The following is a 115,343-nucleotide window of genomic DNA, read 5'->3' on the forward strand; positions in this document are numbered from 1 at the left end:
CGTAAGTTCACTTACTTCGCCCCCGCGGGGCGGATCGGTCGTTACCATCGGGGTCACCGAGTGATCGCTCGGTCGTTTCCGATCGGAAGGCCATCGATGTTCCCTGGAGTGTTCGCAGCGACCACCCCTGACGCACTGGCGGCGATCATGCCGTCGACCGGACAGCAGCTGACCTACGCCGAACTCGACGAGCGGTCGACCCGGCTCGCCAATCACCTCCACGAACTCGGGCTGCGACGCGGCGACTGCATCGCCCTGGTCTCCGACAACGATCTACGGGTGTTCGAGGTGTACTGGGCCGCACTGCGTTCCGGGCTGTACATCACCCCGGTGAACAACCACCTGACCGCGGTGGAGACCAACTTCATCCTCGGCGACTGCGGTGCGCAGGTACTCTTCGCGTCCGCGGCATGCGCCGACGCCGTCGCGCACAGCGGCAAGGTGGGATCGATCGGTCATCGCATCGCATGGGGCGGCCTCGACGGTTTCGAGAGCTACGACGACATCCTCGCCGCGGCATCGCCGACCACGCCGGGCGATCAGCCCCGCGGTCACGACATGCTCTACTCCTCGGGGACCACCGGCCGCCCCAAGGGCATCCGGCCGCCGTTGCCCGAGGGGCAGGTCGACGAGGTCCCCGACATCTACACCGCGATCTTCGCCCCCATGTACGGCTTCGACGCCTCGACCGTGTACCTCTCCCCGGCGCCGCTGTATCACGCTGCACCGCTGCGCTATTGCGGGATGACCCAGTCCGTCGGCGGCACCGTGGTGGTGATGGACCGGTTCGACGCCGAGACGGCGCTGTCACTGATCGACGAGTACCGCGTCACCCACAGCCAGTGGGTGCCCACCATGTTCGTGCGCATGCTCAAGCTGCCCGCGGAGGTGCGCGAGAAGTACGACGTCTCGTCGATGAAGGTCGCGATCCACGCCGCCGCTCCGTGCCCGATCCACATCAAGCAGGCCATGATCGCCTGGTGGGGACCGGTGATCGAGGAGTACTACTCCTCGACCGAGGCCGTCGGCGCCACGTTCATCAACAGCGAACAAGCACTCGCACACCCGGGTTCGGTCGGCAAGCCCCTGCTCGGCGTGATCCACGTGTGCGGTGACGACGGTGCCGACCTTCCCGTCGGCGAGACCGGGACGGTGTACTTCGAGCGCGAGGCGCAGGCCTTCGAGTACCACAACGATCCCGAGAAGACCCGTGCCGCACAGCATCCCGAGCATCCGCTGTGGGCCACGACCGGCGACATCGGTCACATCGACGACGACGGGTTCCTCTACCTGACCGACCGCAAGGCGTTCATGATCATCTCCGGCGGGGTGAACATCTACCCGCAGGAGGCCGAGAACATCCTCATCGGTCACCCGGCGGTTTTCGACGTCGCCGTGATCGGTGTGCCGAACGACGAGTTCGGCGAGGAGGTGAAGGCGTGCGTCCAACTCGAGGAGGGCGTCGAACCGTCCCCCGCCCTCGCCGAGGAGATGATCGAGTACACCCGCGAGTCGCTGGCGGCCTACAAGGCACCGCGCACCATCGACTTCGTCGACGAACTCCCCCGCACGCCCACCGGGAAACTGGTCAAACGGGAGCTGACGAAGCTGTACGAGTGATGCTCACGCGAGCTCGATGAGCTCTGTGACATTCCGGAGGAGCTCCTCTCCGCACAGAGTCGTCAGGCGAGCTCGATGAGCTCTGCGACTTTCCGGAGGAGCTCCTCTCCGCACAGGGTCGTCAGGCGAGCTCGATGAGCTCCTGGTACTCGTCGGACCAGTGGTCCTCGGTGCCGTCGGGCAGCAGGATCACCCGCTCGGGCTCCAGGGCCGCGGCGGCACCGGGGTCGTGCGTCACCAGCACCACGGCCCCGGCGTAGGTCCGCAGGGCGTCGAGCACCTGTTCACGCGAGATCGGGTCGAGGTTGTTGGTCGGCTCGTCGAGCAGCAGCACGTTGGCCGCCGACGACACGAGGCCGGCCAGTGCAAGACGGGTCTTCTCACCGCCGGACAGGGTGCCCGCGGGCTGCTCGAGCTGCGGACCGGTGAACATGAACGCACCCAGGAGTCCACGCAGGTCCTGTTCGCCGGCGTCCGGGGCGGCGTGGCGGATGTTCTCCCAGACCGACGCCCTGTCGTCGAGGGTGTCGTGCTCCTGGGCGAAGTAGCCGATCTTCAGGCCGAACCCGGGTTCGAGCGTCCCGGTGTCGGGCTTCTCGACACCGGCCAGCAGTCGCAGCAGCGTGGTCTTGCCCGCGCCGTTGAGACCGAGGATGACCACACGCGATCCCTTGTCGATCGCGAGGTCGACTCCGGTGAAGATCTCCAGCGAGCCGTAGATCTTGGTCAACCCCGACGCCATCAGCGGCGTCTTGCCGCACGCCGCGGGCTCGGGGAAGCGGATCTTCGCGGTCTTGTCCGACACCCGCTCGGCGTCGAGTTCGTTCATCATCTTGTCGGCGCGCTTGAGCATGTTCTGCGCGGCGACGGCCTTGGTGGCCTTCGCGCCCATCTTCGCGGCCTGCACGCGCAGCGCCCCGGCCTTCTTCTCGGCGTTCGCGCGTTCACGCTTGCGGCGCTGCTCGTCGGTCGCGCGGGCGTCGAGGTACTTCTTCCACGTCATGTTGTAGACGTCGACCTCGCTGCGCACGGCGTCGAGGAACCATACCCGGTTGACGACATCGGCCAGCAGGTCGACGTCGTGGCTGATCACCACCAGTCCACCCTCGTGGTTGTGCAGGAACTGCCGCAGCCATGCGATGGAGTCGGCGTCGAGGTGGTTGGTGGGCTCGTCGAGCAGCAGTGTGGTGTTCGACTTGCCGCCGCTGCCGTCGGACGCCGCGAACAGGATGCGTGCCAGTTCGATCCGTCGGCGCTGGCCGCCCGACAGGGTCCGCAGGGGTTGCTCGAGCACGCGGTCGGGCAGGCTCAGACTGTTGCAGATCCGGGCCGCCTCCGACTCGGCGACATACCCGCCTAGCGAGGAGAACCGGTCCTCGAGCTCGCCGTACTTGCGGACCGCGCGATCGAGCGCGGCCGGATCGGCGACCTCGGCCATCAGCGCCTGCTGCTTCTCCAGGTCACGCAGCAGGGTGTCGAGACCTCGGGCGGAGAGCACGCGGTCCTTGGCCAGCATCGACAGGTCACCCTCTTTGGGGTCCTGCGGGAGGTAGCCGATCTCGCCGATGACGCTGACCGAACCCGCGTAGGGCTCGCCCTCGCCGGCCAGGACACGCAGCGTCGTGGTCTTGCCGGCGCCGTTGCGGCCGACGAGGCCGATGCGGTCGCCGGGCTGGATGCGGATCCCCGGTCCCGGGACACTGAGGAGCGTGCGCACTCCTGCGCGTACCTCGAGGTCGGTTGCCGTGATCACGTCGACTGACTTTACGCGGGTTTGCGCAGGTCTTTTCCCACCGTCGCCACGGGTGGGTGCTCACGGGCTCGACTACGGTTGCCGATGTGACCGGATCAACACCTCCCAGCCCCCCGACCGATGCCGTGGCCCCCTCCGACGGGCTCGCGCTCACCGGCAAGTCCGCGCTGGTGACAGGGGCGAGCCGGGGCATCGGCCTGTCGATCGCCGCCGAACTCGCCCGACGCGGGGCCGCCGTCACCATCACCGCCCGCAAGGCCGACGCGCTCGAGGCCGCGGCGGAGTCGATACGCGGCGAGGTGCCCGGCGCCGCGGTGACCGTCTCGGTCGGCAACTCCGGATCCGCCGACGACCGCGCCTCGGCGGTGGCCGCGGCCGCCGCGCACACCGGGACCGTCGACATCCTCGTCAACAACACCGGCATCAACCCGGTCTACGGCGCACTGATGGATGCCGACCTCGATGCGGTCCGCAAGATCTTCGACGTGAACGTCGTCGCGATGCTCGGCTACATCCAGGAATGCCATCGGGCCGGCATGGGCGCCCACGGCGGTGCGATCGTCAACATCGCCAGCACCGCGGGCCTGCGTTCGACGGGGGTCATCGCCGCCTACGGTGCGTCGAAGGCGGCGGTCATCCGTCTCACCGAGGAACTCGCCGCCGAGCTCGGTCCGGGCATCCGTGTCAACGCGATCGCCCCCAGCGTCGTGAAGACCAAGTTCGCCGAAGCGCTCTACGCGGCGGACGAAGAGGCGGTGGCTTCGCGGTATCCCCTCCGACGACTCGGTGTCCCGCAGGATGTGGCGTCGCTCGCGGCCTTCCTCGTCGGAGACGAGTCGAGCTGGATCACCGGCGAGACCATCCGCATCGACGGAGGCATGTTGGCCGCAGGTGGCTGACGCCGCGCGTCGCCGACACGATGTCGCCGTCGTCGGCGCCGGCCCGGCCGGACGGGCCCTCGCGCACCGTGCCGTGCGCGCCGGTCTCGACGTCGCGTTGATCGATCGCGCGCCGCACAGGCCGTGGCGGGCGACCTACTCGGCGTGGACCGACGAACTGCCCTCGTGGCTCGAGCCGGCCGCGATCGAGCACGCCGTGCCGTCGATCGCGGTGTACTCCCCTGACCGACACCGCATCGACCGCGGGTACTCGGTGCTCTCCGAGACGTTCGTCGACACCCTCGTCCTCGACGGCGTCACCGTGGTGACCGGCACCGCCGGTCGTCTCGCCACCGATCGCGTCGAGCTCACCGACGGACCCCCGGTGACGGCCGGCACGGTCGTCGACGCCCGCGGCGCGATGTCGACAGCGGGGCCCGCGCAGACCGCCTACGGCGTGTTCCTGCCCGCCGCCGCGGCGGCGCCCCTGCTCGGCGACGACCACGCGGTGCTCATGGACTGGCGCTCGGAGAACGGTTGGGCGGGTGCGCAACCCAGCTTCCTCTACGTGGTCCCGGTCTCGAGTGGTCGCGTCCTGGTGGAGGAGACGTGTCTGGCCGGCGACCCGGCGGTCGGGGTCGGTGAACTGCGCACGCGGTTGCACCGGAGACTGGCCGCTTCCGGCGTCGAGGTCGGCGGGTACGAGACCGACGACGCGATAGAGCGCGTGCACTTCGCCCTCACCGCGGGCGGGGCACGACCGTGGGAGCAGCGGCCCACCACCCACGGCGCCGCGGGCGGGCTGATGCACCCCGCGACGGGCTACAGCGTCGCGACATCCCTGCAGTGGACCGACACGGTCGTCGAGGCACTGGTGGGCGGCCACGACATCAGCCGGGCGTTGTGGCCCACCGGTGCGCGGGGCGTCCATGCGCTGCGCCGACGTGGGCTCAACTCGCTCCTGCAACTCGACGGACCCTCGACGGTCGCGTTCTTCGACGCGTTCTTCGCGATGCCACCCGAGCGTCAGCACGCCTATCTCAGCAGCCGCGACGACCTGTCCGGGGTGATGGCCGCGATGATGACCATGGCATGGTTCGCCAGGCCGCGACTGGGTCTACGGGTCGCGCGGGGAGCCACCGCCCTGCCGCGGTGGTGACCAGTCGTCTTCTGCGGTCGGATCGTCGGCGGTCGGATGGTCGGTGGTGGCCTGGTGCGTGGTCGCGTGAGGGCTGTCAGCGGCCAGGAGCCGGCTGAGGAGCTCCGCGAGGTGGTCGAGCTCGTCGCCGGACAGTGCCGCCACCGACGCCGGTGGCCGTGCCATCACCGCGTCGGCCGTCTCCACGGCCGCCCGACCCGCATCGGTGAGCGTGACGAGCTTGCGTCGTCTGTCGTCGGGGTGCGGACGTCGTTCGACCAGGCCATGGCGTTCCAGCTTGTCGACGATCAGCGTCGTGTACGGGGCGTCGACGTTGTTCGCCTCGGCGAGTTCGCGCAGCGTCATGGGGTGCTCACGCAGCCCGAACAGCACCTTGCCGCGGCCGCCTCCGAGTCGGAAACCGAGGGTGTCGGCGAACTCGGCTCGTCGGTTCTGGGCCTCGACGTAGCGGTACATGAGCGACCACACTCGTTCGCCGTCGGTGACGTCATCGTTCACCACGGCACCGTCCGTCCCAGGTAGTCGACGTAGCGCAGACCGGGTGTCCCGGCGAGCGCGTCCATCGTCCGCACGACGTGGGGGATGGACTCGTCGACCGTCAGCCGGGCGTCGGCGCCTCCGAGATCGGTCTGGACCCATCCCGGGGCCATGAGCACGAGCGATCGTTTCTCGTCCCCGTGGCGCGCCGCGTAGCTGCGCATGTAGGTGTTCAGCGCCGCCTTGCTCCCGCGGTAGACCTCGTGGCCACCGTGCACATTGTTGGTGACGCTCCCCTGCCCGGACGACATGACGCCGATCGTGCCATCCGGCTCCACCAGGTCGGCCAGGGTCTCGATGACTCGCAGAGGACTCAGGGCGTTGGTGATCATCACGCGCGCGAACTCCTCGTCGGTCGTCTCGGCGACGGTGCCCTCGGGGGAGTTCGTGACGCCTGCGTTGACGAAGACCAGGTCGAAGGTGCGTTCCGACAGACGCTCGTGCAGCGCGGCGATCTGCTCGGGCGCGGTGATGTCCACGGTCTCGATCTCGATGGACCGGTCGTCGCGATCGGCCAGGTCGTGGAGCGGTGTGCGTTCGGTCCCGCGCACGGTGGCCACCACCTCCCGTCCGAGACGCGACCATTCGTCAGCCAGGGCGAGACCCAAGCCGCGGGAGGCGCCGACCAGCAGGATGCGGTCGAGGGGCCGATGAGAGCTCTGCGGTGAAACAGTTGTAGTCATAACAATCATTGTTACCACTACAACTATTTGGCCGCCACCGAGGGTGCGTCACTGGTGTCTATGGCGCAGCAGTGCTCGCCATCGCTCCACCATGTCCTCGACGTCGATGGTGGACACGACGATGCGTGACGCCGGACCGAGCGACGGCGCCAGCCGCTCGCGCTTCACCCTGCGGTTGAAATCGACGAGGATGCGGCGCACGGCCTCCTCGTCGCGGATGTCGCGCAACGACTCCGGGTACTCCTCGCGTTCGCGCCGCAACTGCAGTGTGGCCGGCAGCAGAACCGACGAGTCGAGCCCCTCGTCCCGGATCTTCTTCTTGGCCCACCAGTCGGGGTCGTCGAGACCACGTAGATCCAAAGGCTTGCCCAGTCCGGGCAGGTCGTCGAAATCGCCGCGCTCGGAGGCCTCGCGAATCAGGCGATCGACACGGGATTCCGGTGCCGGCGGCTGGTGCCACCGTCGCAGCCTGCGCGCACGTCTCTCGTCGCGACCTGTCGGCGCGTCACCATCCGACTCCTCGCGAGGGTCGACCGGCCGTCCGGGGCCGGTGTGAGCATCCACCGCCGATCGTGCGGGTCAGACGGTGAAGCCCAGAGCCCGGAGCTGTTCGCGGCCGTCGTCGGTGATCTTGTCCGGTCCCCACGGCGGCAGCCACACCCAGTTGATCTCCAACTCGGTGCACAGGCCGCTGCTGACGACCGCGGCGCGCGACTGGTCCTCGATCACGTCGGTGAGCGGGCACGCGGCCGAGGTGAGGGTCATGTCGATCTTGGCCTTGGCGTCGGAGTCGACGTCGATGCCGTAGACCAGGCCGAGGTCGACGACGTTGATGCCGAGCTCGGGGTCGACCACATCGCGCATGGCCTCCTCGACGTCGTCGATGCTGGGCAACGAGGTGCTCACCTCGGCGGGGGTCTGGGTGTCGCTCATGTCAGTTCCTTTCTGCGGACTGTCGTGCAAGTGTCTGTGCCGCAAGTGTTTGGGCGAGAGCGTCTTTGAAGGCCATCCAGCCCAGGAGGGCACACTTCACGCGTGCCGGGTACTTGCTCACGCCGGCGAAGGCGATGCCGTCGCCGATCACGTCCTCGTCGCCCTCGGACTTGCCACGCGAGGTCATCATGTCGTTGAACGCCGCGACGGTGTCGAGCGCGTCGTCGACCGTCATGCCGACCACCTGGTCGTAGAGCACCGACGTCGCCGCCTGCGAGATGGAGCATCCCTGTCCGTCGTAGGAGATGTCGGTGACGGTGGCGCCGTCGTCGGACAGGGCGACCCGCAGCGAGATCTCGTCCCCGCACGTGGGGTTCACGTGATGCACCTCGGTGCCGAACGGTTCCCGCAGTCCGCGGCCGTGCGGGTGTTTGTAGTGGTCCAGGATCACCTCCTGGTACATCTGTTCCATCCTCATGCGTTCACCTCCACCCCGAAGAAACGCTGCGCGGTCACGATCGCTTCCGCGAGCGCGTCGACCTCCGCGAGGGTGTTGTAGGCCGCGAACGACGCGCGCGCCGTCGCCGCGACACCGAAGCGCTTGTGCAGCGGCCAGGCGCAGTGATGACCGACGCGGATGGCGACACCCTCGTCGTCGAGGACCTGCCCGAGATCGTGGGCGTGGATGCCGTCGACGACGAACGCCACTGCTCCCCCACGTCGGTCGGTCGACGTCGGACCGATGACCCGGACGCCGTCGAGCGATGCGAACCGGTCGAGTGTGTGCTCGACGAGGAGGTGTTCGTGCGCGGCGACTGCACCCATGCCGATCGTCTGCAGGTAGCGCACGGCGGCGCCGAGCCCGACGACCTGGGACGTCATCGGCACCCCGGCCTCGAAGCGTTGAGGCGGTGCGGCGTAGGTGGACACCTCCATCGACACCGTCTCGATCATCGATCCACCGGTGATGAAGGGCGGGAGCTGTTCCAGCAGAGACGATTTGCCGTACAGCACACCGACGCCCGACGGGCCGAACATCTTGTGCCCCGAGAAGGCGGCGAAGTCCACGTCGGAGGCGGCGAGGTCGACCTCCATGTGCGGCACCGACTGGCAGGCGTCGAGCACGACGAGCGCACCGACGGCGCGGGCCCGCCGCACCATCTCCTCGACGTCGGCGACCGCGCCGGTCACGTTGGACTGGTGGGTGAACGCGACCACCTTCACCGTGTCGTCGAGTTCGAGGGAGTCCAGATCGATGCGACCGTCCCCGGTGACGCCGTACCACCGCAACGCCGCACCGGTGCGGCGGCAGAGTTCCTGCCACGGGACCAGATTGGCATGGTGTTCGAGTTCGGTGACGACGATCGTGTCGCCCGGTCCGAGGGGCTTGCCACCGAAGACCGCGCCGGAGCGGTCGTCGCCGAGGGTGTGAGCGACCAGATTGATCGACTCGGTCGCGTTCTTCGTGAACACGATCTCGTCGACCTGCGCCCCCACGAACTCGGCGATGATCGCGCGGGCGTCCTCGTAGGCGTCGGTGGCCTCCTCGGCGAGCTGGTGTGCACCGCGATGCACCGCGGCGTTGCAGGTCACCAGGAAGTCACGTTCGGCGTCGAGCACCTGCACCGGACGCTGCGACGTCGCACCGGAGTCGAGGTAGACCAGCGGCTTGGAGTCGCGGACGGTCCGCCGCAGGATCGGGAAGTCGGCCCGCAACGCCTCCACGTCGAGCGGAAGGGAGCGAATGTCGGTCGATACCGTGCTCGTCACGTCGGTCACCTCCGTGGAGTTCGCAGTGGATCAGGCCTCGGCGGGTGCGGAGGTGAACTTCACGTAGCCGTTCTCCTCGAGCTCGTCGGCCAGCTCGGGTCCGCCGGACTCGACGACCTTGCCGGCGACGAACACATGGACGAACTCAGGCTTGATGTAGCGCAGGATGCGTGTGTAGTGCGTGATCAACAGCACGCCACCGTTCTCGCGCTCGCGGTAGTTGTTCACGCCCGCCGACACCACGCGCAGGGCGTCGACGTCGAGGCCGGAGTCGGTCTCGTCCAGGATGGCGATCTTCGGCTTCAGCATGCCCAGCTGCAGGATCTCGTGGCGCTTCTTCTCGCCACCGGAGAATCCCTCGTTCACCGACCGCTCGATGAACGACGGGTCGATCTCGAGTTCGCCGAGCGACTCCTTGACCTCTTTGACCCAGTGGCGCAGCTTCGGCGCCTCGCCGCGGACCGCGGTCGCCGCGGTGCGCAGGAAGTTCGACATCGACACCCCGGGCACCTCGACGGGGTACTGCATCGCGAGGAACAGTCCGGCGCGCGCACGCTCGTCGACCGTCATGGCCAGGACGTCCTCACCGTCGAGGGTGATCGAACCTTGGGTCACGGTGTATTTGGGGTGGCCGGCGATGGCGTAGGACAGCGTCGACTTGCCCGACCCGTTGGGGCCCATGATCGCGTGGGTCTCGCCCGACGAGATCGTGAGATCGACACCCTTGAGGATGTGGATGGGTTCGGCGTCGGAGTCGCTGGATGCGACATCGACGTGCAGGTCGCGGATTTCGAGTGTTGCCACGGTGTTCTCAGTTCCTCTACGTGATGTGGTGATGAGTCGGGTGCGGGTCGCGGCCGGGGCCGGTTACGCGCCGGCGATCTGCAGCTCGGCCTCGACGGCGTTCTCGAGCCGTTCGCGAATCTCGGGCACGCCGATCTTCGCGATGACCTCGCCGAAGAAGCCACGGACCACGAGACGGCGGGCCTGGTCCTCGGGGATGCCGCGGGCCTGTAGGTAGAACAGCTGCTCGTCGTCGAAGCGGCCGGTGGCGCTCGCGTGTCCCGCACCGACGATCTCGCCGGTCTCGATCTCGAGGTTGGGCACCGAGTCGGCGCGGGCGCCGTCGGTGAGCAGCAGGTTGCGGTTGACCTCGAACGTCTCGGTGCCCTCGGCGGCGGCACGGATCAGCACGTCGCCAATCCACACCGTGCGCGCCTCCCGGGCTCTGTCTGTGGCGTCGCCCTGCAGCGCGCCCTTGTAGACCACGTGGGACTTGCAGTGGGGCTGCGAGTGGTCGACGAGCAGACGCTGCTCGAGGTGCTGCCCGGCGTCGGCGAAGTACAGGCCCCACAGTTCGGCGTCGCCGCCGGGACCGTCGTAGTGCACCAGCGGCGACAGGCGTACCAGATCGCCGCCGAGGCTGATGGCGAAGTGCCGGATCGTCGCGTCGCGGCCGAGCCGGACGTGATGCGCGGCCACGTGGACGGTGTCGTCGGCCCAGTCGTGGAGGTTGACCACGGTCAGGTGCGCACCGTCGGCGACCACGAACTCGACGTTCTCGGCATACGTGCCGCTGCCCGACTGGTCGAGGACGACCACGGCGCGCGCGAAGCGTTCCACCCGCACCTGCAGGTGTCCGAAGGCGACCTCGTCCACACCGGGACCGGTGATGGTCACCGTGATCGGGTCGTCGAGCTCGGTGTCCTTCGCCACGGTGAGGACGGTGGCGGTGTCGAACGACGTGTACGCCTGCGCGGCGATGCGGTCGAACGGGACACCACCCTGACCGAGCCGGTCGTCGGTGCGGTCGACGGTGTCGACGCTCACGCCGTCGGCGACGCCGTCGACGGTGATCGTGGCCGAACCCGTCGCGACCGCGGCACCGGTGTGCAGGCCGCGCAGGCGGCGGAACGGGGTGAACCGCCACGCCTCGTCGCGCGAACCGGGCACCTCGAAGGCGTCGACGTCGAACGACGTGAACAGCTCACCCTTGTTGGTGACCGGGTGTGCGGCGCCCGACGGGTTCTCGCCGCGGACGGCGTCGACGACGCCGCCGGGGGTCTGTGCCTGACTCAACCGACAGATCCTTCCATCTGGAGTTCGATGAGCCGGTTGAGCTCGAGCGCGTACTCCATGGGGAGTTCCTTCGCGATCGGCTCGACGAATCCGCGGACCACCATCGCCATGGCCTCGTCCTCGGTCATGCCGCGGCTCATCAGGTAGAACAGCTGGTCGTCGCTGACCTTCGAGACGGTCGCCTCGTGGCCCATCGTCACGTCGTCCTCACGGATGTCGACGTAGGGGTAGGTGTCGCTGCGGCTGATCGTGTCGACGAGCAGCGCGTCGCACTTCACCGTCGACCGGCTCCCGTGCGCACCCTTGTTGATCTGGACCAGGCCGCGGTAGGACGCACGACCGCCGCCCCGGGCGACCGACTTGGACACGATGTTGCTCGACGTGTTGGGCGCGAGGTGCACCATCTTCGACCCGGTGTCCTGGTGCTGTCCGGGACCCGCGAACGCCACCGAGAGCACCTCGCCCTTGGCGTGCTCACCGGTCATCCACACCGCCGGGTACTTCATGGTGACCTTGGAGCCGATGTTGCCGTCGACCCACTCCATCGTGGCGCCGGCCTCGGCCTTGGCACGCTTGGTCACCAGGTTGTAGACGTTGTTCGACCAGTTCTGGATGGTGGTGTAGCGGCAGCGACCACCCTTCTTGACGATGATCTCGACGACCGCGGAGTGCAGCGAGTCGGTCTTGTAGATCGGCGCGGTGCAGCCCTCGACGTAGTGCACGTAGGCGTCCTCGTCGACGATGATCAGCGTCCGCTCGAACTGACCCATGTTCTCGGTGTTGATGCGGAAGTACGCCTGCAACGGGATGTCGACGTGGACACCCTTGGGCACGTAGATGAACGAGCCACCCGACCACACCGCGGTGTTCAGCGCGGAGAACTTGTTGTCGCCCGCGGGGATCACCGAGCCGAAGTACTCCCGGAAGATCTCGGGGTGCTCCTTGAGTGCGGTGTCGGTGTCGAGGAAGATCACGCCCTGCTGCTCGAGGTCCTCGCGGATCGAGTGGTAGACGACCTCGGATTCGTACTGCGCGGCGACACCGGAGACCAGGCGCTGCTTCTCCGCCTCGGGGATGCCGAGCTTGTCGTAGGTGTTCTTGATGTCGGCGGGCAGGTCGTCCCAGGTGGCGGCCTGCTTCTCGCTCGAGCGCACGAAGTACTTGATGTTGTCGAAGTCGATGCCGTCGAGGTCGCTGCCCCAGTTCGGCATCGGCTTGCGCTCGAAGGTCTGCAACGCCTTGAGGCGGGCCGCGAGCATCCACTCGGGCTCGCTCTTCTTCGCCGAGATGTCGGTGACCACGGCGGGGTTGATGCCGCGCTGCGCGCTGGCACCGGCGACATCGGAGTCCGACCAGCCGTACCCGTAGGTACCGAGCGAGTCGATCGTCTCTTCCTGCGTCAGAGCCGGGGCGACCGGCGTGCGGGGATCGGTGACTGTCATCGAGAGTCCTCTCGGTTGGTGCCGGTGGCCGACGCGAGCTGTGCGTCGGATCCCGACTGGCTGTCGATCCGGTGGGCGGTGGTGGCCGCCAGCGGTACATGGGTGGTGCACGCGCAGTCACCGTTGGCGATGGTCGCCAGGCGCTGGACGTGCGTACCGAGCAGCTGCGTGAAGCGGGCGGTCTCCGCCTCGCAGAGCTCGGGGAACTCGGCGGCGACATGCGCCACCGGGCAGTGGTGCTGACAGATCTGCACTCCCGCACCGACACGACGCGTGTTGGCCGAGAAGCCCGCCTCGGTCAGCGCCGAGGCTATCCGCTCGGCGGTCTCGACCACGGCGTCGGGATCGGGGGTGTCGGAGTCGACGTCGTGAGCGGTGTCGACACCGGTGAGGATGGCGTCGATGCGGTCGTCGGCGAAGTCGCGGACCGCGGCGTCGCCGCCCAGGTCACGCAGACGCCGCATGGCCGCCCCGGCCAGGTCGTCGTAGGAGTGATGCAGTTTCCCGCGACCGTGCGCGGTCAGCTGGAACTGCTTGGCCGGGCGACCCCGGCCGCGGGTGACGTGCCGCCCCGAGCCCGTGCTGGCCCGGACCTCGCCGGCGGCGATCAGGGCGTCGAGATGGCGTCGGACGCCGGCCGCACTCATGCCGAGTTCGTCGCCGATCTCCCCTGCCGTCGCCGGACCGCGTTCCACCAGCAGCGACACCACCGCGGTGCGGGTCTGCCCCTCCGAGCCGACCGACACCGGACCACCGTCGCGCACGCCGGTCGACGGCGAGGAGGCAGTCGTGTGCCCCTCGTCGTCGCGTGCGGGGACAGCGGTCCCGGTGGTTTTCACAACACAAGTGTCACCTAATTGCCGACAGCACGCCAGCAAGGGTGACCTTGCCTGCCGCGCGGTCGACGACCCGCCGCCCCCACCTGCGCCGATCGTTGCAGCATTCGCGCTTTCGGAGCCGTTCGGCAAAGCCGGATAGAGTCTGCAGCTGTGCCCGATCCCACACCGCAGTCGACGCCCGGGGGCACTGCTGCGCCCCGTCGGGAGCGGGCCGCGGCCACCGTCACCGGGCGCTTCCGCGCGGTGACCGGGTACCTGGGTCTGCGCCGCGCGGCCACGACGACGACACCCGATCGCGACACCACCGGCGACTACGGCGTCACGATGGCCCGGCTACACGGTGCCGAGCCCGAGGTCGGGGCACTCGACCCCGTCGAGAGTCGCTCGCTGCTGCGGATCCGGTTGTTCGGTGCCGTCGGGTCGATCCTGATCCTCGTCGGTTCGCTGGGCACCGGCGCCGTGCCCGTCCTGCAGAACCCCATCGCCGGCATGCGTCTGCTGTCGCTGCCGTCGCGGATGTGGACCACCGCACTGACCCTGTCCATCGGCGGCACCATCGTCCTGGTCCTGGCCTGGCTGATGCTGGGTCGTTTCGCGGTCGGCCGGCTCACCGTCGAGGTCGTCGGGAACACCGCTCCCCGACGCCGCATGACCCGCCGACAGGCCGATCGCACCCTGCTGGTGTGGATCGCCCCGATCGTGCTGGCGCCGCCGATGCTCAGCAAGGACATCTACTCCTACCTCGCCCAGAGCGCGATCGCCTATCGCGGCATGGACCCCTACGTGGTGAGTCCTGTGCGTGGACTGGGTGTCGGCGACGTGCTGACACGGTCGGTGCCCAACCTCTGGCGCGACACCCCGGCGCCCTACGGACCGCTGTTCCTCTGGTTGGGCAAGGGGATCACCGGCATCGTCGGCGACAACCTGTCCGCCGCCATCCTCGGGCATCGCATCATCGCCCTGGCCGGAGTCGCGCTGATCGTGTGGGCCCTGCCCCGCCTCGCGCGACGCTGCGGGGTCTCGCCGGTCGCCGCACTGTGGCTCGGTGCCATGAACCCGCTGCTCATCCTGCATCTCGTCGGGGGTATCCACAACGAGGCCCTCATGCTCGGGCTGATGCTGGCCGGCATCGAGCTGTGCTTCCGCGCCATCGACAGCCCGCACCGGCTTCGACGCGCCGGGACGCTGCTGCCGTCAGCCACCGGGTGGCTGCTCATCGCCGGTTCGGCGACCATGGCCGCGTCGTCGATGGTCAAGATCTCCTCGATGCTCGCCTTCGGGTTCGTGGGCATCGCGCTCGCGCGCCGGTGGGGTGCGACCCTGCCCGCGCTCCGCCACGCGCCGCGCTCGGAGTGGTGGGAGCGCTCGCGGCGGTCCTTCTGGGCGCTTGCCGCCTCCGCCGGCGTCCTCGCGTCCATCCTCGTCGCGGTCGTCGTGTCGATCTGTCTGGGCACCGGGCTCGGGTTCGGCTGGACCTCCACGTTGAGCACCGGCGACGTGGTGCGGTCGTGGATGTCGATGCCCACCCTGCTGTCGGTGACCGGTGGTCGCGTCGGGGTGCTCGTCGGTCTCGGCGACCACACCCAGGCGATGCTCGACGTCGCCCGACCGGTCGGCCAGCTCATCGCCGGACTGTTCATCGTGCGATGGCTCCTCGCCGCGCTCGCCGGGCGGCTGCACCCCCTCGGCGCCCTCGGCATCGCCATGGCCACGTTCGTGCTGTTCTTCCCGTTCGTGCAGGCCTGGTACCTGCTGTGGGCGATCATCCCGCTCGCGGCGTGGGCGACGGGCCGCTGGTTCCGCATCGCGGCCATCGCCGTGTCGGCCATCATCGCGGTCGTGGTGCTGCCGACGGGCGCGGGGACACGGGGCTTCCAGCTCGCCGAGGCGATCATCGCCTCGGTCCTGCTGACCGCGGTCCTCACGGCGCTGTTCTTCGAGAAGATGCCGTGGCAGCGACGACGACGCGACGAACGCCCGACGCGGACGCCGGTGGACTCGAGCACACCGGACGACAGCTCCGACGACGACGCGCCCGCGTCGGCGACGACCGCCGAACGCGTCTCCTGAGCCCGACCGCGCAACCGGCGTCGAGAGTCCGTTTGGCGGCTGCGGGTGGCCGACCAATAGTGTTGGCCCTGTGAAGAGTCCGTCGCACCCCCCGGTCGCCCCGTCTTCGGGGGTGTCCGGGATCGCAGGCGGCGACGCACCGGCTCTGCAGGTCCGGGGGCTGGTCAAGCGTTACGGCGACGTCACCGCGGTCGACGGGCTCGACCTCGAACTCCACCACGGGCAGGTCCTGGCGCTCCTGGGCCCCAACGGCGCCGGCAAGACCACCACGGTCGAGATCTGCGAGGGCTTCGGCGTCGCCGATTCCGGCGAGGTGCGGGTCCTGGGCCTCGACCCCGTCGTCGACAACGACCGCCTCCGCGCCCGGATCGGCGTGATGTTGCAGGGCGGCGGCGCCTACCCCGGTGCCCGCGCGGGCGAGATGCTGAAGCTGTGCGCGGCGTACTCGGCCAACCCGATCGACCCGGAGTGGTTGATGCGCACGCTCGGGCTCCTCGACGCGCAGCGCACCCCCTACCGGCGGCTCTCGGGCGGCCAGCAGCAACGACTCGCCCTGGCGTGCGCGCTGGTCGGTCGTCCCGAACTCGTGTTCCTCGACGAACCGACCGCCGGGCTCGACGCCGCGGCGCGGATCCTGGTGTGGGAGTTGATCGATCGGCTCCGCAAGGACGGCGTCTCGGTCCTGCTCACCACGCACCTCATGGACGAGGCCGAGCAACTCGCCGACGACCTCGTGATCATCGACCGGGGTGCGATCGTCGCACAGGGGACCCCCGCCGAGGTCACCAGCCGCGGGGCGGAGAACGAACTGCGTTTCCGGGCACCGCGCGGACTCGACCTGACCCTTCTCGAATCGATCCTGGCCGAGGGCTACCGCGTGTCGGAGGTCAATCCCGGCACCTACCTCGTCGCGGGCGAGGTCACCCCGCAGGTGATGGTGGCCGTGACGAGTTGGTGCGCGAAGATCAACGTGCTCGCCACCGACCTGCGGGTCGAGACGCGCAGCCTCGAGGACGTGTTCCTCGACCTCACCGGACGGGAATTGCGCGGATGACCCGCACAGACGGCACCACAGGCCGCACCACGACGTCGGGTCGGTTCGAACCCGGCCAGTTCAGCCCCGACCCCCGGCCCGCGCCGATCGCGCGGATGGTCGCCGCGCAGTCCCGGATCGAGCTCATCCTGCTGCTGCGCAACGGCGAACAACTTCTTCTCACGTTGTTCATCCCGGTCACCCTGCTGATCGGACTCTGTCTGCTGCCCATCGGCACCTTCGCCGAGAGCCGCGCCGACCGCTTCGTCCCCGCGATCATGACCGTCGCGGTGATGTCGACCGCTTTCACCGGTCAGGCCATCGCCGTCGGGTTCGACCGCCGCTACGGCGCTCTGAAACGCCTCGGCGCCACCCCGCTGCCGCGGTGGGGTGTCATCGTCGGCAAGTCGATCGCCGTCGCGATCGTGGTGGTCCTGCAGGCCGTCGTGCTCGGAGTCATCGGATTCGCGTTCGGCTGGGACCCCAGCGTCACCGGACTCCTCCTCGGCGCCGTCGCCATCGCGATCGGCACCATGACCTTCTCCGCGCTGGGTCTGCTGCTCGGCGGCACCCTGCGCGCGGAGATCGTGCTGGCCCTGGCCAACATCGTCTGGTTCGTGTTCATCGGTGTCGGCAGTCTCGTGGTCGTCGGTGACGGTGTGCCCGAGGCCGTGCGGTGGGTCGCCCGCGCCATCCCGTCGGGCGCGCTGAGCGAGGCCCTGCACCAGGCCACCCGGCACTCGGTCGACTATGTCGGACTCGGCGTGCTCATCGCGTGGGGTGTGGTCGCCGGCGTGGCCGCCGTGCGCTGGTTCCGCTTCACCTGACACCTCGGCCCGCCGGGTCCGCCGTCGCGGCTCGGCCGGGGTGGCCGAGACGACACCGCAGGATTGCCGTTCCCACCGGCCCGTTCTATACGATCGAGTCGTGCTCTATCGCGGTTTCGTCCGGCTGGTCGACCTCCTCCCCATGCCTTCTCGGCGTGCGCAGATCGGGGTCGCCATCGCGGTCCTCATCACCCAGGCGGGTATCGCCGTCACCGGGTCGGTGGTGCGTGTCACCGCCTCCGGCCTCGGCTGCCCGACGTGGCCGCAGTGCTTTCCCGGGAGCTTCACCCCGGCACCGCACACCAACGTCGCCGGGTTCCACCAGGCCGTCGAGTTCGGCAACCGGCTGCTCACCTTCGCGGTGGTGGCGACCGCCGCGCTGATCGTCATCGCCGTGACCCGCGCGCGGCGTCGCCGCGAGGTGAAGCTCTACGCCTGGCTCATGCCGCTGTCCACCGTCGCCCAGGCCGTCATCGGTGGCCTCACGGTCCTCACCGGGCTGCTCTGGTGGACGGTCGCGATCCACCTGCTGGTGTCGATGGCGATGGTGTGGCTCTCGGTGCTGCTACTCGAGAAGGTGCGCGAACCCGACGACACCGAGGCGATCGCCGTCGTGCCCCAGCCGCTGCGGGCACTGACCGTGCTCAGCGCCGCCGTCCTCGGCGTGCTGCTCGTCGCCGGGACGATGGTCACCGGCGCCGGTCCCCACGCCGGGGACGCGAGCATCGAGAAACCGGTACCGCGCCTGGAGATCGCCATCACCTCACTCGTGCACTTCCACGCCGAGGTGATGGTCGCCTATCTGGCACTGATCGTCGCCCTGGGATTCGGGCTGGCCGCGGTCGGCGCACCGGCTCGGGTCCGCAACCGCCTCTACGTCGTGGTCGCGTTGATCGTCGTGCAGGCGGGCATCGGGTTCACCCAGTACGTGACCGGCATCCCCGAGGCACTCGTGGTCGCCCATGTGGCCGGGGCCGGTGCGTGTGCCGCGGCCACCGCCGCGCTGTGGGTGTCGATGCGCCCGCGGACGCGGGTCGAGGAGGTCGCCACCGCCGGCGGCCCATCTCACGTCGGGGAGGACCGGACCGGACGTGAACGGACCGGGATGGGCGAGGTCGTCGAGCGCTGAGCCGAGCTCAGGTCCGCGCGACCCAGCCCGCCATCTTCGCGTGGTGACCGTCGCGGGGGGTGGCCACCGAACTGAGTTCCCGGTCCCATTCCGACACCTCGAGGCCGGCGACGCGTTCGACGAGGGCGTTCGCCGTGGCGACGTCGTCGACCACCTGATCGCCCATCACACCGTTCTCGCCCACCAGCAGCACGCGCACGCCGTCGGCGCCGACGGGCTCGACGACCGCCTTGGCGCTGCCGCCATTGCGTCGGACGAAGCGTGTGACCGCGGCCAGCGTGCCGCGCGCGATACGCACCTCGCCGCCGGTCTGCTCCGTGGTGGTCTCATCGGTGGTGTTGTCGTCCGCCATGTCGATGAGCATATCCGCCGCACGGATCGCGGCGTCGCGGTGACGCGGCCCCCGCCGCGACACATCCCGGCGGCCGGGTAGAACTACAGACATGCGAGCGATACACGTCACACGCCACGGCGGTCCCGAGGTCCTCGAACTCGTCGAGATCGACGGTCCCGTCGTCGGCCCGGGTGAGCTGCTCGTCGACGTCGCGGCCGTCGGCGTCAACTTCATCGACACCTACTTCCGCTCGGGGCTGTACCCGTCGGATCCGCCGTACGTCCCCGGCAGTGAGGGGTCGGGAACGGTCACCGCCGTCGGCGAGGGTGTGTCGGCCGACCGTGTCGGTACCCGGGTCGCGTGGTGTGATGCGTCGGGTTCCTACGCCGAGCAGGTCACGGTGCGCGCCGATCGGGCGGTGACGGTGCCCGACGGCGTCGACGACGCCACCGCGGCGTGCGTCTTGCTGCAGGGCCTCACCGCGCACTATCTGCTCGACGGCAGCGCCCACCCGGCCGCGGGCGACACTGTGCTCGTGCACGCCGGGGCCGGTGGTGTCGGACTGATGCTGACCCAGCTGGCCACCTCGGCGGGTATCCGGGTGATCACCACGGTCTCGACCGACGCCAAGGAGGAGCTCTCCCGCGGCGCCGGGGCCACCGACGTCCTGCGCTACGGCGACGACGTGGCCGAGAAGGTGCGCGAGCTGACCGACGGTGCCGGGGTCGCGGTGGTCTACGACGGTGTCGGTGCCGACACGTTCGAGCAGTCGCTGCGCGCGGCGCGCATCCGCGGGACGGTCGTGGTCTTCGGCGCCGCGAGCGGACCCGTGCCACCGCTCGACGTGCAACGACTCAACTCGCTGGGATCCCTGCACGTCACGCGGCCGACTCTGGCGCACTTCATCTCCGACGCCGACGAGTTCGCGTGGCGCACCGGGGAGGTCATGGGCGCGGTGGCCGACGGGCGGCTGTCGGTGCGGGTCGGGGCGAGTTACCCGCTCACCGAGGCCGGGCAGGCGCACACCGATCTGGCCGGACGTGCGACGACGGGCTCGATCGTCCTCATCCCCTGAGCGACCGGTGTATCCGGCCGACCGGGGGTCAGAACCAGCTTGCGACGGTCGGCAGGTGGACGACGGAGTCCACCGCCAGACCGCAGAACACGATGGCCAGGTACTCGTTGGACTGCAGGAAGACCTTGAGCGGCGTGATCGGCTCACCACGACGGGTCGCGGCGAGGAGCTTGTGCACCGCCCGCAGGAACCACGCGCCCGCGGCGATCGCGACGACGGCGTAGATCGGGCCGGTGGCCCATACCAGGACGAGCGTCGAGACGACCGTGGCCCAGGTGTAATAGACCATCTGGCGGGCGACGTGCAGCTCGGTGGCGACCACCGGGAGCATCGGCACACCGGCCGCCTTGTAGTCCTCCTTGTAGCGCATCGCGAGCGCCCAGGTGTGCGGCGGCGTCCAGAAGAAGATGACCAGGAACAGGACCACCGGCTGCCAGCTCAGCGAACCGGTGACCGCCGCCCAACCGACGAGCGTCGGCATGCAGCCGGCCGCGCCGCCCCAGACCACGTTCTGCCAGGTCCGGCGCTTGAGGATCATCGTGTAGACGAACACGTAAAACGCGATGGTCGCGGTGACCAGCAGCGCGGAGAGCAGATTGGCGCAGGTCCACAGGACGGCGAACGACGCCACCCCGAGGACGAGACCGAAGATGAGTGCGTGCATGCGCGACACGGCGTGACGGGCGAGCGGACGTCGCTCGGTGCGCTTCATCTTCTGGTCGATGTCGTGGTCGATGACCATGTTCAGCGTGTTGGCGCTCGCCGCACCCAGCCAGCCGCCGACGAGGGTGACCGCGATCAGACCGATGTCGATCGATCCGCGGTCGGCGAGGAGCATCACCGGGACCGTGGCCACGAGCAGCAGCTCGATCACCCGAGGCTTGGTCAGGGCGATGTACGCGAACACGATCTGTCGGAGGCGGCCGGCCCCCGACGCGGGTTCGGGAACGCCGGGTGACAGTCCGGGCCGGGTGGCCGCGGAACCGTGTCCGCCCACGCTGTGCCCCATCTCCACTGACGCTCCTGGCTGTCGAACTCGATACGAACCTGAACACTCACTCGTCTACTACACGGAATGGTAGACGCCGACCGTTGCGGATCGACAATTGGACGCTCCGACAACGGTCATCGATCCGACACCCCGGCGACCGCCCGGGCGCCGGACCTGCGGACTACGCTTGGGCTCGGAGTCATGCGTCGCACACTGCGACCGACGGCACCCGTGTGATCACACGGTGCCGCGGCGTGCAGGTCACCGACCGCGACGACTCCGTTCCGCACTCGACGCGACCGACACAGGAGACTTGCACATCGTGGCAGTGACAGATGAGATCCGCGCCCTGACCCAGCCGTCACATCCGGAGGGTTGGACCGATCTCGACACCAAAGCCGTCGACACCGTACGGGTGCTCGCGGCCGATGCGGTGCAGAAGTGCGGATCCGGACACCCCGGCACCGCCATGAGCCTCGCACCGCTGGCCTACACCCTCTTCCAGCGGATCATGCGCCACGACCCCGACGACACCGCGTGGCTCGGCCGCGACCGGTTCGTGTTGTCGTGTGGGCACTCCAGCCTCACCCTCTACATCCAGCTCTACCTCGGAGGGTTCGGCCTCGAGCTCGCCGATCTCGAGGCGCTGCGCACCTTCAAGTCCAAGACCCCCGGGCACCCGGAGTTCCGCCACACCCGTGGTGTCGAGATCACCACCGGCCCGCTCGGTCAGGGCCTGGCCTCGGCGGTCGGCATGGCGATGGCGTCACGGCGCGAGCGCGGCCTGTTCGATCCCGAGCCCGCGATCGGCGAGAGCATCTTCGACCACTACATCTACGTGGTCGCCTCCGACGGCGACATCGAGGAGGGCGTCACCTCCGAGGCCTCGTCGCTCGCCGGCACCCAGCAGCTGGGCAACCTCATCCTGTTCTACGACGAGAACAAGATCTCGATCGAGCACAACACCGACATCGCGCTGTCCGAGGACACCGCAAAGCGCTACGAGGCCTACGGCTGGCACGTGCAGACGGTGCAGGGCGGCGAGAACGTCACCGGTATCGAGGAGGCGGTCGCCAACGCCAAGGCCGTCACCGACAAGCCGTCGATCATCCTGCTGCGCACCATCATCGGCTACCCCGCACCGACCAAGATGAACACCGGCGGTGTCCACGGTTCGGCGCTCGGCGACGACGAGGTGGCCGCCACCAAGGAGATCCTCGGGTTCGACCCGAACAAGACCTTCGACGTCTCCGACGAGGTGCTCGCCCACACCCGTGAACTCGTCACGCGGGGTCGCGAGGACCACGCGCAGTGGAGCAAGGATTTCGACACCTGGGCGCAGGCCAACCCGGAGCGCAAGAAGTTGCTCGATCGCCTGACCGCCGACGAACTGCCCGACGGCTGGGCCGATGTCCTGCCGACCTGGGAGGTCGGCGACAAAGGACCGGCGACCCGCGCCGCGTCGGGCAAGGTGCTCACCGCCCTCGCGCCGGTGCTCCCCGAGCTGTGGGGCGGTTCGGCCGACCTCGCCGGATCGAACAACACCACGATGGACGGCGCGAAGTCGTTCGGCCCGACGTCGATCTCGACCGACGACTGGGACGCCGAACCCTACGGCCGCACACTGCACTTCGGTATCCGTGAGCACGCGATGGGGTCGATCCTCAACGGCATCGTGCTGCACGGCCCCACCCGGGTGTACGGCGGCACGTTCATGCAGTTCTCCGACTACATGCGTCCCGCGGTGCGTATCGCGTCGCTGATGGACATCGACCCGATCTACGTGTGGACCCACGACTCCATCGGCCTCGGCGAGGACGGTCCGACCCACCAACCGGTCGAGCACCTCGCCGCACTGCGCGCCATCCCCAACCTCTCGGTGGTGCGCCCCGGCGACGCCAACGAGACGGCGTACGCCTGGAAGTCGGTGATCGCGCGCTCGTCGAGCAGCGGTCCCGTCGGTCTCGCACTCACCCGTCAGGGTGTCCCGATCCTCGAGGGCACCAGCGCCGAGGGCGTCGCGAAGGGCGGGTACGTCCTGGCCGACGCCGCGAACGGGGCACCGGAGGTGGTCATCATCGCCACCGGGTCCGAGGTCCAGTACGCCGTTGAGGGACGAAAGAAGTTGGAGGAGCAGGGAATCGCGGCACGCGTCGTGTCGATGCCCTGCGTCGAGTGGTTCGAAGACCAGGACCAGAACTACCGCGACCAGGTGATCCCGCCGACGGTCAGGGCCCGCGTGTCCATCGAGGCCGGCATCGCGATGCCCTGGTACAAGATCGTCGGCGACGCCGGCGAGATCATCTCGCTGGAGCATTTCGGCGAGTCCGCAGACGCCGAGACCCTGTTCCGCGAGTACGGCTTCACCGCCGACGCCGTCGTCGCGGCTGCTCAGCGCTCCATCACGAACGCGAAGGGATGACCAGCATGACCCAGAACACGAATCTGAAGAACCTGTCCGAGGCGGGGGTGTCGGTGTGGCTCGACGACCTGTCGCGCGAGCGCATCTCCTCGGGCAACCTCGCCGAACTGATCGAGACGAAGTCGGTCGTCGGTGTCACCACGAACCCGTCGATCTTCCAGGCGGCGTTGTCGGCCGGTGACAGCTACGACCCGCAGGTGCGGGAACTCGCCGCGCAGGGCGCCGATGTCGACGCCACCATCCGCACCGTCACCACCGACGACGTCCGCAACGCCTGCGACATCTTCGCGCCGGTGTACGAGTCGACCCACGGTGTCGACGGTCGGGTGTCGATCGAGGTCGATCCTCGGCTGGCCCACGACTCCGACAAGACCGCCGCCCAGGCGATCGAGCTGTGGAAGATCGTCGACCGACCGAACCTGCTGATCAAGATCCCCGCCACCGAGGCCGGGATCCCCGCGATCAGCAAGACCCTCGCCGAGGGCATCAGCGTGAACGTCACCCTGATCTTCTCCGTCGAGCGCTACCGCGCGGTGATGGACGCCTACCTCGAGGGCATCGAGGCCGCGAAGGCGGCCGGGCACGACGTCTCCACGATCCACTCGGTCGCGTCGTTCTTCGTCTCGCGTGTCGACACCGAGATCGACAAGCGGCTCGACGCCATCGGCACCCCCGAGGCGACCGAGCTCAAGGGCAAGGCCGCGCTGGCCAACGCCCGTCTCGCCTATGTCGCCTACCAGCAGGTGTTCGAGGTCGAGTCGCGGTTCCAGGGTCTGCTGTCCGACGGCGCGCGCCCCCAGCGCCCGCTGTGGGCCTCGACCGGTGTGAAGAACCCCGACTACGCCGACACGCTGTACGTGAGCGATCTCGTCGCCCCGAACACCGTGAACACGATGCCCGAGAAGACGATGGACGCCTTCGCCGATCACGGCACCGTCGACACCGAGTCGCTCGTCGGCCGGGGCCCGGAGTCGGAGGAGATCTTCGCGAAGATCTCCGAACTCGGCGTCGATCTCGACGACGTGTTCATCACCCTCGAGAACGAGGGTGTCGACAAGTTCGAGGTGGCGTGGAACGAGCTGATCGACGCCACGGCGAAGCAGCTCGATTCCGCCAAGGGCTGACCGGCGGTGACGGCAGCCACCGACACCGGCTGGGCCAACCCGCTCCGGGACTCGCGCGACAAGCGCCTGCCCCGGATCGCGGGGCCCTGCAGCCTGGTCATCTTCGGCGTCACCGGCGACCTCGCCAAGCGCAAGCTCATGCCCGCGGTGTACGACCTCGCCAACCGGGGTCTGTTGCCGCCGAGCTTCGCCCTGGTGGGTTTCGCCCGACGCGACTGGGACAACCAGGATTTCGGGCAGGTCGTGCACGACGCCGTGCGCGATCACTCCCGCACGCCGTTCCGTGAGGACGTGTGGGAGCGGTTGTCGGAGGGCTTCCGCTTCGTGCAGGGCGCGTTCGACGACGACGCGGCCTTCGATCAGCTCGCCACCACCCTCGCCGATCTCGACGAGCAGCGCGGTACCGACGGCAACCACGCGTTCTACCTGTCGGTGCCGCCGAAGGCGTTCCCGACGGTGTGCGAGCAGTTGCAGCGGTCGGGCCTGGCCCAGCACACCGGCGACAACTGGCGACGTGTCGTCATCGAGAAGCCGTTCGGTCACGACCTCGCGAGCGCCAAGGAGCTCAACGCGGTCGTCAACGGCGTCTTCCCCGAGGACTCGGTCTTCCGCATCGACCACTACCTGGGCAAGGAGACGGTCCAGAACATCCTGGCGTTGCGGTTCGCGAACCAGTTGTTCGACCCGCTGTGGAGTTCGCACTACGTCGACCACGTGCAGATCACCATGGCCGAGGACATCGGTCTCGGTGGTCGGGCCGGCTACTACGACGGCATCGGTGCCGCGCGTGACGTGATCCAGAACCACCTGCTGCAGTTGTTGGCACTCGTGGCGATGGAGGAGCCGGTCTCCTTCGAGCCGCGGGAGCTGCAGGCGGAGAAGATCAAGGTGCTCTCCGCGACCCGCAACATCCTGCCGTTGGACCTCAACACCGCCCGCGGTCAGTACGGCCCGGGATGGCAGGGCAGCCAGTCGGTGCCCGGTCTCGTCGACGAGGAGGGCTTCGCGGCCGACTCGATCACCGAGACGTTCGCCGCGATCGCCGTCGAGGTCGACAGCCGCCGCTGGGCCGGGGTGCCGTTCTATCTGCGTACCGGCAAACGCCTGGGTCGTCGGGTCACCGAGATCGCGCTGGTGTTCAAGAAGGCCCCGCACCTGCCGTTCGACAAGACGATGACCGAGGAACTGGGCGAGAACGCGCTGGTGATCCGGGTGCAGCCCGACGAGGGCATCACGTTGCGTTTCGGGTCGAAGGTGCCCGGGTCGAGCATGCAGGTCCGCGACGTCAACATGGACTTCAGCTACGGCCAGGCCTTCACCGAGTCCTCGCCGGAGGCCTACGAGCGGCTCATCCTCGACGTGCTGCTCGGGGAGCCGTCGCTGTTCCCGGTCAACGCCGAGGTGGAGTTGTCGTGGAAGATCCTCGACCCGGTGCTGCAGGCGTGGGCCGCCCAGGGCACCCCCGACACCTACGAGTCGGGCATGTGGGGGCCGCGGTCGGCCGAGGACATGATGACCCGCGTCGGGCGCGTGTGGCGTCGGCCTTAGAACTGTCGAACTCAGAGCTCTCGCGATCTTCTCCCGTGAAGGAACACAGCCGATGATTCTCGACCTGCCCGCGACGACGACCGAGAAGGTCAGCAAGAAACTCGTGAAGATGCGCGAGTCCGGAGGCGCGGTCACCCTCGGCCGGGTGCTCACCCTGGTGGTGTGCGCCGACGAGGGTGAACCGACCGAGGGCGCGATCGAGGCCGCCAACGACGCGAGCCGGGAACACCCCTGCCGCGTGATCGTGGTGTCGCTCGGGAACCGCGCCGCCGCAGCACGTCTCGACGCCCAGATCCGGGTCGGCGGCGACGCCGGCGCCTCGGAGGTGGTGGTGTTGCGTCTCTACGGCGACCTCGCCGAGCACGCCGAGAGTGTGGTGGTCCCGTTCCTGCTGCCAGACACCCCTGTGGTCACGTGGTGGCCCGGGGAGGCGCCGAGCGAACCCGCCGCCGACCCGGTGGGTCGTCTGGGCACCCGCCGCATCACCGACGCGGCCAAGGCGAGCGACCCGAACACCATCCTCGCCGAGCGGCTCGCCGGATACGCCCCGGGCGACTCCGATCTCGTCTGGGCGCAGATCACCTACTGGCGTGCCATCCTCACCGCCGCCCTCGACCGACCTCCGCACGAGCCGGTCGAGCGTGTCGTGGTGAGCGGACCCGACCGCTCACCGTCGATCGACCTGCTGGCCGGCTGGCTGCGCGCCCAGCTCGGGGTGCACACCCAGCGGCACATCGGCAGCTTCGAGGTACGCCTCGAGCGGGCGACCGGTCCCCTGGTCCTCGCCGTCGACGGCAACAACAACGCGGTGCTGTCGAACCCCGGCAAGCCCGACGGCCGCGTCGCGATGAGCACCCGCGGCGTCCGCGACTGCATCGCCGAGGAACTGCGCCGACTCGATCCCGACGAGATCTACCATCTGGCGCTGCAGGGCGCCGCGCAGATCAGCCGCGAGCCCGTAGGGGCCCCGGCAGAAGGGGTGTCGGCATGACATCGTTCGAGATCCCGGTTCCCGAGGTCGTCGTGTCCGACGACAAGGTCGCGCTCATCGAGGCCGCGGGTACCCGGCTCGTGCAGACCCTGGTCACCGCACAGCGCGAGCGTGGCTCGGCGTCGCTGGTCCTCACCGGTGGCAGCAACGGCGTCGCGATCGCGGAGTGGTTGCGCGACAACGCCGCCTCGGCAGCCGACGAGCCACTGGACTGGGCGCGCACCGACCTGTGGTTCGGCGACGAACGGTTCGTCACCGCCGACGACGACGAGCGCAACCACAAGCAGCTGGCCGACGCCCTGCTCGACCACGTCGACGTCGACCGCTCCCGGGTGTTCGTGATGGCACCATCGGACGGCGAGTTCGGCGACGACATCGAGGCCGCGGCAGGTCAGTACCGGCAGTGGTTGACCGACGCCGGTCACGGTGCGGCCAGCCCCACCTTCGACGTCCACCTGCTCGGCATGGGCGGCGAGGGCCACATCAACTCGCTGTTCCCGCACACCCCCGCGCTCGCCGAGCGCGACGACACCGTGGTGTCGGTGAACGACTCCCCCAAGCCGCCGCCGCGACGGATCACGCTGACCGTCCCGGTGGTGTGCCGCTCCCGTGAGGTCTGGTTCCTCGTCGCCGGCGAGGACAAGGCGCAGGCCGCCGCCGCCGGCATCACCGGCGGCGACCCGCAGCAGTGGCCGTGCGCGTCGGTGCACGGCAGCGAGGCGACCGTGTGGTTCCTCGACTCCCCCGCCGCGGCGTCGCTCGATCCCGACGCCGCCCACCCTCTGTGAGGGCGTAGGTGGCGCGCGCACCACGTCTCTCGGTCGAGGACTGGGTCAACGCGGCGTTCGATCTGCTCGTCGCCGAGGGCGTCGCCGGGGTGAAGATCTCGCGGCTGTGCGAGCAACTGGGTGTCACCAAGGGCAGTTTCTACTGGCACTTCACCGACATCGACGGACTCATGGTCGCTGTCGCACGTCGGTGGCAGGAGCTGCAGGCGGCGAACATGGCGCGGGTCACCGAGTTGGGGTCATTGCCGCCGGCGAAGCGCATCGAGGCCATGGCCGGGACGCTGTTCGACGAACGTGTCCGCGCGGTCGAGGTCGCGATGCGTGAGTGGGCTCGTACCGACGCCACCGTCGCCGAGGCCGTCCGTGCGATGGACCGTCTCGTCGTGACCATGGTCCGCGACGCCCTCGTCGAGTCCGGCTTCGATCAACGCACGGCCGAGATCCGCGCCGCCGCACTGCTGTTCGCCGGGATCGGTTTCCTGCACCACCGCGACGCACTGGGTCCGTTCGACGCCGACGGCCTGCACGAGGTGTTCGCCGTCTTCACCGCACGCTGAGCCCGGCCGCCACCCGCTGTCGCCCTATCCGCTGTTACGCAGTGCGGTCGCGAGACCGTTCATGGTGAGCTGGATCCCGCGCCGGACCTGCGGCGAGTCGTCACCCGCGCGGAAGCGCCGCAGCAGTTCGAGCTGCAGCAGGTTCAACGGCTCGAGGTAGGGGAACCGGTTGAACACCGACCGTGCCAGCGACGGGTTGTCGGCCAGGAGGTCGTCGGATTCAGTGATGGCGAAGTACATCGCGGTGGTGCGGCGGTGCTCGTCGACGATCATCCCGAACACCCTGGAACGCAACTCCTCGTCGGCCACCAGGCGCGAATACCGTTCGGCGAGACCGAGATCCGATTTCGCGAGGACCTGCGCCATGTTGGACATCACCGTCCGGAAGAACGGCCACTGCCGGTAGTAGCCACGCAGTGTCTCGAGGCGGTCGTCGTCGCCGCCGATCCATTCCTCGAACGCCGTACCCGTGCCGTACCAGCCCGGCAACATCACCCGACACTGCGTCCACGACAACACCCACGGGATCGCCCGGAGGTCGGAGATCTTCTCGGTCTGCTTGCGCGACGCCGGTCGGCTGCCGATGTTCAGTGCGCCGATCTCCGACAGCGGCGTCGAGGAGGTGAAGTACTCGACGAACCCGGGGGTGTCGTGCACCAGCGCGCCGTACGCCGACCGTGCGCGCGCGGCGAGGTCGTCGAGGATCTCGTAGGCGCCGTCGGCGGCGTCACCGAGACCTTCGGTGTCGAGCAGGGTCGACTCGATGGTCGCGGCGAGCAGGGTCTCGAGGTTGCGACGCGCGAGCACCGGCTCGGCGTACTTGGCCGCGATCACCTCGCCCTGCTCGGTGATCCGCAACGATCCCTGCACGGCGCCCGGAGGCTGGGCGAGGATCGCGTCGTAACTGGGGCCGCCGCCGCGCCCGACCGTGCCGCCGCGCCCGTGGAACAGCCGCAGTCGGATACCGGACTTCTCGGCGGCCTCCACCAGGTCGAGTTCGGCGCGGTAGAGCGCCCAGTTGGCGGCGAGATATCCGCCGTCCTTGTTGGAGTCGGAGTACCCCAGCATGATCTCCTGGATGTCGCCCTGGGCGGCGACGAGATCGCGGTAGAGCGGCACGTCGAGTACGGCGAGCAGTGTCGATGCGCCCTGCTGCAGATCCTCGATGGTCTCGAACAGCGGCACCACACGCACCGAACAGCGGGGGCCCTGGTCGGATGACCCGGGATCGAACAGCCCGGCCTCCTTGAGCATGATCATCGCCTCGAGCATGTCGCTGACCGACGTGCACATGCTGATGATGTAGTTCGGCACGGCTTCGGGTCCGTAGTCGGCGACGGCCTTCGCGCCGGCGGTGACGATGGCGAGTTCCTTCGCCGCGAGCTCACCGAGTTCGGCGCCGGGACGCACGAGCGGTCGACGGTCCGACAGCTCGCGGGTCAGCAACTCGACCCGTGCGGGTTCATCGAGGCCGGCGTAGTCGTCGTGGACCCCGGCCCACGCCAGCAGTTCGCCGACGACCTCCTCGTGGATGTCGGAGTTCTGCCGCATGTCGAGGCCCGAGAGGTGGAAACCGAAGGTGCGTACCGCTTCTCGCAACGTTAGCAGGCGGTCGTCGGCGAGGGCCGAATCGCGGTTGTCCCGCAGCGAGGCGTCGATGACGTCGAGATCGGCCAGCAGGTCCGCCGCCACCGCGTAGGGCTCGGCGGCGGTGTCGACGAACGCATCGGCGAGCGGGGCGACGTCGTGGCCGAAGCGGTGCCGGGCGGTCGCCATGAGGCGGGAACGGATGTGGCGCAGCGCGAGGCGGTACGGCTCGTCGGTCGCGACGTCGCCCTCCTCGCCGCCGCCGAGTGCGATCACCGCATCGCTGACCGTGACCAGCCGCGACGACATGCTCAGTTCCTGGGCCAGGGTCGTCAACTGCTCGAGGTGATGGGTCAGGGCCGTCTGTGCGGCGCGCCCGGTCGCCATGGCCACGATGCGGTCGGTGACGAACGGGTTCCCGTCGCGGTCGCCGCCGATCCAGGAGCCCATCCGCAGGATGGGGTCGTCGCCGAGACCGGCGTCGGGATAGCGGGCACGCAGATCGGCCCGCAACGAGGCGTTGATCGCGGGGATCACCTCGAAGAACGCTGCGTCGTAGTAGCGCAGACCGACCTCGATCTCGTCCTCGATGCGCAGGCGTTCGAGGCGGATGAGGGCCGTCTGCCACAGCGTGAGGATCTGCCGCCGCAGCCCGGCCACCACCTCGTCGTCCTCGGCCGGCGTCAGCTCGGTGCGACCACGGAAGCGCATGAGGTCGGTGATGCGGCGCTGGGTCTCGAACACCGTCCGGCGTCGGGTCTCGGTCGGGTGGGCGGTGATGACGGGGACGACCACCGCGTCGGCCAGGGCGGCGCCGACCGTGGCGTCGTCGAGCCCCGCGGCCTCGAGTTTGGCGTGGGTGGCCGCGAGGCTGCTGGCCACCGGTGCGTCGCCGGCGCGGACGTGGATGGCACGACGCCGCTCGCGGTGGATGTCCTCGGCGAGGTTGGCCAGCAGGGCGAAGTGGCTGAACGCCCGGATCACCGGGATCGCCTCGGAGACGTCGACGCCGGAGAGTGTGTCGGCGAGTTCACCGCGGTCGATCTCGGACCGGCGGACACGGAACGATTCGACGCGCGCACGTTCGACCAGGTCGAAGATGTCGGTGCCGGCGTGTTCGCGGACGATGTCGCCGAGCAGCCCGCCCAGGAGGCGGATGTCCTCACGGAGAGGTTCGGTGGCCGCCCGCCCGGTGGCGGTGGAGGTGACCGGTGCGTCCGACGGCGCGGCGAAGGTCTCGGAGGGGGTGGTCGACTCGGGACCGCTTGGTGCCCTGCCCTGTTCCGCCTTCGCGGACTGTTCCGTCATCCCACCAGTATCGCGCCTGGAGCCTGCAACGGCAGTCCGAGCGGCGCGTGGCGGCTCAGGAGAGCTTGATGTCCAGCCCGATGCCGAGGATGAAGATGAACCAGATGATGCCGACGAAGATGGTCAGTCGGTCGAGGTTGCGCTCGACGACGCTCGATCCGGACAGGCTCGACTGGACGCCGCCACCGAACAGGGACGACAGGCCGCCACCCTTGCCGCGGTGCAGCAGCACGAGGACCACCATGAGAACACTGGTGATCACCAATCCGATGTCCAAGACGAGCTTCACTGCCGAGGGTCCTTTGGTCGTCACGCGAGCACGGCGGATGCCGCGAACGCAATGGGAGTCTACGTGGTGATCGGCCCCGATCAGGGCAGGGGCCCACCGGCGGCGATCGCCGAGAGGGTCGCGAACTCGTCGGACTTGAGCGACGCCCCGCCCACGAGCGCGCCGTCGACGTCGGTCTGACCGACGATCTCACCGACGTTCTTCGAGCTCACCGAGCCGCCGTAGAGGACACGCACCGAGGCGGCGACCTCGGCGTCGGCGAGCTCGGCCAGCGTCGACCGGATCGCGGCGCAGACCTCCTGGGCGTCGGCCGCACTGGCCACCCGACCGGTACCGATGGCCCACACCGGCTCGTAGGCGATGACCACCTTCGCGATCTGCTCGGGGGTCAACCCGGCCAGCGACCCCTTCAGCTGCTCCACGTTGTAGGCGACATGGTCACCCGCCTCGCGGATCTCGAGGCCCTCGCCGATGCACACGATCGGCGTGAGTCCGTGGCGCAGCGCGGCGGTGGCCTTGCCGAGCACGACCTCGTCGGTCTCGGCGTGCAGGGTGCGTCGCTCGGAGTGCCCGACGACGACGTAGGTGCACCCGAGCTTGGCCAGGAACGCACCGCTGATCTCACCGGTGTAGGCGCCCGAGTCGTGCTCGGAGAGGTCCTGGGCGCCGTAGGTCAGCAGCAGCTTGTCGCCGTCGATGACGGTCTGCACGCTGCGGATGTCGGTGAACGGCGGGATGACCGTGACGTCGACCTTGTCGAAATACTTCGCGGGCAGCGCGAACGCGATCTTCTGCACCAGGGCGATGGCCTCGAGGTGGTTGAGATTGCACTTCCAGTTGCCGGCGATGAGCGGCTTGCGGGTGGCCACGATCGGGTCAGTCCTCCAGAACTTTCAGCCCCGGCAGCGCTTTGCCTTCGAGGTACTCCAGCGATGCGCCACCGCCGGTCGAGATGTGCGAGAACGCGTCGTCGGACAGTCCGAGGTGACGCACCGCGGCGGCCGAGTCGCCACCGCCGACCACGCTGAACGCACCGTCGGCGGTGGCCGCGGCGATGGCCTCGGCCACCCCGCGGGTCCCGGCGGCGAACTTGTCGAACTCGAACACGCCCGACGGTCCGTTCCAGAAGATCGTCTGCGCACCGGAGAGCACGGCGGCGAACCGCTTGACCGACTCCGGCCCGATGTCGAGACCCATCCAGCCGTCCGGGATGTCTTGCACCGCAACGGTTTTCGCTTCGGCGTCGGCCGAGAAGGAGTCGCCGATGACCACGTCGACAGGAAGGTGGATCACGTCGCCGAACCGCTCGAGCAGGTCCTTGCAGACCCCCACCTGATCGTCCTGCAGCAGCGAGTTGCCGACCGACAGTCCCTGGGCCACCAGGAACGTGAACGCCATACCGCCGCCGATGACCAGTGTGTCGACCTTGGGCGCGAGGGCCTCGATGACACCGAGCTTGTCCGACACCTTCGAACCGCCGAGGACGACGGCGTAGGGGCGGGCCACCTCCGCGGTGAGCTTCTCGAGGACCTTCACCTCGGACTCGACGAGCCCGCCGGCGTAGTGCGGCAACAGCTTCGCCACGTCGTACACCGACGCCTGCTCGCGATGGACGACACCGAAACCGTCGGAGACGAACGCGCCGTCGTCGCCGACGAGTTCGACGAGGGCCTTCGCGAGCTTGCCCCGCTCGGCGGCGTCCTTCGACGTCTCGCGCGGGTCGAAGCGGATGTTCTCCAGCAGGAGCACGTCACCGTCGGTGAGGCCCTCGGCACGCGCCAACGCGTCGGTGCCGACGACGTCGGAGGCGAGCTGGACGTTGCGGCCCAGCTCCTCCCCCAGTCGCTGCGCGACCGGTGCGAGGGAGAACTTCGGGTCCGGCTCGCCCTTCGGGCGGCCGAGGTGCGCGGTGACGATCACCGACGCACCGGCGTCGGCGAGCTTCGCGATGGTCGGCGCCGAGGCGACGATGCGCCCCGGGTCGGTGATCGTGGAGCCGTCGAGCGGGACGTTGAGATCGGACCGCACCAGCACGATGCGACCCGAGACCCCGGCGTCGAGGAGATCCTGCAGCGTCTGCAGCGCCATGGACGCGGGCCTCAGAGGGACTTGCCGACGAGACCGATGAGGTCCACGAGGCGGTTGGAGTAACCCCACTCGTTGTCGTACCAGGAGACGACCTTCGCCTGGTCGTCGATGACCTTGGTCAGACCGGCGTCGAAGAGCGAGCTGTGCGGGTCGGTGACGATGTCCGACGACACGATCGGCGCGTCGTAGTACTTGAGGATGCCCTTGAGCGGCCCGTCGGCGGCGGCCTTCATGGCGGCGTTGATCTCGTCGACCGTGGCGGCCTTGCGCAGGTGCGCGGTGAGGTCGGTGACCGAGCCGGTCGGGATCGGCACGCGCAGCGCGTAGCCGTCGAGCTTGCCCTTCAGCTCGGGCAGCACCAGGCCGATGGCCTTCGCGGCACCGGTGGAGGTGGGGACCACGTTGATGGCGGCGGCGCGGGCGCGGCGCAGATCGGCGTGCGGGCCGTCCTGCAGGTTCTGATCCTGGGTGTAGGCGTGGATCGTCGTCATGAGGCCCTTGACGATGCCGAACTCGTCGTTGAGGACCTTCGCCAGCGGGCCGAGGCAGTTCGTGGTGCACGAGGCGTTGGAGATGATGTTCTGGCTGCCGTCGTACTTGTCGTCGTTCACGCCCATCACGATGGTGATGTCCTCGTCGGAGGCGGGCGCGGAGATGATGACCTTCTTGGCGCCGGCGTCGAGGTGGCCCTGGGCCTTGTCGCGCTTGGTGAAGATGCCGGTCGACTCGACGACGACGTCGACTCCCAGGTCACCCCACGGGAGGGCGGCGGGGCCCTCCTTCACCGACAGGCTCTTCAGCTTGTGGTCACCGATGACGATGGTGTCCTCGCCCTCGAGCGACACCTCGGCGTCGAGGCGGCCGAGGATCGAGTCGAACTTGAGCAGGTGCGCCAGGGTGGCGTTGTCGGTCAGGTCGTTGACGGCGACGATCTCGATGTCGGTGGTGCCCAGCGCTTTCTGCGCCTCGACGGCACGGAAGAAGTTGCGGCCGATACGGCCGAATCCGTTGACGCCTACCCGAACGGTCACAATGTGCTCCTTGCTTGTGGAGATGGAGTCGATCACTACGGTGACCCAAGCCTAAACGGAGCCCGCTGAGGTGGCGTCGCCAGGCCGGATCGTCAGGCCTCGTCGAGCAGTTCCGACGTCACGGCCGACTCGGTGTCGGGGATGCCGTCGGTGCGGGCCTTCTTGTCGGCCATGGACAGAAGGCGGCGGATGCGGCCGGCCACGGCGTCCTTCGTCATGGGTGGATCGGCGAGCTGGCCGAGTTCCTCGAGGGAGGCCTGCCGGTGCTGCACCCGCAGTCGCCCGGCGTTGAGCAGATGATCGGGCACGGTGTCGCCGAGGATGTCGAGGGCACGCTCCACGCGGGCGGCCGCGGCCACCGCGGCCCGTGCCGACCGACGCAGGTTCGCGTCGTCGAAGTTCGCGAGACGGTTCGCCGTGGCGCGGACCTCGCGCCGCATCCGACGTTCCTCCCACGTGAGCCGGGTGTCCTGCGCACCCATCCGGGTGAGCAACGCGCCGATGGCCTCGCCGTCGCGGATGACGACCCGATCGGCCCCGCGGACCTCACGGGCCTTCGCGGCCACACCGAGCCGACGGGCCGCGCCGACGAGGGCCAGGGCGGCCTCGGGTCCGGGGCAGCTGACCTCCAGTGCCGACGAGCGACCGGGTTCGGTCAGTGAACCGTGGGCGAGGAACGCGCCGCGCCACGCCGCCTCGGCGTCGGCGACACCGCCGCCGACGACCTGCGCCGGGAGACCACGCACCGGACGGCCGCGCATGTCGAGCAGACCGGTCTGTCGGGCGAGCGCCTCACCGTCCTTGGTGACGCGGACGATGTAGCGCGCGCTCTTGCGGAGGCCACCGCTGCGCAGGACGTGGACCTCGGAGTTGTAGCCGTAGAGATCGAAGATCTCTTTGCGGAGCCGACGCGCGACGTTGCCGAGGTCGACCTCGGCCTCCACCACCACGCGTCCGGCCACGATGTGGAGTCCGCCGGCGAAGCGCAGCAGGGCCGACACCTCGGCCCTGCGACAGCTGGTCTGTGTGACCACGAGTCGACTCAGCTCGTCCTTGACGGCTGCTGTCATCGCCACCGGTTGTCGTCCTCCTGCCGGGGTGATCCCCAGATGTGTCGCGTCGGCCTGCGGTGCGCGCCGCGACGGCGTCGTGCGGTGCCGTCGCCCGAACGATCATGCCCGGGTCGCCGACTCATCGTGCCCCCGCGTGTCCGGACGGGCCCTCGGTCCCGTCGACCGCCCCGACAGCGTAGCCACCTGCCGAACCTGCGCACAGCGTATGCACCATGGCCGCCAATTTCTCCGGATCGTGCACATGGGTGCCCGCGCGCGCGAGATCCCCCACACGCAACTGCGCGCCGAAACGTGCGGCCGCCCGTTCGACGTGGTCGCGTTCGCGCCCCGCCGGAGCGGAGCCGACGTCGACGATCACGTCGTCGATGCGCAGATCCGAGGCGTGGGCGTGCAGTACGTGCAGGTGACGTTCCACCGAGAAACCACTCGTCTCACCGAGTTCGGGCGCCAGGTTCACGAACAGCATCCGCCGCGCGGAGGTGGTCTTCAAGGCCTGCAACTGATCAGGGACGAGGACGTGCGGGATCACGCTGGAGAACCACGAACCGGGGCCGAGGACGACGAGATCGGCTGCGGTGATGGCGTCGACGGCCTGCGGGCAGGCGGGTGGATCGGTCGGGAGCAGTCGAACGCGGCGCACCTTGCCCGGCGTCGTCGCGACCGCGACCTGACCGGTGATGCTGCGACTGATCCGGGGATCGACCTCGAGGCCCGACACGTCGGCCTCGATGCTCAGCGGCACCGTCGACATCGGCAGGACCCGACCGGTCACCCCGAACAGCTCCCCCATCGCATCGAGCGCGGCGACCGGATCGCCCAGCACCTCGGTGAGTCCGGCGAGGACGAGGTTGCCGACGGGATGTCCGGCCAACGCGCCGCGACCGCCGAAACGGTGCTGTAGCACCGTGACCCACATGTCCGGATCGGTCGTGACGGCCCCCTCGCCCGGGTGTGCGCCGTCCGCGGCGAGCAGCGCGGCGAACGCCATCCGGAGATCACCCGGCGGTATCACCGACAACTCCGACCGCAACCGACCCGAGGACCCACCGTCGTCGGCGACGGTGACGACAGCGGTCACATCGGTGCTGATGTGACGCATGGCGGTCAGAGTGGCGTACAGCCCGTGCCCGCCACCGAGGGCGACCACGCGCCCGACGTCGACGGTCCCCGGATCACCCGACCCGGGCCCGTGCGAGCCGGTCATTCGCGCCCCAGGTCGCGATGGACCACACGCGCATCGAACGCCCGGTTCTCGGCCGCCGCCGAGCCCTGACCTCCCCGATCCGACGCGATCGACAGGCGACCGCACATCTCCCGTGACATCGCCACGCTGCGGTGCTTGCCGCCGGTACACCCGATCGCGACGGTCATGTACCGCTTGCCTTCTCGCTGATATCCGCGGGCGGTCAGCCGGATGACCTGTTCGAGTGCGGCGAGGTAGTCGTCGGCACCCTCCTGCCGCAGGACGTACTGCGACACGGGCTGGTCGAGCCCGTTGAGTTCGCGCAACTCCGGGATCCAGTAGGGGTTCGGGAGGAAACGCACGTCGGCGACGAGGTCGGCGTCGATCGGCAGGCCGTACTTGAAGCCGAAGGACTGCAGCGTGATCCGGACCTCGGTCGCGCTGGGCTGGGCGAAGGCGTTGTCGACGATCTCGCGCAGGGCGGTGACCGACAGCGTCGACGTGTCGACCACCAGATCGGCCGATTCGGCGACCGCACGCAGCACCGACCGTTCGCGGCCGATGGCCTCGATCAACGTCCCGTTGTCCTGCAGGGGATGTCGGCGACGCACCTGCTCGAACCGGCGTACGAGCGCGCCGTCGTCGGCGTCGAGGAACAGCAGCCGCGGACGGTGTCCCGCCGCGGCGAGCTCGCCACGCAACTCGGCGACCTCGCCGGCGAATCGTGCTGCGCCGGCGCGCATCACCATCGCCAACCGTGTGAGTGCCGGGTCGTCGGACCGGGCGACCGACACCATGTCGGCGATGAGCGAGGCGGGCACGTTGTCGGCGACGTACCAACCGAGGTCCTCGAGGAGCTTCGCGACCGTGCCGCGACCGGCGCCGGACATACCGGTGACCAACAACACGTCCATCTCGCCACCGTGCCCCACGACGGCGGTCACGACGGCGCTCCCTCGGTGAGGGCTCGCTGGACCGCGAGCGCGGTGGACCGTCCGATGCCCGGGACCCCGGAGATCTCCTCCACCGTCGCGCTGCGCAGGTTGGCCACCGACCCGAAGTGCGACACCAGTGCCGCCCGGCGGCTCTGACCGAGGCCGGGCACACCGTCGAGCACCGACGCGGTCATCCGCTTGCTGCGCTTGCTGCGGTGGAACGTGATCGCGAACCGGTGGGCCTCGTCACGCACCCGCTGCAGCAGGAACAGCGCCTCGCTGGTGCGCGGGAAGATCACCGGATCGTCGTCGTCGGGTGTCCACACCTCCTCGAGGCGCTTCGCGAGGCCCACCACGGCGACGTCGGTGACACCGAGATCGTCGAGCACCGCAGCGGCCGCGCGCACCTGCGGGCCGCCACCGTCGACGACGAACAGGTTGGGCGGGTACGCGAATCGGCGCGGACGGCCCGTCGCGGGATCGATCGCCGCCTCGGGTGCCATGTCGCCACCGTTTCCGGGGTCCGCCTCGACCTCACCCTCGACCGGGGGCGCGGCGACGGTGTCGGGGAGCTGATCTGTGCGGTGGCGCAGGAACCGTCGACGCGTGACCTCCGCGATGGAGGCGACGTCGTCGGACCGGCCGTCGCCGGCGGCCTCCTTGATCGAGTAGTGCCGGTAGTCGGACTTGCGCGGCAGACCGTCCTCGAACACCACCAGCGACGCCACCACGTCGGTGCCCTGGACGTGGGAGATGTCGATGCACTCGATGCGCAGCGGGGCGATGTCGAGCCCCAGCGTCTCCTGGATCTCGGTGAGCGCGGCCGACCGTGTGGTGAGGTCGCCGGCGCGACGCAGCTTGTGTCGGGTGAGGGCCTCCCCCGCGTTGCGCTCCACGGTCTCCATCAGCGCCTTCTTGTCGCCACGCTGGGGCACACGCAGATCGACCGCGGCACCGCGCAGGTCGGAGAGCCACCGGGTGAACTCGGCGGCGTCGGGTGGCAGGACGGGGACGAGCACCTCGCGGGGCACCGTGTCGTTGCGGTCCTCGCCGCCGGAGCCCTTCACGGTCGCGTTCTGATCGATCTGCTCGCCGTAGAACTGGGTGAGGAACTGTCCCACCTGCTCACCGAGATCAGCGTCATCGGAGTCGCTCTCGGCGCCGCCGGTCATCACGTCGGTCCGCTCGACGACCCAGCCGCGTTCGCCGCGCACACGCCCGTCGCGCACGTGGAACATCTGCACCGACACCTCGAGCTGATCGGCGACCATGGCGATGACGTCGGCGTCGGTCCCGTCGCCGAGCACCACCGCCTGCTTCTCGAGGGCCCGTCGGAGGGCACCGACATCATCACGCAACCGCGCCGCACGTTCGAAGTCGAGATCGGCTGCGGCGACGGCCATCTGATTGTCGAGCTGACGGATCATCTTGTCGGTCTTGCCGGCGAGGAAGTCGCAGAAGTCGTCGACGATCTCGCGGTGCTCGGCGGCGCTGACCCGCCCGACGCACGGCGCGGCGCACTTGTCGATGTATCCCAGCAGGCACGGGCGGTCGATCTGCTTGTGCCGCTTGAACACACCGGCCGAACAGGTGCGCGCCGGGAAGACGCGCGTCAGCAGGTCCAGGGTCTCGCGGATCGCCCACGCGTGGGCGTAGGGACCGAAGTACCGCACCCCCTTGCGGCGGGGGCCGCGATAGACGAACAACCGCGGGTACTCCTCGTTGAGGGTGACCGCGAGCATCGGGTAGGTCTTGTCGTCGCGATAACGGACGTTGAACCGCGGATCGAACTCCTTGATCCAGTTGTACTCGAGCTGCAGCGCCTCGACCTCGGTGCCCACCACCGTCCATTCGACGGACGCGGCGGTGGTCACCATCTGGCGGGTGCGCGGGTGCAACCCGGACAGGTCGGCGAAGTAGGACGTCAGCCGCTGACGCAGACTCTTGGCCTTGCCCACGTAGATCACGCGGCCGTAGGTGTCCCGGAACTTGTAGACCCCCGGCGCCACCGGGATGCTCCCGGGTGCCGGGCGGTAGGTGGTCGGATCGGGCACGGGTACCAGGCTAGTACGGCGGACCGACGGCAGCTGGCCCGTGCCGTCTCCGACTGCGCCCCCTGGCCGTCTCCGACTGTCACCCCGGCCGTCTCCGACGGGGTTACCATCACCGGCACGCCAGGACCGACGACAGGTGAGGTGGGCCGATGGCTCCGTTCGTTCGCATCTCGAGCACCCCGGGCGGTCGCCGGCGGGTGGCTGCACGCCTCGTCGCGGTGGGTGCCGTCGCCGCGCTGACGTTCACCGCCGCCTGCTCCGACGACTCCGGATCGGGCTCCGACAGTGCGGCAGGCACCTGCGCGACCGTCCCGAACGGCACCCCTGTGGCCGCGGCGTCGTCCGCCGCGGGCGGTACCGGCCCGAGTCGCGACATCGCCACCAACCCTGAGGTGGCCACCGGCTACCGCACCCAGATGACCCCGGTCCGGACCGGTACGTTCGCCGTCGCCACGGCCAACCCCCTGTCGACCGAGGCCGCGTGTGCGGTGGTCCGCGACGGCGGTTCCGCCGCCGACGCCCTCGTCGCCGCCCAGGCGGTGCTGGGGCTGGTCGAACCGCAGGCGACCGGGATCGCCGGTGGCGCGTTCCTGATGTACTACGACGCGTCGACGAAGTCGGTGCAGGCCTACGACGGCCGCGAGACCGCGCCCGCGGCCGCCACCGGCGACTACCTCCGCTACATCAGCGCGACCGATCGCCGTGCCCCCATCCCGTCGGCGCGAGCCAGCGGTCGTTCGATCGGGACACCCGGCGTGCTGCGGATGCTCGAGATGGCCCACGCCGATCACGGTGCGAAGAAGTGGGGCGATCTGTTCGGATCCGCCATCTCACTGTCGGACAACGGTTTCCGCATCAGTCCACGCATGGCGGCCGCGATCGCCGACAGCCGGACCGACCTCACCGCCGATCCCGATGCCCGCGCCTACTTCCTCAACCCCGACGGCAGCGCCAAGACGGCGGGAACGGTTCTCACCAACCCGGCCTACGCGAAGACCCTGGGGGCGATCGCCACCGACGGACCCGACGCGTTCTACACCGGCGCCATCGCCCGCGACGTGGTCGACAAGATCGGATCGACGACCGACGGGATGACGCCCGGGCTCACCACCACCGCCGATCTGGCCGCGTACAAGGCGAAGAAGCGCGAGGCGCTCTGCACCCCGTACCGGGGTCGGGTGTTGTGCGGGATGCCACCGCCGTCGTCGGGCGGCATCGCCGTCGCCTCGACGATGGGCATCCTGTCGAACGTCGACCTGGCCGCTCTGGGGCCACGCGCAGTGGACCGCAACGGCGGTGTCCCGCAGGCGCAGGCGGTACACCTCATCTCCGAGGCCGAGCGCCTGGCCTACGCCGATCGTGACAAGTACGTCGCCGACACCGATTTCGTGCCCCTGCCCGGCAACTCGCCTGCCGCCCTGACCGATCCGGCCTACCTGCGCACGCGTGCCGCCCTCATCGACCCGAACCGTTCGATGGGCACCGCGCGGGCCGGCGACTTCGGGCCGGTACCCGCCGGCGTCGTGCCCACACCCGAACACGGGACCAGTCAGATCGTCGTGATCGACAAGAAGGGCGACGCGGCGTCGATGACCACCACCGTCGAGTCGGCGTTCGGCTCGTTCCATTTCGTCGACGGTTTCGTGCTCAACAATCAGCTGACCGACTTCTCCGCCCAACCGACCGACGACTCGGGCGCACCGGTCGCGAACCGGGTGGCGGCGGGTAAGCGGCCCCGGAGCTCGATGTCGCCGACCCTGGTGTTCGACGGCGCCGGGAACGGATCGCGCGGAGATCTCATGGCCGCGCTGGGGTCCCCGGGCGGTTCGGTGATCATCCAGTTCGTCGTCAAGACGCTGGTGTCGCTGCTCGACTGGGGTCTCGACCCGCAGCAGGCGGTGTCCGGCGTCGACTTCGGCGCCGCCAACACCTCGGTGACGAACGTCGGTGGCGAACACCCCGCCATCGACGCCGCCGACGACGGGAACCGCGATCAACTGGTCACCGAGCTACGTCGGAAGGGACATCAGGTGTCCGTGGACGACCAGTCCTCCGGACTCGCCGCCGTGGTCCGCGACGGCACGGGATGGATCGGTGGTGCCGACCCGCGCCGCGAGGGCGAGGTCATGGGCGACCCCCGCTGACCCGACCGGTTGCCGACTCCGCCATTGGGCGGTGTCGGCAGGTCAGGTGCGGTAGCGGTCGTGGAGTTCGCGGAAGGTGTCCATGGCCTCGACGGCGCGGATGCCGTCGTTGGCCTGGATGGCCATGACCGGGACGTGTTCGTAGGCGGGCAGCTCGAGCCGGGCCCAGTGGCCCTTGTCGGGGTACCAGATGCCCTCGACGTCAGGCCACTCGAACAGCCTCTCGCCGAGGATGTTCCGCACCTCGACGCCGGCGGCACCGACGCGCAGTCGAGGCCGGGCCAGCGTCATGATGGCGCCACCGAGCACGACGCCGATCATCGCGAGGCCGATCTGATCGGTGACGCGGAAGCGGACCCCGGTGTCGGACACCCGCAGCAGGATGCCGACGACGACATGGGCGATGACGAACAAGGCCGCGACGAGCGTGGCCCACCGCGGTGTCCGCACGGCGCGATAGGTCAGATCCCACTTGTCGGTTCCGGTGGTCGGCTGCACGGAGCGGGTCACCGGGCGTCGAGGCTCGAGAGTTCGCGCAGCGTGATCGCCGAGGCGAGTGCCGCCGTCGTCGCCTGGGCGCCCTTGTCCTCCCCGGACTCGGGCAGACCGGCGCGCGCCAGCGCCTGTTCCTCGGTGAGGACCGTCAGGACGCCGTTGCCGACGGGCGTGCTCTCGTCGAGCGACACCCGCGTCAGCCCGGCGGTGACGGCATCGCAGACGTACTCGAAATGCGGTGTCTCGCCGCGGATCACGACGCCAAGGGCGACGACGGCGTCGTGGGTGCGGGCCAGGGCCTGCACCACCACGGGCAGTTCGATGGCGCCCGCGACACGCACGACGGTGGGCTCGGGGATGTCGGCGTCGGCGGCGACCCGCAGTGCGCCGTCGAGCAGCGCGGTGCAGATCTGCTCGTGCCACTGGGAGGCGGCGATCGCCAGGGTCAGCCCCGTCGCGGCGCCGAGCTCGACGACGGGTTCACCCGCGCCACTCATGCGCCCGCCCCGCCGCCGACACCGGTGTGGTCGTCTAGACCGATGAGGTCGTGACCCATGCGGTCACGCTTGGTGCGCAGATACCGCAGGTTCTCGGGGTTGGGCCGGACCGGCATCGGGACACGCTCGGTGATCTGCAGGCCGTATCCGTCGAGCCCCACCCGCTTGGCGGGGTTGTTGGTCAGCAACCGCATCGACGTGACCCCGAGATCGGTGAGGATCTGTGCACCGAGACCGTAGTCGCGGGCGTCGGCGGGGAGTCCGAGTTCGAGGTTGGCGTCGACGGTGTCGGCACCGCTGTCCTGGAGTTGATAGGCCTGCAGCTTGTGCAGCAGACCGATCCCCCGGCCCTCGTGTCCGCGCATGTAGAGCACGACGCCGCGACCTTCGGTGGCGACCATCTCCATGGCGGCGTCGAGCTGCGGGCCGCAGTCGCACCGGAGCGATCCGAACACGTCGCCGGTGAGGCATTCCGAGTGCACCCGCACCAGCACGTCCTCGCCGGCGCCGTCGGAACCGGGGATGTCGCCGAGGACGAGGGCCACGTGCTCGACCTCGTCGTAGATGCTGGTGTAGCCGACGGCGCGGAACGTGCCGTGGTCGGTGGGGATGCGGGCGTCGGCGACGCGGACGACGTGCTTCTCGTGCCGTCGGCGCCACGAGATCATGTCGGCGATGGAGATCAGCGCCAGGCCGTGTTCGTCGGCGAAGGTGCGCAGCTCGTCGGTCTGGGCCATGTGGCCCTCGTCCTTCTGGCTGACGATCTCGCAGATCACGCCGGCGGGGGTGAGCCCGGCCATGCGGGCGAGATCGACCGCGGCCTCGGTGTGACCGGGCCGGCGCAGCACGCCGCCCTCCTTGGCGCGCAACGGCACGACGTGTCCGGGACGGGTGAAGTCGTTGGCGGTGCTCTCCGGACGGGCGAGCAGACGCATCGTCGCCGCGCGATCCGACGCGCTGATGCCGGTGCCGATGCCCTCACGCGCGTCGACGGTGACGGTGTAGGCCGTCCCGTGCTTGTCCTGGTTCATCGTGTACATCGGCGGCAACCCGAGACGGTCGCAGTCGGCGCCGTCGAGCGGGACGCACAGGTAGCCCGAGGTGTAGCGCACCATGAACGCGACGAGTTCCGGTGTCGCCATCTCGGCGGCGAAGATGAGGTCGCCCTCGTTCTCGCGGTCCTCGTCGTCGACGACGACCACGGCCTTGCCCGCGGCGATGTCGGCGATGGCCCGTTCGACGGTGTCGAAACGGTTCTTCCGGACGGGATCGAGCTGTGTCATGACGAGACCTCGTTGTTCTCCGGAAGATTCTCCGGGTGGCGGGTGCCGGGTGCGGACGGGATGGCCAGGCGTTCCACATATTTGGCGATGACGTCCACCTCGAGGTTGACCGTGGCGCCCACGTCGAGGGCACCGAGTGTCGTGACCTCGAGGGTCGTGGGGATCAGGGAGATCTCGAACCAGGCGTCGGGAGCGCCGGCGGAGGCGATCGACGAGACCGTCAGGGAGACGCCGTCGACGGTGATCGATCCCTTCTCGACGATGTAGCGCGACACCGACGGGTCGATGGCGATGCGGATGACCGTCCAGTGCTCCGCGGGCGAGATGGACGCGACGGTCCCGGTGCCGTCGACGTGGCCCTGGACGATGTGTCCGCCGAACCGGCCACCGGCGGCCATGGCGCGCTCGAGGTTGACCGGCGCGCCGGCGCCGAGGGAGGCCAGGGAGGAACGGTGGAGCGTCTCGGCCATGACGTCGACGGTGAACTCCCCCGCGTCGGGGGCGCCGACGACGGTCAGGCAGACGCCGTTGACACAGATGGAGTCGCCGGGTCCGGCGTCGCTGGTCACGAGCGGGCCGCGGACGGTGAATCGGGCAGCGTCGGCGAGGTCATCACGAGACACAACCGTGCCGCGCTCCTCGACTATTCCGGTGAACACGTGCGCTCCTGTCGGTGAAACGACCCAGGGCGGCACGACCGCGGTCGACGACGACCACGGGGGTTCTCTCTCATCCGGACTGTGACCGTCGGCTCCGGGTTCACACCGGAATCTGCTGACCCCGACCGCACCGACGGATGTCGGTGCGACCAGGCGCTCGCGGGCTCGACGATCGCTCGTCATCACCGCCGGTGGGGAATTGCACCCCGCCCTGAGAACTCTTGATCCGACGCTAGCACAGCGCGGGGGTGCCACCGTGTCCGCGATGGGCGAAAAGCGCCGGTCAGACGGTTGGCGCCAACGTGATCAGAAGGTCGTCGCCCAGGATCTCCACCGATTCGCGGGTGAACCGGTGGGCGTGGTCGAGGGTGTGCACCGAGGTGTCGAGAACCGCTGCCGCACCGGACCCGAGCACGGTGGGCGCGAGGTAGGCCTGCACGCGATCGACGAGTCCGGCGGCGAAGAACGCACCGAGGACGGTGGGGCCGCCCTCCACCAGCACCGACAGGGCGTCACCGGCGGCGGCTACCGCATCGGCGGGGTCGTGGCCGGGGATGTGCACCGTCGTCGCCTCGGGGCCGAGGATGCGTGCGCCGACCGGGATGGGGCGTCGGCCGAGGACGATCCGCGTCGGCTGGTGTCCGCGCAGGGATCCGTCGGGGTGTCGGGCGGTCAGTGCCGGGTCATCGGTGGCGACCGTGCCGGAACCGACGACGATCGCGTCGAGGCGGGCACGGTCGCGATGCACGCGTTCGCGGGCGAGGGCGCCGGTGATCCAGCGGCTCGTGCCGTCGGGGGCAGCGATCCGGCCGTCGAGAGTGGCCGCGAACTTGGCGGTGACCAGCGGACGCCCCGTGCGCAGCCGGAACAGCCACGCGCGCAACGGATCGGCGGCGACCTCGTCGGCGAGGATGCCGCCGATGACCTCGATCCCGGCCGCGCGCAGGGTGGCCGCTCCCCCGGCGGCGACCGGGTGGGGATCGGCCACGGCGTACACCACCCGGGCGATCCCGGCGGCGATCAGTGCCGCGGTGCACGGCCCGGTCCGCCCGGTGTGGTCACACGGCTCCAGCGTGACGACGGCGGTCGCCCCGCGCGCGCGGATCCCGGCGTCGGCGAGTGCGACCACCTCGGCGTGCGGCCCGCCCGCGGGCGCGGTGTGTCCGACGCCCACGACGACTCCGGTGGGGTCGACGACGACCGCTCCCACCGGAGGGTTCGGGGTGCTGATCCCGCGGGACGCCTGCGATGCGTCGATCGCCGCGCGCATCGCGGCCTCGTGGCCGGCGACGGTCGGAGAGGTCATGAACGCGGGTCAGCCGCGGGCTGCGGCAGCCTGCGCGCGCAGCTTCTCCACGGCGACGGCGGGGTCGTCGGCGCCGTAGACGGCGGAGCCCGCCACGAAGCAGTCGACACCGGCCTCCGCGGCCTCGGTGATGGTGTCGGCGTTGATGCCGCCGTCGATCTCCACCAGCAGTCGCAGGTCACCGGAGTCGATCCTCGACCGGATCGTCCGCACCTTCTCGAGGACCTCGGGCATGAACGACTGCCCGCCGAAACCCGGCTCGACGCTCATCACGAGCAGGGTGTCGAAATCGCGCAGGATCTCCAGGTACGGCTCGAGATCGGTGCCGGGCTTGATGCTCAATCCGGCCAGCGCGCCCGCGGCGCGGATGTCCTTGGCCACCGACACCGGGTCGTCGGTCGCCTCGGCGTGGAACGTGACGTTGCGGGCACCGGCCTCGGCGTAGGGAGGCGCCCAACGCTTCGGGTCCTCAATCATCAGGTGGCAGTCCAGCGGGATGTCGGTGGCCTTGAGCAGGCTCTCCACGATCGGCAGGCCGAGGGTGAGGTTGGGGACGAAGTGGGCGTCCATCACGTCGACGTGCAACCAGTCGCTGCCGCGGACGGCGTCGGCCTCGGCCGCGAGATTGGCGAAGTCGGCGGACAGGATCGACGGGGCGATCATGGGCTGATCGGGGCGCTGCGGGGACGACATGGTCTGCAGAGTCTATGCATGACCCGTCATGGGTCAGGGACGGGTGAGAGCCGCCAGGAACATCGCGTCGGTGCCCTGGCGATGCGGCCACAGCTGGACGTGGGGGCCGTCGCCGACGCCGTCCACCGGCACGAGCGGTCGGGCGTCGAGCACCCGCGCGCCGGTCTCGGCGACCACCGCGTCGACCACGCCCACCGTCTCGGCGGGGTGCGGCGAGCACGTCGAGTACACGACGACACCACCGGGACGCACCAGTTCCAGTGCCGCGGTGAGCAACTGACGCTGCAGGGCCACGAGCTCGGGTACGTCCGACGGCTGTCGACGCCACCGCGCCTCGGGGCGGCGCCGCAGAGAACCGAGACCGGTGCACGGCGCGTCGACCAGCACGCGGTCGTAGCCCGGTGTGAGTCCGCTGCTGCGACCGTCGGCTACGTGCACGGTGACGGGCAGACCGTCGACCGATTGGCGCACCAGCGTCGCGCGGTGGTCGGAGGGTTCCACGGCGTCGAGGCGGGCGCCGACGATGTCGGCGACCGCGCCGACGAGTGCGGCCTTGCCCCCCGGCCCGGCGCACAGGTCGAGCCAACGTCCGGTGTCGGGGCCGTCGACCTCGGCGACGGTGAGCGCACGGGCGACGAGCTGGCTGCCCTCGTCCTGCACGCCGGCGAGATGTTCGCGGACCGCGTCGAGCGCGCCGGGATCTCCGCCGGGGAGGTACACGCAATACGGCGAGTACGCGCCGATGTCGCCTCCGGTCGCCGAGGCGAGTTCCTCGGCCGTGATCAGCCCCGGTCGCGCGACGAGGTGCACCAGGGGTCGCTCGTCGTCGGCGGCCAGCGCCGCCTGCAGCTCCCCCGCCCGGACCGGGGCGTCGGGACCGCCCAGCGCCTCGGCGAACACCTCCGCTATCCACCGGGGATGGGCGTATCGGAACGCGAGGTGTCCGACGAGGTCGTCGGTCATCGACGGCGCGAGTTCGTCGGTCCAGAGGTCCTCGTCGCGCTGGGAGATCTTGCGCAGCACCGCGTTGCAGAACCCGGCCGGGCCCTGACCGGCCTCGGACCGGATGAGGTCGACCGACGTCGACACCGCGGCGTGGGCGCCGATGCGGGTGCGCAGAAGTTGGTAGGCGCCCAGGCGGAGGACGTCGAGGACGGTGCCGTCGATCTCGGCGACCGGCCGACCGGCGGCCGAGGCGATGATCTCGTCGAGCATGCCGGCGCTGCGGCAGGTGCCGTAGGCCAGCTCGGTGGCCAGGGCGGCGTCGCGGCCGGTGATCTTGCGTTCGCGCAAGAGGGCGGGCAGCACGAGGTTGGCGTAGGAGTCGCGTTCCCGCACCGCGCGCAGCACGTCGCGGGCGACTGCGCGGACCGGGTCGACCGCCTTGTCCCGGATGTGGGCCGGGCGGGTCATGCGAGGACCATCCCGTCGGTGAGGTGGGCACCGCGTGCCCAGTCGGCGGCGGGCATCGGCTTCTTCCCCGGGGGTTGCACGGTGCCGAGCCGGACCGGCGTGCTGCCGGTGCCGACGAAGACGGCCTTCTTGGTGACCAGCAGATGCCCCGCCGGAAGGGGCGCCGCGAACGCGTCCGGGTCGGCGACGACCACCGGTCCGATCTTGAGGCGGGTGCCGTCGAGTTCGGTCCAGGCTCCGGGAGCGGGTGTCGCGGCGCGGATGTGGCGATCGACGATGTGCGCGGGGCGATCCCACCGCACACGGGTGTCGGCGACCTCGATCTTCGGCGCCAGGCTCACGCCGTCGGCGGGCTGGGGCACGGCAACCAGCTCGCCGGTCTCGATCCCGTCGAGGGTGGAGGCGAGCAGTTGCGCACCGCCGTCGGCCAGACGTCCGAGGAGATCGCCGCTGGTGTCGGTGGGGCGGATCGTCTCGGTCATGGTCCCGAACACGGGGCCGGTGTCGAGCCCGGCCTCGATGCGGAACGTGCTGGCGCCGGTCATGACGTCACCGGCGGCGATCGCCGCCTGCACCGGGGCGGCACCCCGCCACGCCGGGAGAAGGGAGAAGTGCAGGTTGATCCAGCCGTGGGTGGGCACGTCGAGGAGGTCGGGCGGGACGAGCGCCCCGTAGGCGACGACGGCGCAGCAGTCGGGTGCCCAGCGTCGCAGGGTCTCGTGCGCGTCGTCGTCGCGCAGTCGACGCGGTGTGGCGACCTCGACGCCGGCCGCATCGGCGAGCTCGGCCACCGGCGACCGGGTCACCGTGCGACCGCGCCCGGCGACGGTGTCGGGCCGCGTGAGCACTCCCACGACCTCGTGGTCGGGTGAGGCGAGCAGACGCCGCAGCGACGGCACCGCCGGTTCCGGTGTGCCCGCGAACACGACCCTCACAGGGTCGCGTCGGAGGTCGCAGGGGCGTCTGCCGTGGTGTCGGCGTCGCCCTGGACCCACGTGGTGGGGTACGCGCCGGGATCGTCGGTCGAGGTGAGCCCCTCGGTGAACCACGCGCTCGCCCGGACCACCCGCATCGCGGCCTTGCGCACGTCCGGGGCGAGGCGCGCCAGGAACAGCACCCCGTCGAGGTGGTCGGTCTCGTGCTGCACACAGCGCGCCATGATCTCGTCGACCTGCAGGGTCACCGGGTCGCCGTTGCGGTCGACCCCGGTCACGGTGACCTCGGCCGCGCGGGTGGTGTCGGCCTGCACGCCGGGGATCGACAGGCAGCCCTCCGGGCCGGTCTGGGTCGCGGTGCCGACCGCCGTCCACACCGGGTTGACGATGTGGCCGCGCTGCCCACCGCAGTCGTAGGTGAACACCCGTGCCCCGACACCGATCTGCGGTGCGGCCAGTCCGGCCCCGTGGTGTCGGTCCATCGTCTCGAGCATGTCGTCGACGAGGCGGTGCAGCTCCGGCCCGAAGTCGGTGACCTCGGCGGCCCGGGTCCGCAGAACGGGATCGCCGAACAACCGGATGTCCGCCACCGTCACGTCGTACTCCTTCTCGCCTCGCCGATCGCACCCGTACGGGTCAGGCGATCGCCCACATGTCCAGGTCACGAGTTTAGGTCGCGGCCTGCCCGACGAGTCGGGCAGGCCGCACGGGGTCATCCGACGGTGGGGGGATCCACCTGGACCCGCAGCACACCGGACTCATGCGTCGAGGTGCGGTGGACCTGGGCCACCCGGATGGCCTCGACCAGCTCTCGCCCGCCCGTGCGCGGTACGCGCAGCAGCACCCGTTCGACACGTCCGCCGGTGGTGTCGGACGAGCCGGGCCGGTCGGCCCCCGCGGGCGGCCGGGCGTCGCCGGGCAGGTCGACCGGACCGAGGACCTCGGCGGTGTCGGGCAGGGCGACCGAGCGGACGAACTCCTCCACCGTCGACGCCGAACCGTCCACCGACACCATCGTCACCGCGGGCGGCAACCGCAGCTCGGCCCGCTGGCGCACCTCCTGCGCGGCGAACCCGACCGGGTCCCACCGGATCGCGGCCTGCGCCACCGACAGGCCCGCGTCGGCCACGACGACCGCGGACCCGGTGCGCGCCACCAGGGTGAGGACGGCGAGCCAGCGGCGCAGGGTCTGCTCGCCGGCCCGCAGGTCGGCGCGGTCGAGCTGGGCCCAGGTGTCGAGCAGGATCGCCGCGCCGTAGCCGCCGGGGACCACCGGTTCGGCGCCCGGGGTCGCCACCACCACGCGGGCACCGGTCTCGACGGTGTCGACGACGGTGGATCCCCCCGAGGTCACCACCGGGACTCCGGGGAACGCCTTCCCGAGTTCCTCCGCCGTGCGGCGGGCACCGGCGGTGAGTGCCCGCAGGTGGGTGTCGCCGCACTCGGCGCAGCGGAACGACGACTCGCCGCGGCCACACCAGCGGCACGTGATGGCGACCGGCGCGCCGTCGCGGGGCGAGGTGGGGCCGTCGGCGAACATGGGTCCGCGACACCGTCGGCACCGGACGCGGGTGCGGCACCGTTCGCAGGCCAACGACGGGTGGTAGCCGCGCCGCGGGACGCTGATGAGCACCCCGGTGTCGTCGGCGAGCGCCCGGCGGGCGGCGTCGAAACCGATGGCGGGGATCCGGGCCACGCGGGCCATGGGGTCGCGGGCGATCTGTCGGTCGTCGTCGCTGATGGCCGCGATCCTCGGTGCGTGGTCGCGTACGACGGACCGGTCGGCGACGAGATCGTGCATCCATCCGGACTCGACGAGGATCTGGGTCTCGGCGGTGCGTGCGGTGCCACCGACCACCAGGGCGCATCCGGTCTCGACCGTGCGCAACACCGCGACCTCGCGGGGGTGGGGGTAGGGCGCGCGGGGTTCGGTGAGGCTGTCGTCGCCGTCGTCGAAGACGACGATCAGCCCCAGTCGGTGCACCGGGGCGAATCCCGCGCTGCGGGTGCCGACGACGACGTCGGCCGTCCCCCGCAGCACCCTGAGCCAGCGCCGATACCGGGTCGAGGGGCCCAGACCGGCCGACAGGGCGACGACCCGATCGCCGAGTGCGGCGCGACAGGCGGTCTCCACCCGGTCGAGATCGCGCTGATCGGGGACGACCACGATCACCCCGTGCCCGCCCCGCACGGCGTGTGTGGCCAGGTCGGCGATCCGCGCGGCCCAGTCCTCCCCCGGCAGTGCCTGCCAGGCGGCCCGTCCGGGGCCGCCGGCCGTGACGATCTCGGTGAACGCGTCCGACCCGCGGTAGGCCGACCATCCCGACGGGTCGGGGAGGTCGGGAACGGGGAGTTCGGTGGCCGGCGGTTCGGCGAGGAGGGTGGGTGCCTGTTCGGTGCGGCCGTGCCGCGGCGGGATCGCCAGGCGCACCACATCGGTGGTGGTGCCGGCGTAGCGCGCGGCGACGGCACGGCAGAGCGCGAGGAGTTCGGGGGTCAGCACCGGCTCGTCGGAGACGACCCGTTCCAGCCACCCCAGCCGGCCCGGGTGGTCGCTCACGTCGAGCCGTTCGAGGACGAATCCGTCGACGAGTCGACCCGAGAACCGCACGCGCACGCGCGTGCCGGGACGCGCGGCGGCGTCCTGCTCGGTGTCGACCTGGTAGTCGAACGGCCGATCCAGGTGGGCCAGCCCCAGAAGTGGCAACACCGACGCCACCGGTCGATGAGCCGCAGGCGTGCGGGTGGCAGCGCGTGGGCTCATCGCCGGGGTGGCGTCGGTGTCGTGGTCGCGGTCGTCACGACGGTGCAGACCGCAGGGGTGTCAGAGACCGGCGGCAGCCTTCAGCTTGTCGGCGCGGTCGGTGTTCTCCCAGGGCAGCGGCACGTCGGTACGGCCGAAGTGGCCGTAGGCGGCGGTCGGTGCGTAGATCGGGCGCAGCAGGTCGAGATCGCGGATGATCGCGCCGGGGCGCAGGTCGAACGTCTCGGTGATGGCCGAACGGATCTTCACGGGGTCGATGGTCTCGGTGCCGAAGGTCTCGACGAAGAGACCGACGGGCGCGGCCTTGCCGATGGCGTAGGCGACCTGGACCTCGATACGCGTGGCCAGACCGGCGGCGACGGCGTTCTTCGCGACCCAGCGCATGGCGTACGCGGCGCTGCGGTCGACCTTCGAGGGGTCCTTGCCCGAGAACGCGCCGCCACCGTGACGGGCCATGCCGCCGTAGGTGTCGACGATGATCTTGCGGCCGGTCAGGCCGGCGTCGCCCATCGGGCCACCGAGCACGAACTTGCCGGTCGGGTTGACCAGCAGGCGGATGTCGGAGGTGTCGAGGTCCGGCAGGTCGAGGTCGGCGAGGACCGCGTCGACGACGTTGGTCTTGATGTCCGGGGTCAGCATGTTGACCAGGTCGATGTCGGCCGCGTGCTGCGTCGACAGGACGACGGTGTCGAGACGGACCGGCTTGTCGCCGTTGTACTCGATGGTGACCTGGGTCTTGCCGTCGGGACGCAGGTACGGCAGCGTGCCGTCCTTGCGGACCTCGGTGAGACGACGCGACAGGCGGTGCGCGAGCGCGATCGGGACCGGCATGAACTCGGGGGTCTCGGAGGTGGCATAACCGAACATGAGGCCCTGGTCGCCGGCGCCCTGCTTGTCGATCTCGTCGGTCTGGCCGTCGACACGTGCCTCGTAGGCGTTGTCGACACCCTGGGCGATGTCCGGTGACTGCGCACCGATCGCGACGTTCACGCCGCACGAGGCGCCGTCGAAGCCCTTCGACGACGAGTCGTAGCCGATCTCGAGGACCTTGTCGCGCACGATCTTCGGGATGTCGGCGTAGGCGGAGGTGGTCACCTCGCCGGCGACGTGGACCTGACCGGTGGTGACCATGGTCTCGACGGCGACGCGCGAGTGCTTGTCCTGTTCGAGGAGGGCGTCGAGGATCGAGTCGCTGATGGCGTCACAGATCTTGTCTGGGTGACCCTCGGTGACCGATTCGCTGGTGAAGAGCCTGGATGCTCCGGCAGAACTCATCTTTTCCTCTCGAACCTCGCGACGAGGTGCAGTCGTGGTGTGGTTGCTACAGATTTGTGCAGGCACGCCCGGGCGTGATCTGTCCCCCGTGACAATCGTTCAAGGTACACACCCCCTCCGACGGTCCGTGACCTGGCCGGGGATGGTGCGTGCCGACGTTCAGCGAGACCGACTCCCGCCCAGCAGGTCACCGACGGCGTCCAGTATTCGGCTCGCCATGAGTGTTTTCGAACCGAGCGGCAGGGCGGTCTCACTGCCGGTGTTGGCGAGCAGCCAGCCGGTGTTGTCGTCGGTGCCGAAGGCCTTGCCGTCGCCGACGGCGTTGACCACCAGGAGGTCACACCCCTTGCGGGCCAGTTTCGCCCGACCGTGGTCGAGTACCCCGCCCGAGGCGTCACCGGTCTCGGCGGCGAAGCCCACGACCACGGTTGTGCCGCCGAGTTCACCGCGTTCGCGGGCATCGACGATGCCGCGCAGGATGTCGGGGTTGGTGTCGAGTTCGATCGGAGCGGGCCCCGATGCCCCCTTCTTGATCTTCGACTCCGCCACGCTCACCGGTCGGAAGTCGGCGACGGCGGCGGCCATGATGACGACGTCGGCGTCGCCTGCGCGCTTGCCGACCTCCTCGGCGAGTTCGGTGGCCGTCACGATGGGCACCACCTCGACACCGGCGGGGGCGGTGAGTTCGGTTGTGGCGCCGGCGATCAGCGTGACCGACGCACCGCGGTGGGTGGCCGCGCGCGCCAGGGCGTATCCCTGCTTGCCCGAACTCCGGTTGCCGAGATACCGCACCGGATCGAGTGGTTCGCGGGTGCCGCCCGCGCTGATCAGCATGCGCACACCGGCCAGGTCGTGGGGCAGTGCGTCGGGCCGTTCGAGCAGGACGTCACCGAGGAGACCGATCTCGGTCGGCTCGGGCAGGCGACCGGGCCCGGAGTCGCGGCCGGTGAGCCGACCCGACGCGGGTCGCAGCACGATCGCACCGTGGCTGCGCAGTGCCGCCACGTTGGCGACGGTCGCGGGGTGCTCCCACATCTCGGTGTGCATCGCCGGGGCGTAGACCACCGGGCACCGCGCGGTGAGCAGTGTCGCGGTCAGCAGGTCGTCGGCCCGACCGGACGCGGCACGGGCCATGAGGTCGGCGGTCGCCGGTGCGACGACGACGAGGTCGGCGCCCTGGCCGATGCGCACGTGCGGCACCTGCTCGACGTCGGCGAAGACGTCGGCGGTGACCGGGTTGCCGCTCAGTGCCTCGAAGGTGGCGGCGCCGACGAACTCGAGCGCGGCACGGGTCGGGATGACGCGCACGTCATGTCCGGCCTCGGTGAAGTGTCGGATGATCGAGCAGGCCTTGTAGGCCGCGATCCCGCCTCCGACGCCTACGACGATCCGCCGCGACGTGCCGTTCGGGGTCACCCGCGTCGTCGGAGCGTCGCTGATCGCGATCGACCTACTCGCCTTCGGTGTGCTCGAGCAGGTCGCTGTGGATCTCGCGCATGGCGATCGACAGCGGCTTCTCCTGCAGGCCCGGCTCCACGAGGGGGCCGACGTACTCGAGGATGCCGTCGCCGAGCTGGTTGTAGTAGTCGTTGATCTGGCGCGCGCGCTTGGCGGCGTAGATGACGAGTGCGTACTTCGACGACGCGCGATCGAGCAGCTCATCGATCGGCGGATTGGTGATGCCCAGCGGCGTGTCGTAGGCCGGGGCGTCGACGACGCCTGTCGCTGTGGCGTCGGAGCCGAAGGCTGCACTGCTGGTCGGGTTGCTCACGCAAAGTCCTCACTTCGTTGTCGATCGGGCGCATCAGCGGGCAATCGGATGCAAACGCGCTGTTCAGGGGATTCGGTCACACACCGCGCCGTGCGGGTCACACTGCGGACGACCGGGAATCCTCACGCCCGACCAGCAAGGATACCAACTCGTGGGCCACGCGGTCGACTTCGTCGTTGACGATGACGTGGTCGAACTCCTCGGCGATGGCCAGTTCGGCGCGTGCGGTCTGCAATCGGCGCTCGATGACCTCGGGGCTCTCGGTCCCGCGACCGGTGAGGCGTTCGACGAGCACCTCCCAGCTCGGCGGGGTGAGGAAGACGGTGATGGCGTCGGGGAGGCGGTCACGGACGGCACGTGCGCCCGCGATGTCGACCTCCACCAGGACCGGCCGACCGGCGTCGAGGGCGTCGAGCACGGGGCGGGCGGGGGTGCCGGATCGCTGCAGCCCGCCGTGGATCTCGGCCCACTCGAGCAGGTCCCCGGCGGCGATCATGGTGTCGAAACCGTCGGTGCCGACGAAGTGGTAGTCGCGGCCGTCGATCTCGCCGGCGCGCGGGGCGCGGGTGGTGGCCGAGACGCTGAACACCAGGTCGGGCATCAGTTCCCGCAGACGCCGCACGACACTGGACTTGCCGACGGCGGAGGGGCCGACCAGTACCACCAGTCGGCCCCTCCGGTCGTGCGATGTCATCTAGTTCTGATCAGTCCTGATCGAACTTCGCGAGCAGCGCCTTGCGCTGCCGATCGCCCAGGCCGCGCAGACGGCGGGTGGGGGCGATCTCGAGTTCGGTCATGATCTCCTGCGCCTTGACCTTGCCCACCTTGGGCAGGGCCTCCAGCAGTGCGGAGACCTTCATCTTGCCGAGGATCTCGTCGGTCTCGGCATCCTTCAGCACCTGCGTGAGGTTGGTGCCTCCACGCTTGAGCCGCTCTTTGAGCTCGGCGCGCGCCTTGCGAGCGGCAGCTGCCTTCTCCAGAGCAGCGGCGCGCTGCTCAGCGGTCAACTGGGGAAGGGCCACGGGTTCCTCCGTATTCGTAGAACTGGGTCGAGTCGCCACCGGGTGGGCAGCGGGTGCTGTGGTTTGCCACAGCGACTGCGACCGTACCGACGTGAGCTGGGATTTGCGACCCCCACCCCGCCATTTCCGCACTAGAGACCGTGTTGTAGAGGATTTCGCCCCGATTCGACGACACCGGCCCCCTCCGATACCGAATCGACGGATTCTTCCTCGAAAACGACTGTGGGACAACACATGACGGTGAACAGGTCACCGGATGCCGGTCGATACCCGCGACGGTGCGCGTGGGACGGGTGTGACGGATGGTTCCCGCCCGGATCGGCGGTAATCGCCCGACCCCGTCGAGCGTGTCGCTTTGCGGTCCTGAGCTGCGGCGAGAGCCCAGGGCGGCTCAGCTGTGCAGGGCCGACTCCACCGCGTCTCGCATCGCCTCGGTCGCCGACACCAGCGACGTGCGGTCGGGACCGGCGCCGAGGATCTCCCGGGAGACCGCGGGTAGGACCCAGCGATGTGCTCCGTCGAATATCCGGGCCACGTCGGCGGGTGTGCCGCCCTGGGCGCCGACGCCGGGCGCGAGGATCGGTCCCCCGATGGCCTCGAGCGTCAGACCGTGCGGACGTGTCGCACCGACCACGACGCCCAGCGAGGCGGGGCCCGCGGCATTGCGGGCCGCGACGGCGTCGATCACGGACTGCGCGACGGTGGTGCCGTCGAGGTCGGCGAGCTGCACCGACGCCCCCTCGGGATTGGACGTCCGGGCGAGGACGAACACCCCACGACCGGACCCGGCGGCGTCGCCGAACGCAGGATCCAGTGATCCGACACCGAGGTAGGGCGAGACCGTGACGGCGTCGGAACACAGCGGAGACCCCGAGGACAACCAGGCGCTCGCGTAGGCGGCCATGGTGGAGCCGATGTCGCCGCGTTTGGCGTCGGCGATCACCAGCGCCCCGGCTGCGGCGATCGCGCCGATGGCCTCCTCCAGGACGGCGAAGCCGGCCGATCCGAACCGCTCGAACAGCGCCACCTGCGGTTTGATCGCCGCGGCGACGGGCGCCACGGCGCGCACCACCGTCTCGGTGAATGCCCGCAGTCCGTCGACGTCGTCACCGAGGCCCCACGCGGTGAGCAGCGCCGGATGGGGGTCGACACCCACGCACAGCCGACCGCGACGGGCGACGGCATCGAGGTGTCGAGCGGCGTAGTCGAGTCCCCCACCGTCGACTCCCCCGCCGTCGGCGGTGCGACCGCCTGCGTCGGTCACGAGCTGCGCATCACGCGGTGGCGCTCCTGCAGGGACATGACCCCGATGTCACCGCCGAGTGCGGCCTCGATGCCCTGTACGGCGGCTCCGGCACCCTGCACGGTGGTGATGCACGGGATGTTCACCGACACCGCCGCACTGCGGATCTCGTAGCCGTCCACGCGCGGACCGGAGTTGCCGAACGGGGTGTTGATGACCATCGAGACCTCGCCGGCGCGGATGGTGTCGACGATGGTCACCGCGCCCTCGGGGAGGTCGGTGTCGGAGTGCTTGAAGACCTGTGTGCAGTCGATTCCGTTGCGGCGCAACACCTCTGCGGTCCCCTCGGTGGCGAGGATGTGGAACCCGAGATCGGCGAGGCGCTTCACCGGGAACAGCAGGGCGCGCTTGTCCTTGTTCGCCACCGAGACGAAGATGTTGCCCGACAGCGGGAGCGAACCGTAGGCGGCGGTCTGCGACTTCGCGAACGACCGACCGAAGTCGGCGTCGATGCCCATCACCTCGCCGGTCGATTTCATCTCCGGGCTGAGCAGCGAGTCGACACCCGTGCCGTCGGCGCGCCGGAACCGGTTGAACGGCAGCACGGCCTCCTTCACCGCGATGGGAGCGCCCACCGGCAGGTCGCCGCCGTCGCCGGTCGCCGGCAGCACACCGGAGGTGCGCAGTTCGGCGATGGACTCCCCCAGCATGATCCGGGCGCAGGCCTTCGCCAGTTGCACCGCGGTCGCCTTCGACACGAACGGAACGGTGCGGCTGGCCCGCGGATTGGCCTCGAGGACGTAGAGGATGTCGTCCTTGAGGGCGAACTGCACGTTGAGCAGTCCCTTCACGCCGATGCCGTGCGCGAGCGCCTCGGTGGAGCGCCGCACCGCGGCGACGTCGGTCTTGCCGAGCGCGACCGGGGGCAGGGCACACGCCGAGTCGCCGGAGTGGATGCCGGCCTCCTCGATGTGTTCCATGATCCCGCCGATGTAGACCTCGGTGCCGTCGCACAGTGCATCGACGTCGATCTCGACGGCGTCCTCGAGGAACCGGTCGACCAGCACCGGGTGTTCGGGGGTCAGTTCGGTCGCACGGGAGATGTAGCCCTCCAGCGACGGCTCGTCGTACACGATCTCCATGCCGCGACCACCGAGGACGTAGGACGGGCGGACCAGCACCGGGTACCCGATGTCGGCGGCGATGGTGCGGGCCTCGGGGAAGGTGGTGGCCATGCCGTACTTCGCCGCGGGCAGACCGGCGGCGTCGAGGACCTTGCCGAACTCGCCGCGGTCCTCGGCGAGATCGATGGCGGCGGGGCTCGTCCCGACGATCGGCAGGCCCGCCTCCTCGAGCCGTCGCGCGAGGCCGAGCGGGGTCTGGCCACCGAGCTGCACGATCACCCCGACGACGGTGCCCGAGGCGGACTCCGCGTGGTACACCTCGACGACGTCCTCGAAGGTGAGGGGTTCGAAGTAGAGCCGGTCGGCGGTGTCGTAGTCGGTGGAGACGGTCTCGGGGTTGCAGTTGACCATCACCGTCTCGAACCCGGCCTCGGTCAGGGTCGTCGCCGCGTGCACGCACGAGTAGTCGAACTCGATGCCCTGACCGATGCGGTTGGGCCCCGACCCGAGGATCAGCACCTTGCCGCGCCCGGTCTGCGGGGCGATCTCGCTGGTCGCTGCGGGATCGGTCTCGTAGGTCGAGTAGTGGTACGGCGTCTTCGCCTCGAACTCGGCGGCACAGGTGTCGACGGTCTTGTAGACCGGGTGGACGCCGAGGGCGTCGCGGTGCGCGGCAACCGCGGCGTCGTCGACGAAATCGCTGCGCAGAGCGGCGATCTGACGATCGGAGAACCCGTGGGACTTGGCCTCGCGCAGCAGGTCGGCGTCGAGGGTGTCGGCCGCGCGGACCCGCGCGCCCAGGGCGCCGACGGCCTCGATCTCGGCGAGGAACCAGGGGTCGATCTTCGTCGCCTCGAAGAGCTGTTCCACGGTCGCGCCCAGGTCGAAGGCGGCCATGATCCGGTAGAGCCGACCGTCACGCGGGGTGGCGATGTCGGCGAGGATCGTCTCCAGGGAGTCGTCGGTGGGCGGATCGGTCCAGAAGCCGCCGGCCTTGGTCTCCATCGACCGCATCACCTTGCCCAGTGCCTCGGCGAAGCTGCGTCCCAGGCTCATCCCCTCGCCCACCGACTTCATGGTGGTGGTCAGGGTGTCGTCGGCGCCGGGGAATTTCTCGAACGCGAACCGGGGTGCCTTGACGACCACGTAGTCGAGGGTGGGTTCGAAGCAGGCCGGGGTCTCCCCGGTGATGTCGTTGACGATCTCGTCGAGGGAGTACCCGACGGCGAGCTTCGCGGCGATCTTCGCGATCGGGAACCCGGTGGCCTTCGACGCCAGCGCCGAGGACCGCGACACGCGCGGATTCATCTCGATGACGACCAGGCGGCCGTCGGCGGGGTCCATCGCGAACTGGATGTTGCAGCCGCCGGTGTCGACACCCACCTCCCGCAGGATGTCGATGGAGAGGTCGCGCATCTTCTGGTACTCGCGGTCGGTGAGCGTCATCGCGGGGGCGACGGTGACCGAGTCGCCGGTGTGCACACCGACCGGGTCGACGTTCTCGATCGAGCAGACGACCACCACGTTGTCGCGGCCGTCGCGCATCAGCTCGAGCTCGTACTCCTTCCACCCGAGGATGGATTCCTCGATGAGGACGTTGGCCGTCGGCGACGCCGCCAGTCCCCCGCCGGCGATGCGGTTCAGGTCGTTCTCGTCGTAGGCCATGCCCGACCCGAGCCCACCCATGGTGAACGACGGACGCACCACCACCGGATACCCGAGTTCGGCGACGGTGTCGTGACATTCGGCCATCGTGAAACACACCCGCGAGCGGGCGCTCTCGCCGCCGACCTTGGCGACGATGTCCTTGAACTTCTGCCGGTCCTCGCCCCGCTGGATCGCGTCGAAATCGGCGCCGATCAGCTCGATGTCGTACTTGGTGAGGATTCCCTGCTCGTGCAAGGCGACGGCGGTGTTCAGCGCGGTCTGCCCACCGAGGGTGGCGAGCACGGCGTCGATCGGGTGGCCGGCATCGCGTTCGGCGATGATGACCTTCTCGACGTACTCCGCGGTGATCGGCTCGACGTAGGTGGCGTCGGCGAACTCCGGGTCGGTCATGATCGTCGCCGGGTTCGAGTTCACGAGGCTCACCCGCAGGCCCTCGGCGCGCAACACGCGACAGGCCTGGGTGCCCGAGTAGTCGAACTCACACGCCTGCCCGATGACGATGGGACCCGAACCGATCACCAGGACATGGTCGATATCGCTGCGGCGGGGCATCAGGTACGCACTCCTTGCATCACGGTGACGAAACGGTCGAACAGGTAGGCGGCGTCGTGCGGACCGGCCGCCGCCTCGGGGTGGTACTGCACGGAGAAGGCGCGGCCGTCGACGAGTTCGACACCCTCGACGGTGCCGTCGTTGGCGCAGGTGTGGCTCACCCGACCCCGCCCGAAGTCGGTGTCGAACTCCTCACCCGCCTCGCCCTCGAGGGCGAAGCCGTGGTTCTGCGCGGTGATCGAGACCAGGCCGGTGGTGTGGTCGATCACCGGGATGTTGATGCCGCGGTGACCGAACTTCATCTTGTAGGTGTCGCGGCCCAGTGCGCGGCCGAGGATCTGGTTGCCGAAACAGATGCCCAGCAACGGGATCCGGCGGTCGAGCACGCTGCGGGTGAGCGCGACAGCATCGTCGGCGGTGGCCGGGTCGCCGGGGCCGTTGGACAGGAACACCCCGTCGGGCGCGAGGTCGGTGAGGACCTGCGGGTCGACCGAAGAGGAGAACACATGCACCCGGACACCGCGCTGGGCGAGCATCCGCGGGGTGTTGGTCTTGATGCCGAGATCGATGGCCGCGACGGTGAACCGGTGGTCGCCGACAGCGTCGACGACGTACTCGGCGTCGGTGCTGACCTCACCGGCCAGGTCGGCCCCGGCCATCGACGGCGCCGAACGCACCCGATCGAGCAGCACGTCGGTGTCGGCCAGCCCGTCACCGGAGAAGATGCCCGCACGCATCGACCCGTGGTCGCGCAGGACGCGGGTCACGGCGCGGGTGTCGATGCCGGCGATCCCGACGACACCCTGGTCGACGAGGGCGTCGTCGAGGCTGCCCGTCGACCGCCAGCTCGACACCCGGCGGGTGGGGTTGCGCACGGCGTACCCCGCGACCCAGATGCGTCCTCCGCGGCTCTCGTCGTCCTCGGTGTTCCAGCCGGTGTTGCCGATCTGCGGGGCCGTGGCCACGACGATCTGTCGGTGATAGCTGGGGTCGGTGAGGGTCTCCTGGTAGCCGGTCATCGCGGTGCAGAACACCGCCTCGCCGAGGGTCTGGCCGGTGGCGCCGAACGCCGTCCCGGTGAACACCTGCCCGTTCTCGAGCACCAACACCGCTGTGGTCATGATCGTTGCTCCTTCGCTGTGTCGGTGGGGTCGTCGGGCTCGGCGTCGCGCCCGTCGGTCACCGAGGGGTCGTCGTCGGTGGGCGGTGGCGCCGCTGCCGGGTCGAGGTCCACCCAGGCCGGGTAGACGCTCTTGTCGTCGGCACGGACACCGGAGTCGATCTCGGTGCCCGAGGGCAGCCGCCAGCGGATCACCAGCACGCCGTCGGCGGTCATCACCTTGCCGGCGAGTCCGCGTTCGGTCCGGACCGCGACGAGCGACTCCCGCGGGATCCAGATCGGGTTCGCGCCGTGGCGGCTGAGCAGGATGCCGCTGTCGAACGCGGAGAACTCCGTCGACGCGCGGTCGCCGTAGTCGCCGACGGCCACCCGGTCCTGCCAGCTCGGCGCCACCGTCGACCCGACGTAGAGTCCGGTGTGCGGACCGAACAGCAGCGCTCCCGGATCGAGCGGGACCTCAGGGAACGCGCCGAGCAGATCCTGTTGTCGCCGTGCACGATTACGCCATCCGCGCAGCATCAGGGCGATGACGCCCAGCCACGCCAGGACGACGATCGCCACCACCAGCACACCGCTCATCGGTATCGCACCTGTCCGTCCAGCGCGGTCACCCGACCGCGTAGGACTGTCGCGACCACCCGTGCGGGCAGTGTCATCGTGTCGAACGGGGTGTTGGCGCTGAGGCTCGCGAGCTCGCTGCGCGACACCGTCCACTCCGCGTCGGGATCGACGACGGTGAGGTTCGCCGGTTCGCCGACCGCGATCGGTCGTCCCTGATCGGGCAGGCCGACGATCTCCGCGGGTCGTTCGCTGAGCACCCGGGCGACGCCACGCCAGTCGAGGCCGTCGGGTCCCACCACGGTCGCCGCGATCACCGACAGCGCCGTCTGCAGACCGAGCATGCCCGGCCGGGCCACCGCGAACTCGCAACACTTGTCCTGCTCGGCATGCGGGGCGTGGTCGGTGGCGACACAGTCGATCACCCCGTCGACCAGGGCCTTGCGCAGCGCCACGCAGTCGTCGGATTCCCGCAGCGGCGGGTTGACCTTGTTGACCGCGTCGTAGGTCTGCAGTCGGGAGTCGTCGAGGAGCAGGTGGTGCGGTGTCACCTCGGCGGTGATGGCGATGCCCTGCGCCTTGGCCCAGCGAAGCAACTCGACGGTGCCCGCGGTCGACGCGTGGCAGATGTGTACGCGAGCACCGGCGTCGCGGGCGAGGATCGCGTCGCGGGCGACGATCGACTCCTCCGCCGAGCGCGGCCACCCCGCCAGACCCAGGCGGGCGGCGGTGGGTCCCTCGTGGGCGATGGCGCCGACGGTGAGTCGGGGTTCCTCGGCGTGCTGGGCGATGAGGACGCCGAGACCGCTCGCGTACTCCAGTGCACGACGCATCAGCAGCGGGTCGTGGACGCACTTGCCGTCGTCGGAGAACATCTTGACCTGTGCGACACCGTCGGCCATCGCGCCGAGTTCGGCGAGGTGCGTTCCCTGCAGGCCCACCGTGACAGCACCGACGGGATGGACGTCGACGAGGCCGACCTGCTGACCGCGGGCCCACACGTGGTCGGTGAGGACGGCGGAGTCAGCGACCGGATCGGTGTTGGCCATGGCGAACACCGCGGTGTAGCCGCCGAGAGCCGCTGCCGCCGAACCGGTCTCGATGGTCTCAGTGTCCTCGCGTCCGGGTTCGCGCAGATGGGTGTGCAGGTCGACGAAACCGGGCAGCAATACGCCGCCGCGCCCGTCGATCCTCTGCGCGCCGTCGGCGGCGAGGTCGGTGCCGATCTCGGTGATCACGCCGTCGACGACGAGCACGTCGACCGCGTCGCCCTCGCCGTACGGGACCACGTCGACGATCAGCAGTTGGTCACTCACGACACACCCTCCTCGTCGGTCCCGACCAGGAGTCGGAACAGCACGGCCATCCGCATGTGCACGCCGTTGCTCACCTGCTGCAGGACGGTGGCGCGGGGTGAGTCGGCCACCGAGAACCCGATCTCCATGCCGCGCAGCATCGGACCGGGGTGCAACACCACGGCGTCGTCGTCGAGCAGAGCCAGGCGTCGCTCGCTGAGGCCGTAGCGGATCGAGTACTCCCGGGCCGACGGGAAGAAACCGCCGTTCATGCGTTCGGCCTGCACGCGCAGCACCATCACCGCGTCGACACCGGGCAGCGTCGCGTCGAGGTGATGCGACACCTCGACGGGCCATCCCGACACGCCGACCGGCAGCAGCGTCGGAGGAGCGACGAGCACCACCTGCGCCCCGAGGGTCGCGAGGAGGTGGGCGTTGGACCGGGCGACCCGCGAGTGCAGGATGTCGCCGACGATCGCGATACGCCTGCCCTCGAGCGACCCGAGGCGCTGCCGGAGCGTCAGCGCGTCGAGCAGTGCCTGCGTGGGGTGTTCGTGGGTGCCGTCGCCGGCGTTGATCACCGCGGGCCCGTCGCCGTCCTCGGCGGTCCACCGCGCGATCTGGTGGGCCGCGCCCGAGGCGGGATGTCGCACGATCAGCGCGTCCGCACCGGCCGCGCGCAGGGTCTTGGCGGTGTCGCGCAACGACTCCCCCTTGCCCGCCGAGGAACTCGAGGCGCTGACGTTGATGACGTCGGCGCTCATCCACTTGCCCGCGACCTCGAACGAGACCCGGGTACGCGTCGAGTTCTCGTAGAACAGGGTCATCACGGTGCGACCACGCAGGGTCGGGAGCTTGCGGACCTCACGACCGAGGAGCGCCTGCTCGAACCGTTCGGCCTCGTCGAGGAGGCCGTGCGCAGCGGCGGCGTCGAGGTCGTCGACCGACAACAGGTGTCGCATCAGCGGGTCCGCCTCTCGGCGGCGGCCGACCGTGTCTCGGTGGACCGGGCCGCAGGGGCGAGGACCACCTGATCGATCCCGTCGTGTTCGACGAGCTGCACCGAGACGTCCTCGGTACGCGAGGTGGGGATGTTCTTGCCGACGTAGTCCGCGCGGAGCGGCAGCTCGCGGTGTCCGCGATCGACGAGGACGGCGAGTTGCACCGCTGACGGGCGTCCGAGGTCGCGCAGGGCATCGAGCGCCGCCCGGACCGTACGGCCGGAATAGAGGACGTCGTCGACGAGGATCACCAGCGCGGAGTCCACGCCGCCGGCGGGAACCGAGGTGCGTTCGAGGGGCCGGTGTGGTTGTGCGCGCAGGTCGTCGCGGTACAGGGTGATGTCGAGGTATCCGACGCCGGCGTCGACTCCGGAGAACTCACGGATGCGGTCGACGAGGCGCCGGGCCAGAGTGGTTCCCCGCGTGGGGATCCCGAGGACGACGACCCGCGGCGCCTCGGGGTCGTCGAGTGCGGTCTTCTCGATGATCTGATGGGCCATCCGCGCGATCGTCCGGGTCACGTCACCGGAATCGAGGAGAATCCGCCGATCATCGGCCGCGCCGTCTGCCGGTGTCACCTACCCGACCTCCTTCTCCGCCTCACGGGACGGATCGTTAAAGGATGTCTGCTTCCGCGGGAAACCTTAACAGTCGCCGCGCACCTGTCCCGCCTCGAGCGAGGCGGATCACTCGCCTGCGGTGTCGGGCTCCGATCCGGTCGCTATCGATGCCGCCCGGACCTGCGGCGCCAGGGTGACGATGCGACCGAGGACGCCGTTGACGAAGGCGGGCGACTCGTCGGTCGACAGCTCCTTCGCCAGTTCGACGGCCTCGTCGACGACCACGACGGGCGGGACGTCATGGGTGTTGAACAGTTCCCATGCCGCGAGGCGCAGGATCGCGCGATCGACGGCGGGCAGCCGGGGCAGGGTCCATTCGCGCAGGTGCGAGGTGAGGACGGCGTCGATCTGCGCGCGGTCGGCGGTGAGCCCCTCGATGACCCGCGCGGTGTACGGATGGATCATCCCGATGCTCTCGTCGTCGACGACGAGTTCACGCCGCTGCGCGATGAGGTCGACCGGCGAGACGTCCTTGGCCTCGGCCTCGAACAGCAGGTCGACCGCGCGCTGACGCGCCTTGTGGCGGGTACCGGGTTGTTTCACGCGGCCCTCACACGTAGAGCGGACGAACCGAGGTCACGAGTTCACGCGACCGAGGTAGTTGCCGTCGCGCGAGTCGACCTTGAGCTTGTCGCCGGTGTTGATGAACAGCGGGACGTTGATCTCGGCGCCGGTCTCCAGCGTCGCGGGCTTGGTGCCGCCGGTCGAGCGGTCGCCCTGCACGCCGGGGTCGGTCTGGGCCACGAGAACCTCGACGGTGACGGGCAGCTCGACGTAGAGGGGGTTGCCGTCGTGCATGGCGACCTGGACCTTCATGTTCTCGAGCAGGAACTTGTGACCGTCGCCGAGGGTCTGCGGGCTCACCGAGATCTGCTCGTAGTTCTCCGAGTCCATGAAGACGAAGTCGGTGCCGTCCTTGTAGAGGAACGTCATGTCACGGCGATCGACGGTCGCGGTCTCGACCTTGACGCCGGCGTTGAAGGTCTTGTCGACGATCTTGCCCGAGAGCACGTTGCGGATCTTGGTGCGCACGAACGCCGGTCCCTTACCGGGCTTGACGTGCTGGAACTCCTGGATCTGCCACAACTGGTCGTCCATCCGGAGAACGAGCCCGTTCTTGAAATCTGCGGTACTGGCCACGTGTGTGTCGCTTCCTTCCACCCGGCGAGCGGGCGCATGGTCACCGTCGTCTCAGGCGCGGAGCGCCCCTAGATGACGGAGAATGATTTGTCGGTGGTGGTCAGCAGCTCGGGAACACCCTCGCGGACCACCAGCGTGTCCTCGATGCGGACACCGCCTCTGCCGGGCAGGTACACACCGGGTTCCACGGTGACTGCCGCACCGCATGGCAGTGTACCCGTCGCGCTCGCACCGATCGCCGGCGCTTCGTGGATCTGCAGACCGACGCCGTGTCCGAGGCCGTGCACGTAGTTCTCCCCGTAGCCGGCGGCGTCGATCACCGCGCGTGCAGCCGCGTCGACCCCGCGTGCGTCGGCGTCGGGGGCGAGTGCCTCGCGACCGACCTTCTGGGCCGCGGCGACGAGGTCGTAGATCTCCCGTTGCCAGTCCGCGGCGTGGTCGAGCACGTAGGTGCGCGTCATGTCGGAGTGGTAGCCGCCGACGACCGCTCCGAAGTCGATCTTCACGAAGTCGCCCGCGGCGAGCACCGCATCGGTGGGGCGGTGATGAGGGACGGCGGAGTTGGCCCCGGCGGCGACGATCGTCTCGAAGGAGATGTCGTCGGCCCCGCACGCGTACATCTCCCACTCCAGGGCGCGCGCCACCTGACGCTCGGTCTGTCCTGCAACGATGACACCGCGTTCGATGATGGTCGCGAGCGCCACGTCGGCGGCCTGACAGGCCTGCCGCAGGAGCTCGATCTCGCTCTCGTCCTTCACCATCCGCAACTGCTCGACCTGCGGTCCGAGCGCCACCAGGCGGATCGCAGGGCTCGCGCTGTCGGCGTCGGCACCCAGCGCGCGCCAGGCCGCGACCGTCATCGCGTGTTCCTCCACCGCGACCGCCGACCCGCCGGCGACACCACCGAGAAGGGTCGCCGGGCAGTTGCGCCCGATGACCGCGGGCAGGTCGGGGACCTGTTCGGCCACCTGTGTCACGTAGCGGCCGTCGGTGGCGATCCGGTCGTCCTCGGGGCCGCTCGCGGCGACGGCGACCGCGGCGTTGGAGCCGGTGAAGCCGGTCAGGTAGCGGACGTTGACGAGATCGCCGATGAGGGCGTGGTCGGCACCGAGATCGGCCAGGGCCGCCCGCAGACGGTCGCGACGCGCCCGATGGACGTCGTGCGGATCAGTCACCGACGGTGCCAGGGAGGTCATCGCAGTCACGCTACCGCGCGCGAACTCCTGTGTTGCGGCACACGTCGGCGCAGGCGTTGGGTACGCTTCCGCCCATGGTTGCCTGGTTGTTGCGTGGTGTGTCGATGTCGGTGGTCCACGTGGTGGCCCGGGTGCTGCTCGGTCTGGCCATAGTGCACGCGCCGCTGCAGGGCACCTACTGGAAGACGATCGCCGTCGCGGTCGTCGTCCTCATCGCGATCATCTGGGGCGGCATCGACGGCATCGCCGACGGTCGCGCTCACGACGACCCCGAGGACTACGACGACCTCACCATCCGCTGGCTCAAGGCCGGACTGTTCACCGGTGTCGTCTCGGCGATCATCTGCTGGGCGTTGAGCAACTACGCCATCGCCGGCATGGGACAGAACTCGATCTTCGTCGAGCTGTTCGCGGGCGGATCGTTCACCACCCTGCTCGTGTTCATCCCAGCGCTCGTCGGCGCCGCTCTCGGACGCTTCCTGGCACGTCGGCAGCGGAACAAGAACGCGAAGCGGGACGACAACGGCGCCGAGACCGCACAGCGACAGACCGCCGACAGTCACTGAGCCGGCGCCTCGGACACGAGGCGCAGCCGTCTACAGCAGGATCCCGCCCGGCGACGCCGACCGCGCGATCGCGGAGTACGCGGCGACCAGCAGGCCCGGGTCGGGCCCCTCGAGTCGCCCCGGGCGCGCCAATCCGTCGAGGACCACGAACCGCAACATCCCGGAGCGGTTCTTCTTGTCGCCGGCCATCGTCTCGAGCAACGCCGGGAAGGCGTCGGAGTCATAGCCCGTGGGCAGACCGACCGACTCGAGGATGCTGCGGTGGCGATCGGCGGTCGCGTCGTCGAGACGCCCGGCGAGTCGCCCCAGTTCCGCGGCGTACATCAGGCCGACCGACACCGCCGCGCCGTGGCGCCACCGGTACTGCTCGCGACGCTCGATCGCGTGGGCGAGGGTGTGCCCGTAGTTGAGGATCTCCCGCAGGGACGACTCCCGGAGATCAGCGGCCACCACGTCGGCCTTGACCTGCACCGACCGTCGGATCAGTTCGGGGAGAACCGATCCCGACGGGTCGCGCGCAGCCACCGGGTCGGCCTCGATGAGGCTCAATATCTCCGGATCGGCGATGAACCCGGTCTTGATGACCTCGGCGAGCCCGGCGATGATCTCGTTGGGCGGCACCGTCTCGAGGGTCGCGGTGTCGATGAGGACGGCGCGCGGTTCGTGGAACGAGCCGACCAGGTTCTTGCCCGCGTCGGTGTTGATGCCGGTCTTGCCGCCGACGGCCGCGTCGACCATGCCGAGCAGCGTCGTCGGCAGGTGCACCACCCCGATGCCGCGCATCCAGGTGGCGGCGACGAATCCGGCGAGGTCGGTGGCCGCGCCGCCGCCGAGGCCGATGACCACGTCGTTGCGCTTCATGCCGATCCGGCCGAACACCTCCCAGCAGAACGCCGCCACCGACAGGTCCTTGCCGGCCTCGGCGTCGGGGATCTCGATGCGGTGGGCGTCGAAGCCCGCCTCGGCGAGCACCTCGCGCACGGCCTCGGCGGTCTTGATCAGCGGGGGCTGGTACAGGATCGCGATGTGATCGGCGCCGCCGGCCGCGGCGACGAGATCGGCGAGCAGGTCCCGCCCGATCACCACGTCGTACGGGTCGGCGGTGGCGACCCTGATGCGGGTGGGCTCGGTGGGTGTGGACGCAGAGGAAGTGGACGCAGTGGGTGTGGACTCGGTCACAGGGAGACCTCTCGGGGGTCGGAGCGGTGGGGCTGGGACGGGTCCGGCGACGCCGTCCGGGGGTCGAGGAGCGCACGGACACGTCCGGCGACGGTCGCGGGGTCGGCGTCGTCGGTGTCCACCCGCACCGTCGCGACCTCGGCGTAGACCGCTGCCCGGGCGGCGTGCAGTGCGGTGTACCGCTCGCGGGGTGAGTGGCCGTCGGCGTCGACCCGCAGGAGTGGACGGGGTGAACCCTCGACCCGTGCGAAGCCCACGTCGGGCGCGACGTCGAGGTGGACGACCCGGTGCCCGGTGAGTATCTGTCGCACCCCCGGACTCAGGACCGCGCCGCCTCCGAGGGCGACGACACCGCGGTGGGTGGTGAGCACATCGGCGATGACGGCGGTCTCCACCTCGCGGAAACGTTCCTCGCCGTCGGTGGCGAAGATGTCGGCGATCGATCGTCCCGTGCGTCGGACGATCTCGTGGTCGGTGTCGAGGTAGTCGACGCCGAGGTTCCTCGCGAGCACCGCACCGACCGTGGACTTCCCCGCACCCATGAACCCGATCAGAACGACGGGTCCGGCGGGGTCGGTCGCGGGGAGTTCGGGGGTCATCCGGCGGCGGGCCGCACCGCCGACGTCGCGGCGTCACCGTGGGCGAGTCGTGCCGCGACACGCTCGCGGTACCGCGCCACGTTGTCGGCGGTCTCGGTCACCGAGTCGCCGCCGAACTTGTCGAGCGCGGCCTGGGCGACGACGAGCGCGACCATCGCCTCGGCGACCACGCCGGCGGCGGGGACGGCACACACGTCCGACCGCTGGTGGATGGCGCTCGCCTGTTCACCGGTGGACATGTCCACGGTCGACAGCGCGCGCGGCACCGTCGAGATCGGCTTCATCGCGACGCGGACGCGCAGGTCCTCGCCGTTGGTCATCCCACCTTCGAGACCACCGGCACGGTTTGTCGAGCGCAGCACCCCGTCGGGCCCGGGCACCATCTCGTCGTGCGCCTGGCTGCCGCGGCGGCGGGCGGTCTCGAAGCCGTCGCCCACCTCGACACCCTTCATCGCCTGGATGCCCATCAGCGCCGACGCGAGGCGGGCGTCGAGGCGGGTCTCGCCGCTGACGTGGGAGCCGAGGCCGACGGGCAGGCCCGTCACGATGACCTCGACGACGCCACCGAGGGTGTCGCCCTCCTTCTTCGCCGCCTCGATCTCGGCGATCATCGACGCCTCGGCGGTCTCGGATGCCGCGCGCACCGGGCTGGCGTCGATCCGGTCGAGATCGGCCGGGGTCGGGCTCGGGCCGTCGAACGGATCCGACGCCCCGATGGACACCACGTGCGAGAGCACCTCGGCGCCGAGCACCTGCCGCAGGAAGTTGCGCGCCACGGTCGCGGCGGCGACCCGTGCGGCGGTCTCGCGGGCGCTCGCGCGCTCGAGCACCGGACGGGCGTCGTCGAAGTCGTACTTGAGCATTCCGGAGTAGTCGGCATGGCCGGGGCGCGGGCGGGTCAGCGGCGCGTTGCGTGCGACGTCGGCGAGGTCGGCGGCGTCGACGGGGTCGGCCGCCATGACCGTCTCCCACTTGGGCCATTCGGTGTTGGCGATCTCGATGGCGACCGGGCCACCCTGGGTCAGACCGTGCCGGACCCCGCCGACGACGGTGACCTTGTCGGCCTCGAACTTCATGCGGGCACCGCGGCCGTACCCGAGACGCCTGCGGGCGAGTTGGGTGGCGATGTCGTCGGACGTGACCGAGACACCGGCGATCATCCCTTCGACGAGGGCGACCAGGGCGGGGCCGTGGGATTCTCCGGCAGTTATCCAGCGCAACACGAGTCGTCATTCTTCCACGTCCGGGTGAGGCGTCCCGCCGCACGTGGGTCACCCGCCGGGAAGCAGCCCACCGAACATCACCGCGGCCACCACCAGGGCGGGCCCGTGCGCCTGCGGCACGCCGTTCCCGCTCCCCCGACACCGCAGCGCGATCACGCCGGCCGCACCCAGGCTGAGCGTCGATGCGACGACCACCACCACGAGAGATCGGGCCGGATCGGTGACGAGTCCACCGAGGGCCGCGGCGAGCTTCACGTCCCCACCACCGCATCCGCCGGCCAGGCAGGTGACCACGTAGGGCACCGACAACGCCACGACCGACAGCGCGACACCTCCGTCGCAGGCAGCCGCGGCCAGCGCCGCGATCACCGCGGGCACGGTCAGCCGGTTGGGCAGCGTGCGCGAGCGCAGGTCGTGGCCGGTGAGCACCAGTAACCACGCCGGGATCACCAGCAGGGTCACCGCGCAGGCCGTCGAGGTCGAGATCACCCCGCCAGCGTGGGCGCACGTGGCGACCCCCGGCGGGCGGGATACGCCCTCCTGGGGACAACCGTCGACGCGCGGACCGTGTCGGCGGAACTGTGGACAGAAGGGGTCAGCGCGCGAGCGCGTCTGCCATCGCCTCGAGCGGGGCCGGTCGACCGGTGAACAGTTCGACCTGGGTGACGGCCTGATGGAGCAGCATCACCAGACCGCCGGCGACCGCTCCCCCACGGTCGGCGACCGCGGCGGCCAGGGGCGTCGGCCACGGGGCGTAGATCGCGTCGACGAGGCGCGGTGACTCCGCCACCGACGGGGCGAGGGGGGCCGCGGCCTGCGCGGGCACCGTGCTCACCGTGACCGCGGACGCGGCACAGCGTGCGGCGAGGTCGTCCGACGGCGCGAAGTCGACCACCGTGGTGGACAGTCCGAGTGTCTCGGCGACCTCGAGAAGTGTTGTCGCACGGGCGGTTTCGCGGACAACCACGGTCACCGATCCGGCCCCGGCGGAAGCGAGGGCGGCCAGCGCCGGGCGTGCGGTGCCGCCCGCGCCGAGCACCACCGCCGAGGCGCCGCCCAGGGTGTCGGCGCCGAGTTCACGTAGGGCGCCGGTCACCCCGTCGATGTCGGTGCAGTCCGCCGACCAGCCCTGTCGCGTGCGCACCAGGGTGTTCGCCGAACCGACCATCGCCGCGCGCTCGGTGACGACGTCGGCGTGGTCGAGCGCGGCCACCTTCGCGGGCATGGTCACCGACAGTCCCACCCAGCTCTCGTCGAGGCCGTCGACGAGGTCGGCGAGCCGGTCGGCGGTGCAGTCGATGCGTTCGTAGGTCCAGCCGTCGAGCCCGAGCGCGCGGTAGGCGGCGAGGTGCAGGTCCGGTGATCGCGAATGGTCGATCGGTGACCCCAGGACGGCGGCCCGCCGTGTCGATGTCGCAGCGGTCACCGGCATCCGACGGCGAGCACCTTGTTGTCGCAGGCCTTCTGCCGGTTGCGGAGGTGCTCGGCGTAGTCCTCGGTGAACAGCGTCGTGCCCTGAGGGTCGACGGCCACGAAGTAGATCCAGTTGCCGGCCGGCGGGTTGTCGGTCGCCTGCAACGGCGCCTTGCCGACCGACCCGATCGGGGTCGCCGGCAGGCCGTTGACCTGGTAGGTGTTCCACTTCGTGTCGGCGGTGTAGGCGTCGCCGGAGACGTCGATGTTGACCACGGCCGCGGTGTAGTTCGCGGTCGAGTCCATCTCCAGCTTCTGGTTCTTGCCCAGGCGGTTGAGGATGACGCGCGCGACCTTGCCGTAGTCGTAGGGGTTCGCGACCTCTTTCTCCACCACCGACGCCGACACGAGGTTCTGGTACGGGCTCAGTCCGGTGTCGTTGCGGGCGAGCAGTCCCCACTGGTCGAACAGCGTCGCGCTGGTGGTGATGAGGTACTTGAGCATGGCCGTCGGCGACAGGGTGGGGTCGATGGCCTCGAAGGCCACGGGCGCGATGAGCCCCTCGATGCGTCGATGGTCACCGTCGAGGCGTTCGACGTCGGAGGTCGCCCACGACGGCACCCCGAGGTCGTCGGGTGAGGCCGTGGCGGCGGCCTGCGCCAACTGCTCCTGGGTGACACCGGATCTGCGGCCGTCGATCGTCACCGTGGTGGCCTGGGCGATCATCGCGAAGATGCCGGTGCTCGGTGAACCGTCGGCGGTCTGCTTCGTGTCGAGCTGGCGGCCCGGCGGGATCACCACGCGGCCCACACGATTCGCGTCGCCGTCGAGCATCGACACCGCGGTGGCCGCGGGGATACCCGTACGCAACTTGTAGAACCCGGCGGAGATCGACCCCGAACCGGCGGCGTCGGTGAACGCACGCACGCTGGCCACGACGCCACGATCGCGGAGGATCTCGCCGAACTGCGTGAGTGTCGAGTCCTGGGGGATGGACACGAGCACGTCGCCGGTGCCCGAGGCGTTGGAGTAGTCGTCGTCGTCGACGAAGAAGCCCGTCATCCGCAGGCCCACGTATCCCAGCGACCCGATCACCGCGACCATGAAGACCATGGCCAGTGCCAGCACGACGCGTCGCCGTCGACGACGGGCCTGCACCTGGGCGGTCGCACGGCGGCCCTGCCCCTCCCGACCCGGGCCTCCTCGGTCCTGTCCACCGCCGCGACGGCGAGAGGGCCGGAGCCCGGGGTCGTCGCCGGAGGTGTCGGGGCGACCGATGGGCACGGTGGTCGGCTCGTCGGCCACCGGAGCCCACATGGCCGGCTCGGCGTCGGGCGTCGGCTCGACGCGCGGCGCGCCGTCACGCGCGACGGGCTGGTCGAATCGGCGGTCGTCGTAGGGGAATCGGCCGTCCGGCGCCGGACGATCGGGCGCGCGATCGACCGGGGGGATGGCCCGGGGCCGGGCCCGCCGTGGTTCCTGCCAGAGTTGATCACCCGAGGTGTCGACACGCCGGTCGTCGGTCGAGGTGCGCCGCGGATCCAGCGGTGGGAGTTCGCTGCGCCGGGGTGGCGCACCACGGGCACGGCGATGGGGGTGGGCGCTGCCACTGTCGGCGATGAGGCGACGGAGTCGGGCGGTCTCGGCCGGGTCCTGACCGTCGTCGGCGGCGCGCCGACGGTGCGGACGCGGGGGTTGGTCGGTCACCGTTCATCGCCCCCGACCGACTGCAGGTCGAGCCACGACTGCAGGATCGCGACGGCGGCGGCCTGATCGATCACCGATCGCTGCTTCTTGGCCGAACGACCACTCGCCCGCAGCATCTGCGTCGCCGCGGCCGTGGTGAGCCGCTCGTCGTGGAAGGTGATGGGGACCGGCGCGATGCGGGTGGCCAGCCGATCGGCGAAGGCGGTCGCGGCCTGCGCGGCCGCCCCGTGTTCGCCCCGCAACGTCGTCGGCATCCCGACGACGACCTCGACGGCCTCGTACTCGGTGACGATGTCGGTGATCCGATCGATGTCGGAGGCGTCCTTTGTCCGGGCGACCGTCTCGATCGGCGTGGCCAGCATCCCGTCAGGATCACACGACGCGACCCCGATACGCACGCTTCCCACGTCGACGGCGATTCGCCGTCCGCGCGGCCGCAGCGGACTCACCCCTGCGCCCCGACCGTCTCCCGCACCCGCTGGAGGGCGGCATCGATCCCCGAGGCATCCGATCCCGAGCCCTGCGCGAGATCGGGTTTGCCGCCACCGCGGCCGCCGAGCAGCGGGGCGATGTCGGACACGATCGATCCGGCCGAGAGCCCGGCGTCGCGCGCGGCGCCGGTGACCGCGACCGCGAACGGCACCTTGCCGTCGGTGACGGACAGGAGGGCGACGACACCCCGTTCGCCGCCCAGCTTCCCGCGCAGGTCGGTTGCGAGCGATCGCAGATCTCCGCCGGTCAGTCCGTCCGCGAGGCGGGCCACCACCACGAGGGTGTCCCCGACACGCACGGCATCGTCGAGTACCGACGACGCCGACGCGCGCGATGCCTCCGCCTTGAGCTTCTCGAGACTCTTCTCGGCGTCGCGCAGGCGCTCGACCAGCGTCGCGACACGATCGGGCACGTCCTCGCCGGGGACCTTCAGCGTCGTGGACACCGCGGCCAGCAGCGCACGCTCGCGTGCGAGGTGTCGGTAGGAGTCCAGACCGACGTAGGCCTCGACGCGGCGGACACCCGACGCCACCGACGACTCGCCGAGGAGCGTGACCGGGCCGACCTGCGCCGACGAGCCGACGTGGGTGCCGCCGCAGAGTTCCATCGAGAACGGTCCGCCGATCTCGACGACGCGCACGCGATCGCCGTAGTTCTCGCCGAACAGCGCCATCGCCCCCATCGCCTTGGCCTCGTCGAGTCCGGTCTCGAAGGTGTGCACCTCGTGGTCGGACTCGACTGCGGCGTTCGCGATGTCCTCGACCTCGGCGCGCTGGGACTCGGTCAGCGGTCCGGTCGACCGGAAGTCGAACCGCAGATATCCCGGCCGGTTCAGCGAACCCGCCTGCGTCGCACCGGAACCGAGCACCTGCCGCAGGGCGGCGCCGACAAGGTGCGTGCCCGAGTGGCCCTGCGTGGCGCCACGGCGGTGGTTCGGGTCGACCGAGGCGAGCACGACGTCGCCGACGGCGAACTCCCCCGCCTCGACGGTGGCGGCGTGACGGTAGACGGACTTGGCGACCTTCTGGACGTCGGTGACGCGCGCACGGGCACCCGCTGAGGTCGAGATCGTGCCGATGTCGGCGGTCTGACCACCGGACTCCGCGTAGAGCGGTGTGCGGTCGAGGATGATGTGGACCGTGGTGCCCGCGGTTGCCACCGGAACCGTGGCGGTACCGGCGACAAGGCCGAGAACGGTTGCGTCGCTGACGAGTTCATCGAAACCGGTGAACTCCGTCGGACCCCGGTCGAGGAACTCACGGTAGACCGAGAGATCCCCGTGTCCTTCTTTTTTCTCCTGCGCGTCGGCCTTCGCCCGGCGACGCTGCTCGGCCATGAGGTCGGCGAACCCCTGCTCGTCGACCGACAGCCCGGCCTCGGCCGCCATCTCGAGGGTGAGATCGATGGGGAAGCCGAAGGTGTCATGCAGGGTGAAGGCATCGGCGCCGGCGATGACCGTGCGTCCGGCCTCACGGGTGGCGGTGGCCTTGTCGTCGAACAGTCTCGATCCGGCGGCCAGTGTCCCGAGGAACGTCTGCTCCTCGGCGACCGCGGCGGCACGGATCTCCGAGGCCTTCTCGGCCAGAACGGGATAGGACGGGGTCATCGTGGTGAGGACGGTGTCGACGAAGTCGCCCATCGTGGGCTGGTCGGCACCGAGGAGGCGCGCGGAACGGACGATGCGGCGCAGCAGTCGCCGCAGGACGTATCCGCGGCCGTCGTTGGCGGGCCGGACGCCGTCGGAGAGGAGCATGACCGCGGTGCGGGCATGGTCGGCGATGACGCGGAAGCGGACGTCGGCGGCATGGCCGTCCGTACCGCCTGCACCGTAGGTGCGCCCGGAGAGTCGCTCGGCGACGTCGATGACCGGTTTCAGCAGGTCGGTCTCGTACACGTTGTCGACGCCCTGCAGGATCGTCGCCACGCGCTCGACGCCCATGCCGGTGTCGATGTTGGGCCGCGGCAGCGGGCCGAGGATCGGGTAGTCGTCCTTGGTGGTGCCCTCACCCCGCTCGTTCTGCATGAACACGAGATTCCAGATCTCGATGTAGCGGTCCTCGTCGGCCTCGGGCCCGCCCTCGACGCCGTACGCGGGGCCGCGGTCGTAGAAGATCTCCGAACACGGGCCGCAGGGGCCGGGCACACCCATCGACCAGTAGTTGTCGGCCATCCCGCGGCGTTGGATCCGTTCGGCCGGGACGCCGATCTCCTCGCGCCAGATCGTCTCGGCCTCGTCGTCGTCGAGGTAGACCGTCGGCCACAACCGGGTCGGGTCGATACCGAAGCCGCCGTCGGCGACCGGGTTGGTCAGCAGCGACCACGCGAAGGCGATGGCCTCGCGCTTGAAGTAGTCGCCGAAGGAGAAGTTGCCCGCCATCTGGAAGAAGGTGTTGTGGCGGGTGGTGATGCCCACCTCCTCGATGTCGAGGGTGCGGACGCATTTCTGGATGCTGGTCGCCCGGGGCGACGGTGGGGTCTGCTCCCCGAGGAAGTACGGCTTGAACGGCACCATGCCCGCGTTGACGAACAGCAGGTTGGGGTCGTCGAGGATCAGCGAGGCGCTGGGGATCTCGGTGTGACCGGCGGCGACGAAGTGATCGAGGAATCGCTTCCTGATCTCATGGGTCTGCACCTGATGTCCTCACGCGGTCGTGGTCCGGGTCGTCACCGACACCGGGGCGGGTCGGATGTGTACGACACCCCGCGCAACCGCAGAGCGAGTCCACCCTACCGTTTGCCCGTCCACCCTCCGACGATCGATCGCAGGCGGCCCAGCCGGGCGGAGATCTCGCGTTCGTGACCGTGGTCGGTCGGGGCGTAGTACTCGGTGCCGACGAGCTCGTCGGGCGGGTACTGCTGCGCGACGACGCCGCCCGGTGCGTCGTGGGGATAGCGGTAGCCCTGTGCATTGCCGAGTTTTGCCGCACCCGCGTAGTGGCCGTCGCGCAGGTGCGCGGGCACCGCACCGGCCTTGCCCGCCGAGATGTCACCCATCGCGGCGCCGATGGCCGAGACCACGGCTCCGGATTTCGGCGCGGTCGCGAGGTGGATGGTGGCCTGGGTGAGCGCCAGTTTCGCCTCGGGCATCCCGACGAGCGCGACGACCTGGGCGGCGGCGACCGCCGTCTGCAGGGCCGTCGGGTCGGCCATACCGATGTCCTCGCTGGCGTGGACCATCAGTCGCCGTGCGATGAAGCGGGGGTCCTCCCCCGCGGTGATCATGCGCGCCAGGTAGTGCACGGCGGCGTCGACGTCGGACCCGCGGATCGACTTGATGAACGCGCTGATGACGTCGTAGTGCTGGTCGCCGTCGCGGTCGTAGCGCACCGCGGCGCGGTCCATCGCCGACTCGACGTCGGCGAGGTCGATGCGCGGGATCCCTTCTCCCCCGGTCTCGTCCGCGCCGCCGCGTGCTGCTCCCGCGGCGACCTCGAGGGCGGTCAGTCCGCGTCGGGCGTCGCCGCCGGCGAGGGCGACGATGTGGTCGAGGGCGTCGTCGGCGATGTCGACCGTCCCGGCGAGCCCACGTTCGTCGGTGATCGCCCGGTGCAGGACCTCGCGGAGGTCGTCGTCGGTGAGCGGGTGCAGCTGCAGCACCAGAGACCGCGACAGCAGCGGCGAGACCACCGAGAACGACGGGTTCTCGGTGGTGGCCGCCACCAACAGCACGATGCGGTTCTCGACGGCGTCGAGGAGCGCGTCCTGCTGGGTCTTGGAGAAGCGGTGCACCTCGTCGATGAACAGGACGGTCTGACGGCCGTCGATGAGGGCGCGGCGGGCGACCTCGATCACCGCCCGGACCTCCTTGACCCCCGACGACAGCGCCGAGAGTGCCTCGAAGCGGCCACCGGTGGCCGTCGAGATCAGCGACGCCATCGTGGTCTTGCCGGTCCCGGGCGGACCGTAGAGGAGCACCGAGGCGGCACCGGAGCCCTCGATGAGGCGTCGCAGGGGCGATCCGGCGGCCAGGAGGTGCTGTTGGCCGACGATCTCGTCGAGGCTGCGCGGGCGCATCCGGACCGCCAGCGGGCCCGTGTCGGGCCCGAGGGCCCGGGCCCCGGCGGTGACGGGGGCGAGATCGTGCCGCGACGCCGGCGTGGGGGCGTCGAACAGGGCGTCCTGGGGCTCCCCGGTCCCGTCGCGGCCTGCCGTCGAGGTCACCGTCGAGCCGTCGACATCAGCGCAGCCAGGCTGCGTCCAGCGCCGCACCGATGGCGTCGGCGTCGGCCGCGATGTCCTGCTCGCCGGTGCGGCGGGCGGCCGCGGCGAGATCGGTCCACCGTGCGACGACGACGGCCGGATCGGAGGTGCGCAGAGCCAGCCCGCGGGCGTGGCGGTCGTCGCCGAGTTCGACCGGGAGCATCCACACCGTCGCCAGCCACACCCACAACACCCGGGCGGTCAGGACCTTGCGGTTGAGCTCGCCGTCGTGGCTCAGTGCGGGCCAGATCGCCTGGATCTCCGAGCGCCAGGCGTCGACCATGGCGGTCTCGAGGTCGGCGCGACGGTCCGCCCAGCGCGGCGCCAGTTCGGCGGAGAAGGTGACCACGGCATACCCGATGTCGAGGGTGGCGTCGCGGAAACCGCCCCACTCGTAGTCCATGAACTGCACGCCGTCGTCGTTGATGAGGATGTTGGGCGGTCCGACGTCCGACGGGCTGAACGCGCGGTGCTCACCCTCGGCGAAGAGCATCTGTGCGCGCGTCAGCAGGTCGACGAACCCGTCCGAGACGTCCACTCCGAGATGCTCGCCGAGCACCTCCGGCGCCCGCGAGACCGCGATCTGGACCTGCGCGGTGAGCGCCTCGACATCACCGCGCGCGGGTCCGTGGCGCAGCAGTGCCGCGAAGTCGTCCTCGCCGCCGACGGTGGCCGCGTGCATCCGGCCCAGCGCCTGACCCCACGCGCTGATGGCGTGGCTCGGGTCGGCCCAGTCGGTGCTGGCCAGCAGTGCGCTCATCGACCGGCCGTGGCCGAGGTCACTCAGCACGATCAGCCGTTCGGCGGAGTCGGAGGCGATGAGCTGCGGCCCCGGTCGCGAGCGCATGGGCAACGCGGTCGCGTACTTGTACGAGGCGAGTTCCCGGGCGAAGGCATCGGCCGGTTCGTCGCCGGGGAGCACCTTGATCACCAGGCTCCGGTCGGGCGACAACGGGTTCTGGGCGACCCGGACGCGGACAACGTCGGTGCGTCCGCTCCCGGCCAGATCGACGGGGTCGGCCAGCGCGACCGGACTCCCGGCGCGCGCCGACAACACTCGTTCGGCCGTACGGACCGCACCCGCGGTGCGCCCCTCGGCGATGACAGTCATTGCTCCCCAACCTACCCAACGCGCCACGTGAGACCGTCCTCGAGGCGAGGTCGGTCCACCACCTGCGTGTACAGATGTCCTACGGCGAGATCGTCACGTCCTGCGGCCCAGGCGACTCTTCTTGCGACACGGTCGGCAGTTCTTGCGGCGCCACGTCCACCGACACCGAGATGGTGCTCGAGGTCGAATCGGTGTAGATCACTCCACGGAGCGGCGGTACATCATCATAGTCACGTCCCCACGCCACTGTGACGTGCCTCTCATCCACGAGCTTGTCGTTGGTCGGATCGAAGGCGATCCACTCCCCTCCCGGCACCCACACCGCCGCCCAGGCATGGCTGGCGTCGGCCCCGACGACCCGTTCGCGGCCGGGCGGCGGATCGGTCGCGAGATATCCCGAGACGTACCGGGCGGCAAGCCCGTTGGCGCGCAGGCAGGCTATGGCGACGCGGGCGAAGTCCTGACAGACACCTTCGCGCCGCTCCATCACCGTCGCGACCCGGGTGCTCACCGCCGTCGACCCCGACTTGTAGGTGAAGTCCCGGTGGATGCGGGTGGTGAGGTCGCCGACCACCTCGATGAGCGGGCGACCCGGCGTGAAGACCGACGCCGCGTACTCGCGCACGGCGTCGGTGATCTCGGGTGGGAAGAGGTCGAGTACGAACTCGCGTGCGTCGGCGTCACCGCTCGCAGTGGGCCGGGCGTGTTCCCACGGCGCCACGGCCGGTCCGGTGGCGACGAGATCGGGGTCGATGGGATCGACGTCGACCAGCGACGACCCGGTGACCTCGAGCCGATGGTGCGGGGTCCGGACGTGGAAGTAGATGTCGGCGTTGCCGAAGATGTCGGTGCCCGTCGACCGGTCGGCCGGTTCGGGGTCGATGGTCACCTCGGCGGAGAGCACCCGTTGACCCGGCATCGCGCGCGGCAGCAGGAAGCATCGCCCGAACGATGCGCTGACGACGTCGGCGTAGTCGTAGGTGGTGCGGTGGGTGACCCGGTATCGGCGCGTCGACACCGATTCGACAGTCGGCGTCCTCATGTCGCGTCCACGGTGCCGCCCCACAGGGGCTGGATGTCGCGCGGGGGTGCGAAGCGGGTCCGGCCGAGGACGTCGGACACCTCGCGGACCCCGCGGGCCAGTGTCGTCATCAGATCGGCCAGGTCGGTGCGCCGGTCGGCGTCGTCGACGGCCACGAGATCGGCGGGGTCGACGCGCCGCAACTCGGCGACCAGGTCCTCCACAGTGCGCTCCACCGCGGCCGAACGGATCTCGTCGGGCAGCGACGCGAAGTCGTCGCGCAGGCGGTCGAGCTGGTAGATCATCGAGCGCGGGTTGGTCTCGTCGAACATCGACAACACCAGCACCGAGCGCAGCCGCACCACTCCGCGGTTGCGGCGGCGGTAGATGACGGCCGATTCGTTGGCGATGAGGAACGCCTCGAGCAGCGCCTGCTCGATCTCCGGGTCGTGGGCGTCCACCAGGGTCGAGCGGGTGAGGTCGGCGAGCACCAGTGCCCGTTCGATGCGTCGACCGGCGTCCATGAACAGCCATCCCGGGTCGTGCACCATCGACTCGGCCTGCAGACCGGCGAGCGCCAGCAGTCCGTGGAGCGTCGCCTCGTGGGCGTGCGCAAGGTCGTCGACGTCGACGCTGCTGTCGTCGGGGGCGTCAGCGGCGACGGTGTGGGCGAGATCGGCGAGTGCCCGTTCGATCGTGCCCAGCACCATCCACGTGCTCGTCGACATCTGGTCGCGGACGGCGCGGGCCGCGGCGACCAGACGATCGACGGAGTGGGCGATCGACCCGGGCATCGACCGCGACATCGTGAGCCGACCGAGTGCGGCGAGCGCCAGCGTCGCGTCGCCGACGGTGGTGTGCCCGGTGTCGACCGGGGGCAGCGTCCCGAGCTCGTTCACGGTGGCCGTCGTCGCCGCCACCCCGGCCAGGAACAGCGGCAGCGCGCCGGTGCCCGGCATCCAGGGACGGTGGTCGCGGGCCTGATAGCGCTCGCGCGCCACCGCGGTCAGGCGCACGGTCAGCTCGGCGCGCTCACCGTAGCGGCCGAGCCAGAACAGGTCGGCCAGTACGCGCGGCGACGTCGCAGACCGGTCGACACCGACACCGGCGGTCGGAAGCGACAGCGGCTGCACCGATTCCGCGATCCGCGTGGTGTCGCCGGCCCCCTCGGCACTGGTCACCCAGACGTCCTTGGCGGCCACGGCCCGCATCGTCGACCCCGCGGGCCCCGGTTCGAGCACCTGTCCCAGCCCGCCGGGCATCACGCTGTAGCCCGAACTCGACGACACCGCGAAGGTGCGGATCGCGACAGGTGCCGCCCGCAGGCGCATCGATGCGCCCGGTGCGGGCGGTGCCATCGACGGGGCCACCGAGAACCGCTCGGTGCGACGGGCCACCCACTGCCAGGGATCGGCGTCGATGCGGGCGCGGACCGTCTCACGTTGCGCCGCCGACAGGTCGGGCCCGAGGAACTGTTCACCGGTGCGGACGTTGTCGATGACCAGCTCCGCGAGGTCGGCGCGGATCTTCGATCGATCGAGATCGTCACCCGCCCAATGGGTCTCGACCGGTTGCAGCAGGAGGTCCTCGTCGAGCAGCGCCGAGGCCAGGCGCTCGGCGACGGTGTGCAACGCAGGGTTCTCGAGCACGCCGCTGCCGAGGGTGTTGACGACGGTGACGCTGCCGCGCGCGATCGCCTCGACGAGTCCCGCGACCCCCAGCCGCGAGTCGGTGCGCAGGTCGAGCGGGTCGCAGAACGCGGCGTCGACACGACGCAGGATCACGTCGACCCGCTTCAGACTGCCCAGTGACCGCATGAAGACCACGCCGTTGACGACGAGCAGGTCGGCCGACTCCACCAGGGGAAAGCCCAGCTGCGACGCGACGTAGGCCTGGTCGAAGGCGGTCTCCGACAACGATCCCGGGCTGAAGACCACCACCGTCGGGTCGTCGACCCCGGGCGGCGCGTGATCGAACAGCGCCAACCGCAGGGTACCGGCGAAGGTGGTCATGGCGCGGGGGCCCACGCGTCCGAACGCCCCCGACAGTGCACGGGAGGTGAGGCGACGGTCGGCGATGGCGTAGCCGATGCCCGAGGGTGCCTGGGTGTGGTCGGCCCACACCACCGGCGAGCCGTCGGCGGTGCGCCCGATGTCGCAGGCGTGCAGGAACAAGGCGTGCGGACCGGGGTTGCCCAGGCCCGCGGCCTTGCGGATGTAGCCCGGGTGGCCGAACACCATCTCCGGCGGGACCAGGCCCGACGTGAGGGTCCGCCGCTCGCCGTAGAGGTCGACGAGAAGACGGTCGAGCAGCAGTGCGCGTTGCGCGACAGCGGTTTCCAGGGCGGCCCACTCGTCACCGTCGACGACGAGCGGCACACTGTCGAGCTCCCAGAGCTGCGCCGGTCGCGGCGGCGCGGTCGGGGACGTCACACGATCACCGGTCGGCGTGTAGGTGATGCCCTCGTCGGCGACCATGGTCCGCAGGCGGGTCGCGGTGCGGGTCAGACCCGCCTCACCGGTGCGGCTGACACCGGCGACGAGCCCGTCCCACTGCGGACGCACCGCGCCGTCGGTGTCGATGAGTTCGTCGTACGGGATCGCCGCGTCGGCGCCGTCACCCCGCACCCGATCGGGGTCGAAGAGCCCGAAGCGTTCGGATCGGTATCGATCGACGACGGCCGAGACCTGGGCGGGTCGCCCGGGAGGCGGCGAGGGTGGATGCACCGAGGTCACCGCAGGACCGTACGCGCCCGTCGCAGGTCGAGGATCGTCGGCACCCCGAGGTCGGTGGCCAGGCGGGCGGACATCTCACGCAGGGCGGCGGTGTCGACCGGCCCCGGGGTGTGACCGATCGCCTCGAACCGGCCGTTGCGCCGCGACTCGGCCTCGACGGCGTTCACCGGCGGTCGTTCGTAGGCCCGACCACCCGGATGGATGACGTGATAGGTCGCACCGCCCACCGACCGGCCCGAGAACGTGTCGACCATGTCGAACACCAGCGGAGAGTCGATCCCCACGGTCGGGTGCAGGGCGCTCGGGGGCTGCCAGGCCCGGAACCGGATGCCCGCGACGCGTTCGCCCGGGCGGCCGGTCGGCGTCAACGGCAGCGGAAAACCGTTGCAGGTGAGGATGAACCGGTCGTCGTCACTGCCCTGCACCCGCACCTGCACGCGTTCGATGGACGAGTCGACATAGCGGGCGGTGCCGCCGGCGGTCGACTCCTCGGCGAGCACGTTCCACGGTTCGATCGCGCCGCGCAGTTCGATCTCCTGATCGCGGATCTGCACGGTGCCCAGCCGCGGGAACCGGAACTCGGTGAACGGGTCGAGCCATGCGGTGTCGAACTCGTGGCCCGCCTCACGCAGATCCTCGGCCACCTGCGCGATGTCGGCGATGACGTAGTGCGGCAGGAGGTGTTTGCCGTGGAGATCGGCGCCGTGACGGACCAGTCGCCCGCGGAACGGGTGGTCCCAGAACCAGGCCACCAGACTCCGTACCAGCAGCGACTGCACCATGGCCATCTGATGGTGCGGCGGCATCTCGAACGCCCGCAGTTCGAGCAGTCCGAGGCGTCCGCGCGCCGAGTCGGGGCTGTAGAGCTTGTCGATACAGAACTCGGCCCGGTGGGTGTTGCCGGTGATGTCGGTGAGCAGGTGCCGCAGCGCACGGTCGACCGTCCACGGGTTCGCATCTCCGTCGTCACCGGTCAGCCGGTCGATCTCGGCGAACGCGATCTCCATCTCGTAGAGGGCACTCTCGCGACCCTCGTCGGCGCGCGGTGCCTGCGAGGTGGTGCCGATGAACCGCCCGGAGAACAGGTACGACAGCGACGGGTGGCGCTGCCAGTAGCTGAGCATCGACACCAGCAGGTCGGGGCGGCGCAACAACGGCGATTCCGTAGCGGTCCGCCCGCCCAGCGTGATGTGGTTGCCACCGCCGGTGCCGCCGTGGCTGCCGTCGAGGTCGAAGGACTCGGTGCCGAGACGGGCGTGCCGCGCCTCGCGGTAGATCGTCTCGAGGAGTGTCGACTGCTCGGCGAACGACGCCGTCGGCTGGATGTTGACCTCGATGACGCCGGGGTCGGGGGTGACGGTGAGCGACTGCAGGCGGCCGTCGGCGGGTGGGCCGTAGCCCTCGACCACCACCGGTCGGTCGATCGTGGTCGCGGCGGTCTCGACCACACTGACGAGGTCCACGAACTCCTCGAGGCGCTGCGTGGGCGGGAGGAAGACGTAGAGCACGTCGTCGCGGACCTCGGCGACGAGAGCGGTCCGCGGCACCGGACGGTCCGCGTCGTCCTCGGTGGTCTCGTCGCCCTCGACCGTCTCGTCCTCTGCGGTGGTCTCCTCGGTGTCCGGTTCCGGATCGGTCTCGTCGGTCTCGTCCTCGTCCTCGTCGTCGGCGACGCCCGCAGCGGGGGCGAGCGGCGACGCGGTGATGCGCAGCGGTGCCGCCGGTGCCGTCGGATCGGCCTCGAAGGTGACCGGTGCGGGACCCCACGACAGCGAGTCCAACGGCAGTCGCAGTCCCGCCGGGCTGGTGCCGGCGGTGAGGACGAGGCGACCACGGCGGGTCGTCCAGGCCGCGCTCTCCCACGCGGTCTCGTCGTCGGTGCGACTCACCGGCAGGACGTGCGCGGTGGGCACGGTGACCGGTTCGTCGAGACGGGCCAGGAGTTCGCGACGCGCGGCGGTGCCGTCGTCGGTCGGGGTGAGGTCGCGCCCCCGACCTCGGAATCCTGCCGTCGGGTCGTCGTCGGCATCGGGCTCGACGGCGGCCGCGGTGGGATCGCCCCCGGGACTGCGGAGGAGGTCGGCCAGGCGCAACAGCGGGTCCTCGAACGCCGGTCGGACGGCCTCGCGGGTGACACCGAGGGCGTCGGCGGCCGCGTTCATGAACGCGGCGGTGACCTGCGCCGAGGCCGCGTCGGGGCGGGTCACCGACGTCGTCATCGAGGCGCCTGCCCTCTCGGCGTCGGCCCACGGATCGGCGAGCAGCTCCGGACGATGCCACAGCGCCTCACCGTCGCTGCGCCACATCAGGCCGATCTGCCAGCGCGGCAACGGTTCACCCGGGTACCACTTGCCCTGGCTGCGCTGTACCAGTCCGGTCGGTGCGTAGATCGGGCGCAGCCGACCGGCCAGGACCGACGCGAGGCGACGCTTGTCGGGCCCGTCGGCGGCGGTCGTCCACTCCGGCGCGGTCTGGTCGTCGATGGACACGAACGTGGGCTCGCCGCCCATCGTGAGGCCGACACCGCGTTCGCGCATGCGGGTGTCGACCACGGCCCCGAGGTCGACGACCCGACGCCACTGATCGTCGGTGTAGGGCAACGTGACCCGCGGGTCCTCGTGGAAACGGGTCACGACGTTCGAGAAGTCCATCGTCGCGTGGCACGGACCCGTCGCGCCGGTGATGGGTGCCGCGCCGCCGGGTGACGGTGTCGCGGCCAGCGGGATGTGGCCCTCACCGGCGAACAGCCCCGACGTCGGATCCATGCCGACCCATCCGGCGCCGGGCAGGTAGACCTCGGTCCACGCGTGCAGGTCGGTGAAATCCGCGGAGGGACCCGACGGGCCGTCGATCGACGTCACGTCGGAGGTCAGCTGGACGAGATACCCGGACACGAAACGTGCCGCGAGTCCGAGTCGGCGCAGGATCGCCACCATCAGCCACGCCGAGTCGCGACACGATCCGATGGCGCTGGTGAGCGTGTATTCGGGGCTCTGCACCCCGGCCTCGAGGCGGACGGTGTAGTTCACGTCGTCGCGCACGGCGCGGTTGATCGCGACGAGGAAGTCGATGATCCGGATCGGTCCGGTCGGGCGGTGATCGGCCACCCACTGCGCGAGGGTGGGGCTGTCGTCGTCCGGGTCGTCCCCGGCGCTGTGGCGACCGGGGGTGGAGTCGGTGACCGGCCGCAGGTAGGCCTCGAGGTCGGTGCGCATCGCGTCGGGGTAGGTGAACCCGAAGTCCTCGGCCCAGTCCTCGATGAAGAAGTCGAAGGGGTTGATGGAGGTGAGGTCGGCGACGAGTCCGACGGTGATGCTCAGCGACGTCGTCGGCTCCGGGAACACCAGGCGCGCCTGATAGTTGGCGAACGCGTCCTGCTGCCAGTTCACGAAGTGCTCGGCGGGTTCGATCGCCAGCGTGTAGGCCTCGATCGGGGTGCGCGAATGTGGCGCCGGGCGGAGGCGGACCACGTGCGGGTACACCTTCACCGGCCGGTCGAAGGAGTAGCTCGTCCGGTGTTCCAGTGCCACCTTGATGGTCAACGCCGTGTACCCCTGTCCGTCACCTCGGGTGCGTCGCGAACCGACGACCTCGGGGTCGATCCCATCACAGATCGGGGGTCGTCGCCGTCCGCCGACGGGCCATCAGACGGTGCACTGCGAGCACGCACACCCCGGCCACCACGATGCCGACCATGTTGACGGCGAGCTGTGCCGTCGACTCCGCCGCGACGCGCCACTGGCCCAACGTGGCGGCCACCACCGCGTAGCCCGCGGCGGGGACGGTCGTCACCGAGATGAACACGCCGACGAGTGCCGCCGACTTCGCCGAGACCAACGACAGCATCCCCGCGGCCCCGGCCAGGATCGCCACCACGAGCGAGAACGGGCCGACCTGATAGATGAAGTCGACCTGGTCGGCGGTGGTCACGTCGGTGATGTCGACGGTTCCGGTCGCCTCGCCGAGGACGGCGGCCAGCCCGGTGACGACCATGGCGATCGGGAACCCGATGAGGAGTGCGTAGGCCGAGCGGCGGGCGAGATCGAAGCGGCGACGGACGAATCCGACCGCGATGCCGGCGAGCGGGCCGAACTCGGGCCCGACGACCATGGCCCCCACCACCGTCACCGGCGAGTCGGTGATGACACCGACCGCGGCGAGCAGGCACGCCAGGGTCAGGAACGTGATGAACGTGACGCTCAGGGTGGCGTCCTCACGGGTCCGGCGGGTCAGTTCCTCCCAGATGATGGCGTCGTCCGGGTCACCCGGTGCATCCTTCTCCGCGCGCACCGCGGCGTCGGAGATCACCGTGTCGAGCGGCTCCATGGTGATCGCGCCGTCGTGCGTGAGGCCGAGGGCGAGCAGGTCGTCGAGGACGTCGTTGACCGCCTCGCGGGTGATGTCGGCCTCGACGAGGTCGCCGGCCGGTTCGACCGCCGCTCCCGGATGGACGATGAGGTGGGTGACACCGACCGCCTCACGCAGCAGGGACACCACGTCGGCACCACAGTGGTCCGGCGCGATGATCCGCAGGTGCAGCACGGTCGGTGCGCGGCGATCAGGAGTCCGCGGGAGGCGGTGTCTGCGCCGACGACGGACTCGCCGCGGCCGCGGGCTTCGGCGGCGGTGCGTCGATCCCCGACTCCTTGCGCTGTGCCGGGGTGATCGCCGCCGGCGCATCGGTCAGCGGGTCGACGCCGCCACCGGACTTCGGGAACGCGATGACCTCACGAATCGACCCCTCACCGGCCAGCAGCGCGGTGATGCGATCCCACCCGAAGGCGATGCCGCCGTGCGGCGGGGCGCCGAAGGCGAAGGCGTCCAACAGGAATCCGAACTTCTCCTGCGCCTGCTCGTGGTCGATGCCCATGAGCGCGAAGACACGCTCCTGCACGTCGCGGCGATGGATACGGATGCTGCCGCCACCGATCTCGTTGCCGTTGCAGACGATGTCGTAGGCGTAGGCCAGTGCCGACCCCGGATCGGCCTCGAGGTTCTCCAGCGACTCGGGCTTGGGTGAGGTGAAGGCGTGGTGCACGGCGGTCCAGGCACCCGAACCCACCGCGACGTCGCCGGTGGCGGTCGCGTCGGCCGTCGGTTCGAACAGGGGGGCGTCGACGATCCAGGTGAAGGCCCAGGCAGTGGGGTCGATGAGGTCGAGCTTGCGGGCGATCTCGCCGCGCGCCGCGCCGAGCAATGCGCGCTGGGCCTTCGTCGGGCCGGCGGCGAAGAAGACACAGTCGCCGGGCTTCGCGCCCACGTGGGCGACGAGACCGTCGCGTTCGGCGTCGGACAGGTTCTTCGCCACGGGCCCACCGAGGGTGCCGTCCTCGCCGACGAGCACGTACGCGAGACCCTTGGCGCCACGCTGCTTGGCCCAGTCCTGCCAGGCGTCGAGCTGGCGGCGGGGCTGGCTCGCCCCACCGGGCATCACGACGGCGCCGACGTACTCGGCCTGGAAGACGCGGAACGGGGTGTCGGAGAAGAACTCTGCGCACTCGACGAGTTCGAGCTCGAAGCGCAGATCCGGCTTGTCACTCCCGTAGCGGCGCATCGCCTCGGCGTAGGTCATCCGCGGGATCGGGGTCGGCACCGTGTAGCCGATGAGCTCCCACAGCGACACCAGGATCTCCTCGGCGAGGGCGATCACGTCGTCCTGGTCGACGAAGCTCATCTCCACGTCGAGCTGGGTGAACTCCGGCTGACGATCGGCGCGGAAGTCCTCGTCGCGGTAGCAGCGCGCGATCTGGTAGTACCGCTCGAGGCCACCGACCATCAGCAGCTGCTTGAACAGCTGCGGGCTCTGCGGCAGTGCGTAGAACGACCCCGGGCGCAGTCGCGCGGGCACGAGGAAGTCGCGGGCGCCCTCGGGTGTCGAACGGGTCAGGGTCGGGGTCTCGACCTCGACGAAGTCGCGGGCGCCGAGCACGGCGCGGGCGGCGGCGTTGACCTTCGAGCGGAGTCGGATGGCGGCAGCGGGGCCCTCGCGACGCAGGTCGAGGTAGCGGTACTTGAGGCGCGCCTCTTCGCCCGGGGACTCGTCGAGCTGGAACGGCAGGGCCGCCGACTCGTTGAGCACGGTCAGGTCCGAGGCGTTGATCTCGATGCCACCCGAGGCGAGGTTGGCGTTCTCGCTGCCCTCCGGGCGGTTCTCCACGACGCCGGTGACCTGCACGCAGTACTCGGCGCGCAGGCGGTGGGCGGTGTCGGCCACCTGCTCGTCACGGAACACGACCTGCACCAGACCGGAGCTGTCGCGCAGATCGATGAAGATCACCCCGCCGTGATCACGACGGCGCGCCACCCATCCGACGACGGTGACGGTCTCGCCATCGTTGTCGGCTCGCAGAGATCCGGCGAAATGGGTGCGCAGCACGGGCTTCCTCTCATGGAAAAGGTGGCGTCGAGGTGGGCTCGACGGAGGTGATCCTACGTAGGATCATCCTCCGAACACGAATGCGTTTCGCGGTCGTGCGCAGGCGACAGGAGAGCGATGACGTTCCAGGGCGACGGTCCACTCGACACCAGCGGGGTCTCGGGCGGCGGTGGCGGCGGACGCGGCCGCATCGCGCTCGGTGGCGGGGCCGGCCTGATCGTCGCGATCGTGGCGGTGCTGTTCGGCGTGAATCCCGGCGACATCCTCGGCGGTGACGGCGGTTCGACGTCGAGTGTCGCCTCCGGGTCCTCGGGGACGAACACGGCCATCCAGAGCCAGATCGACAGCTGCACCATCGCCAAGGCCAACACCGACACCATCTGCCGGATCGTCGCGACCACCAACAGCCTCGACAAAGTGTGGCCGACCCTCGTCGACGGGTACACGAAACCGAAGACGGTGATCTTCGCCGACGCGATCACCACCGGCGGCTGCGGTTCGGCCACCTCGGCGGTGGGGCCGTTCTACTGCCCCGGGGACAAGACCGCGTACTTCGACCCGACCTTCTTCACGACGCTGTCCGATCAACTCGGCGGCAGCAACGCCCCGCTCGCCCAGGAGTACGTGGTCGCCCACGAGTTCGGGCACCACGTGCAGAACCTGCTCGGCACCATGGACCAGGCCCAGCGCCTCGGATCCCGCGGCGCGAAATCGGGTTCGGTGCGCCTCGAGCTGCAGGCCGACTGCTACGCGGGCGTGTGGGCCGAACACGCCGACAAGGGCCCCGACGCGATGCTCGAACCGCTGACGAGTGAGCAGATCGGCGACGTCATCACCACGGCGAAGGCGATCGGCGACGACACCCTCTCGGGCAAGAACGACACCGAGGGGTGGACACACGGTTCCGCCGAACAGCGGGTGCGGTGGTTCACCACCGGGTACCGCTCCGGCGATCCCGCCGGCTGCGACACCTTCTCCACCAACCGCCTCTAGCCGCCACCCGGCGCCTGACCACGCCACTCGGGCACGTGACCACGCCATCAGGTGCCCAAGTGCCGGGGGTCTGATTGCATGGGGTCATGACCGGTCCCGAGACAGTCCGCACCCCCACCGCGATCGACGCCATCGCCGACGACTTCCTCGCCCGATCGTGTGCGGCCGACCCGGTGTTCTCCACACTGACCGGCGTGCGCGGCAACGACCATGCGCTGACCGACTACTCCCCCGAAGCGATCGCCGGCCGGTCGGATCTGGCGCGCGAGGCCCTGCGTGCACTCGCCGCGGCGACCCCGGTCGATGACGTCGACCGGGTGACCGTGGCGACGATGACCGATCAACTCGGCCGCGGCCTGGCCGTCGACGACGCCGGGCTCCGCGTGGGCGAGGTCAACGTCATCGAGTCACCGTTGCAGGCCGTCCGCGACGTGTTCGACCTCATGGGCACCGACACCGACGACGACCGGTCGGTGCTGCTGGCACGCGTGCGCGCCATCCCGGACTGCGTCGACTCGATCGTCGCCGGTCTACGCCATCGCGTCGACCGGGGTGAGCCGCCCGCGCGGCGTCAGGTCGAACTGGTGGCCACGCAGTCCGGCGAGGCGGTCGACGCGATCTGGACCAACGTGTCGACCGCGCTCGACGGCGCACCGGGTTTCGCCGACGACTTCGACCGGGCGCGCACGGCGGTGGCCGACGCCTTCGACCGACTGCGCGAGGTGCTGACCACCGAGGTGCTCCCCCACGCCGCGGAACGCGACGGCGTGGGCCGCGACCGGTATCGGCTGCACTCGGCGGAGTTCGTGGGTACCGACATCGACCCCGACGAGGCCTACGCCTGGGGTCTCGATCACCTGCAGTCGATCGTCGCCGAACAGGAGACGCTGGCCGAGCAGATCGCGCCGGGGGCCGGCGTCGCTGGCGCCCTGGCCGCCCTCGACGACGACCCGCGCTACCAGATGACCGACCGCGACGCCTTCGTCGCGTGGATGCAGGAGCTGTCCGATCGCGCCACCCGCGATCTCGCGGGAACCCACTTCGACATCCCCGACGGTCTCACCGCGCTCGAGTGCCGCCTCGCCCCGTCGGCGGTCGGGATCATCTACTACACGATGCCGAGCGAGGACCTGACCCGTCCGGGTCGCATGTGGTGGTCGGTGCCGCCGGAGCAGACGGTGTTCCACACCTGGCAGGAGACGACGACGGTCTTCCACGAGGGCGTCCCCGGACACCACCTGCAGCTCGGCCAGGCCATGATCAGCCCGGAACTGAACCGATGGCGCAAGCTCGCCTCGTTCACCTCGGGCCACGGCGAGGGGTGGGCGCTCTACGCCGAACGGCTCATGGACGAACTGGGATGGTTGACCGACGTCGGCGACCGCATGGGCATGCTCGACTCGCAGCGTCTGCGCGCCGCCCGTGTGGTGGTCGACATCGGCGTGCACTGCGGCCTTCGGGCCCCCGAGGAGGTCGGCGGAGGGATCTGGGACGCCGACAAGGCGTGGCGGTTCCTGTGCGACGCCGTCGCGATGGACCGCAACGTGTTGCGTTTCGAACTCAACCGCTATCTCGGCTGGCCGGGTCAGGCCCCGTCGTACGCCCTCGGACAGCGGGTGTGGGAACGCACCCGCGACGACTACCTCCGGGCCGACCCCGACCGGACTCTGCGCGAGTTCCACTCGCGCGCATTGCGACTGGGCGGTGTCAGCCTCGACGTGCTGCCGGGTGGTGTCGCGGGGACGACCGCCTGACCGACGGTCAGAGCACGGTCGCGACGACGTCGTCGACGACGCTGTCGAGACCCACGGTGCGCTGCGAGCCGTCGGCCAGATCCTTGATCTCGATCTGACCGGACTCCAACTCACGGTCGCCGAGCACCAGCGCGAGCCGGGCGCCCGAACGGTCGGCGCCCTTCATGGCGCCCTTGAGTGCCCGTCCGCCGTAGGCGATGTCGATGCTGACGCCTCGGGCCCGCAGTTCGCCGGCGATCACGACGAGCCGGTCGAGCGCGGCCTCCCCCATCGGGACGCCGTAGACGCGACACCGTGCCGAGGTCGTGTCCGGGACGGCCTCGGCGTCGAGGGCGAGGACCGTGCGGTCGACCCCCAGCCCGAACCCGATACCGGAGAGTTCCTGCCTGCCACCGAGCTGACTCATCAACCCGTCGTAGCGTCCACCGCCACCGATACCCGACTGTGCGCCGAGCCCGTCGTGGACGAACTCGAACGTCGTCTTCGTGTAGTAGTCGAGTCCGCGCACCAGCCGCGGGTTGACCTCGTAGGCGACGCCGAGCCGGTCGAGGTGGCCTCGCACGGCGGTGAAGTTGTCGCGGACCGAGTCGGAGAGGAAGTCGATCATCAGCGGCGCATCGGCGGTGGCCGCCTTGATCTCGGGGCGCTTGTCGTCGAGCACGCGCAGCGGGTTGATCTCCGCGCGCCGACGCGTCTCCTCGTCGAGGTCGAGCCCGAAGAGGAACTGCTGCAACGCCTCCCGATAGGCCGGCCGGCAGGTGTCGTCGCCGAGGGTGGTGATCTCGAGTCGGTAGCCGCGCAGTCCGCAGCGGCGGAAACCCTCGTCGGCGATGGCGATCACCTCGGCGTCGAGGGCGGGGTCGTCGACGCCGATGGCCTCGACACCGACCTGCTGCAGCTGCCGGTAGCGCCCGGTCTGCGGCTTCTCGTACCGGAAGAAGGGGCCGTGATAACTGAGCTTGATCGGCAGTTGCCCGCGGTCGAGCCCGTGCTGCAGCACCGCCCGCATCACCCCGGCGGTGCCCTCGGGACGCAGCGTCACCGAGCGGTCCCCGCGGTCGGCGAAGGTGTACATCTCCTTCGACACCACGTCGGTGGACTCCCCGACACCGCGGGCGAACAGCGCGGTGTCCTCGAACACCGGCAGCTCGATGTGGGAGTACCCGGCCAGCCGCGCCGCCCGGGTCAGCTCGTCGCGGACGGCGAGGAACCGGCTCGAGTTCGGGGGCAGATAGTCGGGGATGCCACGCGGCGCCTGGAACACAGAGCTCACAGTCCGTGTCGTCCTTTCCTCGGTCCGTTCTCGGCGCTGTCGTCGACGCCGGGCAGGCCGGCGAGGAACGGGTTGACCGCCCGCTCGCGACCGACACTGGTCTGCGGCCCGTGTCCGGGCAGCACCTGGGTCTCGTCGCTGCGGGTCAACAGCGTGGTGGCGATGCTGCGGAGCAGCTGCTCGTGATCGCCCCCGGGCAGATCGGTACGCCCGATCGACCCCGCAAACAGTACGTCGCCGGAGAAGCAGACCGGTAACGTGCCGTCGCCGGTGTCGGCGAGCGTCGACAGCAGCACCGATCCCCGGGTGTGGCCGGGCGCGAGGTCGACGTCGAAACCGATCCCCGCCAGGTCGACCGGCTCCCCGTCGACGAACTCGATCACCTTCTCCGGTTCGCGGAACACGATGCCGCCGATGACCGACGCCAACGCCGGACCGATGCCCGACGCCGGATCAGCCAGCATGTGCCGGTCGGCGGGGTGGATGTAGGCCGGGATCGAGTACTCGTCGCACAGCACCGCGGCGTCCCACGTGTGGTCGAGGTGACCGTGTGTGAGCAGCACCGCGACCGGTGTCAGCGAGTGCTCGGTGAGCAGTGCGCGCACGCCCGCGGCCGAGTCCTGCCCCGGGTCGATGATGACGGCCTCGGAACCGGGACGGTCCGCGACCACGTAACAGTTGGTCGCGAACATCCCCGCGGCGAAACCGGTGATCAACAACGTCTGCTCCTTCGGTCGATGGGTACATCATCGCAAAGGCGGCTGTGAACGGTCGTTTCCCGCCGCAGCCGTGGGACACGCCCGCCGTCGGTGGCCACCCCTGAGAGGTCTTCACAGGGTCGGCTGGCAGACTCGCAGCGGCAGGGGTGGCTGGCGTCACCCCCTCACGAGCCGGGCGTCGACGACGCCCGCGGCGTCCCAGTGGTCATCGATGGAGGTATCGCGGCTGTGCCCAGCGACCCAACCGGCAAAGACAACTCTTCGGACAACACGTCGGACGAACCCGAGGTCGGCGGTGAGCAGATGACCAACGAGCAGCGTCGGGCCGAGGCCAAGCGCAAGCTCGAGCACCGGCTCGGGACCCAACAGGCCGCTGCACGTCGTCGCAAGATCATCGTCGTCACCACGTCCGTGGTCGTCGCGGTGGCCGTCATCGCCACCGTCGGCACGCTGGTGACCAACAAGGTGCTCGACGACCGCGAGAAGGCCCGCTACACCGCGTGCGCCTACACCCCGACCCCCGCGGACGCGAACCCGTTCTCCCAGCCGCCGCAGATCCCGCCGAACCTCAGTGGTGAGCAGTTGGCACGGGCCAAGCAGTTCGTCGCCGACTTCACCGCCGGCAAGTCCAAGCAGCGCACCGCGACGATCCCGGCCGACCGTCAGTTGAAGAAGGGTGAACTCACCGCCACGCTGACCACCAGCCAGGGGACGATCCCGATCGAGCTCGACCGGTCGTCGGCGCCGTGCAACGTGGCCGCGGTGGCGTCGCTGATCGACCAGAAGTACTACGACAACACCGAATGCCACCGGATGACCGAGGGCGGGACGGGCAAGATCGCGGTCCTGCAGTGCGGCGACCCGACCGCGACCGGTGCCGGCGCTCCCGGCTGGACCAGCCCCGACGAGTTCCCGACCGATCTGAAGACGATCCCGCAGGACCCGCAGATGGCGTCGCTGGGTGTGCCGGCGTCGGTGGTCTACCCCCGCGGCACGGTCGCGATCGCCAACAGCTACTCCCCCGGTCAGGGCGGTCAGGCGTCGGGCGCGAACACCGGTTCGGCGCAGATGTTCCTGGTCATCAACGACAGTGAGCTGCCGGCGAACTACAGCGTCATCGGCAAGGTCGAGGAGCCCGGCCTGGCGGTGCTCGACAAGGTCTACAAGGGCGGCCTGACACCGGGCATCCGGCCGACGCAGGATCCCAACACCATGGCGGTCACCTACGCACCGACACCGGGCGACGGCAAGCCGAAGCTGGCCGTCGAGATCGAGAAGGCCACCGTCAGCTGACCGAGGTCGGCGTCCACCGTTCCGGCGGCTGCCATTTCGGCGTCTAGGACGCCGACGTCACGCGGTAGACGTCGTAAACACCCTCCACGTTGCGCACCACGTTGAGCACGTGGCCCAGGTGTTTCGGGTCGCCCATCTCGAAGGTGAACTTGGAGATGGCGACCCGGTCGCGGCTCGTCGTCACCGACGCCGAGAGGATGTTGACCCGCTCGTCGGCGAGCACCCGCGTCACGTCCGACAGCAGGCGGGAACGGTCGAGCGCCTCGACCTGGATGGCGACGAGGAACACCGACGACGGCGACGGCGCCCAGGTGACGTCGATGATCCGCTCGGACTGTTGTTGCAGCGCATCGGCATTGGTGCAGTCGGTGCGGTGCACGCTGATGCCGCCGCCGCGGGTCACGAACCCGAGGATCTCGTCGCCGGGCACCGGCGTACAGCACTTGGCCAGCTTCGCGACGACACCCTCGGCACCGGGGACGAGGACCCCGGCGTCACCGGTCTGGCGCGTCCGCGTCGGCATCGTCGACGGCGTCGACCGTTCGGCCAACTCCTCCTCGGCGTCGTCGAGACCGCCGAGTGCGGCGACGAGTCGACCGACGACGTGGCGGGCGGACACGTGGCCCTCGCCGATGGCGGTGTAGAGCGCGGAGACGTCGGCGTAGCGCAGCTCGGTCGCGATGGAGCCGACCGACTCCGCACTCATCAGGCGTTGCAACGGGAGTCCGCCGCGACGGACCTCCTTGGTGATGGCGTCCTTGCCCGCCTCGAGCGCTTCCTCACGGCGCTCCTTGGCGAACCACTGCCGGATCTTGGTCTTCGCACGCGGCGAGACCACGAACCCCTGCCAGTCGCGCGAGGGACCGGCGTTCGGCGCCTTCGAGGTGAACACCTCGACCACCTCGCCGTTCTCCAGCGTACGTTCGAGTGCCACCAGACGACCGTTCACCCGGGCGCCGATACAGCGGTGCCCGACCTCGGTGTGCACCGCGTAGGCGAAGTCGACCGGTGTCGACCCCGCGGGCAGCGTGATGACGTCGCCCTTGGGCGTGAAGGCGAAGATCTCCTTGACCGCGAGGTCGTAGCGCAACGACTCCAGGAACTCGCCGGGATCGGCCGCCTCCCGCTGCCAGTCGAGAAGCTGTCGCATCCAGGCCATCTCGTCGATCTCGTTGGCGTCGTCGACGTGTTTGGCGCCGTTGCGACCGCGGGTCTCCTTGTAACGCCAGTGCGCGGCGATGCCGAACTCGGCGGTGCGGTGCATGTCGCGGGTGCGGATCTGCACCTCCAGCGGCTTGCCCTCGGGGCCGATCACGGTGGTGTGCAGCGACTGGTAGACGCCGTAGCGCGGTTGGGCGATGTAGTCCTTGAACCGGCCCGCCATCGGCTGCCACAGCGAGTGCACGACACCCACCGCGGCGTAACAGTCGCGGATCTGCTCGCACAGGATCCGCATGCCGACCAGGTCGTGGATGTCGTCGAACTCCTTGCCCTTGACGATCATCTTCTGATAAATCGACCAGTAGTGCTTCGGGCGTCCCTCGACGGTGGCGTCGATGCGGGATCCGGTGAGCGCCTTGGTGATCTCGGTGCGTACCTTCGCGAGGTAGGTGTCGCGCGAGGGGGCACGGTCGGCGACCAGGCGGACGATCTCCTCGTAGCGCTTGGGGTGCAGGATCGCGAACGAGAGGTCCTCGAGCTCCCACTTGACCGTCGCCATGCCGAGCCGGTGCGCCAGCGGCGCGATGACCTCGAGGGTCTCGCGGGCCTTGCGGGCCTGCTTCTCCGGCGGGAGGAAGCGCATGGTGCGCATGTTGTGCAGGCGGTCGGCGACCTTGATGACCAACACGCGCGGGTCGCGCGCCATGGCGATGATCATCTTGCGGATGGTCTCCGCCTCCGCGGCGTTGCCGAGGGCCACCTTGTCGAGCTTGGTGACGCCGTCGACGAGGTGGGCGACCTCGTCGCCGAACTCCGCACCCAGTGCCTCGAGGCTGTAGCCGGTGTCCTCGACGGTGTCGTGGAGCAGGGCCGCGACCAGTGTGGTGGTGTCCATGCCGAGGTCGGCGAGGATGGTCGCCACCGCCAGCGGGTGGGTGATGTACGGGTCACCGGATTTGCGGAACTGCCCGTCGTGGTACTGATCGGCGATGTCGTAAGCCCGCTGCAGCACGGCGACGTCGGCCTTGGGGTACAGGTCCCGGTGCAGGGCGACGAGCGGCTCGAGGACCGGGCGAATCGGGTTGCGGGTGGCGGTCATCCGGCGCGCGAGACGGGCACGCACCCGGCGTGAGGTCGACGACCCGACCGGGGCGGAGGTGCTCACCGCATGGGTGTCGGTGTCGGGGGCGACGTCGAGCGACGCCCCGTCGGTCTCGCGCACGTCGGGCTGATCGGTCACACGCACCTCCTCGACTCGCCGACGGGACACCGACGTCCGGTGGTCGCGGCGCTGGTGGCGATGGTAGTCCTCAGCCGGTGGTCAGCGCGGTCAGCGTCAGATCCGGGTGCGCTGCGGCCACCGCGGCGCGGCCGGGCAGCCCGTCGATCTCCATGACCACCGCCGCCGACGCGACGACCGCGCCGGCGTCGAGCAGCAATCCGATGGCCGCGTTCAGGGTGCCGCCGGTGGCGAGCACGTCGTCGACGACGAAGACCCGTCGACCCCGCAGATCGAGGCCGTCGGCCGGGATCTCAAGGGAGGCCGAGCCGTACTCGAGGTCGTAGGTGGCCGAGTGGACCGGCGGCGGAAGCTTGCCCGCCTTGCGGACGGCCACGACACCGAGACCGCTGTGCAACGCGATCGCACCGCCGAGCAGGAAGCCGCGGGCGTCGATTCCGGCGACGAGGTCGACGTCACCGGACACCGACGCCAGCGCGGCGGTCACCGACGCGAGGCCGGCGGGGTCGGCGAGCACGGGCGTCAGATCCTTGAACTGGATTCCCGGCGAGGGGAAGTCGGGTACCAGCCGCGTGTGGTCGGCGATCGCCGTCCGGGCCCGTTCGATCGTCTCTGTCATCGTGTGCCGGTCATCGGGTTCGGCGACGTTTGCCCGACGGGCGCTCGTCGGAGCCCGCGGCCGACGACCGGGTCGACGCCGACGCGGTGGCCAGCTCCGGCTCGGTCAGACCGGCGTCGATGCGGACGCGCCGTGCCAGCACCTTCTCGGTGTGCTTCTTGATCTCACCGCGACGCTCCTTGAGGGTCACCAGAAGCGGTGTGGCGAAGAAGATCGACGAGTAGGCACCGACCACGACACCGACGAGCTGGATGAGGCCGAGGTCCTTGAGGGTGCCCACGCCCAACAGCCACACCGCGACGATCATCAGCGAGATGATCGGCAGCACGGAGATGACGGTGGTGTTGATCGACCGCATCAGTGTCTGGTTGACGGCGAGGTTCGCCTGTTCGGCGTAGGTCCGGCGGGTGGTCTTGAGCACCGCCCGGACGTTCTCCTCGACCTTGTCGAACACCACCACCGTGTCGTAGAGCGAGAAGCCCAGGATGGTGAGCAGACCGATGACCGTCGCGGGGGTGACCTCGAAGCCCACCAGCGAGTAGACGCCGGCGGTGCAGACGATGTCGAAGATCAGCGAGGCCATCGCCGCGGCCGACATCTCCCGGTCGAAGCGGACCGCGATGTAGATCAGGACGATGACGAGGAACACCGCGAGCGCGATCAGCGCCTTCTCCGTGATCTCCCCGCCCCAGGTGGAGCTGACGTCGGAGGAGTTGATGTCGTCCGCGGTCAGCTGGGGCCCGAACCGTTCGACGAGCGCGGCGGTGATCTTCTCGGTGTCGGCCTGCGACAGCGTGGAGGTGCGGATCTGCACCGTCGCACTCGATCCCGAGCCCGCGGTCTGCACCGTCTGCGGCTCGGTGCCCATGGCGTCGGAGAACGCCGTCTCGACCGCCGAGGTGGAGGTCTGCGGGGTCGAGGCGAACGAGATCTGGGTGCCGCCCTCGAAGTCGATGCCGAGGGTGAATCCGCGGAAGACGATGCTCAGCACGCAGATCAGCATGATCACGGCGCTGACGATGTACCACGTCTTGCGCTTGCCGACGATCTCGAACGCCCCGGTGCCGGTGTAGAGGCGACTCAGCAGCGAGTGGCGCTTGGCGATCTCGTTGTTGCGGGCCTCGCTGGCACGGTCGTCGGCCGGGCTGTCGAACGTGGTGGTGTCGTCGCTCATCAGACGCTCTCCTTCTGCGACGCGACGGCACCGGCACCCGAGCGCGCGGCGGCCAGGCGGCGTTCCTTCGCGACCTCGGAGACACCCCCGAGACCGTTGACCGACGGTTTGGACAGGAACGACGACCGGCTGGCCAGCGCGACCAGCGGGTGCGTCACGAGGAAGACCACGACGAGGTCGAGGATGGTCGTCAGGCCGAGGGTGAACGCGAACCCGCGCACCTCACCGATGGCCAGGAAGTAGATGGCGGCCGCGGCGATGAAGCTGACGGCGTTGCCCGACCAGACGGTGCGGCGGGCACGGGCCCAGCCGCGGGGAACCGCGGACCGGAAACTCCGGCCCTCGCGCATCTCGTCCTTTATTCGTTCGAAGTAGACGACGAACGAGTCGGCGGTCATGCCGATACCGATGATGAGGCCTGCGATACCCGACAGGTCGAGCGTGAAGCCGATGTAGCGGCCGAGCAGGACCATGATGCCGTAGACCATGATCCCGGCGACGATCAGCGACAGCATCGTCAGGAATCCGAGCATGCGGTAGTAGAGCAGGGCGTAGAGCAGCACCGCGACGAGACCGATCGCGCCGGCGATCAACCCCGCGCGCAGCGACGACAGACCGAGTGTGGCCGAGACCGTCTGCGCATCAGACGATTTGAACGACAACGGCAGCGAGCCGTACTTGAGGACGTTGGCCAGGTCCTTAGCGCCGGACTGCGAGAAGCTACCGCTGATCTCGGTGGTCGGGGTGGTGATGGCGCCCTGGATCTGCGGTGCACTCACCACGCGCGAGTCGAGGGTGAACGCCGTCTGCTTGCCGATGTTGGCCCCGGTGTACTTGGGCCAGAAATCACGCGCGGCGTTGCGGAACTCGACCTGCACGATCCACGCACCGCCCTGCGAGCTGGTGGTCGCGGTGGCGTCGGCGATGTCGCGGCCGTCGATGATCTGCGGGCCGAGCAGATAGACCTGGGTCCCGTCCTGCGAGCAGGCGACGAGGTACTCACTGGGGTCGTCGTTGCCCTGCAGCGGATCGGTGTTCCGTGTGTTGCAGTCGGTCTTGGGGAGCTGAGCGGCCAGCTTCGCCTCGGACGCCTGATTCACCGCGGCGTCGCCGGCGGGGGCTTGGCGCAGGGCCTTGGCGGCTGCGATCGCCTGCGCCGCGGTCTGGCCCGGGGGTGTCGCGGCCGGCTGCTGCGGTGTGGCCGGCTGGGGCTGGCCGACGACGGGTCGGACGTAGAGGCGCGCGGTCTGTCCCAGCGTGCGGGCCTGACGGCCGTCGGTGCCCGGAACGGTGATGACCAGGTTGTTGCCGTCGGTGATCACCTCGGATCCGCCGACGCCGAGGCCGTTCACGCGCTGCTCGATGATCTGCTTGGCCTTGTCGAGCTGATCCTTCTGCGGCGCGCTGCCGTCGGGGGTGCGCGCGGTGAGCGTGACCCGGGTACCGCCCTGCAGGTCGATGCCCAGTTTCGGTTCGGGCTTGCCTCCGCCGGTGAAGAACACCAGTGCGTAGACGATGACCATCAACAACAGGAAGACGCTCAACAACCGCACAGGCGGGATCTCACGTTTGGACGGTGCCACGGGTGCTACGACTCCTCGGATGGACTGTTCGCCACCGGTCGATCCCCGGTGGCTCGCTCAGACAGGCTACGTGGCCGGCCGGGGTGGTTTCGATCAGCTGTCGCTGTCGGCCTTCTTGTCGAGCGTGATCGGACGATCGACGTCGGCGTCGAAGCCGTCCTCGTCGTCGTCGAGCGCGTCGGTCGGCGTGGTGTCGGCGCCGGGGAACGAGCCGGCGAGATCGTCGGCGTGCACGACCTCACGGACCGCGAGGCGGTTCCAGCGGACCACGACGCCCGGGGCCAGTTCGAGGTCGACGACACCGTCGGCGAGGCCGACCACGGTGCCGTACATGCCCGAGGTGGTCTGCACCCGCGAGCCGGGCTGCAAGGCGTCCTGCATCTCCTGGACCTGGGCGGCGGCCTTCTTCTGCCGACGCACGGACAGGAACATGAAGCCGACGAGGACGACGAGGACGATCGGGAAGAGCAGTTCCATGGTGGTGGGTCAATCCTTGGTGTTGTCCGGCGGTGCGAGTGGCAGCGGCCGGGTCGGGAGGGTCACCGCCGCAACTCCCACGTGTGCGTGGGGCAGTCGGTGCGCAGGGCGTGGCGGCCGCCACGCTCGATCATCCAGTGTGCCATCTCGACGGTGACCGTCGACAATCTTCGGTCGCTCCGGCGATCCGCGGTCGCTCCTCGACCACGGCGCGTGGTCAGAACTCCGGTCCGAACAGCGAGTCGCCGTCGTCGCGCACGCGCACACCGAACGAGGCGTTGAGCGCGCCCGCGGGCGGGGTGAGATCGAGGTGGTGCCACGCCGCGGCCGTCGCGACCCGGCCCCGTGGGGTGCGCGCGATCATCCCGGCCCGCACCAGGAAGGGTTCGCACACCTCCTCGACCGTCGCCGGTTCCTCTCCCACCGCCACCGCGAGGGTCGACACACCGACGGGTCCGCCTCCGAACCCCTTGACCAGGGCGCCGAGGACGGCGCGGTCGAGTCGGTCGAAACCCAACTCGTCGACGTCGTAGACCCGCAGTGCCGCGCGGGCGACTTCGAGGGTGACCCGTCCGTCGCCCCGGACCTCGGCGTAGTCGCGTACCCGACGCAGCAGGCGGTTGGCGATACGGGGCGTGCCGCGGGAGCGCCCGGCGATCTCCGCGCCCGCCTCGTGGTCGAGGCGTACCCCGAGGATCCCGGCCGAACGGGTGATGACCCGCAGCAGCTCGGACGGCTCGTAGAACTCCATGTGCGCGGTGAATCCGAACCGGTCGCGCAGCGGTCCGGTCAGCGAACCCGAGCGGGTCGTGGCGCCGACCAGGGTGAACGGGGCGACGTCGAGGGGGATGGACGTCGCACCCGGCCCCTTGCCGACCACGACGTCGACCCGGTAGTCCTCCATCGCGAGGTAGAGCATCTCCTCGGCGGGGCGGGCGATGCGGTGGATCTCGTCGATGAACAACACGTCGCCCTCGACGAGGTTGGACAGCATCGCGGCGAGGTCGCCGGCACGTTCGAGGGCGGGCCCCGAGGTGACCCGGATGGCCGCGCCCATCTCGCCGGCGATGATCATCGCCAGCGAGGTCTTGCCCAGGCCGGGAGGGCCCGACAGCAGGATGTGGTCAGGCGTCCCGCCGCGGCCGCGTGCCCCGGCGAGCACCAGTTCGAGCTGCTCACAGACCCGCGGCTGACCGATGAAGTCGGTGAGGCTGCGTGGCCGGAGGTTGGTGTCGAGGTCGCCGTCGGAGGTGACCGTGAACGGGCTGACGTCACGGTCGTCGGCGGTCGCGGGATCCGGTGCGCCGTAGGTGTCGTCGCTCATCGCGCCCCCCGGCCCAGGGAGGCCAGTGCGGTGCGCAGCGTGCGGGCGGAGTCGGCGTCGGGTTCGTCGGCGAGGACCGCGGCCACCGCGCGTTCGGCGGCCGGTGCGGCGAAGCCGAGACCGACGAGCGCCTCGACCACCTGATCGCCGACGCTCATCGACGCGGCGACACCGCCACCGGCGTCGGGCGCGGCGCCCGGCCGGTCGACCTTGTCGCGCAGCTCGACCACCAGCCGCTCCCCGACCCGCTTGCCGATACCCGGGACGGTGCACAGTGCCTTCACGTCGGAATCGGCCAGCGCGCGGCGCAACGCGGCGGGTTCGAGCACCGCAAGGGTGGCCATTGCCAGCCGCGGGCCGACACCGGTCACGGTCTGCAGGAGGGCGAACAGATCCCGCGCATCGGGTTCGGTGAACCCGTAGAGCGTCATCGAGTCCTCCCGCACGATCATCGCCGTCAGGAGGGTCGCCTCGCTCCCCCGCTGCAACGACGACAGCGTCGACGGGGTGGCCAGAACGCGGTACCCCACTCCGCCGCAGTCGATCACGACGTGGTCGAGCGCGATGTGCAAAACAGGTCCGCGCACGGAGGCGATCATCGGGGTGTCCTGGTCGCGGCGACCTTCGCGCGTCGGTCGGCATCCGCCGCGGCGGCACGGGCGACGGCGGCCTTGGCCGCGGCCACCTGCACCGCGGCGCGGGCCTCGGCGGCGGCGAGCCGTTCGGCGATCGGGCCACGCCAGCAGTGACAGATGGCCAGCGCCAGCGCGTCGGCGGCGTCGGCGGGTTGCGGTTTCGTCTGCATCCCGAGGATGCGGGTCACCATCGTGGTGACCTGGGCCTTGTCGGCGCGACCGCTGCCGGTGACGGCGGCCTTCACCTCACTCGGGGTGTGGAAACGCACCGGGATGCCGTGTTGGGCGGCGGCGAGCGCGACCACGCCACCGGCCTGTGCGGTCCCCATGGCCGTGCTCACCTGGTTCTGCGCGAAGACCCGCTCCACCGCGACGACGTCGGGGCGGTGGGTCTCGATCCAGTGGACCGCCGCGGCGTGGATCGCGAGGAGGCGTTCGGCGAGATCCATGTCCGACGGCGTGCGGACGACGTCGACGTCGAGGGCGGTGACCGCCCGCCCACCGCCGGATTCGACGAGTGCGATGCCGCACCGGGTCAGGCCGGGATCGACTCCCATGACACGCACGCATTCTCCCGCCGCAGACGAACAACTGTTCGAGATACTAGCGGTCCGGGCCGACGGGATCGCCGATCGACACGACACAATGAACGCCGATGCCCGCGTACCGTCCGACCTCCCCCGACGCCCTCGTCGACCTGTGTGTCGAGGCCGTCACCCGGCGCCCCGGGGTGGTCGTGGCCGGGATCGACGGCGCCGACGCGGCGCATCCGACCGACCTCGCCGCGCGGGTCGCGCAGGTGCTGCGCACGACGGGTCGGGCGGCCGCGGTGGTCGCGGTCGGCGACTACGTGCGCCCGGCCTCGGTGCGCAAGGAGTACGGCCACACCGACACCGAGAGCTACCGGACCATGTGGTTCGACTGGGCGGCCCTCGACCGCGAGGTCGTCACGGCGCTGCGCGCCGAACGACGGTGGCTGCCCCGGTTGTGGGACCCGGTGACCGACCGGTCCCCGCGTGATCGACCGCGCCCGGCCGCACCCGATCAGGTGGTGCTGCTGGCCGGACCGATGCTGCTCGGACGGGGTCTCGACCTCGCGCCGACGGTGCGGTTGGAGATGAGTGCGGCCGCGCTGCGCCGCCGCACCCCCGAGTCGGACCACTGGACGGTCGACGCCGTGCTCGAGCACGCCGCACAGGTCGGCGACATCGCCGACCTCACCGTCCGCTACGACCATCCCGATCGCCCCGCCGTGATCGACGGCCGGACCGGGTGATCAGTCCTCGTCGAGCTCGGCGAGGACCTCGTCGCTGATGTCGGCGTTGCTGTAGACGTTCTGCACGTCGTCGGAGTCCTCGAGCGCGTCGATGAGCTTGAACACCTTGCGCGCGCCCTCGGCGTCGACCGGGACCTCCACCGAGGCACGGAAACTGGCCTCGGCCGAGTCGTAGTCGATGCCCGACTCCTGCAGCGCGGTGCGCACGGCCACGAGATCGGTGGGCTCGCTGACGATCTCGAAGGAGTCCCCGAGATCGGTGATCTCCTCGGCGCCGGCCTCGAGGACCGCGTCGAGCACCTGATCCTCGGTCTGATCGGCCTTCTCCAGGGTGACCACGCCGCGTCGGGTGAACAGGTAGGAGACCGAACCGGGGTCGGCCATGTTCCCGCCGTTGCGCGTCATCGCGGTGCGCACCTCGCCGGCGGCACGGTTGCGGTTGTCGGTGAGGCACTCGATGAGCACGGCGACACCGTTGGGGCCGTACCCCTCGTACATGATGGTCTGCCAGTCGGCGCCGCCGGCTTCCTCGCCGCCGCCACGCTTGCGGGCGCGCTCGATGTTGTCGTTGGGCACCGAGGACTTCTTCGCCTTCTGGATGGCGTCGTAGAGCGTCGGGTTGCCCGACGGGTCGCCGCCACCGGTGCGCGCCGCCACCTCGATGTTCTTCACCAGCTTCGCGAACATCTTGCCGCGCTTGGCGTCGACCACCGCCTTCTTGTGCTTGGTGGTGGCCCACTTGGAATGGCCGCTCATCGCCGGTGCCTCTCTCTCCTGGCCGCGCCGTGGAATCCGCGCGCGCCGATCGTCATGCTGCGAGAAGCGATGTTACCCGCCGGGCCAGGACGTTCCGCCGACGTCAGGCGCCTGCGGCGACGATGTCGGTGAAATAGCGGTGGATGCGCAGATCGCCGGTGACCTCGGGATGGAACGACGTCGCGACCACCGACCCCTGGCGCACCGCGACGACGCGTCCGGCGGCCGGACCGTTCGGGACGCGCCCGAGGACGGTCACCCCGGGACCGGTCGCCTCCACCCACGGCGCACGGATGAACACCGCCCGCATCGGACCGCCGGGCACGTCGGTGATGTCGATGTCGGTCTCGAACGACTGCACCTGACGCCCGAAGGCGTTGCGCCGCACCGTGATGTCGAGCGCATCGAGATGGTGGGCGTCGGGGCGGGTGTCGAGGACGTCGGAGGCGAGCAGGATCATGCCCGCGCACGAACCGTAGGCGGGCAGCCCCTGCGCGAGGCGGGTCCGCAGCGGCACCAACAGGTCCAGCAGGTCGAGGAGGCGGCTCATGGTGGTCGACTCACCGCCCGGGATCACGATGCCGTCGATCGTGTCGAGTTCGGCCGGTCGACGGACCGTGACGGCGGTGGCGCCGGCGGCCTCGAGTGCGGCGACGTGCTCGCGGACATCGCCCTGCAGGGCGAGTACGCCGATCGTGGGCCTCCGGTGGGTGCCGCTCACCCCTGTCGGGCGTGCTGATCGGCCGGCATCGTGCGGCCCACCCGAGCCAACCCCTCCTGGGTGACCGCGGCGACCATGCGACCACTCGTGTCGAAGATGCGGCCCTGGGTCAGCGCGCGGCCGTCCTCCGCCGACGGCGACGTCTGGTCGTAGAGCAGCCATTCGTCGGCGCGGAAGGGGCGCAGGAACCACATGGCGTGGTCGAGCGACGCCGACTGGGGGTTCGAGTCGGGGTGGGCGACCTTCGCCGACCCGAGCAACGTCATGTCGCTCATGTAGGCCAGCGTGCAGACATGGAACACCTGGTCGTCGGGCAGGCGATGACGGTATTTGAACCACACCCGCTGCTGGGCGGCGAAGCGCTCGGCGCGGACCACCTGATCGGCCGGGACGATCCGGATGTCGAAGTTCTCCCACTCCCGGAACACCGACCGCTGTGCCTCGGTGCGGGTGTGGAAAGGATCCTCGAGGGTCTCGGGGTCGGGCGCGGGCGGCATCTCGTCCTGGTGGACCAGCCCCTCCGACGGCACCCCGAACGATGCCGACATCGTGAAGATGGCCTCTCCGGCCTGCACACCGGTGACCCGACGCGTGCAGAACGAGCGGCCGTCGCGGATCCGGTCGACGAGGAAGATCGTCGGCTCGTCGGGATTGCCCGGGCGCAGGAAATAGCCGTGCAGGGAGTGGACGCGGTACTCCGGGGCGACGGTGTGGGTGGCCGAGACCAGCGCCTGACCGGCTACCTGACCGCCGAAGGTGCGCAGCAGCTGGCTGGTGTAGGCCTTGCCGCGGTAGATGTCGGCGTCGATCGCCTCGAGTTCCAGGATCTCCTCGATCGTGGCCATCAGTCCTCTTCTCCCAGTCGGCGCACCGTCGCGACGACGACGGTGACGTTGTCGCGCGCCCCGAGGGCGAGGGTCGCCGACACCAGTTCGGCGGCCAGCGATTCCGGTGTCGCGGCGCGCTCGGCGATGATCTCCTCCAACTCCGAATCGGGCAACTCGCCGGTGAGTCCGTCGGAACAGATCAGCACGACATCGCCCGCGACGACCGGGAACACGAAGAAGTCGGCCTCGGCGTCCATCCCGGCACCCAGCGCGCGCGTGATGACGTTGCGGCGCGGGTCGACCCGGGCCTGCTCGGGCGTGAGATGCCCCGCGTCGATGAGCTCCTGGACCTGCGAGTGATCGGTGGTCACCTGCTCGATGACGGCGTCCGACCAGCGATAGGTCCGCGAGTCGCCGATGTTGACCACCAGCCAGTGCGGGGCACCCTCGTAGTCGACGATGAGCGCGCCGGTGACCGTCGTCCCCGCCCGCCTGCCGTTGGCCGAGTCGATGTCGCCGATGTCGTGGGCCGCGGTCCGCAGCGCGTCGAGGACGGCGTCGCGGGTGGTCGTGAGATCGCTGGGCTCGACCGCACCGAGAGCGGCGAGCGCTGCCTCGCTGGCGATCTCGCCGCAGTCGTGCCCGCCCATGCCGTCGGCGAGAAGGTAGCGCCGGTCGGTGACCAGCGCTGCGTCCTCGTTCGCCTCACGGACCAGGCCGACGTCGCTGACGGCGGCCCAGTCGATCCCGAACCCGCCGACCTCATGCGACCCCGAGGCCGCGGAATCGCGCACTGTCGCCACCGCTGCCATCGTCACCGCCCGCCCGTCGTCATCGTCGCCATCTCGCTCGTGTACCGCCGAGCGTGCACCGCAGCTACCGGCTACCAGCCCCGCTCGGCCAGTCGGTGTCCGACGGGGAGCTGTTCGACGTTGATGCCGACCATCGCCTCCCCGAGACCACGCGACACCTTCGCGAGGACGTCGGCGTCGTCGTGGAAGGTGGTGGCCTGCACGATCGCCGACGCGCGCTCGGCCGGGTTCCCGGACTTGAAGATGCCCGATCCGACGAACACGCCGTCGGCGCCGAGCTGCATCATCATGGCCGCGTCGGCGGGCGTCGCGATGCCGCCGGCGGTGAACAGGGTGACCGGGAGGCGTCCGAGCCGTGCCACCTCGACCACGAGGTCGTACGGGGCCTGCAGCTCCTTCGCGGCGACGTAGAGCTCGTCGGCCGACAGGGAGGTGAGGCGACGGATCTCGCCGCCGATGGTGCGCATGTGGGTGGTGGCGTTGGAGACGTCGCCGGTGCCGGCCTCGCCCTTCGAGCGGATCATCGCCGCCCCCTCGGAGATACGACGAAGCGCCTCACCGAGGTTGGTCGCGCCGCACACGAACGGGACGGTGAAACGCCACTTGTCGATGTGGTGGGTGTAGTCGGCGGGGGTGAGCACCTCCGACTCGTCGATGTAGTCGACACCGAGACTCTGCAGGATCTGCGCCTCGACGAAGTGACCGATCCGGGCCTTGGCCATCACCGGGATCGACACCGCGGCGATGATGCCGTCGATCATGTCGGGGTCGCTCATCCGGGAGACGCCGCCCTCGGCGCGGATGTCGGCGGGGACACGCTCGAGAGCCATGACCGCGACCGCACCGGCGTCCTCGGCGATCTTCGCCTGCTCGGCGTCGACGACGTCCATGATGACGCCGCCCTTGAGCATCTCGGCCATGCCGCGCTTGACGCGCGCGGTGCCCGCACCGGTCGGCTGATCGTGCTCGGTGGTTGCCTCGCTGGTCACTGTCATCTCTCCTGACGTACGTACTGCGCGGTCGTGGCGGCCACGGCCGGTGATGCCCGCACTGGGGTGTCGGGTAATTCTAGGCCCACCACACCTCACGGTCCGCCGTGGCCTCCGGCGCGATCACCAGCACCGATGCCGACCATGACGGTGGTCACATCGGGTCGATGCCGACGGTCAGCCGAGGACGCGTTCGACGATCTCCAGGTAATGCGGCTCGGGGGCCGTGCCGCCCAGACGCAGCAGGCGCACCGGACCGCGTCCACGCAGCGCGAGGGTGTCGCGGACCGCGTCGTTGTAGAAGCGGCGCGAGATCATGACGCGGGTGTCGGCGTCGGCGAGTTCGGCGACGAGCTGGGCCCGCAGGGTCGACGAGTCGACCTTCGCGAGCTGGGCCGACACCTCGTTCTCGGCCAGATCGCGGTCGGCGCGATCGGCCCGCTCGGCCCGATCGGCGCTCGAGATCAGTTCGCGCCCGTCGGCGCCGAGACCCGCGCCGATGGTGCGGGCGACGACCGCACGACGCGCGAGAGCGGCGTCGAGCGCCTGCCACGCGAGGTCCACTCGGACGTGGAGTCGGTCGAGACGGTTCGCGGTCTTGTAGATCCATCCGATGCCGACGGACACGATCGCCACCACGATGGCGACGATCAGGATCGTCACAGCCGAAATTGTCATCATCTGCCCCTTCGATGAGTGTTCGGTCGGTTCTCCCGGTACGAGCCGGGCAGGCGTCAGTCGCTGACCGACACCTTCCCGGAGCCGACGGTGACCGATTCGTAGACCTGGAGGATCTGATCGGCGATGCGCGACCAGTCGTAGCGCCGGGCGCGCTGCTGTGCCCGGGCGACGAGCTGATCGCGGGTCTCGTCGTCGGTGAGCACCTCGATCACGCCCGAGGCCAGCGCGGAGGGATCTCCCGCACGGACGAGTCGTCCCGCGCGTCCGTCGTCGAGCACCCGTCGGAACGCATCGAGGTCACTGGCGATGACCGCGGCGCCGGCCGCCATTGCCTCGACGAGCACGATCCCGAAGCTCTCGCCACCGAGGTTGGGGGCGCAGTAGACGTCGACCGACGCCAGTGCCCGCGCCTTCGTCGCGTCGTCGACCTGCCCGAGGAACACCAGGTGGTCGGCCAGCGCGCCCGCACGGCGACGCATCGCCCGCTCGTGGCCGCTGCCGACGACGAGGACGGTGATGTCGGGGAAGGATCGGACGATGCGTGGCAGGGCCCGCATCAGCACGTCGATGCCCTTGCGCGGTTCGTCGTAGCGGCCCAGGAACAGGATCGACCGACCCTCGCGGGGGAAACCCTCGAGCGGTGTCGCCTCGGCGAACGAGTCGACGTGGATGCCGTTGGGGATCTCGACGGCATCGGACCCCAGCGACTCCATCTGCCACCGGCGTGCGAGCTCGGAGACGGCGATCTTGCCCATGATCCGCTCGTGGTACGGCCGCAGGATCCCCTGGAAGGTGCTCAGCCACAACGACTTCGTGGTCGAGGTGTGGAAGGTCGTGATGATCGGACCCTGGGCGACGAACAGCGACAGCATCGAGATGCTCGGTGCGTTCGGCTCGTGGACGTGCAACACGTCGAAGTCGCCGTCGCGGATCCAGGTGCGCAGACGGCGGTAGGCCGCGGGTCCGAAGTTCACCTTCGACACCGACCCGTTGTATGGGATGGCCAGCGCCGGTCCGACCGACACGACGTAGTCGGGAAGGGTCGAGGTGTCGGCGGCCGGGGCGAGGACGCTCACGGTGTGTCCACGCTCGATGAAGACCTGCGCGAGCTCCACCACGTGGGCCTGGACGCCGCCGGGGGTGTCGAACGAGTACGGGCAGATCATCCCGATCCTCATCGCTGCACGTCCCTCGTCACGGTCGCGTCTCCCCGTGGATCCGGTCCCGGCGCTCCTGCGACCAGTCGGCCTCCCAGAGCGGTTGCAGCATGTGCCAGTCCTGCGGATGGGCGGCGATGTTGCGTTCGAAGACCTCCGCCACCCGCTGCGTCGCGTCGGCGACTCCCCCGCTGACGTCGACCGGCGGGTCACACAGGATCTGCGACGACGCACCGTCGGTGAAGAAGTGGTGGACCGGCATGAGGGCGGCCCCGGTCTCGATCGCCAACTTGGCGGGACCGGCCGGCATCCGGGTGGGTTCCCCGAAGAAGGTGACCGGAACACCGTGTCGGGCCAGGTCGCGCTCACCGAGAAGGCACACGACACCACCGGCCCGCAGCCGGTCGGCCAGCAACGTGAACGGGGGCTGTTCCCCGCCGCTGAGCGGGAAGATCTCGAAACCCAGGCTCTCGCGGTAGGCCACGAACTTCTCGAACAGCGACTCGGGCTTGAGTCTCTCGGCCACGGTGGCGAACTGCCCCGTCTGCTGGACCAGCCACACGCCCGCCATGTCCCAGTTGCCGCTGTGCGGCAACGCGAACACGACACCCTTGCCCTTGTCGTAGGCGGTGGTGAAGTGCGCGAGGTCATCAGGCGCCACGTACACCCGCGAGGCCGCCGTCGCGAAGTCCATGGCGGGTAGGCGGAACGCCTCGAACCAGTACCGGGCGTAGGACCGCATGGCCTCGGCCATCAACGATTCCGGGACGGCGTCGGGCGTCACGCCCAGCACGCGGGAGAGGTTCCGTCGCAACTGTTCCGGGCCGCCACGCGACCCGATGCGGGCACCGGCCGCCTCGAAGGCACGTCGGGTCCGGGCCTCGGGCAGTCGGCGCACCACCGACCACCCCGCGCCGTACCCGAGGTCGGCGACGCGTTCGCCGAAGGTCACGCGGGCGACTCCGGGGTCGACTGCTCGGAACCCGTCCCGGTGTCGGCGGGACGACCGATGGGCAGCAGGTCACGGGCCCCGGGAGAGTTCGAGATGGAGAGCATCCGCTGTCCGACGGTGATGACGCTGCCGACGGCGAGCAGCCACACCGCGACGTGGATCAGCCACGGCATGCCGAGCTCGCTGAACCCGGCGCCGACGAGGATGATGATGAGTCGCTCGGGGCGCTCGATCAGTCCGCCGTTGCCGTCGAGGCCACTGGCCTCGGCACGCGCCTTGGCGTACGAGATGACCTGCGAGGTCACCAGACAGATCATCATCCCGACGAACAGCGTCGGGTGATCCTCGGTCTGCAGGCACCACCAGCCCAACGCCGCGAAGATCGCGCCGTCGGCGATGCGGTCGCAGGTCGCGTCGAGAACGGCCCCGAAGCGCGTACCGCCGCCACGTTCGCGGGCCATCGCGCCGTCGATCATGTCGAACATGACGAACAGCCAGATCACCAGCGCGCCCGCGAGCAGGTGGCCCATCGGGAACAGGGTCACCGCCGCCGCGACCGATGCGACCGTGCCGATGACCGTCATCGAGTCGGGGGTGAGGCCGGCCTTCAGCAGCACCCGCGCGATCGGCACGGTGATCTTGCTCATCCCGGCGCGACCGGTGATCGAGAGGAATCTGGCCATGTCAGTCCCCGAGTGCCGTCCACGCGTCGGCGAGCAGGACCCGGGTGTCGCGCAGCAGCTGCGGCATCACCTTCGTCTCGCTGATCACGGTGATGAAGTTGGCGTCGCCGCCCCATCGCGGCACGACGTGCTGGTGGAGGTGTTCGGCGAGTGAACCACCCGCTGCGGCACCGAGATTGAGTCCGACGTTGAACGCGTGCGGCCGCGACACCGACTTGATCGCACGGATCAGCCGCTGCGTGAACGCCATCAGCTCCGCGCTCTCCTGCGGGGTGAGGTCCTCGAGGTCGGCGACCTGCCGGTACGGCACGATCATCGAGTGCCCGGGGTTGTAGGGGTACAGGTTCAGCACGGCGTAGACGCTCTCACCGCGCGCCACCACCAGCCCGTCCTCGTCGGACATCGTGGGGATGTCGATGAACGGGTGCGTCGAGTTCGCCGACCCCGAGGCGGGTTCCTTGATCGACGAGGTGATGTAGGACATCCGGTGCGGACTCCACAACCGCGACAACCGGTCCGGCTCACCGGCGCCGCTGTCGTGGATCTGCTCGCCGGTCACGAGTCGCCGGCGCCGGTGGGTGCAGGGACGGGTGCGAGGTCGGCGAAGAACTCCGCGGTGGGCGATTCGTTGCGCCGCGTCGCGACCCATTCGGCGACGGCGTCGACGGCGGCGTCGACCGGGACCGAGTTGACCTGGGTGCCGTCGCGGAAGCGGAAGCTGACAGCACCGGACTGCTGGTCGCGGTCGCCGGCGAGCATCATGAACGGGACCTTACCGGTGGTGTGGTTGCGGATCTTCTTCTGCATCCGGTCCTCGGAACGGTCGACCTCGGCGCGGATACCGTGCGCGCGCAGTTTCGCGATGACCCCGTCGAGGTGATCGGCGTAGTCCTCGGCGACGGGGATGCCGACGACCTGCACCGGTGACAGCCACGCCGGGAACGCGCCCGCGTAGTGCTCGGTGAGCACCCCGAAGAAGCGTTCGATCGAGCCGAAGAGCGCGCGGTGGATCATCACCGGTCGGTGCTTGGCGCCGTCGTTGCCGGTGTACTCGAGCTCGAATCGCTCGGGCAGGTTGAAGTCGAGCTGGATGGTCGACATCTGCCAGTGCCGCCCGAGGGCGTCTTTCACCTGCACCGAGATCTTCGGCCCGTAGAACGCCGCGCCACCGGGATCGGGGACGAGGTCGAGACCGGAGTCGGCGGCGACCTGTGCCAACGTCGCGGTCGCCTCCTCCCAGGCGTCGTCGGACCCCACGGATTTCTCCGGGTTCCGGGTCGAGAGTTCCAGGTAGAAGTCGTCGAGGCCGTAGTCGGAGAGCAGATCGAGGACGAACGTCAGCAGCGACGTCAGCTCGCCGGCCATCTGCTCGCGGGTGCAGTAGATGTGGGCGTCGTCCTGGGTCATGCCGCGCACGCGGGTCAGACCGTGGATGACGCCGGACTTCTCGTAGCGGTACACCGACCCGAACTCGAACATCCGCAGCGGCAGTTCGCGATACGACCGACCGCGGGACCGGAAGATCAGGTTGTGCATCGGGCAGTTCATGGGCTTGAGGTAGTAGTCCTGCCCCGGTTTGCGCACGGTGCCGTCGGGGTTGAGCTCCTCGTCGACGTGCATCGCGGGGAACATGCCGTCGCGGTACCAGTCCAGGTGACCCGACACCTCGAACAGATGGCCCTTGGTGATGTGCGGGGTGTTGACGAACTCGTAGCCCG

At 69.9% G+C, this 115,343-nt stretch carries 102 protein-coding genes, 1 pseudogene and 1 riboswitch (1 of these 104 only partly in view); of the genes and pseudogenes, 20 read left to right on the forward strand and 83 right to left on the reverse strand.

Annotated features, from left to right (window positions below; genetic code table 11):
• Positions 1 to 96: 96 nt before the first annotated feature.
• Entirely contained in the window at positions 97 to 1,620 is a 1,524-nt protein-coding gene (locus ACQ7HM_RS18790; RefSeq protein WP_434217766.1) for an acyl-CoA synthetase, read from the forward strand.
• A gap of 121 nt (positions 1,621 to 1,741) precedes the next feature.
• Here the strand turns inward: ACQ7HM_RS18790 and ACQ7HM_RS18795 are convergent, their stop codons facing one another.
• On the reverse strand, positions 1,742 to 3,373 hold the full coding sequence (locus ACQ7HM_RS18795; protein ID WP_434217767.1) for an ABC-F family ATP-binding cassette domain-containing protein: 1,632 nt from the start codon (positions 3,371 to 3,373) through the stop codon (positions 1,742 to 1,744).
• A 125-nt stretch (positions 3,374 to 3,498) separates the two neighbouring features.
• Here ACQ7HM_RS18795 and ACQ7HM_RS18800 point away from each other — a divergent pair, with 125 nt between their 5' ends.
• Together ACQ7HM_RS18800 and ACQ7HM_RS18805 are read left to right on the forward strand one after the other, a co-directional pair.
• Positions 3,499 to 4,272 carry an SDR family oxidoreductase gene (locus ACQ7HM_RS18800; RefSeq protein ID WP_434217975.1) on the forward strand — a complete coding sequence of 258 codons (774 nt, stop codon included), beginning with the start codon at positions 3,499 to 3,501 and terminating at the stop codon, positions 4,270 to 4,272.
• A complete protein-coding gene (locus tag ACQ7HM_RS18805) occupies positions 4,265 to 5,410 on the forward strand; it encodes a lycopene cyclase family protein (RefSeq protein WP_434217768.1) in 1,146 nt (381 codons plus the stop codon). Before ACQ7HM_RS18800 ends, ACQ7HM_RS18805 begins: the two co-directional genes overlap by 8 nt.
• Here ACQ7HM_RS18805 and ACQ7HM_RS18810 read toward each other — a convergent pair.
• From ACQ7HM_RS18810 to ACQ7HM_RS18855, 10 genes are all read right to left on the reverse strand, one after another.
• Positions 5,369 to 5,908, reverse strand: coding sequence for a MarR family winged helix-turn-helix transcriptional regulator (locus tag ACQ7HM_RS18810; RefSeq protein ID WP_434217769.1), 540 nt, complete (start codon positions 5,906 to 5,908; stop codon positions 5,369 to 5,371). The genes ACQ7HM_RS18805 and ACQ7HM_RS18810 overlap by 42 nt on opposite strands.
• Positions 5,905 to 6,630 carry an SDR family oxidoreductase gene (locus ACQ7HM_RS18815; RefSeq protein ID WP_434217770.1) on the reverse strand — a complete coding sequence of 242 codons (726 nt, stop codon included), beginning with the start codon at positions 6,628 to 6,630 and terminating at the stop codon, positions 5,905 to 5,907. The genes ACQ7HM_RS18810 and ACQ7HM_RS18815 overlap by 4 nt, the downstream gene beginning before the upstream one ends.
• Before the next feature lie 48 nt (positions 6,631 to 6,678).
• Positions 6,679 to 7,098 (reverse strand): DUF1992 domain-containing protein, encoded by a 420-nt coding sequence (locus tag ACQ7HM_RS18820; RefSeq protein WP_434217976.1) that lies wholly within the window; start codon positions 7,096 to 7,098, stop codon positions 6,679 to 6,681.
• A gap of 111 nt (positions 7,099 to 7,209) precedes the next feature.
• Complete coding sequence (locus ACQ7HM_RS18825; RefSeq protein ID WP_434217771.1) at positions 7,210 to 7,563, reverse strand: metal-sulfur cluster assembly factor; 354 nt, start codon at positions 7,561 to 7,563, stop codon at positions 7,210 to 7,212.
• 1 nt (position 7,564) lies between these two features.
• Positions 7,565 to 8,041 (reverse strand): Fe-S cluster assembly sulfur transfer protein SufU, encoded by a 477-nt coding sequence (sufU, locus tag ACQ7HM_RS18830; protein WP_434217772.1) that lies wholly within the window; start codon positions 8,039 to 8,041, stop codon positions 7,565 to 7,567.
• The gene (locus tag ACQ7HM_RS18835; protein ID WP_434217773.1) at positions 8,038 to 9,333 is read right to left on the reverse strand and encodes a SufS family cysteine desulfurase; all 1,296 of its coding nucleotides are present in this window, start codon (positions 9,331 to 9,333) and stop codon (positions 8,038 to 8,040) included. Before ACQ7HM_RS18835 ends, sufU begins: the two co-directional genes overlap by 4 nt.
• 30 nt (positions 9,334 to 9,363) lie before the next feature.
• Entirely contained in the window at positions 9,364 to 10,137 is a 774-nt protein-coding gene (gene sufC, locus ACQ7HM_RS18840) for a Fe-S cluster assembly ATPase SufC (protein ID WP_434217774.1), read from the reverse strand.
• Between the two features lie 63 nt (positions 10,138 to 10,200).
• Complete coding sequence (sufD, locus tag ACQ7HM_RS18845) at positions 10,201 to 11,412, reverse strand: Fe-S cluster assembly protein SufD (protein WP_434217775.1); 1,212 nt, start codon at positions 11,410 to 11,412, stop codon at positions 10,201 to 10,203.
• Positions 11,409 to 12,854, reverse strand: coding sequence for a Fe-S cluster assembly protein SufB (sufB, locus tag ACQ7HM_RS18850; RefSeq protein WP_434217776.1), 1,446 nt, complete (start codon positions 12,852 to 12,854; stop codon positions 11,409 to 11,411). Before sufB ends, sufD begins: the two co-directional genes overlap by 4 nt.
• Positions 12,851 to 13,618, reverse strand: a complete 768-nt coding sequence (locus ACQ7HM_RS18855) for a helix-turn-helix transcriptional regulator (RefSeq protein ID WP_434217977.1) — start codon at positions 13,616 to 13,618, stop codon at positions 12,851 to 12,853. The genes sufB and ACQ7HM_RS18855 overlap by 4 nt, the downstream gene beginning before the upstream one ends.
• 399 nt (positions 13,619 to 14,017) lie before the next feature.
• Between ACQ7HM_RS18855 and mptB the strand changes: the two genes are divergently transcribed.
• From mptB to ACQ7HM_RS18875, 4 genes are all read left to right on the forward strand, one after another.
• Positions 14,018 to 15,763: a polyprenol phosphomannose-dependent alpha 1,6 mannosyltransferase MptB gene (mptB, locus tag ACQ7HM_RS18860; RefSeq protein WP_434217978.1), complete on the forward strand. Its 1,746-nt coding sequence runs from the start codon at positions 14,018 to 14,020 to the stop codon at positions 15,761 to 15,763.
• Between the two features lie 112 nt (positions 15,764 to 15,875).
• A complete protein-coding gene (locus ACQ7HM_RS18865; protein ID WP_434217979.1) occupies positions 15,876 to 16,817 on the forward strand; it encodes an ABC transporter ATP-binding protein in 942 nt (313 codons plus the stop codon).
• Positions 16,814 to 17,623 carry an ABC transporter permease gene (locus tag ACQ7HM_RS18870; protein ID WP_434217777.1) on the forward strand — a complete coding sequence of 270 codons (810 nt, stop codon included), beginning with the start codon at positions 16,814 to 16,816 and terminating at the stop codon, positions 17,621 to 17,623. Before ACQ7HM_RS18865 ends, ACQ7HM_RS18870 begins: the two co-directional genes overlap by 4 nt.
• 142 nt (positions 17,624 to 17,765) lie before the next feature.
• Complete coding sequence (locus ACQ7HM_RS18875) at positions 17,766 to 18,752, forward strand: COX15/CtaA family protein (RefSeq protein WP_434217980.1); 987 nt, start codon at positions 17,766 to 17,768, stop codon at positions 18,750 to 18,752.
• A 7-nt stretch (positions 18,753 to 18,759) separates the two neighbouring features.
• On the opposite strand, the gene ACQ7HM_RS18880 is transcribed toward ACQ7HM_RS18875, so the two are convergent.
• Complete coding sequence (locus ACQ7HM_RS18880) at positions 18,760 to 19,104, reverse strand: hypothetical protein (RefSeq protein WP_434217778.1); 345 nt, start codon at positions 19,102 to 19,104, stop codon at positions 18,760 to 18,762.
• 91 nt (positions 19,105 to 19,195) lie between these two features.
• Here ACQ7HM_RS18880 and ACQ7HM_RS18885 point away from each other — a divergent pair, with 91 nt between their 5' ends.
• On the forward strand, positions 19,196 to 20,161 hold the full coding sequence (locus ACQ7HM_RS18885) for a quinone oxidoreductase family protein (protein WP_434217779.1): 966 nt from the start codon (positions 19,196 to 19,198) through the stop codon (positions 20,159 to 20,161).
• 28 nt (positions 20,162 to 20,189) lie between these two features.
• On the opposite strand, the gene ACQ7HM_RS18890 is transcribed toward ACQ7HM_RS18885, so the two are convergent.
• On the reverse strand, positions 20,190 to 21,170 hold the full coding sequence (locus ACQ7HM_RS18890) for a heme o synthase (RefSeq protein WP_434217780.1): 981 nt from the start codon (positions 21,168 to 21,170) through the stop codon (positions 20,190 to 20,192).
• A 304-nt stretch (positions 21,171 to 21,474) separates the two neighbouring features.
• Here ACQ7HM_RS18890 and tkt point away from each other — a divergent pair, with 304 nt between their 5' ends.
• From tkt to ACQ7HM_RS18920, 6 genes are read left to right on the forward strand one after another with little or no spacing between them, the layout of a single operon-like run.
• On the forward strand, positions 21,475 to 23,574 hold the full coding sequence (gene tkt, locus ACQ7HM_RS18895; RefSeq protein WP_434217781.1) for a transketolase: 2,100 nt from the start codon (positions 21,475 to 21,477) through the stop codon (positions 23,572 to 23,574).
• Positions 23,575 to 23,579: 5 nt separating this feature from the next.
• Positions 23,580 to 24,698: a transaldolase gene (tal, locus tag ACQ7HM_RS18900; protein ID WP_434217782.1), complete on the forward strand. Its 1,119-nt coding sequence runs from the start codon at positions 23,580 to 23,582 to the stop codon at positions 24,696 to 24,698.
• Positions 24,699 to 24,704: 6 nt separating this feature from the next.
• Positions 24,705 to 26,246: a glucose-6-phosphate dehydrogenase gene (gene zwf / locus ACQ7HM_RS18905; RefSeq protein WP_434217783.1), complete on the forward strand. Its 1,542-nt coding sequence runs from the start codon at positions 24,705 to 24,707 to the stop codon at positions 26,244 to 26,246.
• 52 nt (positions 26,247 to 26,298) lie between these two features.
• On the forward strand, positions 26,299 to 27,237 hold the full coding sequence (locus tag ACQ7HM_RS18910; protein ID WP_434217784.1) for a glucose-6-phosphate dehydrogenase assembly protein OpcA: 939 nt from the start codon (positions 26,299 to 26,301) through the stop codon (positions 27,235 to 27,237).
• Positions 27,234 to 28,025: a 6-phosphogluconolactonase gene (gene pgl, locus ACQ7HM_RS18915; protein WP_434217785.1), complete on the forward strand. Its 792-nt coding sequence runs from the start codon at positions 27,234 to 27,236 to the stop codon at positions 28,023 to 28,025. Before ACQ7HM_RS18910 ends, pgl begins: the two co-directional genes overlap by 4 nt.
• A gap of 8 nt (positions 28,026 to 28,033) precedes the next feature.
• Entirely contained in the window at positions 28,034 to 28,582 is a 549-nt protein-coding gene (locus ACQ7HM_RS18920) for a TetR/AcrR family transcriptional regulator (protein WP_434217786.1), read from the forward strand.
• Positions 28,583 to 28,606: 24 nt separating this feature from the next.
• Here the strand turns inward: ACQ7HM_RS18920 and ppc are convergent, their stop codons facing one another.
• The 9 genes from ppc to uvrC all read right to left on the reverse strand — a co-directional run bounded on the left by ppc (position 28,607) and on the right by uvrC (position 40,130).
• The gene (gene ppc, locus ACQ7HM_RS18925; protein ID WP_434217787.1) at positions 28,607 to 31,477 is read right to left on the reverse strand and encodes a phosphoenolpyruvate carboxylase; all 2,871 of its coding nucleotides are present in this window, start codon (positions 31,475 to 31,477) and stop codon (positions 28,607 to 28,609) included.
• A 55-nt stretch (positions 31,478 to 31,532) separates the two neighbouring features.
• Entirely contained in the window at positions 31,533 to 31,766 is a 234-nt protein-coding gene (gene secG, locus ACQ7HM_RS18930; protein WP_045822693.1) for a preprotein translocase subunit SecG, read from the reverse strand.
• 80 nt (positions 31,767 to 31,846) lie between these two features.
• Entirely contained in the window at positions 31,847 to 32,635 is a 789-nt protein-coding gene (gene tpiA, locus ACQ7HM_RS18935; protein ID WP_434217788.1) for a triose-phosphate isomerase, read from the reverse strand.
• Positions 32,636 to 32,642: 7 nt separating this feature from the next.
• Positions 32,643 to 33,854: a phosphoglycerate kinase gene (locus ACQ7HM_RS18940; RefSeq protein WP_434217789.1), complete on the reverse strand. Its 1,212-nt coding sequence runs from the start codon at positions 33,852 to 33,854 to the stop codon at positions 32,643 to 32,645.
• 11 nt (positions 33,855 to 33,865) lie between these two features.
• Positions 33,866 to 34,885, reverse strand: coding sequence for a type I glyceraldehyde-3-phosphate dehydrogenase (gene gap, locus ACQ7HM_RS18945; protein ID WP_434217790.1), 1,020 nt, complete (start codon positions 34,883 to 34,885; stop codon positions 33,866 to 33,868).
• 92 nt (positions 34,886 to 34,977) lie between these two features.
• Entirely contained in the window at positions 34,978 to 35,955 is a 978-nt protein-coding gene (gene whiA, locus ACQ7HM_RS18950) for a DNA-binding protein WhiA (protein ID WP_200932760.1), read from the reverse strand.
• Positions 35,956 to 36,076: 121 nt separating this feature from the next.
• Positions 36,077 to 37,162 carry a gluconeogenesis factor YvcK family protein gene (locus tag ACQ7HM_RS18955; RefSeq protein WP_434217791.1) on the reverse strand — a complete coding sequence of 362 codons (1,086 nt, stop codon included), beginning with the start codon at positions 37,160 to 37,162 and terminating at the stop codon, positions 36,077 to 36,079.
• Entirely contained in the window at positions 37,159 to 38,085 is a 927-nt protein-coding gene (gene rapZ / locus ACQ7HM_RS18960; RefSeq protein ID WP_434217792.1) for an RNase adapter RapZ, read from the reverse strand. The genes ACQ7HM_RS18955 and rapZ overlap by 4 nt, the downstream gene beginning before the upstream one ends.
• Complete coding sequence (gene uvrC / locus ACQ7HM_RS18965) at positions 38,082 to 40,130, reverse strand: excinuclease ABC subunit UvrC (protein WP_434217793.1); 2,049 nt, start codon at positions 40,128 to 40,130, stop codon at positions 38,082 to 38,084. Before uvrC ends, rapZ begins: the two co-directional genes overlap by 4 nt.
• A gap of 149 nt (positions 40,131 to 40,279) precedes the next feature.
• On the opposite strand from uvrC, the gene ACQ7HM_RS18970 reads away from it, so the two are divergent.
• Entirely contained in the window at positions 40,280 to 42,274 is a 1,995-nt protein-coding gene (locus ACQ7HM_RS18970; RefSeq protein ID WP_434217794.1) for a gamma-glutamyltransferase family protein, read from the forward strand.
• Between the two features lie 42 nt (positions 42,275 to 42,316).
• On the opposite strand, the gene ACQ7HM_RS18975 is transcribed toward ACQ7HM_RS18970, so the two are convergent.
• The 25 genes from ACQ7HM_RS18975 to ACQ7HM_RS19095 all read right to left on the reverse strand — a co-directional run bounded on the left by ACQ7HM_RS18975 (position 42,317) and on the right by ACQ7HM_RS19095 (position 67,904).
• Positions 42,317 to 42,784, reverse strand: a complete 468-nt coding sequence (locus tag ACQ7HM_RS18975; protein WP_434217795.1) for a PH domain-containing protein — start codon at positions 42,782 to 42,784, stop codon at positions 42,317 to 42,319.
• Complete coding sequence (ribH, locus tag ACQ7HM_RS18980) at positions 42,781 to 43,266, reverse strand: 6,7-dimethyl-8-ribityllumazine synthase (protein WP_434217796.1); 486 nt, start codon at positions 43,264 to 43,266, stop codon at positions 42,781 to 42,783. The genes ACQ7HM_RS18975 and ribH overlap by 4 nt, the downstream gene beginning before the upstream one ends.
• Entirely contained in the window at positions 43,263 to 44,549 is a 1,287-nt protein-coding gene (locus tag ACQ7HM_RS18985; protein WP_434217797.1) for a bifunctional 3,4-dihydroxy-2-butanone-4-phosphate synthase/GTP cyclohydrolase II, read from the reverse strand. The genes ribH and ACQ7HM_RS18985 overlap by 4 nt, the downstream gene beginning before the upstream one ends.
• Entirely contained in the window at positions 44,546 to 45,208 is a 663-nt protein-coding gene (locus tag ACQ7HM_RS18990; protein WP_434217798.1) for a riboflavin synthase, read from the reverse strand. The genes ACQ7HM_RS18985 and ACQ7HM_RS18990 overlap by 4 nt, the downstream gene beginning before the upstream one ends.
• 58 nt (positions 45,209 to 45,266) lie before the next feature.
• A riboswitch (FMN riboswitch) is annotated at positions 45,267 to 45,431 on the reverse strand.
• A 60-nt stretch (positions 45,432 to 45,491) separates the two neighbouring features.
• Positions 45,492 to 46,514 carry a bifunctional diaminohydroxyphosphoribosylaminopyrimidine deaminase/5-amino-6-(5-phosphoribosylamino)uracil reductase RibD gene (gene ribD / locus ACQ7HM_RS18995; protein ID WP_434217799.1) on the reverse strand — a complete coding sequence of 341 codons (1,023 nt, stop codon included), beginning with the start codon at positions 46,512 to 46,514 and terminating at the stop codon, positions 45,492 to 45,494.
• 9 nt (positions 46,515 to 46,523) lie between these two features.
• Entirely contained in the window at positions 46,524 to 47,207 is a 684-nt protein-coding gene (gene rpe, locus ACQ7HM_RS19000; protein ID WP_434217800.1) for a ribulose-phosphate 3-epimerase, read from the reverse strand.
• A 33-nt stretch (positions 47,208 to 47,240) separates the two neighbouring features.
• Positions 47,241 to 48,620: an RsmB/NOP family class I SAM-dependent RNA methyltransferase gene (locus ACQ7HM_RS19005; protein ID WP_434217801.1), complete on the reverse strand. Its 1,380-nt coding sequence runs from the start codon at positions 48,618 to 48,620 to the stop codon at positions 47,241 to 47,243.
• Positions 48,617 to 49,555, reverse strand: coding sequence for a methionyl-tRNA formyltransferase (gene fmt, locus ACQ7HM_RS19010; protein ID WP_434217802.1), 939 nt, complete (start codon positions 49,553 to 49,555; stop codon positions 48,617 to 48,619). Before fmt ends, ACQ7HM_RS19005 begins: the two co-directional genes overlap by 4 nt.
• Positions 49,552 to 50,151 (reverse strand): peptide deformylase, encoded by a 600-nt coding sequence (def, locus tag ACQ7HM_RS19015; protein ID WP_434217803.1) that lies wholly within the window; start codon positions 50,149 to 50,151, stop codon positions 49,552 to 49,554. Before def ends, fmt begins: the two co-directional genes overlap by 4 nt.
• A 116-nt stretch (positions 50,152 to 50,267) precedes the next feature.
• A complete protein-coding gene (locus ACQ7HM_RS19020) occupies positions 50,268 to 52,319 on the reverse strand; it encodes a primosomal protein N' (RefSeq protein WP_434217804.1) in 2,052 nt (683 codons plus the stop codon).
• A gap of 60 nt (positions 52,320 to 52,379) precedes the next feature.
• Positions 52,380 to 53,594 carry a methionine adenosyltransferase gene (gene metK / locus ACQ7HM_RS19025; RefSeq protein WP_434217805.1) on the reverse strand — a complete coding sequence of 405 codons (1,215 nt, stop codon included), beginning with the start codon at positions 53,592 to 53,594 and terminating at the stop codon, positions 52,380 to 52,382.
• A gap of 159 nt (positions 53,595 to 53,753) precedes the next feature.
• A complete protein-coding gene (gene coaBC, locus ACQ7HM_RS19030; RefSeq protein ID WP_434217806.1) occupies positions 53,754 to 55,010 on the reverse strand; it encodes a bifunctional phosphopantothenoylcysteine decarboxylase/phosphopantothenate--cysteine ligase CoaBC in 1,257 nt (418 codons plus the stop codon).
• A 34-nt stretch (positions 55,011 to 55,044) separates the two neighbouring features.
• Entirely contained in the window at positions 55,045 to 55,365 is a 321-nt protein-coding gene (gene rpoZ / locus ACQ7HM_RS19035; protein WP_434217807.1) for a DNA-directed RNA polymerase subunit omega, read from the reverse strand.
• A 97-nt stretch (positions 55,366 to 55,462) separates the two neighbouring features.
• A complete protein-coding gene (gene gmk / locus ACQ7HM_RS19040) occupies positions 55,463 to 56,059 on the reverse strand; it encodes a guanylate kinase (RefSeq protein ID WP_434217808.1) in 597 nt (198 codons plus the stop codon).
• Between the two features lie 10 nt (positions 56,060 to 56,069).
• Positions 56,070 to 56,387, reverse strand: a complete 318-nt coding sequence (gene mihF, locus ACQ7HM_RS19045) for an integration host factor, actinobacterial type (protein WP_045822676.1) — start codon at positions 56,385 to 56,387, stop codon at positions 56,070 to 56,072.
• Between the two features lie 391 nt (positions 56,388 to 56,778).
• A complete protein-coding gene (pyrF, locus tag ACQ7HM_RS19050; protein WP_434217809.1) occupies positions 56,779 to 57,651 on the reverse strand; it encodes an orotidine-5'-phosphate decarboxylase in 873 nt (290 codons plus the stop codon).
• Entirely contained in the window at positions 57,648 to 60,974 is a 3,327-nt protein-coding gene (carB, locus tag ACQ7HM_RS19055; RefSeq protein ID WP_434217810.1) for a carbamoyl-phosphate synthase large subunit, read from the reverse strand. Before carB ends, pyrF begins: the two co-directional genes overlap by 4 nt.
• Complete coding sequence (carA, locus tag ACQ7HM_RS19060) at positions 60,974 to 62,095, reverse strand: glutamine-hydrolyzing carbamoyl-phosphate synthase small subunit (protein WP_434217811.1); 1,122 nt, start codon at positions 62,093 to 62,095, stop codon at positions 60,974 to 60,976. Before carA ends, carB begins: the two co-directional genes overlap by 1 nt.
• On the reverse strand, positions 62,092 to 62,673 hold the full coding sequence (locus ACQ7HM_RS19065; RefSeq protein WP_434217812.1) for a transporter: 582 nt from the start codon (positions 62,671 to 62,673) through the stop codon (positions 62,092 to 62,094). Before ACQ7HM_RS19065 ends, carA begins: the two co-directional genes overlap by 4 nt.
• Positions 62,670 to 63,968 carry a dihydroorotase gene (locus ACQ7HM_RS19070; protein WP_434217813.1) on the reverse strand — a complete coding sequence of 433 codons (1,299 nt, stop codon included), beginning with the start codon at positions 63,966 to 63,968 and terminating at the stop codon, positions 62,670 to 62,672. The genes ACQ7HM_RS19065 and ACQ7HM_RS19070 overlap by 4 nt, the downstream gene beginning before the upstream one ends.
• Positions 63,965 to 64,909 carry an aspartate carbamoyltransferase catalytic subunit gene (locus ACQ7HM_RS19075; RefSeq protein WP_434217814.1) on the reverse strand — a complete coding sequence of 315 codons (945 nt, stop codon included), beginning with the start codon at positions 64,907 to 64,909 and terminating at the stop codon, positions 63,965 to 63,967. Before ACQ7HM_RS19075 ends, ACQ7HM_RS19070 begins: the two co-directional genes overlap by 4 nt.
• Entirely contained in the window at positions 64,909 to 65,526 is a 618-nt protein-coding gene (gene pyrR / locus ACQ7HM_RS19080; RefSeq protein WP_434217815.1) for a bifunctional pyr operon transcriptional regulator/uracil phosphoribosyltransferase PyrR, read from the reverse strand. The genes ACQ7HM_RS19075 and pyrR overlap by 1 nt, the downstream gene beginning before the upstream one ends.
• Before the next feature lie 108 nt (positions 65,527 to 65,634).
• Positions 65,635 to 66,111: a transcription antitermination factor NusB gene (gene nusB / locus ACQ7HM_RS19085; protein WP_434217816.1), complete on the reverse strand. Its 477-nt coding sequence runs from the start codon at positions 66,109 to 66,111 to the stop codon at positions 65,635 to 65,637.
• A gap of 33 nt (positions 66,112 to 66,144) precedes the next feature.
• The gene (efp, locus tag ACQ7HM_RS19090) at positions 66,145 to 66,708 is read right to left on the reverse strand and encodes an elongation factor P (RefSeq protein WP_434217817.1); all 564 of its coding nucleotides are present in this window, start codon (positions 66,706 to 66,708) and stop codon (positions 66,145 to 66,147) included.
• Positions 66,709 to 66,776: 68 nt separating this feature from the next.
• A complete protein-coding gene (locus ACQ7HM_RS19095; protein WP_434217818.1) occupies positions 66,777 to 67,904 on the reverse strand; it encodes an aminopeptidase P family protein in 1,128 nt (375 codons plus the stop codon).
• 74 nt (positions 67,905 to 67,978) lie between these two features.
• On the opposite strand from ACQ7HM_RS19095, the gene ACQ7HM_RS19100 reads away from it, so the two are divergent.
• On the forward strand, positions 67,979 to 68,470 hold the full coding sequence (locus ACQ7HM_RS19100; RefSeq protein WP_434217819.1) for a B-4DMT family transporter: 492 nt from the start codon (positions 67,979 to 67,981) through the stop codon (positions 68,468 to 68,470).
• A gap of 30 nt (positions 68,471 to 68,500) precedes the next feature.
• On the opposite strand, the gene aroB is transcribed toward ACQ7HM_RS19100, so the two are convergent.
• The 15 genes from aroB to aspS all read right to left on the reverse strand — a co-directional run bounded on the left by aroB (position 68,501) and on the right by aspS (position 90,526).
• A complete protein-coding gene (aroB, locus tag ACQ7HM_RS19105) occupies positions 68,501 to 69,649 on the reverse strand; it encodes a 3-dehydroquinate synthase (protein ID WP_434217820.1) in 1,149 nt (382 codons plus the stop codon).
• On the reverse strand, positions 69,646 to 70,248 hold the full coding sequence (locus ACQ7HM_RS19110) for a shikimate kinase (RefSeq protein ID WP_434217821.1): 603 nt from the start codon (positions 70,246 to 70,248) through the stop codon (positions 69,646 to 69,648). The genes aroB and ACQ7HM_RS19110 overlap by 4 nt, the downstream gene beginning before the upstream one ends.
• Positions 70,245 to 71,471, reverse strand: a complete 1,227-nt coding sequence (aroC, locus tag ACQ7HM_RS19115; RefSeq protein ID WP_434217822.1) for a chorismate synthase — start codon at positions 71,469 to 71,471, stop codon at positions 70,245 to 70,247. Before aroC ends, ACQ7HM_RS19110 begins: the two co-directional genes overlap by 4 nt.
• A gap of 48 nt (positions 71,472 to 71,519) precedes the next feature.
• Entirely contained in the window at positions 71,520 to 71,960 is a 441-nt protein-coding gene (locus ACQ7HM_RS19120; RefSeq protein ID WP_434217823.1) for a prepilin peptidase, read from the reverse strand.
• Positions 71,961 to 72,066: 106 nt separating this feature from the next.
• Complete coding sequence (locus ACQ7HM_RS19125) at positions 72,067 to 72,903, reverse strand: shikimate dehydrogenase (protein WP_434217824.1); 837 nt, start codon at positions 72,901 to 72,903, stop codon at positions 72,067 to 72,069.
• Positions 72,894 to 74,591, reverse strand: a complete 1,698-nt coding sequence (locus ACQ7HM_RS19130) for an endolytic transglycosylase MltG (RefSeq protein WP_434217825.1) — start codon at positions 74,589 to 74,591, stop codon at positions 72,894 to 72,896. Before ACQ7HM_RS19130 ends, ACQ7HM_RS19125 begins: the two co-directional genes overlap by 10 nt.
• Entirely contained in the window at positions 74,588 to 75,040 is a 453-nt protein-coding gene (gene ruvX, locus ACQ7HM_RS19135) for a Holliday junction resolvase RuvX (protein WP_434217826.1), read from the reverse strand. The genes ACQ7HM_RS19130 and ruvX overlap by 4 nt, the downstream gene beginning before the upstream one ends.
• Positions 75,037 to 77,715 (reverse strand): alanine--tRNA ligase, encoded by a 2,679-nt coding sequence (alaS, locus tag ACQ7HM_RS19140; protein ID WP_434217827.1) that lies wholly within the window; start codon positions 77,713 to 77,715, stop codon positions 75,037 to 75,039. Before alaS ends, ruvX begins: the two co-directional genes overlap by 4 nt.
• A gap of 95 nt (positions 77,716 to 77,810) precedes the next feature.
• Positions 77,811 to 79,244: a replication-associated recombination protein A gene (locus ACQ7HM_RS19145; RefSeq protein WP_434217828.1), complete on the reverse strand. Its 1,434-nt coding sequence runs from the start codon at positions 79,242 to 79,244 to the stop codon at positions 77,811 to 77,813.
• A 16-nt stretch (positions 79,245 to 79,260) separates the two neighbouring features.
• Positions 79,261 to 80,394, reverse strand: coding sequence for a hypothetical protein (locus tag ACQ7HM_RS19150; RefSeq protein WP_434217829.1), 1,134 nt, complete (start codon positions 80,392 to 80,394; stop codon positions 79,261 to 79,263).
• A gap of 79 nt (positions 80,395 to 80,473) precedes the next feature.
• On the reverse strand, positions 80,474 to 81,436 hold the full coding sequence (locus ACQ7HM_RS19155; RefSeq protein WP_434217830.1) for a transglutaminase family protein: 963 nt from the start codon (positions 81,434 to 81,436) through the stop codon (positions 80,474 to 80,476).
• Positions 81,433 to 84,141 (reverse strand): circularly permuted type 2 ATP-grasp protein, encoded by a 2,709-nt coding sequence (locus tag ACQ7HM_RS19160; protein WP_434217981.1) that lies wholly within the window; start codon positions 84,139 to 84,141, stop codon positions 81,433 to 81,435. Before ACQ7HM_RS19160 ends, ACQ7HM_RS19155 begins: the two co-directional genes overlap by 4 nt.
• A gap of 5 nt (positions 84,142 to 84,146) precedes the next feature.
• Entirely contained in the window at positions 84,147 to 87,692 is a 3,546-nt protein-coding gene (locus ACQ7HM_RS19165) for a DUF2126 domain-containing protein (RefSeq protein ID WP_434217831.1), read from the reverse strand.
• A 64-nt stretch (positions 87,693 to 87,756) separates the two neighbouring features.
• Entirely contained in the window at positions 87,757 to 88,692 is a 936-nt protein-coding gene (locus ACQ7HM_RS19170; protein ID WP_434217832.1) for a DUF389 domain-containing protein, read from the reverse strand.
• Between the two features lie 16 nt (positions 88,693 to 88,708).
• On the reverse strand, positions 88,709 to 90,526 hold the full coding sequence (aspS, locus tag ACQ7HM_RS19175; protein ID WP_434217833.1) for an aspartate--tRNA ligase: 1,818 nt from the start codon (positions 90,524 to 90,526) through the stop codon (positions 88,709 to 88,711).
• 117 nt (positions 90,527 to 90,643) lie between these two features.
• On the opposite strand from aspS, the gene ypfJ reads away from it, so the two are divergent.
• Positions 90,644 to 91,519, forward strand: coding sequence for a KPN_02809 family neutral zinc metallopeptidase (gene ypfJ / locus ACQ7HM_RS19180; protein WP_434217834.1), 876 nt, complete (start codon positions 90,644 to 90,646; stop codon positions 91,517 to 91,519).
• An 86-nt stretch (positions 91,520 to 91,605) separates the two neighbouring features.
• Entirely contained in the window at positions 91,606 to 93,273 is a 1,668-nt protein-coding gene (locus ACQ7HM_RS19185) for a DUF885 domain-containing protein (protein ID WP_434217835.1), read from the forward strand.
• Between the two features lie 7 nt (positions 93,274 to 93,280).
• Here the strand turns inward: ACQ7HM_RS19185 and hisS are convergent, their stop codons facing one another.
• Positions 93,281 to 94,546 carry a histidine--tRNA ligase gene (gene hisS, locus ACQ7HM_RS19190; protein ID WP_434217836.1) on the reverse strand — a complete coding sequence of 422 codons (1,266 nt, stop codon included), beginning with the start codon at positions 94,544 to 94,546 and terminating at the stop codon, positions 93,281 to 93,283.
• Positions 94,543 to 95,265 carry an MBL fold metallo-hydrolase gene (locus ACQ7HM_RS19195; RefSeq protein ID WP_434217837.1) on the reverse strand — a complete coding sequence of 241 codons (723 nt, stop codon included), beginning with the start codon at positions 95,263 to 95,265 and terminating at the stop codon, positions 94,543 to 94,545. Before ACQ7HM_RS19195 ends, hisS begins: the two co-directional genes overlap by 4 nt.
• A 228-nt stretch (positions 95,266 to 95,493) precedes the next feature.
• Here ACQ7HM_RS19195 and ACQ7HM_RS19200 point away from each other — a divergent pair, with 228 nt between their 5' ends.
• The gene (locus ACQ7HM_RS19200; RefSeq protein ID WP_434217838.1) at positions 95,494 to 96,558 is read left to right on the forward strand and encodes a peptidylprolyl isomerase; all 1,065 of its coding nucleotides are present in this window, start codon (positions 95,494 to 95,496) and stop codon (positions 96,556 to 96,558) included.
• Positions 96,559 to 96,601: 43 nt separating this feature from the next.
• On the opposite strand, the gene ACQ7HM_RS19205 is transcribed toward ACQ7HM_RS19200, so the two are convergent.
• The 8 genes from ACQ7HM_RS19205 to ruvC form a co-directional block, all read right to left on the reverse strand.
• Positions 96,602 to 98,884, reverse strand: a complete 2,283-nt coding sequence (locus ACQ7HM_RS19205; RefSeq protein WP_434217982.1) for a RelA/SpoT family protein — start codon at positions 98,882 to 98,884, stop codon at positions 96,602 to 96,604.
• A gap of 145 nt (positions 98,885 to 99,029) precedes the next feature.
• Complete coding sequence (locus ACQ7HM_RS19210) at positions 99,030 to 99,578, reverse strand: adenine phosphoribosyltransferase (protein WP_434217839.1); 549 nt, start codon at positions 99,576 to 99,578, stop codon at positions 99,030 to 99,032.
• A gap of 10 nt (positions 99,579 to 99,588) precedes the next feature.
• Positions 99,589 to 100,752, reverse strand: coding sequence for a protein translocase subunit SecF (gene secF, locus ACQ7HM_RS19215; RefSeq protein ID WP_434217840.1), 1,164 nt, complete (start codon positions 100,750 to 100,752; stop codon positions 99,589 to 99,591).
• The gene (gene secD, locus ACQ7HM_RS19220) at positions 100,752 to 102,356 is read right to left on the reverse strand and encodes a protein translocase subunit SecD (RefSeq protein ID WP_434217983.1); all 1,605 of its coding nucleotides are present in this window, start codon (positions 102,354 to 102,356) and stop codon (positions 100,752 to 100,754) included. The genes secF and secD overlap by 1 nt, the downstream gene beginning before the upstream one ends.
• A gap of 72 nt (positions 102,357 to 102,428) precedes the next feature.
• Positions 102,429 to 102,812 (reverse strand): preprotein translocase subunit YajC, encoded by a 384-nt coding sequence (yajC, locus tag ACQ7HM_RS19225; protein WP_434217841.1) that lies wholly within the window; start codon positions 102,810 to 102,812, stop codon positions 102,429 to 102,431.
• 217 nt (positions 102,813 to 103,029) lie between these two features.
• Positions 103,030 to 104,136 carry a Holliday junction branch migration DNA helicase RuvB gene (ruvB, locus tag ACQ7HM_RS19230; RefSeq protein ID WP_434217842.1) on the reverse strand — a complete coding sequence of 369 codons (1,107 nt, stop codon included), beginning with the start codon at positions 104,134 to 104,136 and terminating at the stop codon, positions 103,030 to 103,032.
• The gene (ruvA, locus tag ACQ7HM_RS19235; protein WP_434217843.1) at positions 104,133 to 104,735 is read right to left on the reverse strand and encodes a Holliday junction branch migration protein RuvA; all 603 of its coding nucleotides are present in this window, start codon (positions 104,733 to 104,735) and stop codon (positions 104,133 to 104,135) included. The genes ruvB and ruvA overlap by 4 nt, the downstream gene beginning before the upstream one ends.
• Positions 104,732 to 105,337 carry a crossover junction endodeoxyribonuclease RuvC gene (gene ruvC, locus ACQ7HM_RS19240; RefSeq protein ID WP_434217844.1) on the reverse strand — a complete coding sequence of 202 codons (606 nt, stop codon included), beginning with the start codon at positions 105,335 to 105,337 and terminating at the stop codon, positions 104,732 to 104,734. Before ruvC ends, ruvA begins: the two co-directional genes overlap by 4 nt.
• Before the next feature lie 89 nt (positions 105,338 to 105,426).
• Here ruvC and ACQ7HM_RS19245 point away from each other — a divergent pair, with 89 nt between their 5' ends.
• On the forward strand, positions 105,427 to 106,047 hold the full coding sequence (locus tag ACQ7HM_RS19245) for a hypothetical protein (protein WP_434217845.1): 621 nt from the start codon (positions 105,427 to 105,429) through the stop codon (positions 106,045 to 106,047).
• On the opposite strand, the gene ACQ7HM_RS19250 is transcribed toward ACQ7HM_RS19245, so the two are convergent.
• The 11 genes and pseudogenes from ACQ7HM_RS19250 to thrS form a co-directional block, all read right to left on the reverse strand.
• Positions 106,048 to 106,803 carry a YebC/PmpR family DNA-binding transcriptional regulator gene (locus ACQ7HM_RS19250; protein WP_434217846.1) on the reverse strand — a complete coding sequence of 252 codons (756 nt, stop codon included), beginning with the start codon at positions 106,801 to 106,803 and terminating at the stop codon, positions 106,048 to 106,050. It lies immediately after the preceding gene.
• 103 nt (positions 106,804 to 106,906) lie between these two features.
• Positions 106,907 to 107,524, reverse strand: a complete 618-nt coding sequence (gene pdxT / locus ACQ7HM_RS19255; RefSeq protein ID WP_434217847.1) for a pyridoxal 5'-phosphate synthase glutaminase subunit PdxT — start codon at positions 107,522 to 107,524, stop codon at positions 106,907 to 106,909.
• Positions 107,521 to 108,369: an acyl-CoA thioesterase gene (locus ACQ7HM_RS19260; RefSeq protein WP_434217848.1), complete on the reverse strand. Its 849-nt coding sequence runs from the start codon at positions 108,367 to 108,369 to the stop codon at positions 107,521 to 107,523. The genes pdxT and ACQ7HM_RS19260 overlap by 4 nt, the downstream gene beginning before the upstream one ends.
• Positions 108,369 to 109,163, reverse strand: a complete 795-nt coding sequence (locus ACQ7HM_RS19265) for a PP2C family protein-serine/threonine phosphatase (RefSeq protein WP_434217849.1) — start codon at positions 109,161 to 109,163, stop codon at positions 108,369 to 108,371. Before ACQ7HM_RS19265 ends, ACQ7HM_RS19260 begins: the two co-directional genes overlap by 1 nt.
• A gap of 71 nt (positions 109,164 to 109,234) precedes the next feature.
• Complete coding sequence (pdxS, locus tag ACQ7HM_RS19270) at positions 109,235 to 110,152, reverse strand: pyridoxal 5'-phosphate synthase lyase subunit PdxS (protein ID WP_434217850.1); 918 nt, start codon at positions 110,150 to 110,152, stop codon at positions 109,235 to 109,237.
• A 189-nt stretch (positions 110,153 to 110,341) separates the two neighbouring features.
• A pseudogene (locus tag ACQ7HM_RS19275) lies at positions 110,342 to 110,830 on the reverse strand (exopolyphosphatase); the annotation flags it as partial.
• Positions 110,831 to 110,886: 56 nt separating this feature from the next.
• A complete protein-coding gene (locus ACQ7HM_RS19280; protein WP_434217851.1) occupies positions 110,887 to 112,011 on the reverse strand; it encodes a glycosyltransferase family 4 protein in 1,125 nt (374 codons plus the stop codon).
• A 16-nt stretch (positions 112,012 to 112,027) separates the two neighbouring features.
• Positions 112,028 to 112,942, reverse strand: a complete 915-nt coding sequence (locus tag ACQ7HM_RS19285; RefSeq protein WP_434217852.1) for a phosphatidylinositol mannoside acyltransferase — start codon at positions 112,940 to 112,942, stop codon at positions 112,028 to 112,030.
• Positions 112,939 to 113,625: a phosphatidylinositol phosphate synthase gene (pgsA, locus tag ACQ7HM_RS19290; protein WP_434217853.1), complete on the reverse strand. Its 687-nt coding sequence runs from the start codon at positions 113,623 to 113,625 to the stop codon at positions 112,939 to 112,941. The genes ACQ7HM_RS19285 and pgsA overlap by 4 nt, the downstream gene beginning before the upstream one ends.
• 1 nt (position 113,626) lies before the next feature.
• Positions 113,627 to 114,184 (reverse strand): HIT family protein, encoded by a 558-nt coding sequence (locus ACQ7HM_RS19295; RefSeq protein ID WP_434217854.1) that lies wholly within the window; start codon positions 114,182 to 114,184, stop codon positions 113,627 to 113,629.
• On the reverse strand, positions 114,181 to 115,343 hold the 3' portion of the coding sequence (gene thrS / locus ACQ7HM_RS19300) for a threonine--tRNA ligase (protein ID WP_434217855.1). It continues 922 nt past the right edge of the window; the window shows 1,163 of its 2,085 coding nt (coding positions 923-2,085); the start codon falls outside the window, past its right edge; the stop codon is at positions 114,181 to 114,183. The genes ACQ7HM_RS19295 and thrS overlap by 4 nt, the downstream gene beginning before the upstream one ends.

This window comes from Williamsia sp. MIQD14, from assembly GCF_051025635.1.
Classification (GTDB): Bacteria; Actinomycetota; Actinomycetes; order Mycobacteriales; family Mycobacteriaceae; genus Williamsia_A.

Coding starts and splice junctions, on each gene's coding strand:
- ACQ7HM_RS19155 (WP_434217830.1), bottom strand. CDS start 81,436: ATGAGGACGCCGACTGTCGAATCGGTGTCGACGCGCCGATACCGGGTC.
- ACQ7HM_RS19245 (WP_434217845.1), top strand. CDS start 105,427: ATGCCCGCGTACCGTCCGACCTCCCCCGACGCCCTCGTCGACCTGTGT.
- sufU (WP_434217772.1), bottom strand. CDS start 8,041: ATGAGGATGGAACAGATGTACCAGGAGGTGATCCTGGACCACTACAAA.
- ACQ7HM_RS18955 (WP_434217791.1), bottom strand. CDS start 37,162: ATGACCGGCTCGCACGGGCCCGGGTCGGGTGATCCGGGGACCGTCGAC.
- ACQ7HM_RS18790 (WP_434217766.1), top strand. CDS start 97: ATGTTCCCTGGAGTGTTCGCAGCGACCACCCCTGACGCACTGGCGGCG.
- ACQ7HM_RS19095 (WP_434217818.1), bottom strand. CDS start 67,904: ATGACCTCCCTGGCACCGTCGGTGACTGATCCGCACGACGTCCATCGG.
- ACQ7HM_RS18875 (WP_434217980.1), top strand. CDS start 17,766: ATGCCTTCTCGGCGTGCGCAGATCGGGGTCGCCATCGCGGTCCTCATC.
- ACQ7HM_RS19065 (WP_434217812.1), bottom strand. CDS start 62,673: ATGAGCGGTGTGCTGGTGGTGGCGATCGTCGTCCTGGCGTGGCTGGGC.
- ACQ7HM_RS19210 (WP_434217839.1), bottom strand. CDS start 99,578: ATGACAGAGACGATCGAACGGGCCCGGACGGCGATCGCCGACCACACG.
- ACQ7HM_RS18910 (WP_434217784.1), top strand. CDS start 26,299: ATGATTCTCGACCTGCCCGCGACGACGACCGAGAAGGTCAGCAAGAAA.
- ACQ7HM_RS19280 (WP_434217851.1), bottom strand. CDS start 112,011: ATGAGGATCGGGATGATCTGCCCGTACTCGTTCGACACCCCCGGCGGC.
- gmk (WP_434217808.1), bottom strand. CDS start 56,059: ATGACATCGCACGACCGGAGGGGCCGACTGGTGGTACTGGTCGGCCCC.
- yajC (WP_434217841.1), bottom strand. CDS start 102,812: ATGGAACTGCTCTTCCCGATCGTCCTCGTCGTCCTCGTCGGCTTCATG.
- ACQ7HM_RS18880 (WP_434217778.1), bottom strand. CDS start 19,104: ATGGCGGACGACAACACCACCGATGAGACCACCACGGAGCAGACCGGC.
- carB (WP_434217810.1), bottom strand. CDS start 60,974: ATGCCCCGCCGCAGCGATATCGACCATGTCCTGGTGATCGGTTCGGGT.
- ACQ7HM_RS18970 (WP_434217794.1), top strand. CDS start 40,280: ATGGCTCCGTTCGTTCGCATCTCGAGCACCCCGGGCGGTCGCCGGCGG.
- mptB (WP_434217978.1), top strand. CDS start 14,018: ATGGCCCGGCTACACGGTGCCGAGCCCGAGGTCGGGGCACTCGACCCC.
- ACQ7HM_RS19125 (WP_434217824.1), bottom strand. CDS start 72,903: ATGCCGGTGACCGCTGCGACATCGACACGGCGGGCCGCCGTCCTGGGG.
- ACQ7HM_RS19110 (WP_434217821.1), bottom strand. CDS start 70,248: ATGACCCCCGAACTCCCCGCGACCGACCCCGCCGGACCCGTCGTTCTG.
- ACQ7HM_RS19265 (WP_434217849.1), bottom strand. CDS start 109,163: ATGGCAGCGGTGGCGACAGTGCGCGATTCCGCGGCCTCGGGGTCGCAT.
- pgl (WP_434217785.1), top strand. CDS start 27,234: ATGACATCGTTCGAGATCCCGGTTCCCGAGGTCGTCGTGTCCGACGAC.
- ACQ7HM_RS18985 (WP_434217797.1), bottom strand. CDS start 44,549: ATGACACAGCTCGATCCCGTCCGGAAGAACCGTTTCGACACCGTCGAA.
- sufB (WP_434217776.1), bottom strand. CDS start 12,854: ATGACAGTCACCGATCCCCGCACGCCGGTCGCCCCGGCTCTGACGCAG.
- ACQ7HM_RS19020 (WP_434217804.1), bottom strand. CDS start 52,319: ATGAGCCCACGCGCTGCCACCCGCACGCCTGCGGCTCATCGACCGGTG.
- whiA (WP_200932760.1), bottom strand. CDS start 35,955: ATGACAGCAGCCGTCAAGGACGAGCTGAGTCGACTCGTGGTCACACAG.
- ypfJ (WP_434217834.1), top strand. CDS start 90,644: ATGACGTTCCAGGGCGACGGTCCACTCGACACCAGCGGGGTCTCGGGC.
- secF (WP_434217840.1), bottom strand. CDS start 100,752: ATGAGCGACGACACCACCACGTTCGACAGCCCGGCCGACGACCGTGCC.
- ribH (WP_434217796.1), bottom strand. CDS start 43,266: ATGAGTGGCGCGGGTGAACCCGTCGTCGAGCTCGGCGCCGCGACGGGG.
- carA (WP_434217811.1), bottom strand. CDS start 62,095: ATGACCACAGCGGTGTTGGTGCTCGAGAACGGGCAGGTGTTCACCGGG.
- ruvA (WP_434217843.1), bottom strand. CDS start 104,735: ATGATCGCCTCCGTGCGCGGACCTGTTTTGCACATCGCGCTCGACCAC.
- ACQ7HM_RS19260 (WP_434217848.1), bottom strand. CDS start 108,369: ATGGCCACGATCGAGGAGATCCTGGAACTCGAGGCGATCGACGCCGAC.
- ACQ7HM_RS19150 (WP_434217829.1), bottom strand. CDS start 80,394: ATGACTGTCATCGCCGAGGGGCGCACCGCGGGTGCGGTCCGTACGGCC.
- ACQ7HM_RS19005 (WP_434217801.1), bottom strand. CDS start 48,620: ATGACCCGCCCGGCCCACATCCGGGACAAGGCGGTCGACCCGGTCCGC.
- metK (WP_434217805.1), bottom strand. CDS start 53,594: ATGAGTTCTGCCGGAGCATCCAGGCTCTTCACCAGCGAATCGGTCACC.
- ruvB (WP_434217842.1), bottom strand. CDS start 104,136: ATGAGCGACGACACCTACGGCGCACCGGATCCCGCGACCGCCGACGAC.
- ppc (WP_434217787.1), bottom strand. CDS start 31,477: ATGACGGAACAGTCCGCGAAGGCGGAACAGGGCAGGGCACCAAGCGGT.
- ACQ7HM_RS18825 (WP_434217771.1), bottom strand. CDS start 7,563: ATGAGCGACACCCAGACCCCCGCCGAGGTGAGCACCTCGTTGCCCAGC.
- rpe (WP_434217800.1), bottom strand. CDS start 47,207: ATGTCGTCCCCGCAGCGCCCCGATCAGCCCATGATCGCCCCGTCGATC.
- ACQ7HM_RS19185 (WP_434217835.1), top strand. CDS start 91,606: ATGACCGGTCCCGAGACAGTCCGCACCCCCACCGCGATCGACGCCATC.
- ACQ7HM_RS18815 (WP_434217770.1), bottom strand. CDS start 6,630: ATGACTACAACTGTTTCACCGCAGAGCTCTCATCGGCCCCTCGACCGC.
- ACQ7HM_RS18885 (WP_434217779.1), top strand. CDS start 19,196: ATGCGAGCGATACACGTCACACGCCACGGCGGTCCCGAGGTCCTCGAA.
- ACQ7HM_RS19100 (WP_434217819.1), top strand. CDS start 67,979: ATGGTTGCCTGGTTGTTGCGTGGTGTGTCGATGTCGGTGGTCCACGTG.
- tal (WP_434217782.1), top strand. CDS start 23,580: ATGACCCAGAACACGAATCTGAAGAACCTGTCCGAGGCGGGGGTGTCG.
- pgsA (WP_434217853.1), bottom strand. CDS start 113,625: ATGGCCAGATTCCTCTCGATCACCGGTCGCGCCGGGATGAGCAAGATC.
- ACQ7HM_RS18940 (WP_434217789.1), bottom strand. CDS start 33,854: ATGGCGCTGCAGACGCTGCAGGATCTCCTCGACGCCGGGGTCTCGGGT.
- ribD (WP_434217799.1), bottom strand. CDS start 46,514: ATGACCTCTCCGACCGTCGCCGGCCACGAGGCCGCGATGCGCGCGGCG.
- ACQ7HM_RS18890 (WP_434217780.1), bottom strand. CDS start 21,170: ATGGGGCACAGCGTGGGCGGACACGGTTCCGCGGCCACCCGGCCCGGA.
- ACQ7HM_RS18870 (WP_434217777.1), top strand. CDS start 16,814: ATGACCCGCACAGACGGCACCACAGGCCGCACCACGACGTCGGGTCGG.
- ACQ7HM_RS19250 (WP_434217846.1), bottom strand. CDS start 106,803: ATGAGCGGCCATTCCAAGTGGGCCACCACCAAGCACAAGAAGGCGGTG.
- ACQ7HM_RS19075 (WP_434217814.1), bottom strand. CDS start 64,909: ATGCGACACCTGTTGTCGGTCGACGACCTCGACGCCGCCGCTGCGCAC.